This is a genomic window from Aedoeadaptatus urinae (assembly GCF_900155585.1).
Classification (GTDB): Bacteria; Bacillota; Clostridia; order Tissierellales; family Peptoniphilaceae; genus Aedoeadaptatus; species Aedoeadaptatus urinae.
This window is the reverse complement of the sequence record NZ_LT707416.1, coordinates 115,344-230,686: the sequence shown is the minus strand read 5'-3', so window position 1 is coordinate 230,686 and position 115,343 is coordinate 115,344. Positions and strand designations below refer to the sequence as shown.

Below are 115,343 nucleotides of genomic sequence, written 5' to 3'. Positions count from 1 at the left end.
TTTAATCTTTCGCCGAAGGGCGGACATGTGCACCCGCACGGCATTGGACACGTCGCTGACGTTCATGTCCCACACATGTTCCATGAGCTCCTCGGCGGAAACGTAGCGGCCCTGATTTAAGATCAGGTATTCGAAAATGCCCCGCTCCTTCGCCGTGAGCTTAATGACCTCGCCGCCGGCGGTGAGGCTCTTCGTTGCCGTGTCGAAGGACAGACTTTTGTAGTGAATGATCTTGTCTTCCACTACCTGCTTTCTGCGGAGCAGGGAGCGGATCCGCGCTTCCAGCTCGTCGAAGTGGAAGGGCTTGATTAAGTAGTCGTTGGCGCCGAGATCCAGCCCCTTGACCCGATCCGCCACTTGGGTGCGAGCGGTCAGCATAATGACATTGACCTGCTTGTCTTCCTCGCGAATTTCCTCCAGCAGGGTGAAGCCGTCGATTTTCGGAAGATTGATATCCAAAACGATGAGGTCGTAGGTTTCGCTCCAAAAGAGATCCTCCGCCTCCGCCCCGTCCGCTGCCGTATCCACGGCGTAGCCCGAGAGGCGCAGCCCTTCGGCGATGCTCTCCAACAAATCCTTTTCGTCTTCCACGATTAAAAGTCGCATACTTCCCTCCTTTTTTCTCATTATAGCAAAAACGCAAACAGGCCGGGCCTCCTTGCGTTTTCGAATCTTTTAGTTTTCAGGTAGTTCTTTCATATCTTTTTTTTCCATGGCACAGATGCCTTTCGAAATGGCGCCGGTGGGGCAGGCCTTTTCGCATTGACCGCAGCGAATGCACTCGGCGGCGTTTTCGTTTTCCACGGGATCCACATTCATCTTGCAGGCCCTCGCACAGGCGCCGCAGTGAACGCAGGCTTCTTTATCCAGTCGGTATTTAAAAACGGAAATGGGATTGAAGAGGGAGTACACCGCCCCCAGGGGACAAATGTATTTGCAGAAGGGGCGATAGATCATCAGGCTCAGGATAATCGTCACGGCGAGGATAGATCCTTTCCACGCGTACAAAAAGCCCACGGCGCCTCTCATGCTTTCGTTTTTCCAAACCAGGGGCAGGCCGCCTTCCAGCATGCCCACGGGACAGATGAGTTTGCAGAAATAGGGGGAGCCCTGACCTAAGACGTCCACGAGAAAAAGGGGAAGGATCAGGACGAAGATCAGCAGGATAGCGTATTTTGCTTTTCTCAAATACTTGTCGGCTTTAAAGGTTTTGATTTTTTTCGGAAAGGGGATTTTATGAAGAAGGTCCTGCACCAAACCGAAGGGGCAGAGCCATCCGCAGACGAAGCGGCCCATAAGGGCGCCGATGAAGAAGAGAAAACCCACCACGTAAAAGGCGAATTTGTAATTCATATTTCCCATAACGGCCTGCAAGGCCCCGATGGGGCAGGCCCCCTTGGCGCCGGGACAGGAGTAGCAATTCATTCCCGGCACGCAGAGGTTTTTCATCTTGCCTTCATAGATTTTTCCCGTTTTAAAGCCTTCAAAATAGGAATTGGTGGCGAGAAACCACAGGCTTTGAAACAGGTGGCGCTTCGTTTCTTTCATAGACTTCTTTTTACTAGCCAATGCCGATACACTCCATGCAAATTCTTACGGCCTTCTCAAGGACTACTTGCATCTCTCCCCGGTGAATGCCGAAGGCCATCATGGCCACGGAGGCGAGGAGGATGGCGGGACCTAAATAGGCGCGACATTTTTCTTTCGTCATCTTACTTCACGTTCTTCAGTTCTTTTTCCACCACGGCCTTCCATTCCTCCAGGCTCTTGGCGCCGGAGTAGGTTTCGCCGACGATATTGCCCTTGCTGTCGACGAAGAAGGTTTCCGGCAGGGCTTGAATGCCCCCAAGGCGGCCGTTCATTAATTTGTCGTCGGGTTTTAAGAAGGGGTAGGTGGTCTTTAACTTGCTTTGAATGGCCTTGGCCTTGTCCAGAGCATCGGGAATGTCTTTTCCGTCCTCGTGGGTGTCCATGACCACGCCGACGACGCCGACGCCTTTGTCTTTCATTTCTTTATTTAACTTTTCCAGATCGGGAATTTCCTGAATACAAGCCGTACACCAGGTGGCGAAGACATTGACCATGGTCAATTTGTTTTTCGCGAAATCCGCATCGGTAAAGGCCTTGCCGTCGATGTCTTGGGTCTTCAAGGGGGCGACGGTTTTTGCATCGGAGGTCTGCTCCATTTCCTTTTCTTGGAAGACGTAGCCGTTTTCAGCCATAGGCGCGCGTTCCATGGTTTCAAGCTTTACGCCCTTTAATGCTTCCAAAATAGACGCATCCACATCGCCAGCCGTAGACAGGTAGTAATTATACTTGCCGTCTTGGCTTTCGCCGAGCTTGGTGTGGGTGTCGCATTTCGTTACCTTGCTAATGGCGGCTTCGTCCATGGATTTTTCGTAGATACCCAGGGTGCCCGCCCGCTTAATGGCTTCCAGCCACTTCGGGTATTCGTCGCCCATTTTGGGAATTTCCTTGTTCTTATCCTCTTCCGTTAAGGCGGAGAAGGTGAGCATGGCGTACTTGATTTCGTTTTTGTCGCCTAAGGACTGATCGTCCAGCATGATCACGTCTTTTTTCGTCATCATGTCCTGCAGGGTTTTGGGCAAGGTGATTTTTGCACCCATGTAGGGGAATTCGTAAGTATCCTTTACCTGCCAGGCGTAGTCGGCGGGCTTGATCATTTCGTTGCTCATGCCGGCTTTGGAAGCTTCCACGCTTTCCACTTCCTCCGGATGGTCCTCCCGGCGGTTGTCTTTCTTCTCGCAGGCCATGAGTCCGATACTCAGACTTGCAATTAGACCGGCGGCTAATATCTTTTTCATCTTCTTGTTCATGTCAACACTCCTTTTTTTTATGTTAAGGCTATTGTAACGGAGAGACCGTTAAGACGGCGTTAAGACATTAAAAAAGCTCCGAGGGCTATCCCCCGGAGCCTTTCATCCCTTGTTTTCATCGCCGTACAGAGCGACTTTAAACTCTTTAATGGCATCTTCAAAGCCCTTTTGCTTTTCTTCCATGGCGGCCATATCGGCTTCACCTTTAAAATCCATAACCTCCATCAGATCGTGGACATAGGCCTTTTCGGTGCGGAGCATATCCTTTTCCAATCGCCGAAATCGGCGCAACGATTTTAAGTCCATGACTAAAGCTTGGTGTGGTCACTGCTGTAGGCTTCGTCTATTTCTTCCGTCACCGCTTCCACAATGCCGTCGTCCAATACCTCCAGCACTTCCTTAAAGACCTGCATTTTTTCTTCGGGCACCTTGTCTTCCAAGCATTTTTGAACGTCTTCGACGAAATCGTAATTGACTTGGTAGTATTTTTTAAATTTATCCGTAACAAACAGATGGACCTGGCGGCGGTCTTTTTGACTGCGGACTTTTTCCACGTGGCCCTTTTCCACCAGATTATTCACCTTGTAGGCGGCATTGGGTTGGCTTACGCGAATAAAATTGGCCAGCTCGTTAATGGTGGGACCTTGCAAGGCGTAAATGGCTTCGGCACAAAATTTTTCCATAACCGTTAAAGAATCGGGCTGACGATTGTTCCGATAAAGGTTCTTGTAGAAATTTAATTTGTATTTCAAATAAATCGAATTCATCACATCTTGCATTGAACGTTCCTTGTTGTCCATCTGGATACCTCACTTCTTTTATGATTCAAAAGGATTCGTACCGTCGAAATTTTTCACGATTCGTCGCATCCCGTCAAATCCCATTTAACTTAAATGAACAATGCCTCTTCGGTATTGTTCTCAACTGAAGACAAATTTGCCACATAAAATTATGGCGGAGCTGAGAGGAATCGAACCCCCGGCACGTGCCTTAGGAGGGCACTGCTCTATCCAACTGAGCTACAGCTCCATAAAAAATAGTATACTCATCTGAAAATTTAATTGCAATTCTTTATTGTTTTGAAGAGGAAAATTTTTTACATTCCTTTGAATTTATCTTCCAAGGCGATTAACGCGATTTCCTCGCCGTCCATTTCTTCCACCTGGTAAATGTAGCGTTCGTCCTCTACCACGGCGCCGGCTTCGATGATTTTATTCTGTTCGTCGAACATTTTTTGAACGTAGACGCCCAGAATATCCTCCCGACTTTCAATGTCCCGGACCAGGTGCTCGTTCACGCTTTCCATTCTCGTGTTCGCATCGAAAATGGCGACGCCGGCATTGGCGAGGATTTTATGAATGGTAAAGTATTTGCGCACGACAAATAATACGGCAATGGCCAGGACGCCGATAAATAAATCCCGGGTATTGTCGCCGTAAATCAGCATCTTTCTGGCCACCACCATGATCATAATGTAGATGACCTGATATTCTTCGTGATTGATTAGCATGGCAACAAACTCCAAGCCGATGACCATTAGGAGCACGTGAGCCAAAAAGGATTGGAAGAGTTTGTAGCTGTGAGCTTGGGCGCTGTTGACAATCTCAAACATGTACTTAAACAGATCGGGAAGGGAAACGATGATCCCGACAAAAATAATGACGGCCATGGCAAATTCGAAGGCATAAAGCAGCCGCTGAAGCATTTGAATGTTTCTTTTCCGGTTCATCCTAACTCGCCTGACCTTTCTATTTCCTTACGCATTTTTTCCAAGAGCTTTTTTTCGATTCGACTCACGGTCATTTGTGAAATGCCCAGCTTTTCGGCGATGGAAACCTGCGTTTTTCGATATTGGTACCGATCGATTAAAATGGTTTTTTCCACATCGTTAAACTTTTCCATGGCTCGCTGAATAAAATCGTTCATTTCGACCTTTTGGAAGTATTCCTCTTCCACGCCGATTTTATCGCCTCGGGACAGATCGCGATCCTCGCTGCCCGTGTCGAAGTTCATGTCCAAACTTTCCGGCGAATAGACCTTCGAGGCTTCCATCACTTCCAACACCTCCGCCGTGGTAATGTCCAGGTATTCGGCGATGTCGGTAATGGTGGGGGTCTTTTGATTTTTCTGCGCCAGGGTCAGCTTGGCATCGTTGATTTTTTTCGACAGCTCCTGCACCCTGCGGGGCACGCGAATGGTCCAGCCCTTGTCTCGGAAATACTTTTTTATTTCCCCGATAATGGTGGGCGTGGCAAAGGAAGAAAATTCAAAGCCCTTAGACGGATCGTAGCGCTCCACGGCAAAAATCAGGCCCATGGATGCGACCTGAAAAATATCGTCGTAGTCGATGCCCTTGCCCGTATATTTTTTCGCTAAAATCTCCGCGATGTAAAGATGCTCCTCGATTAAAATATCCCGAAGCATCTTGTCGCCGGTTTCCGCATATTTGGCAAATAATTCTTTGCGCTTTGCTTTCGATAGGGGCCGGTCCATGCTGTAATAGGCTTCTTTGTCCATACTATGCTCCGAAGGTTTTATAGACGACCAGTTGCCCGTCGTCATAGGAAAATTCATCGGCCAGGGATTCGATAATCATGGCGGTAATGGCCAGGTGCTCGTCGGCTGCGACCTTTTCCTCGGTAATGCCGGAAACCTTAAAGCGAATGGCCCCTTCCTCCGGCTCCATGACGATGTCGATAGTGTCACTCATGCCGATGGCAAAGGAAAGATTGCAGCTTTCCGTCAGAAGCAGGCGAAGATCGCCCAAGGTGTCCAGGTCCACGTCCTCTTCCATGCAAATGCCCGAAACATTTAAGCGGGCCAGGGAAAGGTAGCGGGGCTTGGCCGGTATGGTCAAATAAACTCTCTCACCCATTAGGCGTCTCCTTCAATTTGAAAAAGCTGGTCCAGCTTCGTAATGGTAAAGAGCTTTTTTACATTGGGATCCAAATGCTCCATGCGCACCTTATGTCCCTCTTCCTTCATGTGGTTGAGCAGGAAAATAAAGCCGCCGAGTCCCGTGGAATCCACGTAATTTAAATCCTTGCAGTCGATGAGTATATCTTTTTTATGGGCGTCGTAGGCGCTAATGGCTTCTTCTTTAAACTGCGCCGTATAGTACATGTCCATTTCGCCGCAGGGACTGAGACGCAGTTGATCGCCTTCATCTTTAATATTCAGTGTAAACATTCCGCCCTCCTTTGTCCTTTCAGTATATATGCTCCCCCGAGGGAGAGCAACCGATTATTCTTCTCCCACGTATTCGGCCACGGCGACGATGTGGCTGTCCTTAATATTCATCAGTTTCACGCCGGATGTAGCCCGTCCCAACAGGGAAATGGATTCCGCCTTCAGGCGGATGATGACGCCGTCCTCCGAGATCATCATGAGCTGATCCGAATCGTCCAATACCTTGGCGGAGACCAATTGACCGGTCTTTTCCTTGATTCGATAGGTGATCAGGCCCTTGCCGCCGCGGTTTTGCACGTTGTATTCGTCCAGTGCCGTGCGCTTGCCGTAGCCGTATTCACTGATGACGGCCAGGGTCTTGCCCTCTTCGGCCTTGACAAAGCTGACCACTTCGTCGTCTTCATCCAGACGAATGCCGATGACACCCATGGCGGTGCGGCCTTGTTCCCGCAAGTCCTTGCCTTTTAAGCGCAGGGACATGCCTTTTTTCGTGACGAAAATTAAATCTTCGTCGTCGCCGCATTGAATGCCGCCGATCACCGTGTCGCCGTCTCTCAAGCCCATGGCGATTAAGCCGTTTTTACGAATATTTTTGTATTCGCCCATTTTCGTCTTTTTAATATAGCCTCGACGGGTGACGAGGAATAAATTATCGTCGTCTGCCACATCGGCAATGGGAATAATGGTTTGAATCCGCTCCCCTTCTTCTAATTGAAGGAGATTCACGATGGCCGTGCCCTTGGCGTTTCTGCCGGCGGCGGGAATTTCGTAGGCCTGTTTCTTATAGACCTGGCCGCAATCGGTGAAAAATAAAATCGTGTCCAGGGTGGATGTAATAAATAAGCTGGTGACGAAGTCGTCGGCTTTTTTATTTAAGGCGCTGATGCCCTGGCCGCCGCGGTTTTGCGGCTTGTAGGTGCCTTCAGGCATGCGCTTAATGTAGCCGGAATTGGTCAGGGTCACGACCACTTCCTCCTCGTCGATTAAATCTTCGTCTTCCATATCGCCGTCGGATTTCGTAATCACCGTACGGCGCAGGTCGCCGTATTTTTCCTTGATTTCCAAAAGCTCGCCTTGAATGGTTTTATCTAAGACCTTGGGATCGGAAAGAATCAGCTCCAATTGCACGATCAATGCCAAAAGCTCACGATACTCTTCTTCCAGCTTTTCCACCTGCAGACCGCTTAAGCGCTTGATGCGCATATCTAAAATAGCCTGGCCCTGTACGTCGGTGAGACCGAAGCGCTCGGTAAATTTAGCCTTGATCTCTTCGTCGGTGCGGTAGCTTTTGACGATTTCAATGATTTCGTCGATATTGTCGATGGCAAGCCTCAGGCCTTCGATAATGTGAACCCGCGCCTTGGCTTTATTTAAGTCGAAGGTGGTGCGGCGGGTGACCACATCGCGCTGATGCTTGACGTAGTAGTGAATAAGCTCGAGAAGATTTAATTCTCTGGGCACGCCGTCCACCAGGGCGAGGTTGATGATGCCGAAGGTGATCTGCAGCTGCGTTTCCTTATACAGGCGGTTTAAAACCACGTTGGGATTGGCATCCCGCTTCAGCTCCACCACCATGCGCACGCCGCGGCGATTGGATTCGTCGCGAATGTCGGAAATGCCGTCGAGCTTTTTGTCCTTAACCAGCTCCGCGATTTTTTCGATGACTCTCGCCTTGTTGACCTGATAGGGAAATTCCGTGATCACGATTTGGTGCTTGCTCTTTAAGGGCTCGATTTCCGCCCGCGCCCGTACACGCACCTTGCCGCGGCCGGTTTTATAGGCTTCCTTGATGCCGTCTCTTCCCATAATAAAGGCGCCGGTGGGAAAATCCGGGCCTTTGATGTGGGTCATCATCTCTTCCAGTGAAATGCTTTCGTCGTCCATATAGGCGATGACCCCGTCGATGACCTCGTTCATATTGTGAGGGGCCATATTGGTGGCCATCCCGACGGCGATACCGGCGGAGCCGTTAACCAGGAGATTGGGGAAGCGAGAGGGAAGCACGGAAGGCTCAAGTAATTCCTCGTCGAAATTGGGAACGAAGTCCACGGTTTCCTTGTTAATGTCTCTCAGCATTTCCATGGCGAGCTTCGACATGCGCACTTCCGTATAACGCATGGCCGCCGGGCTGTCCCCGTCCATGGAACCGAAATTCCCCTGACCGTCGGCTAAGGGGTAGCGAATGTTAAAGTCCTGTGCCAGGCGCACCACGGCGTCGTAAATTGACGAGTCGCCGTGGGGGTGATACTTACCCATGACATCCCCGACGAGGCGGGCGCTTTTTCTGTGAGGCTTATCCGGCGTCAGACCCTGCTGTTGCATGCCGTAGAGAATACGGCGATGCACGGGTTTTAAGCCGTCGCGCACGTCGGGCAGGGCCCGGGCGACGATGACGCTCATGGAATATTCCAAATAAGCCTTTTTCATGGCTTTTTCTAAGACGACGTCTTGAATGCCGCTTTCGTTTGCAAATTTTGCCACTGTATCCTCCTAAGCGTCTATGTTTTCGACGTAAATTGCGTTTTCTTCGATAAATTCCCGTCTCGGTCCCACTTCCTGGCCCATGAGCATGGAAAAGACTTCATCGGCCATTTGCGCGTCGTCCACTTCCACGCGGAGAAGCACCCGGTGCTCGGGATTCATGGTGGTTTCCCACAATTCTTCGGCATTCATTTCACCGAGACCTTTGTAGCGGCTGACCTTTAAATTTTTGTCCCGACCCAGTCGGTTCAAGGAACCTTGAAGCTCCTCGTCGCTGTAGCAATATTCCAGCACCTTCGTGCCCCGCTTAATGCCGTAGAGGGGCGGTTTCGCCACAAAGACCCGCCCCGCTTCGATAAGCTCCGACAAATGACGGAAAAGGAAGGTTAAAAGCAGGGTTTGAATGTGGGCGCCGTCTACGTCCGCATCGGTCATGATAATAATTTTTCCGTAGCGCAGCTTTTCGATGTCGAATTCCTTGTCGATCCCCGTGCCGAAGGCGGTGATCATGGCGCGAATTTCGTTGGAATTTAAAATCTTGTCCATCCGCGCTTTTTCCACATTCATGATCTTGCCGCGAAGGGGCAAAATCGCTTGATAGCTGCTGTCCCGTCCGCCCTTGGCGCTGCCGCCGGCGGAGTCCCCTTCCACCAGGAAGATCTCGGTCTTTTCGTTGTCGTTTAACTGGCAGTCCACCAGCTTGCCGGGGAGGGGCGTATTATCTAAAATGGAGCGCTTCCGCGTTAAATCCCGCGCTTTTCTCGCCGCCTCTCTGGCGCGGCGGGCGGATAGGGCTTTGGTTAAAATGATCTTTCCGATCTTGGGATTCTCTTCCAAAAAGGCGGTTAAGTAGTTGTTCAACACCCTTTCCACAATGGTCTTCGTTTCGGAATTGCCCAGCTTGGCCTTGGTTTGGCCTTCGAACTGAGGATCGGGAATTTTGACGCTGATGACGGCGCTGATGCCTTCACGCACGTCGTCGCCGGAAAGATTTTCTTCCTTTTCCTTAATGTAATTGTACTTTCTGCCGTATTCGTTAATGCTTTTCGTCAGGGCGCTTCTGAAGCCGGAAAGGTGGCTGCCCCCTTCCTCCGTATTGATATTGTTGGCGAAGGACAAAACCGTCTCCCGATAGCTGTCCGTGTACTGAATCGAAATTTCCACATTGGTGTCTGAATCCGTTTCGTCCAAGTAGAGAATTTTATCGTGAATGGGTTTTTTGTTTCGGTTAATGTATTCCACATAGCTTTGAATGCCGCCGACGTAGTGGTAAATTTCCTTAAATTTGTCGCCGTCTCGATGGTCCACAAATTCGATATAGGCGCCCTTGTTTAAAAAGGCCATTTCACGGAAGCGACGGGCCAGAACCTCGCGGCTGAATTCCACGGTTTCCTTGAAAATTTCTTCGTCGGGCCAAAAAGTAATGGTGGTTCCCGTTTCCTTTATCCCTTCGCCGACGACGGTCAGCTCCGTTTGGGCTTTGCCTCTGGAAAAAATCTGTTCGTATTCTTTGCCCCCTCGGCGCACATTGGCGATGAGTTTTTTAGACAGGGCGTTGACCACGGATACGCCGACGCCGTGAAGGCCGCCGGAAACCTTGTAGGCGTTGCTGTCGAATTTACCTCCGGCGTGGAGAATGGTAAGGACGGTTTCCACCGTGGATTTTTTCGTTTGGGGATGAATGTCCACGGGAATGCCGCTGCCGTTGTCGCGCACGGAAACGGAGCCGTCTTCGTTCAACTCCACAAGGACCTGATCGCAACGGCCGGCTAAAATTTCGTCGATGGAATTGTCTACCACCTCGTATACCAAGTGGTGCAGGCCCTTGGGACCCGTAGAGCCGATATACATCCCCGGCCGTTTTCTTACCGGCTCAAGCCCCGTTAAGACCTGTATATTGCCGGCATTGTATTCATTTTCCTTTACCATAAATCCTCCTTGCGCAGGGCTTCTGCACTTCTTTTTATATCCATGAAATCAATGGCCTCCGAAACGCCTTCCAATGCGCCGATAGGCTCCGCCGCCGTAATAAAGCACTGGCCGTGAATTATATCCAGCAGCATGCGCCGCCGTTTATCGTCAAGCTCCGACAAGACATCGTCCAACAAAACCACGGGAGAGGAGCCGATATGCTCCGCCACCCGATCGATTTCCATACATTTCATGGCCAGGACGATGCTTCGTATTTGTCCGGTGGAGGCGAATTTTTTCGCTTCCTCACCATTTAGTAAAAAGGACAAATCGTCTAAATGAGGGCCGATGCCCGTGCGTCCCCGCTCTTTGTCTTCCCGCCTTCGGTGCCTTAAGCTTTCGTAAAAGGCCCGGTCCAAATTTTCGTCCAATGCCACGGGAAAAGAGGCCTTATAGCGAATTTCCAATCGCTCCTTTTCCCCGGCGATGGCTTCGTAATAGTCGGCGACGGAGGCGGTCATGCGCTTTAAAAATTTTAATCGCTCTTTTAACAGAACCGCCGCATAGGTGGCTAGGCTTCGGTCGTAAACATCCAATAAATTCGTGTCCCTGAATTTTCTCAGGGTCACATTCCGCTGATAGAGTATGTGGTAATAGCCGCTGTAGGCCTCCTCATAGAGAGGATTGATCATGCGGAGCATGTCGTCGATAAATCCGCGTCGCTGAGAAGGCGAGCCCTGAACCATTTGTAAATGCTTGGGCTCAAAAAGCACCACGCCCATGCCACGACCGTAGGCCGAGGTGTTTTTCACCGGATTGTGATCCCGCATAAAGCGCCGCTTGTCTTTTTTTACGGTGATTTCCATATCGTGGGAAAAATCATCCAACACGGCGGTGGCCGAAACAAAAGCGCTCTCTTCGCCGAAGGTGATCACTTCCTTTAAGGAAGCGGTCTTAAAGCTTCTTCCCGTCAAGGACAGGTAGATCGCCTCTAAAAAATTCGTCTTTCCCGTGCCGTTGGGACCGACGATATTGTACATTTTCGGCTCCAGATCCATAGACAGGCGCTCGTGATTGCGAAAAGAGACTATGTTCAATTGTTTGACAAACACGTCGCCCTCCCGCCATTTAACCACCTTTAGTATAGTACAAATGTTCTATTCATACAAAGGGTGAATTATTCCCTTTCGATACTGTCTTTTTCGCCCATAAATTCGACGACGTCGCCGGGGTAAAGCTTTCTTCCCCTTCGCAGCTCCATTTCGCCGTTAACATAGACCAAGCCGTCCGAAACCACGGCCTTGGCCATGCCGCCGGAATCCACCCACTGCACGTATTTTAAAAAGCTGTCCAGTTTAATAAAATCGGTACTTATTTTCATAGATTGGCCAACCGTACAGGTAATACTAAGTAGAGCATGTCGTTGCCGTTTAAAGGCGTAATAATGCAGGGGTTTACCGCGTCGGTAAAGCCCATGGAGATTTCTTCCGTATCCATGACCCGTATGCCTTCCAGCAAATAGCGGGCGTTAAAGGCGATGGTTAAATCGGCGCCCGTCTTTTGCGCCCGAATGGTTTCGTGAACCTTGCCCACTTCGGAATTGGAGAGGATTTCGATTTGATCGTCTTTAATTTCCAAGCGCACCAAGCCGTTGCGTTCCTTGCCTGTCATTAAGCTGGCACGCTCCAAGGAATCGATTAATTGCTTTCTGTCGGCCACCACCGTGACGTCGTGTTCCTTGCGAATCAAGCTGTTGTAGCGGAAAAATTCGCCGTTTAAAAGCTTCGTAAAGAATTTCGTTTCGTCGAATTGAATTAAAACGTGGTTATTTCCGATTTCCAAGGTCAAGGTCTTGGTCTCGTCGATTAATTTTGAAATCTCCGACACGCTTCTCGCCGGTAAGATTAAATCCCGTTCCAGGGCTTGTTCCCCTTCGATGCGGCTCAGTGCCATACGATAGCCGTCTAAGGCGACGAAGGTAATGTCTTCCTTTTTAACATCCAAGAGGACGCCGGTAAGGACCATGCGCATGTCGTCGTTGGACGTGGCGAACTGGGTTTCCTTAAATGCCTTTAAAAGAGATTCTCCGGTGACGACGATTTGTTCCGCGCCGCCCAGCTCAGGAAGCTGGGGATACTCCTCCGGGTTTTGTCCCATGATTTCAAATTCCGATTGCTCGCAAACTAAGGACAGCTTTTGTCCCTCGCTTTCCATATGGACCATGGCATTGGGCAATTTGCGCACGATGTCTCCGAATAAAGAGGCATTTAATACGATGCTTCCCGGTTCCTGAACAAAGCAGGTGTGACGGGATTCCATGGAAATTTCCGTGTCCGTAGCTCGAAGAATTAATTGGCCTTCCATCGCTTCCATGTAAATGCCTTCCAATATTTGCATATTCGTCTTTGACGAAATGGCACGGGAGACCGTAGATACTATGGTGGACAGGACGGATTTTTCGATTTGAAATTTCAACTTATCTCCTCCTCTATATAAGATTAGTACTTCGTATTCGTAGTAGGGCTTGTGAATATGTGGATAGCCCTCGTTTAACGGAGGGTCGTGGTAAGAAGCATGTGGATAGTCTATGGATATCTCCGTGGATGGTTCTCCTTTTGTCCACAATTTTCTAATTGCCTCTGATTTGTTCCTTTAAGGATTCGATGGTGACGAAGAGCTGGTTGTCATTTTCCATATCGCTTTTAATTTTATCGCAGGCGTGAATGACCGTGGAGTGATCGCGTCCGCCGAAATCCTGGCCGATTTTCGGCAGGGACATGTCGGTTAGCTCCCGGGTCAGATACATGGCGATCTGGCGGGGATAAGCCAAGGGTCTGGACCGCTTCTTGCTGTCCATTTCCTCCAGGGTAATGTGGTATTTATCACAGACCACGCTTTTAATATGGCCTACGGTAATTTGTGCGGGCTTGTTGTTTTCGTAAATATCCTTTAATACCGTTGCTGCCGTCTCTTCGGTAATAATGCCGGTGGTCAGCTTGGAATAAGCCGTCACCCGTGACAGGGCACCCTCCAATTCACGGATATTGCTTTTCACGTGGGTGGCGATGTAATTAATCACTTCGTCGGGCACGACGAAGCCGTCGCTTTTCGCCTTGTTTCTTAAAATAGCGATTCGGGTTTCCAAATCCGGCGCCTGAATATCTACGACTAATCCCCAGGCGAAGCGGGAGATTAATCGCTGTTCCAATTTTTTTATATCCTTCGGCGGCTTGTCGCTGGTCAAGACGATTTGCTTATCCTGGGCGTGAAGCTCGTTAAAGGTATGGAAAAATTCGTCCATGGTGGATTCCTTATCGGCGATAAATTGAATATCGTCGATAAGAAGCAGATCCTGAGATCGATACTTCCTACGAAATTCTTCATTTCGATTGGTTTGAATGGATGCGATAAATTCGTTGGTGAATTGTTCGCTGGTCACGTACAGGATTCGTTTATTGGGATCGCTCCGGTGCATAAAATGGCCTATGGCATGCATTAAGTGCGTCTTTCCCAAACCGACGCCGCCGTAAATAAACAGCGGATTGGCGTGGGCTTCCTTGGGATTTTCCGCCACGGCCAAGGACGCCGCGTGGGCAAATTGATTGGACTGGCCCACCACAAAGGAATCGAAGGTATATTTCGGATTCAGATGGTACAGGGCTTCGGCCGTATTTTCAGAGGCCTTATAGGAGGTCTCGCCGTCGGATGTGAGGACGAATTGAATATCCAAATCACGGCCACCGGCTTCTTTTACGACGCGACGAATCAGGCTTTTGTAATTGTTGTTGTTCCTTTTTAAGTGATTCAGGACGAATTCCCTTGAAACGCCTAAAATAAGGGCGTCGCCTTGGATGGCGAGGGGTTGAATCGGACGAAACCAGGTATTGATTTGCGACTCGTAGAGATTTTCTTCGAGAAGCAGCTGAAAGGCGTCGTCCCACAGCGTTTTAACATCGGTTGACATATTTGCTCCTTGATTTATGTATTAACATATACACATGTGGAAAGATTTCCTATGGATGAAAAAATCCACAGTGTTGTGGATGGTGGGGATAAACAATTTATAAACAATGATAATTTACTCATCTGTCTATAAACGGGTAGTGTTTTTTCGTATTTTATGAGAAGCTTTCCAAAAGCATAAAACTTATCAACAAGTTATACACAGACTGTGTATAACTACAGTCTGTTCACAGGCTTTATTTTTATTCACACACTTGCCACAATTATACACAAAGATAAAAAAGTTATCAACATATCCGGGAGGGGTTACAGGACCGTTTTCCGGAGGGTTTAACCGGCGGATTTCGTCTGTTTTATGGACTTTCTCACCAAAAGTAATTGACTTAAACCACGGCAGTCTCTATAATATATAGAGTGTATTTAAAGAATAGGTCCTTTGGGCATTTTTTTATCCCTATGGAGGAGGTGTAACGATGAAAAGAACGTACCAACCGAAACGCAAACAAAGAAAAAGAGAACACGGTTTTCGTGCACGCATGAGAACTCGCGGCGGTCGCAAGGTTTTACGCGCTCGCAGAGCCAAAGGTAGAAAAAGACTTTCCGCTTAATCCATGGAAAAAAAGTACTTTCTTACGAAAGACGGCGATTTTAAAAAAGTATATAGAAAGAGAAAAACGTTCGGGAACAGAAATTTTACTCTTTACGTTAAAAAAAACGGCCTGGCCCATTCCAGGATGGGTTTTTCCATCAATAAGAAGGTGGGAAAGGCCGTTATTCGTAATAAAATAAAAAGACGATTAAAGGCGCTTTATACGGAGGTCTTCCCCCGCTTGACGCCCGGATACGATTACGTCATCGTCGTTAAAAATAATGTGGCGGATTTAGATTTTAAAACGATGAAATCGGCCTTTCACCATCTGTTCCGCGTATCGAAGTTTTTAAAAGGAGAAAAAAAGTCATGAAGAGTTTCGCTTTGGGATTCATTCGATTTTACCAAAAAATCATTTCTCCTTATTTCTTACCCGGTGCCCACTGTCGGTTTACACCTACATGCAGTGAATACGGCTACCAGGCTTTTTCAAAATACCCTTTTTTCAAAGCGCTTTATTTAACGGTAAGGCGTATTTTACGCTGCCACCCCTTTCACAGGGGCGGCTATGATCCACTTCCATAGATTAGGAGGAAGTTCAGTTGATTAACGCATTAGCGAGTTTTTTCGGCACGATCCTGCACGCGATTTATAATTTCGTCGCAAGCATCGGTTCCGAGCCGAAGGTCATTTCCTATTATGCGATTGCCATTATAATTACCACTCTGCTTTTCCGTTTGGCGCTCTTGCCTTTGAATTTATTCCAAACGAAAAACCAGTTAAAGATGGCGAAATTGCAGCCGGAAATGAAAAAAATCCAAAAGAAATACGAAAAAGACCCGCAGCTCTTGGCGCAAAAGCAGTCTCAGCTCTATAAGGAAGCCAAATTTAATCCTTTAAGCGGCTGTCTGCCCATGCTCGTTCAATTTCCCGTTCTCTTGGCATTCTATCGGATCTTTATGTTCCCGACGAAATTTGCCTTTACAAATCCGGAATTTTACGCGTCCATACAAAAGAATTTCTTTTTTATCCAAAGTCTGGATCATCCCGATCCGACAAAAATAGCCTTGCCGGTGATCGCAGCATTTTTTACCTGGCTATCTACTTACATCGTGCAAAAGAGCAACAAGGCGCCGTCGACGGAGTCGTCTGAGCAAATGATGCGTACCATGTCGATGATGATGCCGGTTATGATTTTTATGTTTGCGAGACGAATGGCGGCGGGTTTGGTCCTGTATTGGATCGTCGGTAGTATTTACACGGTTTTCCAACAATTTGTGAGCAACAAAATCATCGAAAAAGAAAAAGAAGCGGAGGCTTAGCATGAATTTCTCCATCCAATCGGCAAAAACGGTTGACGAGGCCGTAGAAAAGGCCCTTCTCGAGTTAAAAGCGACCCGGGACGAGGTCGACATCGAAGTTATTGAAGAGCCCTCCGGCGGTTTTTTAGGGCTGATTGGAGGCAAGGATGCTATTGTCAAAGTGAGAAGAAAAATGGACCACAGGGACATTGTGGATTCCATTTTAAAGGATGAAGAAATCGAATCCGTGCGCACGGTCTTAGATGAAAAGGCGAAGGAAGAAGCTGTCTTCGAATCGAGTGCGGAGGCGGAGGTCCCGGATGCCGACGAAGCCGCGGAGGAAGGTAGCGAGTCTACAACGGATGAGGCGGAAGAGCCGGCCTTCGAGTATTTAAGCGACGAGGAGCTGGAGGATTTAATCCGCGACTACATCGACCGCATTATGAGTGCCATGGAGCTGGCCTATACCTTGTCCGTGGATTTCAATGAAAATGAAATCGACGTTTCCATCGACGGCAAGAGAGAGGAAACGGGCATTATTATCGGCAAGCACGGATCCACCTTAAACGGCATCCAAATCGTCTTATCCGCCATGGTCAATCAACGAAGCGACGATTTCCGCCGCGTGATCGTCGATTGCAGCGGCTACAGAAAGCGGCGCGAGCAGGTATTGAAGCGCATCGCCGGCAAGACGGCCAACAAGGTTTTAAAGACAAATAAATCCATTAAATTGGAGCCGATGAATGCACAGGAAAGGCGCATTATTCACGCCTGCCTGGCCAATGTCGACGGCATTCGAACGCGAAGCGAGGGCAAGGAGCCCCATAGGCGCGTCGTCATTCATAAGGATACATCCCAGCCTTCATAGTCTCTATGAAGGCTTTTTTATAGGAAAGGTGACACTATGACTATTGCGGCTATCTCTACGGCAAAGTCTCCCGCGGGCATCGGCATCGTGCGCTTAAGCGGCGACGACGCTATTTCTTTAGCCGACGGTTTTTTTAAGAGCAAACAGGCTTTGACGGATCCGGCCAATGACCGCAAGCTTCTTTACGGTCACATCATCTCCGAAGGGGAAGTGGTAGATGAGGTTCTTGCCGTGGCTTTTCGCGGCCCCTTCAGCTATACCGGCGAGGACATGGTGGAGATTCAGGCCCATGGCAGTCGCGTCGGCCTGGAGCGGATTTTAAACTGCTTTATTTCCGCCGGGGCGGAGCCGGCGAAGCGGGGAGAATTTACGAAAATCGCCTTTTTAAACGGCAAGCTGGATTTAACGGAGGCCGAGGCCATTATCGATATGATCGAGGCGGAAAGCGTGTCGGCCCAGAAGCAGAGTGCCCGCCAGCTTACCGGCCATTTGTACCGCAAAATCGAGGGCTTCCGCAGCCGAATCAAGGATACCCTGGCCCATTTAGTGGCGGATATCGACTTTTCCACGGAGGAAGTGGAGCCCGTGGATATCAGCGCTCTGATTACCACCTGTGACGGCATTTTAATGGAGATGAAGGAGCTTGAAGGGACTTTTTCCCGCGGGAAAATGGTCCAAGAAGGCATTGCCACGGCCATTGTGGGCAAGCCCAATGTGGGCAAGAGCTCCTTTTTAAATCAGATGCTCAGGGAAGACAAGGCCATCGTCACGGATATTCCCGGCACCACTCGGGACGTGCTGGAGGCGTCTTACTCCCTCGACGGCATTCACCTTAGAATTCAGGATACGGCGGGAATTCGAAAAACCGACGATACCATCGAGCAAATCGGCATCGAGCGCGCCATGGCAAGCATCCGGGAAGCGGATCTGGTCATCGCCCTCTTCGACGCTTCCCGCCCCTTGGAGGATATGGATTTTGAAATCATGGAGCGGATCAAGGACAAGCGGGTGATCTGCCTCTTAAACAAGCAGGATCTGGGCGCGGTGTTGGATAAAAAGACCATGGAAGCCCACTTCCCCGGCGCCGTCATCGAGACCAGCTTTATTAAAGGCGAGGGCCTCGCTGCCGTAGAGGACTTGATTCAGTCCTGGTTTTTGTCCGGCACCATCGAGGAAGACGAGATTCAAATTTATTCCCTGCGGCACAAGATTCTCCTTTCGGAGGCGGTGGAATCCCTGGCCAAGGCGGTGGACGATATTCGTGCCGGAATCGGCTTGGATCTCGCCGAGGTGTATATCGAAGATGCCTTTTTGAAATTAGGGGAGATTACCGGTCAAACCGCCGGCGAAGAGGTCTTGGACCACGTCTTTTCTAAATTCTGTATTGGAAAATAAGGAGCGAAGATGAATTTTTTAGCGAAAAGCGTCGACATCGTCGTCGTCGGTGCCGGTCATGCCGGATGTGAAGCGGCGCTTGCGGCGGCGCGCATGGGCCATTCCGTAGCGATTCTCACCATTAATTTAAATGCCGTGGCGGCTATGAACTGCAATCCCAATGTGGGCGGCACGGGCAAGGGCCACTTGGTGCGGGAAATCGACGCCTTGGGCGGCGAGATCGGCCGTAATATCGACAAGACCTTTATTCAGTGCCGCATGCTGAATCGCTCCAAGGGGCCGGCGGTCCATTCGCTGCGGGCTCAGGCGGATAAGTGGGACTACCACGCCGCCATGAAGGAGACTTTAGAAAACACAAAAAATCTTTATCTAATTCAAGAGGAAGCCGTGGCTTTCAATATGGAAGACGGGGACGTTTGCGGCGTCGTCGGAAAGAGCGGCGCCATTTACCGGGCGAAGAAGACCATTCTGGCTACGGGGACTTATTTACGAGGCCGTGTTTTCATGGGCGAGGTCAATTACGCCTCCGGTCCCGACGGCATGCAGCCCGCCAACAAGCTCACCTCCGCCATCGAAGGCCTGGGGCTTGAGACCATGCGCATGAAGACCGGAACGCCGGCCCGAGTGCACCGGGACTCCATCGATTTTACGGGCATGGACGTGCAAAAGGGCGATGATGTCATTGTGCCCTTCTCCTTCTCGAATTTCGACGTGGATTACTCTGACAAGGAGCAAATCGACTGCTACTTAACCTATACGACGCCGGAATGTCACGAGATTATTCGCGAAAACATTCATCGCTCCGCCATGGCCATGGGGGACATCGAGGGCGTCGGGCCCCGCTACTGCCCCTCCATCGAAGACAAGGTGACCCGCTTTGCCGATCGGGACAAGCACCAGGTCTTTCTCGAGCCGGAGGGACTGCACACCAAGGAAATCTATGTTCAGGGTGTGTCCTCCTCCCTGCCTGTGGAGGTGCAAATGGCCCTTTACAAAAAAATCGAAGGGCTGGAGGCCTGTGAATTCATGCGCCCCGCCTATGCCATCGAATACGACGCCATCGACGCAACGAAACTAAGGCTGAGTCTACAGGTCACGGAGACGCCGAATCTCTACATGGCCGGGCAAATCAACGGCTCCAGCGGCTACGAGGAGGCGGCGGCTCAGGGGCTTATGGCGGGAATCAATGCGGCCCTCGCCGTTGAAGGCAAGGAGCCCCTTATCTTGGGCAGAGATCAGGCCTATATCGGCGTCTTAATCGACGATTTAGTCACCAAGGGCACCAGGGAGCCCTACCGCATGATGACGGCGCGGGCCGAGTACCGACTCACCCTGCGTCAGGACAATGCGGATCTGCGGCTGACGGAAATCGGACGGGCTGTGGGCCTCGTGGGAGACGAGCAATACGGAAAATTCGTCGAGCGCAGGGACGCCATCGAAAGGGAAAGGGCGCGCCTGGCAGCCATTCAAATCAATCCGACGAAGGAAAATTCCGACATATTAAACGCCATGGGCTCGGCCGTGCTTAAAAACGCCACGTCCCTTTTAAATCTTATGCAGCGCCCGGAGCTCACCTACGAACGACTGGCCGTCTTTGATCCCGACAGGCCGTCCCTTCCCCGCCACGTCATCGACGAGGTGGAGACGGACATTCGCTACAAGGGCTATATCGAAAAGCAGGCGGCGCAAATTCAGAAATTCCGAAAGATGGAAAATAAGCTTCTCTCCAAAGAGCTGGATTACGAAGCAATCGGCGGCCTTAGAAACGAAGCCAAGGAGAAGCTGTCGAAAATTCAGCCGGAATCCGTGGGACAGGCGAGCCGCATCAGCGGCGTGAGTCCGGCGGACATTAATGTCCTGTTGATTTATTTAGAGCAAAAGCATAGGGAGGAATCAAATGAATTGGCAGACGCGTGAGGATTATTTAAAGCAATTCCCCGTGGAGATTCCCTATAAGGCATTCGACCGCTACGGGGACATTCTCCTGGATTGGAACGAGCGCATGAACCTGACCCGCATCACCGACGAAGACGATATGATGGACAAGCACTTTATCGACTCTCTGACGCCCACCCTTCTCGACGCCTACGAGGGCACGGGAAAGATTTTGGACCTGGGCACCGGAGCGGGCTTTCCCGGCATGGTCCTCGCCATGGTATCGCCTCAGCGGGAGGTTCACTTAATGGACAGTTTAAATAAGCGGATCACCTTTTTGGATCACGTGGTAGACGAGCTGGGGCTTACCAATGTAAAGACCTTCCACGGCCGTGCCGAAGAGGCGGGACGGAGCAATAGATTCCGCGAGCAATACGGGCTGGTCATCTCCCGCGCCGTGGCGCGCCTGCCTATTTTGGCGGAGTATTGCCTGCCCTTCGTCTACCTGGGCGGCCAATTTGTCGCCATGAAGGGCGCCGAGGGCGTCGATGAAGTAGAGGAAGCGAAGCACGCCATCGATATTTTGGGCGGCAAGCTGGAAGAGGTCGCGGACCTCAAGCTTCCCGGCGGCGACGAGCGTCATCTTGTGGTCGTAAAAAAAGTGAAAACTACGCCGGCAAAATACCCCCGCGGCGGCGGTAAGCCGAGAAAGGATCCCCTGTAATCATGATTTTCTACATCCCGGCATTTATTTTTCTTCTCTACAATCTGTATAAACGTCGGAGCAAAACGACCCTGCTGCTCATCGTCCTCTGTATACTGAGCGCTGTAGCCTACATGGACGTCCCGTCTCTGTTTATAGAACCGATCCCGGCCGTCTTTCCCACCGTCGCCTTGATCTGTGTGCTCTACCTCAGCTTTTTGTCTTGGCGGGAATACAAGGTGGCTAAGATCAATTACCTAAAAGAGCGCCGCATGCGCCGCGAAAATGCCGCGACCTTAATAAAAGCCGAAGACGAGCACGAGCGCATCGTGATTAAGGATCGAAAGACGTCGGAGGAAAAGATCATCTATCTGAAGCGAGACGAAAAAAATGTTCCACGTGGAACAAATGCAGAAAGCGAAACAGAAAATAAAAATTGAGCGGAAATGTTCCACATGGAACACTCCGCTCTTTTTATTTGCCTTCCGGTTTGATACTATAGTTATGAAGGGAGTGGCGCTATGACGAGAAAAATTGCCGTATTTAATCAAAAGGGCGGCGTCGGCAAGACGACGACAGTAATTAATTTAGCCGATGCCTTGGCAAACAAGGGCTATCGCGTTTTAATTTTAGATTTGGATCCGCAGGGGAATGCCACCAGTGGACTGAACATCGATAAAGACAGAGACGAAATGATCTACGATTTTTTGCTGGGTGATGAGGGTGATTTCATCGTCCAGGTCAAGGAAGGCCTGGACATCATTCCCTCAGCTGCCACGCTGGCGGGAATCGAAATCGAATTTGCCCGCCGAGACGGATGGCAGACGGTTTTGAAGGAGGACATGGCCCAATTGGAAGGCTATGACTATATTGTGATGGACTGCCCGCCCTCCTTGGGGATTCTATCCATCCTGGCTCTGACGGCGGCGGACGGCATTTTGATTCCCGTGCAGTGCGAATACTACGCATTGGAAGGTCTCTCTCAGCTTATGGAATCCATTCAGCTGGTGCGCGGAGGCTTTAATCCGGGTTTGGAAATCGAAGGTGTCCTTCTCACCATGTACGACGGCCGCACGAATTTAAGTATGCAGGTCGTGGAAGAGGTAAAAAATTATTTCAAGGACGCGGTGTTCTCTACGGTGATTCCGAGGAATGTACGATTGGCGGAAGCCCCGTCCTACGGCATGAGCATTATAGATTACGATAAAAACAGCCGTGGCGCCAAGGCCTATGCCGCCCTGGCGGACGAGGTTGAAAAGAGGAGGTCCTGATGGAAAAGAAACGCGGTTTAGGTCGCGGGCTGGATAATTTTTTCGGCGCGCAACAGGAAGAAAATAAAGAAGCCGAGACCCTGGCTGTGGATGCTATTGAAACCAATCCCCATCAGCCGCGGAAATATTTTTCCGAGGAGAGCATCGATGAGTTGGCGGAGAGCATTCGGGCCGTCGGCGTTTTGCAGCCCCTCTTAATAAAAAAAGACGGCGATACGAATCTCTTAATCGCCGGGGAACGGCGCCTGAGGGCGGCGAAAAGGGCGGGCCTGAAAGAGGTGCCCGTGCGATTTATCGACGTTGATGAGGAAAAGGGCGACAGGATCTCCCTTATCGAGAACGTTCAGCGGGAGGATTTAAATCCCATGGAAGAGGCCGAGGCCTACGAGACCTTAAGGAAGAAGTATAAGTACACTCAGGAGAAGATCGCCGGCCTTGTGGGGAAATCACGCCCCTATATCGCCAACAGCCTGCGCCTTTTAAAGCTGGAGCCCGTGGTTAAGGAAATGCTTCGCAGGGAAGAGCTGTCCATCAGTCAGGGCAAGCTCCTTCTTTCCGTTAAGGACGGCAACGCGCAGATTAAACAGGCGAAGCGCATGGTGGATGAAGGCCAAACCATTGCCGAAAGCACGCAAAACACGAAAAAGTCGACGAAAAAGCGTCGCGACCACCAGGGCTATTACTCCTATCTTGAAAATGCCCTAATGGACGTTTTGGGCACGAAGACGGAAATCGTCGGCAATCACGAAAAGGGAAAAATCGTCATCGACTATTATTCCGAAGACGATTTAATGCGCCTTTGCGATCAAATTTTGGAGGACGACATCGATGGTTAGAGAGTACAGATACTTTGTCACCGACGCCTACACCGATCTTTCCTTTGTGGGAAATCCTTCGGGCATCGTTTTGACCGAAGGGAAAATGACCGATGAGGAAATGCTTAAGGCGGCGCGGGAATTAAAACACTCCGAGACCACCTGTGTTCGCCGCCTGGACAAGGATATTTATCACGTGCGCTATTTTTCTCCCGTATGCGAGGTATCTCTTTCCGGACACGCTGCCCTTGCCACATTTTGGACCTTGGCAGAGCTCGGCTATATCGACGGCCGCGAGGATAATCTTCGAATTCGCCAATATACCAAGGCCGGCGCCCTCCATGTGGATTTTCATTTTAATAACGGAGAGATACGCTTCGTGGATATCGAGCTGCCCAAAATGAAAATCGCCACCGAAGTGGAAGACGTGACCTCCGTCGCCGAAGCCTTTAAGTTGACAGAGGCGAGTATCGGCTGTGAGAAAGGCCTGAAGCCTGCGGTGATCGACGCGGGTATTAAGACCATGATTATTCCTCTGAATAGCCGCGACCTCCTACACACCATGGTGCCCAAGCGCCGGCGCATGGAAGAGCTCACGGAGAAATACGGCGCCCAGAGCTTCCATCTCTTCTATTACGACGGGGCTTCCGCCGTGGTTCAGCGTAACTTTTCCCCGGCCGTAGGCATTTGGGAAGAATCGGGCACCGGCACGGGGAGCGGCGCCATGTACTTTTATTTAAGGGAGAAAGGTCTCCTTGACGGCGAAAAAATCACCTGCTATCAAGGTGATGAAGTGGGACGGCCCTCGGAGATCGTTCTTAAGGAGAAGAATGGATCGATTTACGCCGGCGGCAAGGCCTGCGTCGTTATGGAAGGGATTATGCGCCTATGAAACTCGTGGACATGAGTCTAAACGACTATATTATAAAAGCACAGGACAAGAGCTCCGTTCCCGGAGGCGGCTCCGTGGCAGCCCTTTGCGGCGCCCTCGCCGCCTCTCTCGCCGCCATGGTCTTGAACCTTTCCGGCGCCGAGGAACAGGCGAAGGAATACGACATTTTTTCCAAGCAGCTGAGGGGAAATATCGACGACGACAGTACCTCCTTCGACGGCGTGTTGAAGGCCTTTCGCATGCCGAAGACCACGGAAGAAGAGAAAAAAGCCCGCCGCCTCGCCATCGAAGAAGGCTATAAAGAGGCCATCGAGGTGCCCATACTCACCATGCAGTGCTCCTATTTAATTATCCACACGCTGATAAAGCACGAGGCCTACATCGGCGACGAGGCCCTGAGTGATCTGTATTTAGCGGCGGATTTGGCCCTCACGGCCTTTAACGGCGCCAAGGACACGGCCGTGCTCAATATTGAGGCCTTAAAAGACGACGCCACTCGCGCCGTTTACGAGGATAAAATTGAAGATATAATAGAAAGAATGGCGGATGAATACGACCGCCTGCAGGCAACCTATCGGGCATGAAGACGCTGTTTATCTTGAATCCCCGCCTGAAGGAGGCGAAAAAGCGGGAAGTCGCTGAGGCCGCCTCCCGTTACTGGAAGGGTGATTACGACTTTGCCCGCGGAAATATTTGGGACTACGATGCCGATGCCTTGGCCGACTACGATCACTTTGTCGCCGTCGGCGGTGACGGCACGATCTTTGCCGCAGTGAACACCATGATGAAGACATGGGCGCGAAAGCTCACCATCGTGCCTGCGGGAAGCGGCAACGACTTTGCACGAAGCCTGGGTCTGAAGGGCGATTCCATCAATATATTGAAAGAAGCTCAAGCTACCGAGCCTCGGCCCATGGACCTGGGCAAGTGGAACGAGCACTACTTTATAAACATCGCCTCCGTGGGCTTCGATGCCGATGTCAACGCCAATAATAACGAAGGGCTGAAGCGCTTCGGCCCCTTCAGCTACACCCTGAGCGTCATTAAAACCCTGTTTACCTATAAGCCCAGGATCATAAAAAAAGAAGGCCTCGCCCTTCGGGAATGGACCCTCTTTACCATCGGAAACGGCGGCTATTACGGCGGCGGCTTTCCTATTTTTCCCAATGCCAGCCCCTTTTCCGGGGAGTTGCTCTTTTTGGGGGCGGGAAAGAGCCGGCTGAAGCACATTTTACCCTTCTTGCTCTGCCTCTTTATGGGAAAAGACCAGCTTTGGAAGAAGGATATGGTGCGGGCGTCCCTTCGCTTTATGGATTTTAATTTAATCGACGAGGTCAATGTGAATCTGGACGGGGAAAATTTTCGGGAAAAAGGTCCCGTTCACGTACGGATCCTGCCGAGAGAGATCCTCTATTTAGGGCCGGTGAACAAGTAAGTTCGCGGGCTCCGTTGGATTTCATTTTAAGCCGCGGCCCGTGGAGCATTACAATAAAAAACATCCCTATTCAAGAGAACAGGGCTGTTGTCATTTAACGGTCGAAGGTGCGCCGATAGCCGGCGCGCTCCGCTTCCATGGCGTTTTCGAAATAGATCGTGTTTTTGGGCGACAGCTTATCGTAGGACTCGTCCGCAGGCAGGTGGTAGACCTTGCTTCTTTTGTTTCCCTTGGCCGGGCCTTCCCTTCCCTCCACGGCCCAAATGCCTCGCACGTGATCCATGGCGACGAGCTCCGCTTTATGGAGCAGGGATTGGTACCTGGTATTGGGCTCGATGGCCCGCTCCCGGGCATAGCCCGATGCCACCAATCGGTAGTTAAAGAGGATTTCCTCCTTGGGCTTGTCGCTGACCCGGGGATCCTCCGTCCAAATATAGGCTAGGGTGCGGCCGTAGCGGTCCTCCTTTTCCTCGTCGTATTCTAAAAAGACGGCCTTTCCCGTCAGGGCCTTTTTCGAAAAATCCGAGGCCTCCTTGCCCCAAGGCTCCACCCGGCCTCGGGGCTTCACGGTCTCCGGCGTGTCCACGCCGATCAGGCGCACTCGGGTGTCGGCGCCGTCGTCGATGATTAAGGTGTCGCCGTCCACCACCCGCTTCACTATGACGCCGGCGGTGTCTTTCGGCGAATCCAGGCCCTCTTTGGCGGTAAAGGTCGCCGCCAGGGCCAGCACAATCAGTATCAATGCTCGCAAATGTTTGTTTAAATGTTTCATATCCTCAGTATAACAGAAAGAAGGAGAGCCATGGCCATTCAAATTTTCGGCACGAAGAAATCCAATGACACAAAAAAAGCCCTGCGCTTTTTTAAAGAGCGGGGCATAAAATTTCAATTTATTGATTTAAATGAGGTGGAAATGTCGTGGGGCGAATTCGATTCCATTACCGCCTCCATCGGCGGATTGGACGCCTGGATCGACGAAAATTCCAAAGACGCCGACGGTCTGGCCTATGTGAAGTACGCCACGGAAGATAGCAAGGAGGCCTACATTATCGACCACCCCAGCGTGATGAAGCTCCCCATCGTCAGGAGCAAGAAGCGGGCGGTGCTGGGCCATGCACCGGAAGTATGGAAGAAATGGGCGGAGGAAGAAAAGTAATTGAGGTGCGCGAGGAGCGCATCTTTTTTGTTGCGGAAAAATGCATCAGGTGCGTATGGCGGGATCCATGTGAAGGATAAGAAAAGACACGACGAGAAAGGCTGCCGAAAGCCAAATGGTTCTCAGCTCTAAAATAGGGAAGAAGCTTCCGCCGATAAAGGCGCCGAGAAAAAAGACACACACGATAAATAAGACGGTGCGGCTCGCTTCCTTGTGGGCGGCGCCCTTCGTGTGGTGGTAGCCCGCCAGATTGTGCATAATGGTGCGCACATTGCCCACGCACATGGTGGTGGCGGCGTTAATGTCGGCGAATTTTCTGAAGGTGTTTACCTGCATGCCGCAGGAGAAGGCCATCATACTGTTGGCGATGCTGTCCAGCTCTTTCGAAAGAAAGCCCACGATGACGAGAATAATGATCTCCGCGGCCAGGATGCGCTGCTTAAAGTGCAGGCCTATGTGCCGTTTTTCGGCAAAGGCTATCCGGCCCGAGACATAGACCCCAAGCGCAAAGGATGCGATTTGAATAAAGTAGCGGAGCATGGCGGGGAAATTTCCCTCGGCCAAGTTAAAGGCCATGAGCACCACGTTCCCCGTCAGGGCGTTGACGAAGACCTTGCCCCTGAGGGCGTAGGAATAGCCGTCCTGCAGGCCCCCGGCCAAGGTGAGAAAGGTGGCGAAGAGCAGAGATTCGGACCAAGCTTTATTTTTCATAGAGCGCCCTCATTCGTTCGATCAAATTTTCGTAAATGGGCAGCATATGGGCCTCGGAGACGAAGGTGTCCAGCTCACTTATCGGCACCCATTTGCGATTTTCATTAGCTTCAAACAGCGTGTCGTCCTCGTGGCCCAAAAAGCCGTAGCAGAAATTAATGTGGAAGTGGCTGTCCACGGCCTCTCCCTTGCGCTCGTGGGCCGCAACGGGCATAAGCTCCATGGCCAGGGGCTTCTCACTTAAAGGCTTGACATAGCGTATGCTCGTCTCCTCGTAAAGCTCCCGCAGGGCGGAGTAAAAGAGCGCCTCCCCGTCCTCCACGTGGCCCCCGGGCCAGGAGAAGGATTTGTAAATCGGATGGTAGATCATTAAAAGCTTGTCGGCGTCGAAATCCATGACCATGGACGAGGTGGTGTAGTGGTAGGGCGCGCCTCGGTCCGCGGCGATAAGGGCGGGGTTCAGCTGCAGCAAATGCTCCCTGTCCTCGGCCTCCTCTTTATTTTTCGGTTCGTAGGCTTCAATCCATTCCATAAATTACCTCCAGTGCCGGCGAAAAAGCCGACGGTACGGCATAAAGGCCTTTCAGCTCCTCTGCCGTAGCCCAAATGCGTTCGTCCTCCGCGGCAAACAGGGCGTCGACCCTTGCGTAATAAACCCACACATTCCAAATTCTGTGGCTGAAGACGTGGCGATAGGCGGCCACCCTCTCGGCGGAGGGGGCGGCGAAATTTTCCTCCGCCAGCACCTTCAGCACATCCTCCTCTTTTATATGGCCCTTCACCATGGGAAAGCCCCACATGGATGCCAAAAGTCCCCTCGGCCGCTTCTCGATTAAATAGCGACCGCCGAGATCCACCAGAAGCAGAGTCAGATCCTCTTCCCTCTGTTTTTTCTTCGGCGTGCGCTTCGGGTAGTCCTCGGCGCAATTTGCCTCATAGGCCGCGCAATCACCCCGAAGCGGACAGCGGTCACAGGCGGGGGATGTGGGGGTGCAGATTTTGTTGCCCAGATCCATCATGGCCTGATTAAAATCTCCGGGCCGCTCCGCGGAAATATCCTTATTGGCCAGCTCGAAAATCCGCCGCTTCCCCGCCGCCTTGTCGATGCTCTCGTCGATCCTATAGAGGCGGCTGTAAATGCGCAGCAGGTTTCCGTCCACCGCCGCCACCGGCTCCTTATAGGCGATGGATGCAATGGCCGCCGCCGTGTAATCGCCGATGCCCGGAAGGGCCTTTAAGCCCTCGAAGTCCCCGGGCATGCCTTCCCGGGCCACGATTTCCGCCGCCTGCTTTAAATGCTTCGCCCGGCGATAATAGTCCAGGCCTTGCCAATGCTTTAAAAGGGCCTCCTCCGATGCCTGCGCCAGGGCCTCCGCCGTGGGAAAGCTCGCCATAAAGCGCTCGTAATATGGAATCACCGTCGCCGCCTGAGTTTGCTGAAGCATCATTTCAGACACCCAAATGGCGTAAGGGTCCGCAGTTTTTCGCCAAGGCAGTCCCCGATCCTCGGGGGCGTACCAATTTAAAATTTTCTTCGAAATACACATGAACCTATTATAACAAAAAGGCTGAAAAGGTCTATATTGACGGGATTTCTTAACCGTGTTATAGTTAGGAAGGATATCATACAGAATCAATAGGATATAGGAGGATGTTGTAATAGATGAATGCATTATTGAAAGTGGAAGGCGTCCGCGCCTCCGCAGGTGAAAAAGAAATTTTAAAGGGCATGAACCTCGAGGTCAACAAGGGCGAAGTCCACGTTATCATGGGCCCCAACGGCAGCGGGAAGTCCACCTTGGCCAATGTGATTATGGCGAATCCCGCCTACACCATGACCGAGGGCAAGATTTTCTTTGAAGGGGAAGACGTCACCGACGAATCCACGGACAAGCGCGCCCGTCGCGGTCTGTATTTAAGCTTCCAAACCCCCTACGAAATTCCGGGGATCAGCGTGGAAAACTTTATTCGCCAATCCCTTTTGGCTCGCGGCGAAAAGACTTCCATTATGAAATTTAAAAAGGCCCTGGCAAAGGAAATGGATCTTCTGGACATGAAACAGGAATACGCCGGCCGCTATTTAAACGTGGGCTTTTCCGGCGGGGAACGTAAAAAGACGGAAATCCTGCAGCTCTTAATGCTGAATCCCAAGCTCGCCATTTTAGACGAAACGGACTCCGGTCTCGACGTGGATGCCGTCGCCACCGTGAGCCGCGGCTTGAAGGAATATTTGGACGGCGAAAAATCCGCCATTATTATTACGCACCACCGGGAAATTTTAAAGGAAATCCACCCGGATTTCGTTCACGTCATTCACGACGGCAAGATCGTCACCGAAGGCGGCGACGAGCTGATCGACCGCATCGAAGGCGAAGGCTTCGGCTGGATAAAGGATGAGCAAGATGCGTAAGAAGACAGAAATTCAAGACATGGACCGGGGGATTTACGACGAAAAAAATCCCTTCACCTATCGAAGAAAGACGGAACAAGGCTTAAACGAATCCATCGTACGTCAAATTTCCGCCGAAAAGAACGAACCGGAATGGATGCTTGAAAAGCGTCTGGAAGCCTTAAAGATTTTTAACGAAAAAGAAAACCCCTCTTGGGGACCGGATCTGTCGGAAGTGGATATGGACAAGGTCATAACCTATATTCGCCCCGACGCGGATTTGGCCGCCGACTGGGACGACGTCCCCGAAGAGATCCGCAGCACCTTCGACAAGCTGGGTATTCCCGAGGCGGAAAAAGAAGCCATGCTCTCAGGCGTCGGCGCGCAATACGACTCGGAAGTGGTCTACCACAGCATTCAACAACACCTCTTGGATCAAGGGGTTATCTATACCGACTTTGAAACGGGCCTTCACGAATACGAAGACATCGTGAAGGAATACTTCGGCAAGTGCATCAATCCCAATTTGCACAAATACGCCGCCCTGCACTACGCCGTATGGAGCGGCGGCAGCTTCGTCTACGTGCCCGAAGGCGTGGACGTGGACGTGCCCCTGCAGTCCTACTTCCGCCTAAATGCGCCGGGAGCCGGACAATTCGAGCACACCTTGATCATTATCGAAAAAGGCGCCAAGTGCCACTTTATCGAAGGCTGCTCCGCGCCGAAATACAACGCCCTCAACCTGCACGCCGGGGCGGTGGAGCTTTTCATTAAAGACGACGCCACCCTGCGCTACTCCACCATCGAAAACTGGTCGAGAAATATGTACAATCTAAACACCAAGCGGGCCATCGTGGGCAAAAACGGCAAGATCCAATGGGTCTCCGGCTCCTTTGGCTCCAAGGTGAGCATGCTCTATCCCATGAGCGTCTTAGCAGGCGACGGCGCCCAAAACGAATACACCGGCATCAGCTTTGCCGGGGCCGGTCAAAACATCGACACCGGCGCCCAGGTCATTCACGCCGCTAACGACACCAAAAGCTCCATTCAATCGAAATCCATTTCAAAAGGCGGCGGCATCGGCGTCTATCGCGGACTGGTGAAAGTCACGGACGATGCCAAGCACACGAAATCCACCGTCTCCTGCGAATCCCTTATGCTCGATGATTTGAGTCGTCAAGACACGATTCCCGCCATCGACATTCACAACCGGGACGTGGACTTCGGACACGAGGCAAAAATCGGCCGCATTTCCGACGAGGTCATCTTCTATCTCATGACCCGAGGCATTCCCGAGGAAGAGGCGCGGGCCACGGTGGTCCGGGGCTTTGCCGATCCCATTGCCAAGGAACTGCCCCTGGAATACGCCGTCGAGATGAACAATCTCATCTCCTTGGAATTAGAAGGGAGCATTGGCTAATGAAGGCACACAAGGGAAACACCTTAGAATATAAAACTTACGGCTATTTAAAAGTCAACGAAACCGACGTGGCGGCGAGAGAATCCGCCGGGAAAGAAAAGGCCGAAGGCCATCCCGTATTCGACAGCTACATTTACGGCATCAGCCCGGAAATGATTCAGCTCCACGACAACCACGCCACCCTTTACCGCAACCTTACCGCCGAAGGCAAGGTAGATTTGGGCATCGAAAGCGTGGTCGGCGACGAGGATGAGGTCATTACCATAGACCTTACCGTGGAAGAAGGGGGCCACATGACCGGCTGCTTCAGAAGCAAGAAGACCGGCGGCTATCGCTCCTTTATGAGCCGCATCCACGTGAAGAAAAACGGCGTCGCCCGCCTCTACTTCGTCAATGTGGATCAGGCGGAAGTGGACAACTACCTGTCCGTGGCCGCCATTTTGGAAGAAGGCGCCAAGCTCGACGCCTATATCTTCCACTTAGGCGACGGCAACGAAACCAGCAATGTAAAATGCTTCCTCAAGGGCGAAAGCGCTCTGGGAAACATTCAGTCTATTTACCTCGGCAAAAAGGGTCAGGCCTACGACTTCATCTACGACATGATCCACGAAGGCAAAGACACCACCAGTAATTTAATCGTCGACGGCGCCTTAATGGAAGACAGCTACAAGGTCTTTAAGAGCCGCATCGACTTTTTGGAAGGCTCCAAGCACAGCCGGGGCAACGAAGAGGAATTTGCCATTCTACTGGACTCCACGGCACGGAGCATTTCCGTACCCGCTCTCTTGAGCCACGAAGACGACGTGGAAGGCAATCACGCCGCCAGTGCCGGCAGGTTGGATCAGGACATGCTCTACTACTTCCTCACCCGGGGTTTCGACGCCCAAACGGCGGAACGCATGATTATCGATGCGAAATTTGCGCCGGTCATCGACGGGGTCGTTTACGAAGAGGAACGCAAGGCTATTTACGAGGAACTGGAACGGATTATGGGGAGGCGAGATCATGTTACAAGGTAGCGAAATAAAAGAAATACGAAAAGACTTTCCCTATTTGGAACTGTCCACCGAGGACAAGCCCCTGGTTTATTTGGACTCGGCGGCCACGACGCAAAAGCCGAGACAAGTGATCGAGGCCATGAACCGCTACTACAGCTATGAAAACGGCGGGCCCCACCGTGGCGCCCACCGCCTGTCCATGGCGGCCACGGAGGTCTACGAAGGGGCCCGTGCGGCGTTGAAGGATTTTATCGGCGCAAGCAGCGTGAACGAAATCATCTTTACGCGAAACGCCACGGAAGGCCTAAACCTTCTCGCCTACTGTTGGGGTCTTGAAAACCTAAAGGCCGGGGACGAAATCGTCCTGTCCATAATGGAGCACCACGCCAATTTAGTGACCTGGCAGTACGTGGCGGAAAAAACCGGCGCGAAGCTGGTCTATCTCTACATCGACGAAAACAAAGAGATTCCGAAAAAAGAAATCGAAGAAAAGATTACGGCAAAGACCAAGCTCTTGGCCATTACCCAATCCTCCAATGTTTTGGGAACCATGCCCGATGTGAAGAGCATGATCGCCTATTTGAGAAAGGTCAGTCCCGAGGCCAAGGCCGTGGTGGACGGCGCCCAAGCCGCACCCCACATGCCCGTGGATGTAAAGGATCTGGACTGTGACTTCTACGTCTTCAGCGGCCACAAAATGTTTGCCGCCATGGGGGCCGGCGTCCTCTACGGCAAGCTCGACAATTTAAACGCCATGAAGCCCTATATGTACGGCGGCGACATGATCGAGTACGTCTACGAAGACCGCTCCACCTTCCTCGACGCCCCCGGGCGCTTCGAAGCGGGCACCCAAGACGTGGGCGCCGCATCCAGTTTGCCCGTGGCCATCGACTATTTAAACGCCATCGGCCTGGACAAGATCCACGAATACGAAAGCTACCTCGTGGACTACGCCTACGACGCCATGAGCCAAATGGACGACATTACCATTCTCTCCCGCCCCACCAATCCCAGAGGCGGACTCATTACCTTTAATTTCAACGACGTCCACCCCCACGACGTGGCATCCATACTGGATTCCAAGGGCATCGCCATTCGCAGCGGTCACCACTGCGCCCAACCCCTGCACAGAAGCTTCGGCATCCACTTCTCCTGCCGGGCAAGCTTTGCCGTCTACAACACCATTGAAGAGGTGGACTACTTTATAAAGAACCTGAACGAAGTAAGGAGGTTGATGGGCCTTGGCACTCGATGATATTTACACCACGCTGATTATGGAAGAATCCCGCTCGGAACACAACAAAGGGGATTTGGATAATCCGGACTATAAAGAGCTGGGCCACAATCCGAGCTGCGGCGACGAAATCACCCTGCAGATTAAAATGGACGGCGACACGCTGAAGGACCTGTCCTACACCGGCGAAGGCTGCGCCATTTCACAGGCCTCCACCTCTATCATGATCGACACGGTACGGGGCAAGAGCCGGGAAGAAGCTGTGCATCTGGCCGACACCTTTATCGGCATGATCAAAGGCGTCTCCCTCACCGAGGAGGAAGAAGACGCACTGGAAGATGCCATGGCATTCGAAGGCGTTTCCAAACTCCCCGCCCGGGTGAAATGCGCCGTGCTTCCCTGGTACACCTTGAAAAATATTTTGGAAAAGTAAGAGCTTAATCGAGCCGCACCTCGCGGCTCTTTTTTTGTTTAAAAGGTGTGAAAAGGGGAAAAATATAAGTAAAATAAAAAATAAAATATGCAATAAGCGAGGCTTCTCTGTGATATAATTTCAATAATATTTTTTATCACGGTGAATCCCGTAAATTTACATATTCGATGCAAGGGGGGAAGTTATGGAATCCAGAGAATTTATGTGGGCCTACTGGCGTTTAGTGAAAGAAGCCAATGAGACGAAAAATGCCTTAATGGAATATTTTTCAAAGACCTACAAGCTGACCCAATTACAGGTCCTCGTCATGGGACAGGTGGATTCTCTGGAAGACACGTCCATCCGCTCCATCGCCGGATCCCTTCATCGGGATCACGGAAATATATCGAAGATCTGCACCTTGCTGGAAGAAAAGGGCTTCGTCTATCGACAGCGCTCGGAAACGGACAGCCGCATCGTGAATATTTACCTGACGGAAATGGGCAAGGAGTATGTGGAAGAATTTCGCGTCGTCGTCGCGCCCTATTTTGAAAAAGTGGGCGAGTACTTAAGCGACGGCGACCTGCGCTTTATCCTAAAGGCCATGGCCAATGTGGAAAAACTGCTCAACGAATCCGACGATGTGAAAGAAATTCGCGGCAAGAAAAAGCTCGAAACTGCGCCGAAGGAATAATCGAATCAAAGCCTCCGCATCTGTCCCCAAAGGCGGAGGCTTTTTTGCGCCTGAATATGTCAAATCCGAGTCATTCCGAAGGGACTTGGGAAAATTTTCGCCTATGAATTATAATAGAGGGAGAAAGGAGAGGACATGAAGAAATTTTTTAAACTCAGCGTTTTTATACTTATCCTGTGTGGCCTTCTTGCGCCGGTCCCTGCTCATGCTCAAAGGGTCCGCGCCGTAAGGAGTCCCCAGGCCCTCGTCGTCGACGGCCAAATGACGGATCTGCGCGGCTACAATATCGGCGGGTACAATTATTACCGGCTCAGAGATCTGGCACAGATTTTAAAAGGCAAGGTGGACTTCGATCTCAAGGGCGACAACAAAGAGATCGTCGTCGACCGCACCAAGACCTATAAAAGCTTCCCCGGCGATCAATCGGGGGCCGCCAAGGAGCGCGCCGTCCTTCAGCCCATGCGACTGAAGGTCCTGGGAGAAAACCCGGCGGACGTCGTGGAAAATGCCTACAACATTCGGGGCTTCAACTACTTCCGTCTCAGAAGCGTCGGCGCCGTTTTAGGCTTCGACGTGAGCTACGACGAGGGAAAAAACCTGGCGGTGATCACCACAAGCGCCGACAGAAAACACGCACCGGCGCCCGCTCCCCAAGCGCCCACGGGTCGCGTGATTTTAGGAAACGAGCGGCTCCTCACGGAATACAAGGGCCTAATCGACAACAAGCGGGTGGGCCTCATTACCAATCAAACGGGAGTAGACGCCAATGGCGTGCCCGTGGCGGAAAAAATCAAGGCCTATTCCAATGCAAAGCTGGTGGCCCTCTACAGCCCGGAACACGGCCTCGACGGCAAGCAAACCGCCGGCGCCTATGTGGCCAGCTACTTCGATAAGAAGATGAACCTGCCCGTCTACAGCCTCTACGGCCCGACCAGAAAGCCCTCTCGCGATATGCTCAAGGGCGTGGACGTCTTGGTCTACGACATGCAGGACATCGGCTCGAGAACCTACACCTACATCTCCACCCTGCAAAACGCCATGCTGGCGGCGAAGGAAAACAATATTCCCATCGTCGTCCTGGACCGGCCCAATCCCCTGGGCGGAGAAATCGTGGAAGGCTTCTTGCGTGAAACCCGCTTTAAATCCTTTGTGGGCATCGACAAAATTCCCATGGCCCACGGCATGACCGCCGGGGAGCTGGGGCAATTCTTCAATCGAGAAATCGGCGCCGATCTCACCGTGGTTCCCATGAAAAATTGGACCCGGAGCATGGTCTGGCAAGACACGGGCCTGCCCTTCGCTCAAACAAGCCCCAATATTCCCAATCTGGAAAGCGCCTTTTTATACATGGCCACGGGAAGCGGCGAAGGAACCGGCATCGGCCAAAGCGAATACTTCCGCTGGGTCGGCGGCAAAAATTTAGATTCCGCCGAATACGCCCGCCGGCTCAACGCAGCGAACCTCCCCGGCGTCACCTTCATCCCCGCGCCGAAGGGCTCCCGCGGCGGCGTGCGCCTGAAGGTCACGGACTGGCACCGCTTTAATCCGGCACGCACCGGGGTCTACACCCTGGCCGTAGCCAATCAAATGCGGCCCATTACCGTTCCCGCCTGCAAACGGCCCTACCACATGTTCTATCTGGTTCAGGGCTCGGAGCAAATGGCGAACCTCTTCCGCGCAGGGGCATCCCCTGAAAGAATCGTGAAGGCCTATGAAAATGATGTGAACGCCTTTAAGGCCCAGCGCACGCAGTATCTGATTTACAAATAAAAAGAAGCCTCCGATCTGCTTCGGAGGCTTTTTAAATGGCGAGCACGCTCGTCTACTTAATCATTCTTCACGGCGTTTTGCAGCTGCCGATGCACATCGATGACCGGAGTCATAATCACCCGGCCCGTGCCGCGGTAGGCGTTGACCAGGCCTTCGCCGCTGGCGGCGGAGCCGATTAAGCTTTTGCCGCTTCGCTCCACGGTAAATTCCAGGCTGTTGGACCAGGCCAGGGCCAGGTTGCCGTCGATTTTCAGCACGTCGTCGACGAGGTCCACGACGATGAGCTCTTCCCGGGGCACAGGAGATTCGAGGCAGACGACGCCGTCGCCTTTTAAGCTTAGGTTAAAGAGGCCCATGCCCCCGAAGGCGGAGGAGACATTGGTGCGGGCGACGATTTTTTGCTCGAGCCTTCCGTCGCAGGCCATAAAGAGGCCGTCCTTTAAAATAATGGCGCCCTTCCAATCGGCCAGGTCTTCCAAAAGGATGTAGACGTCCGTGGGCTCGAGGCACAGTCTGCCCGTGCCGGTGTATTCGGGCTTAATGGTGCTTTCGCCGGAGAGGCTGCCCTTGACGGCTTTTCCGAAAAAGTCCTTGGCTCCCTTAATGCCCGTGGTGGCGCGAACGTCGCCTGCCGTCCATTGCATGGCGCCGGGCTGAACGGTGACATCGCCCTTGGAAAGGTCGCAGTACACCTGGCGCTTTCTTACGTTCATTTGAGAGGCGAAGTAGGCCGCCATGGCCTCTTCCCTGCGTACGGAAAGGTCCCGCTTGTATTCCAATACCTGGAAGGGTCCCTTTTCTTCTACGATGCGAATGTCGTCGTTGTCGGTAAAATTGTGAATGGTAAACATAGCTGCTCCTTATCGTTGGAAATAGCGATCCAAGGCGCGGAGGATGCCCAGGGCCATGGCGTCTTGGTAGCTCGGGTCGTTCAGATTTTTGTCCTCTTCCGTGTTGGACATGTAGCCGCACTCGATGAGGCTCGTGGGTATTTGGGCGAAGTTGGTACCGGTCAGGTCGTCGCGGGCCATGGCGCCTCGGCCCTTGGCACCCGTGGAGGCGCACATTTCACTTAAAATGAGCTCAGACAATTGACGGGAGGGATCGGACAGATGACCCACGTCGGGATTATTTTTCGACGGGTAGTAGGTCTCGATGCCCTTTGCCGAGGCTGGGCCGCCGTTGGCGTGAATCCTCAAATACACTCGGGCGCCGGAGGCGTTGGCCATGGCCGCCCGCTGTTGGTTGGAAATATTCACGTCGTTGCTCTCCCTGATCATAAATACCCGGTAGCCCGCCGATTCAAATTTTTTCTTTAAGCATTGGCTGAAATTCAGAGTAAATTCGTATTCGGGGATGCCCGTGGCCACGCCGCAGGTGCCGTCCGCCACCTTCGCCTTGGTTTTTCCGGAGGAGGGGGCGATGGTTTCCTGCTCCGAATTGCCCTGTGCCTGGTGGCCGGCGTCGATGGCGATAAGGGGCCCGTCGCCGGGGGGAACATTGGCCTTTGGCGTTTCCTCGGCGGGTGCTTTTGCCGGGGCAGGGGCCTCTTTTTTTATTTCCGAGCGCGCTTTTTTCTTCGCCGCTTCTTTTTTGCGTCGTTCCTCCCGCTTTTTATCGCGCAGAGCTTCCTCCTGCTTGACCTGGCGGGTCAGCTCCGCCTCGGTTTTCGCGGCGTAAATTTTCAGTCCCGCTGCCGTGACAATCAAGAGAAGAAAGGCGCATAGGATCCATTTTTTCATTTTTTCGCTCCTTTTGTCCCATTTTACCACAGATCTTTGGCAAAATTTTGAGTTCCTCGCCCGTTCATTTGGTATAATGTAGCTTTAGTAAGGAGGCAGTATGAAGAAGACATCCATCGCCAAGTCCACGGTGCTCATTATTTTATTTTCCCTTATCGGAAAAATGATGGGCTTCGTCCGTGAGTCCATGGTGGCCGCCATATTCGGGGCGGGTTTTGAAAAAGACGCATTCGTCGCCGCCCAATCGGCTACATCGACGGTGAGTATGTACATCGTCATGGGGATCAGTACCGTATTTATCCCAAGCTTGCAGTCGGTCTATTCCAGATACGGGGAAAAGGGCAAGCATAAATTTACCAACAATATATTTATCATCGTAAGCCTGCTCACTCTGTTAATCATGGTCTTGGGCATCGTCGGAGCGCCATTGTTGACCATGCTCGTGGGCCCGCGTTTCGATCCGCGGACGAAAGCCCTGACGGTTCAGCTCATTCAATTGGGCATGCCCGTCATCGTCTTTTCCGCCTACGAGGGGATTTTCACCGGCTATTTGCATTTTCACAACCGCTTCGGCATAGCGGCGTCGGTGCCTATTTGGTTGAATCTGGTTTACTTAGCTTACCTCATGATTTTCTCCACGAAATTCGGCATCTACGGCCTCACCATCGTCTCCGTGCTCGCCGTGGTAGCGGAATACCTCTGCGTGTGGTACGGCTCCCATCGGGTGGGCTACCGCTTCCAGCCCGTGCTGGATTTAAAGGACGAGCACACGAGGCAGACCCTGCTCTTGGCCATTCCCGCCATTATTACGGTCAGCGTCAACAATATTAACACCTTGGTCAACCGGGCATTGGCATCGGGTCTGGTCTCCGGCTCCATGAGCCGTTTGGACTATGCCAACAAGCTCAATGTCCTGGTCATCGGAATCTTTATTACCGCCATTACATCGGTTATCTATCCCGCCATGAGCAAGGCCTTCGACGAGGGCGAAATGGAAAAGGGCAAGCGGATCATGAACGGCTCCGTGCGATCGGTCCTTCTCATCACCATTCCCGCCATGGCCGGGCTCATCGTTTTGGCTCAGCCCATTGTGGAGCTCGCCTTTATGCGTGGCGTCTTTACCCAAGCCGACGCCGACGCCACGGCCATATGCCTCCGCTTCTATACCCTGGCCCTCGTGTCCATTTCCGTGAACAATGTGCAGAACCGGGTCTTCTATAGTTTGGAAGACACGAAGACGCCCTTCTATCTCGGCGTGGTGAACGTGCTCTTTAACGTGGGCTGCAACTTGGTTTTGGTACGGACCATGGGCATCAACGGCCTCGCCCTTTCCGTGTCCATCGCCCAAACCGTGGTGACCTGGTTCTCCTTCACCATGCTCAGAAAGAAAATCGGCCACATCGGCATGAAGAGCTATGTGAAGATCACCGTAAAAACCGTCATCGCCTCCCTGATCATGGGGGCCTTTGCCTACTACTTCTATTTCGGCGGCATCGGCCTTATGGGCAATGTAGGCAACGCCGTGAAGCTGATCCACTTTACGATTACCGTCGCCCTTTCTTCCGTCCTGTACTTCTTCATCTTGGACCTCTTGGGCCTTAAGGAAGTAAAGGACATTAAAAAGATCGTGGCCATTAAATTTTTCAAGAAAAAAATTGCGTAAAAAGAAAGGAACGGAATGAAAGCAACCAGTGCTCGCTTAACCGACGCCGCCATGGCGTATGTCAAAAAGAAAAATCTCACGACCCTCTCCGTAGATCCGCCGACCATGGCCTGTTGCGGTGTCGCCGATGTGATGAGCGCCACCGTGTCAAAGGGCCTGCCGAAGAAGGATGCCATCGTCTACAAAAAATGCGAGGATCGGGGCGTCGCCATCTACTATCCCTACTACACCGAGGTGGATGGGGGGTGCATCGTCATCGATGCGGAAAAAGTTCTCGGCATTACCCGGCTCTTCGTGGCCAACGGCTTAATGGAAATATAAATTGCGGCACCTGCGGGTGCCCTTTTTTGTACCGCCGGGGAGGAAAAAAGAACCGCTTGTCGAAAAACAGCGGAAAAAATCCGCCCCATCCATTACTATAAACTCAGGAGGTGCGATATGAAGGTCGAAATCATTTTGGACGACGCCTACGAGCAGCCGTCGGTGAAAATTTACACCCGTACCATGACGGAAGAAGTGGAAAAAATACGAGAAGCATTAAATACGGCGGCCATCGAAAAGCTGGTGGGGCTGAAGGACGATGAGGTCTTTCTCCTGGACTACGACGCCATCGTCAGAATCTATGCCCAAGACAAATCGGTTTACGCCGTGGCGGGGAGCGAAAATTATCGCCTGAGGTTGAGCCTTGCCTCTTGCGAAGAGCGCCTCAGGGCCCATCGCTTTTTGCGCATATCCCGCTTCGACATCATTAATTTAGATTACGTGAAGAAACTGGATTTAAGCTTTACGGGAACCATTGCCGTGGAAATGAAAAACGGCGACGTGGTCTACGTATCTCGGCGAAACCTGCGGGCCTTTAAAGAAGCCCTGGGACTTTAGGAGGTGTCTTATGAAAACCTTAAGAAATGCAATCGTCTCTTTTCTGTTCGGCGTGGGCATCGGCGTCCTTATCGAAGCCTTTATCTCCATCAGACTGGGCATGAACATCGTCGGCGTGTCGGAATTTGTCGATTCCGTGGCTCCCGGTTATGCGAAAATTATTCAGTGCCTCTGCTACGGCGGCTTCGGCCTCGTCTCTTATCTGTGCGGCGAATTTTGTAAAAGCAAGAAAGGCGCATTCTACCTCATGCACGGCCTGCACTTTTTCATCCTTCTCGTCTACTTTGTCTTCGTGGGATTTTACCTAAAGTGGTTCACAGACCCGACCTCGGTCCTTTATTCCGTCCTTTCCTTTGCCGCAATCTACTTCATCATTTGGATCGCTATCTACTTTAAGGAAAAGCGTATGGTTGAAAAAATGAATCGACAACTGAAATAAAGCCGCCGCCATGACGGCGGTCAGACTGCAGACAAACCTCGATAAAAACTCGAGGTTTGTCTCTTTTTTATGGCTTGAATTGTCAAGCCAAGTCAAGTGCAAATCTAGCATGAGGCAATCTTCGGGAAAAAGTTTACATAGAATACCGTTTATGATAATATCTATCAAGAAGCTAATCGTAGCAAAAGGGTCTGATTTAAGGCCACTACTATTGGCGTCACTTACCAGGTATTAGATCGGAGGAAATGACATGAAAGGCACTTAGAAATTTAGCTTATATTTTGCTAGTTTCATGGGCAGCAATTCGCATAAGCGCCAAGGCTGATTATTCATAAAAAGGAGGACAGACATGAGAGGCAGACTATTTCAACGCATAGCGTCATTTATAATATCCTTGTTACTTATATTTACATCTATGGGATCCGCAACTTTTGCAGTTGGGGAGAAAGACACATTTGAAAAAGATGGAATAACATACAAAGTCATAAAAGATAAAACAGAGGACACTCCTGGGGCCGTCCAAGTTGGTAATGGAAAATTTTCTATGACTATTAATAAAAAGAGTCTTGAAATACCAGAAACTGTTACCAATGATAAAAACGAAACTTTTAAAGTAGTAGCTATTGGAGACAAAGCCTTTGATAATAGTACAGAGGAAAATAGCTTAGGTAGCGTGACAATTCCTGCTTCAGTGACTTCCATCGGCAAATCTGCTTTTTCAGATTTAACATCACTAAGCGAAGTCAAATTTGCAGAAAATAGTCAGTTACAAACTATTGGAGACAAGGCATTTGACACTACATCTATTAAATCTATCATTATACCTGCTTCAGTAAAGACGATTGGTACGTCAGCTTTTACGAAGTGTAGTCAATTAACTTCTGTAGTCATACCTGAAGGGGTCACTTCCCTCGGAGACGAAGTTTTCTCATATAATAAGCAGTTGCCATCTATAACTCTACCGGCCAGTTTAACTGCAATGGGAAAGAATGTATTCAACAATTGTCCTAGCTTAAAGAATATATCTGTTACTCAAGGGAATACACTCTATGCCAGTGAAAATGGAGTGGTGTACTCAGCGGATAAAACGACAGTTGTAAAGTATCCTGAAGGGAAAAAAGACACAGACTTTACTGTCCCGGCTTCAGTAAAAAACATAGGGGATTATGCATTCGCGAACAATAGCAGTATTCAAAGTGTGAAATTACCGGAAGGAGTTAAAGTCCTTGGAAACTATGCCTTTTCCAAATCTACGGGCTTGACGTCACTGGACCTGGGTAATAGCTTGGAATCAATAGGAGACTTGGCTTTTTGGAATTGTTCTAGGCTTGAAACATTGACCATCCCAACCTCGTTGCATTCCATTGGAAGGAATGCCTTTTATGGGTGTAGTGATCTTAAGTTTGTGGTTGCTTCTGAAAAAACTAGAACGCTGTTGAAATCTTCTGGCATTGCTGACGATAACATTACGCTATCAGCACCAACTACCGAGCCAACATTTATAGTAAATGGTGTGATGTACAAGGTGTTATCTGAGCCGAATAACGATCAAAAAGGAACAGTCCAAATTGGGAATGGAGAAACATTAGCAACCGATGCTAATGGAAGCCTTTCAATTCCGGCTAATGTCGACAGAGATGGAAAGAATTATACTGTCGTATCCGTTGCTCCCAATGCATTTAGAAATTCCAAACTTACTTCGGTGACTTTACCGGAAGGAATTAAAACCATAGGGGAAAATGCATTCCGCGGAGCGCAATTAACATCTTTTGCCATGCCTTCTACCGTAGAACAAATAGGTGAAGCCTCATTTTGCATGGCCGACAAATTGATGGGCTTAACCCTGTCTCCTAAGTTAAAGGTCATTCCAAAAGATGCTTTTTCCAATAGCGGTCTAAGAACGATTGATCTTCCGGATGGCATAACAGAAATTGGCGTAATGGCTTTTAACAGTTGCAGCGATTTACAAAAGGCGAGTTTGCCTGCAAGCCTTACAACGATAAAAGAACAGGCTTTTTGGTGTGATGAGGCACTTCGAGAAGTCGTGATCCCCGTGGGGAGTAGGCTAAAAACAGTTGGTAGAATCGCATTTCAATGGTGCAATAGTTTAAAGAGCATTCAACTGCCTGACACCTTGGAGATTATTGAAGACAAAGCATTCGATAGTTGCACGGCACTAAAAAGCATTGGCTTGACAAAAAACAATCAATTAAATAGTTTGGGAGAGAATGCCTTCCACTCTACTGCGATCACTAGTTTTCATTATCCTGCTTCTCTAAATAAAGTTGGCCGGTGCCCTTTAGAAGGTTGTAATGGTTTAACAGAAATTACTGTTGCGAACAATAACCCCATGTTTAAGTCTGTGGATGGGGTCTTATTTAATAAAGATGGGACATCATTATTGCAATATCCGGCCAATAAAAAAGGCTCTAGTTACACAACACCGGCGGGCGTGAAAAAAATTTCGGTTTATGCGTTTCTAGGGACATCGTCTAAATTGAAAGAAATTGTTATTGGAAAAGGCGTAGAAAACATTGAATCTTTTGCATTCAAGCAATCGAAAGTGGAAAGCATTACAATTGCCGATTCTGTAACATCAATTGAACGATTCAGTTTTTACAAATGCCCTTATCTGGAAACATTGAAACTTCCTTCCGGCTTAAAAACAATGGTCACATATTTAATATGGGATTGTGAAAGCTTAAGCACTTTACAAATCCCTGCATCTGTACAAAATATTGAAAACTCCGCCGTTGGTAAATGCCCCGGCCTTTCTTCCATTGAGATTTTGGCAACACAAATGAATTCTATGGCAAAAGGTGCAATCTCTGTAACATCACCCGATTTGGTTGTGACTGTTACTAACGATGCTATAAAAAATATGGTTGTGGCTAGTGGCATTAATGAAGCGCAAGTTAAGGTAAAGGAACCGGCCCCACCTGTACCAGGCGGCTCTTTCACCGTGAATGGTGTCTTTTATAAAGTTCTTACAGAACCGGCTTCCGGAGAGAATGGCACTGTTCAAATCGGTGATGGGTCCAATGAAATTAAAGCGAAAGGTATTGTTACGATTCCTGCGACTATAAAAAATGAAGACAAATCCTATAATGTTATCTCTGTGGCATCAAATGCTTTGAAAAATAGCCTTGTTACGGAATTTCATTTACCAGATACGGTAAAAACCATATCAGATTATGCACTCTACAATGCTTCGGAGTTGACAATGTTTGAAATTCCTGCAGGCGTGGAGACTATAGGGGTTAATGCGATTACCGGTTGCCATAAGCTAAAAGCGATCACTTATAAACCTGGCAGCCATTTGAAAAAACTAGGAAATGGTGCCTTAAGTGATAATTTCGCGCTTGAAACAATTGCTTTACCAAAGACAGTGAATGATATCGGGGAATGCACGATGTTCTTTAACTATAGCCTGCGTGAAGTAAATTTTGAAGAAGGTTCTTCATGGACGAAATTACCTGAAGGAACCTTTGCTCGCGACTCCAAACTGGAAAGAGTTAATTTACCGGCCACCGTAACATCAATCGGCGGTAATGCATTTTGGAATTGCAGTGCCCTGAAAGACATTGATTTGACGAAAATCAGCAACATAGGCGAGAAAGCGTTCTTTCATTGTACTGGTCTCACCTCGATTGAGCTTAGTAACGATATTGAAGAATTAAAGGGCGGAACTTTTGAGGGATGCACAGGGCTGAAAAGTGTTAAATTAGGAAGTGGCTTGAAGGCACTAGGCGATCTGGTTCAAAAAGGTGAAGATGAATTAACCGGCGTCTTTGAGGGCTGTACTTCTTTGGAAGAAATTCACATTCCAGAAAAAACGGATGTTATTGGTAAAAACACATTTAAAGATTGTAATAAGCTAAGAAGTATTGTTATCGAATCACCAGTATTATCAAAGGTTGGAGCAAATGCATTCTATCGAATGGCGGGCGACTATGTCATTACAGTCCAAAACGAAGCGGTCAAAAATAAATTAGTCTCCGAAGCATTGGTTGACGGCTCTCATATACGAGTAAAAAATGGCGAGTCATTAGAAACACCCACCGTTAAGCTTGTCGCTCAAGGAAATGGAGGATTAGGTAAGGTGGCCCAGGTTAAGGTTTCAAACATGCAAAATGGTAATTATCTGTTGGTTCAAATTACGAATCCCTCTGGTGTAAATTCCATTTACGCAGTGCCCGTACCCCAAAACGGCTTAATGAACCTTTCTTATGCCAAAGATAATCGTGTGACTGTATGGCTAACAGAACGTCAACCAAAAATGACCGCCGAAACACCGAATGCAGGTGGTAGAATCTTTGGATCGGCCTCTCTGTAGTCAATGGGGGATATCTATGAATAAAAAACGTAAAAGAATATCATCTATATTGGCAGGGATTTTATTATCATTTACTTTAGTAGTTCCGGCACATGCAGCACAGCCTGAAATAAATGCATCTTATGATGCAGCAAGCGGAACAGTTTCAGTATCCTCGACAGGCCTTGATCCGAACAAGATCTATCATCTGATTTCTATTCAGAAAGAAGATTCGGTTATTGCGTTAAAAAGCGGTGACTCTAATGCCGAGGGAAAAATAAAAGAAAAAATCCCGACGGGAAAACTGGAAAAAGGTTCTTACCATATTTACATTTATAGCAACGAAAACGGATCTGTGGTTGTAAGTAATACGTTCAAGGTAGGTGGCGGGTCGGACAATCCCGGAGGCATCGTCGAGCCAAAGGATCCAGATAATCCAAGCGGACCGGTTAAACCTGGTGGGCATAATAATCCTGTTGGTCCAGGAAACCCCATCAACCCGGGAAATGGAACAAATGGAGGGTCTGGTTCTTCACCATGGAGCACCACGAACGAATTTAGTGGAATGGTTAATCATTTCACAGATGTTCCGTCTGGATCCTACTATGAGAATGCGGTCATTTGGGCAGTCAATAAAGGCGTTACCAAGGGCACGTCCTCCAATACCTTTTCACCTAACAAAGTATGTACACGTGCTGAGGCTATAACACTCCTATGGAGAGCTTCAGGTAGTCCAGCTTCAAATACGTCTATTAAGAAGTTTAAGGACGTTACGAAAGATAGTTATTACTACGACGCAGTTGCATGGGCAGTAGAAAAAGGTATCTGCTTTGGTACAAGCAAAGATACATTTAGTCCGAATAAAAATTGCAATCGCGCCGAAATAGTGACATTCATTTGGCGAGTTCAAAAGTCACCGGAGGTCAATGGAAGCAATCCGTTTAATGATGTGACGACAAACGCTTATTACTCTAAAGCTGTAATGTGGGCAGTTAGGGAAAATGTGACGAAAGGGATAACAGAATCCTTATTTGGCCCAAGAAACGTTTGTACTAGAGCACAGATCGTTACGTTTGTCTGGAGGACAATGGGGCAAAGATAAGGAATGCAACCAGCAGAAGTGGTGCAAGATCATTAGAATTATCCTTATCCTCCAGTTTGTAGGTTTATAATGAAAATCAAATGATCAAAAGGAGCTATTTCAGGATTTATTTAAATCTGTAGTAGCTCCTTTTGATATACTCTAAATAGCATATAAATTATTTTGACAACTCTAAAATATCTACTGAGAATTACTTCCCAGAAGATATTTTAGAGTCAATATATATTGCGGCACCTGCGGGTGCCCTTTTTGGTCGGCGAATTTTGTAAAAGCAAGAAAGGCGCATTTTACCTCATGCATGGCCTGCACTTTTTCATCCTCCTCGTCTACTTTGTATTCGTGGGATTTTACCTAAAGTGGTTCACAGACCCGACCTCGGTCCTTTATTCCGTCCTTTCCTTTGCCGCGATCTACTTCATCATTTGGATCGCCATCTACTTTAAGGAAAAGCGTATGGTTGAAAAAATGAACGAACAACTGAAATAAAAGCCGCCGCCATCACGGCGGTTTTTTTACGGAGAGGGGTATGAATCACACAAGAGGTGAAGAAAATGAACAGTCACGACGCATACATCACGGCACGGGATTTTTACCGCTCGGGAAAGACCCGGCCCCTTTTATACAGAAAGAAACAACTTTTCGCCCTCCTCAAGGGCATCGACGCCTTTCGCGGAGCCATCGACGCCGCCTTAAAGGCGGATTTAAATAAATCCTCCCGAGAAGCCTTTCTCACGGAAATCTATCTGACGAAAGAAGAGATCCGCCACATGATTCGCCACATGGGAAGCTACGGCCGCACCGCGCGGCCCCTTCCCGGAGTGGCCCAACTGCCGGGAACCCTCGCCGTCCGAAGGGAGCCCTACGGCACGGTGCTCGTCATCAGCCCGTGGAACTATCCCTTCCAGCTGAGCCTGCTCCCCGTGGTGGGGGCCGTCGCCGCGGGCAATGCCGTGGTGGTGAAGCCCTCGGAATACGCCCCGGAAACGGGGAAGGTGCTCAAGGCCCTCTGCGACAGCGTGCTGGAGGACGGCCTGGTGTCCTTCATTTTCGGCGAGGAAGAGGCGGCAAAAGCCCTCTTGGCCGAGCCCTTCGATAAAATATTTTTTACGGGAAACGGCGACGTGGGCCGCTCGGTCATGAAACAGGCGGCGGCGCATCCCGCTCCGGTCACCCTGGAGCTCGGAGGCAAGAGCCCGGTCATCGTCGACGAGACCGCCGACATCCCCATGGCGGCGAAGCGCATCGCCTTCGGAAAGACCATGAATGCCGGGCAGACCTGCGTGGCGCCGGACACGGTCTACGTCCACGCGTCGCAAAAAGAAGCCCTGATCGACGGGCTGCTGGATGCCTTCGAGGAAGCCTTTCCCACGAAAGATTACTTCATCGGCGAAACCGTGCGCATGAACCATCGGGGACGCTACGAGCGCATGAAGGCTTTGGCACAAGAAGGGGATATTCGCACGAAGCATCCCCGGATTTTTTACGACCATAGCCTCCACGTCTTTCCCTGCGTCGTGGAAAATCCCCGGGGACGCTTGCTCGATGAGGAAATCTTCGGGCCCCTGTTGCCGGTGATGGCCTACGAGTCGGAAGAAGAACTTTTTTCCGAATTAAGGGAAAAAGACAAGCCCCTGGCCCTCTATCTCTTTTCCGAAGACGAGGCCTTTATTCGCCGCGCCATTCATTCCATCGACAGCGGCGGCGTCTGTGTCAACGACACCCTTCTGCATCTGGCGTCGAACAAGGCGCCCTTCGGCGGCGTCGGGCCTTCGGGCATGGGCGCATACCACGGCAAATGGAGCTACGACACCTTCTCCCGGCCCCGCACCGTGCTGAAAAAGTCGCGCCGCTTTGACATTTCCCTGCGCTACCATCCCTTTTAAATTTGAGCATAGAAAAAGCCCTGAAGACGAGCTGCCTTCAGGGCTTAAATTATAGACGATTAGTCATTTGCGTAGTTGTCGAAGTAGCCTTGAATCATAACTACCGGCGTTCCCTTGTCGCCGCTGCCGCTGGTTAAGTCGGCGAGGGAGCCTAAAAGGTCGGTGAGACGACGGGGCGTGGTGCCTAAGGTTTCGTCCTTACCTACCAGGTTAGCATCCTTTTCGTGAATGCGATCCACGATGGCCGCTTCCATTTCTTCCGTGCTCAAGTCCTTTAATTCCGTATCGGCCAGATACTTCATCTTCAGCTCGCTGGGCGTGCCTTCCAGGCCGTCGGTGTAGGCGGGGGAGACAACAGGGTCTGCCAATTCCCAAATCTTTCCTACGGGATCCTTAAAGGCGCCGTCGCCGTAGATCATCACTTCGAAGTGATTGTCGAAGTAGTCGTTTAAACGCTTTTGCAGCGTATCGACGAACACTTGGCCGTCTCTCGGGAAGAGCTTAATGGTTTCCGGGCCGGCCATGTTGCTGCCCAGGACGCCGTAGTCGGCGTTGTAACCGTGTTCGGTGCTTTCCTTGGCCAGAACATCGTCCAAGCCTAAGACCTTGTTTGCGCCGGAATCCTTTAATTCCCGCTTAATGAGCTCGCGGGTGTGAATGCTTGCCACCAGCACGTCCTTGGTGTAGGAGAGAATGGTGCGGGGGTCGTTGGAGAAATAGATTTCGCTGTTCGGAGCGATTTCTTTATAAAGCTTCACATAGTCGATGCCGGTGAATTCGTGCTTGACCTCTTCCCCGAAGTGTTCCCGGTATTCCGCTTCCGTGATGACGTCGCGGTAGGGATTGATTCCCGTGCCGTAGAGCTTGTTTTCATCCATTAAGTGGTTGCCCACCTCGTCGGAAGGAAAGCTCAACAAAATATGGAGCTTGCGGCCGCTTTTTGCCAAACCCTTTAAAATGGTGGAAAAGCGGTTCCGAGATAAGATCGGAAAAACGACGCCGAAAGGACCGTCGAAGGATTCGGCCACGTCCTTGGCAATGTCGTCAACCGTGGCGTAGTTGCCTTGGCTTCTGGCCACTAAGGATTCCGTGACGCAGATAATATCCTTGTCTCTCGTCTTGATGCCTTCCGATTCAATGGCATTTTTCACCGAATCAAAAACTATGTCGACTAAGTTGTCGCCCTTCTTTACGATAGGGAGTCGAATGCCTCGGGTTGTCGTTCCAATATAACGCTTCATGTACGTATCGCCTCTTTCATATTCAAAAGTAAAAATGACTATCCTATTCTACCATACTTCACCAAAAGGTGGTATGATGAACATCTAAGAGATGGTAAAAAAAAGGAGGGCGGCCTGTGCAAGGTGCATTTCAACGACGAAATGATTTTTTCCGCAACTATTGGGTGATGCTCATCATTTTATGGTTGCTTTTTTTTGAGCGCCTGTGGATGCTTTCCCACTTGGGATCGTCCTACAGTCTCAAAAGCGACGACTTAAGCTACTTCAAGGCGGGGATCACCCTTTTTCGCACCGGCACCTTGATCATGCACGGCGTGATCAGTGCTCAAATCATGCCGGGGCTTCCCGCTTTCATCGCCCTATTCTGCGGCGTCTTCGGCACGGGCAGCGGCCTGTGGCTCCCCTTAAAGCTCGCCTGGTGCATCATGGGGACCATGGCCGCCTGGTTTACCTATCTCGCCATCAGGGAAAAGGCACCGGCCTATGCCGCCATCATCGTCGCCTGTTTCTATTTTGTGCCGGACTTCGCCTGGCAGGACAATTTAATTTTAACGGAGACCCCCTACTTATTCCTCGTGAGCCTCTACCTTTACGGCGTCATGCGCATGGGAAATCGAAAGGATTGGACGGGCTTTGCGATTATGGCAATAAGCACTTATCTGGCCTTTATGTTAAAGGCCCAGGCCATCTGCCTGTTCCTTCTGCCACTGCCCTACCTTTGGATTAAAAAATATCCCTCCACTCGTCTCTACCTGCAGGCCTTTATGGTCTTTATCGCCCTTTTGGCCTTTATGCTTCCCTGGAGCGTGAGAAATTACAAGCAGTTCCGCGCCTACATTCCCACCACCTACGGCATCGGCAACCCTCTGCTTTTAGGCACCTATCAGGGGGTGGGCTATCCTTCCGACGACGAGGTGAGCCGTCAGCCCTTTATCGACGAAACCTACGAGGAACACGCCTTCTTGAAAGACAAGGACGGCAAGTTTGCGCCGAAATATAAGCGCTACTTTGAATTGTTGACCGACGAAAAGCTGGCGCGGGCCCGCATGGTCTATTGGTGGAAGCACGACCGGGATTCCATGCTGAAAAGCTACCTGTGGCTCAAGCCCAAATCCATGATCGGCGCCAGCTTTTACTGGGACGAAGTCATTCCCCACACCAAGTACGCCATCATTCAGCTGAGAACCCTGGGCTTTTACCTGGCCATGGCGGCGGCACCGGTCGTGCTTTTGGCGCGAAAATACAGGGCGGAGGTTTTCTTCGTCCTCTTCGCCTACCTGGTACAGGTCTACATGTACGCCTACGCCTTCGTCTTCGACCGCTACGCCCAAACCCTGTTGCCCTTCCGCTTTATGGCCATCGGCTTTTTAATATCCGCGGCGGCAGTCATCGCAGAGCGTCTGATGCGCTACATTCGCGGCAAAAGGGCCTACAGAGAAGGTCTGAATAAGCAGAGATGGGAATAATTTTTCTGACACAATAAAAGCACCCGGAAATTTTCCGAGTGCTTTTTCGCGCCCATTAATAAGCCTTGGCGTAGTAAACCATATGCTTGGCGGGCTTGCCGCAGTGGACACAGGTATCCGACAGATGCTCTTCCTCGAAGGGGATGCAGCGAATGGTAGCGGCGGTTTCATCTTTAATTTCCGCTTCACATTCCTCATCGCCGCACCACATGCCCTTAATAAAGACATTGCCGGCGGCCATTTTTTCTTTAAATTCGTCGAAGTCCGTAACCACGAAGGTGTTTTCTTCCATGCGCTTTTTCGCCGCGTCGAACATGTCTTTTTGAATGGTTTCCAGTATGTCGTCCACCTTGTCGGCCAGGTTGTCCATGGGGACGAAGGTCTTTTCGTTGGTGTCGCGGCGAACGAAGACCACTTGGTTCTTTTCAATGTCCTTGGGACCGATTTCGATGCGCAGGGGCACGCCCTTCAGTTCCCATTGGTTGAACTTCCAGCCCGGGCTGTATTGTTCCCGGTCGTCCAATTCCACGGTGAAGCGGTCCTTTAAGCCTTCGTAAAGCTCTTGGGCTTTTTCCTTCACGCCTTCCTTGTGCAAGGCGATGGGCACGATGACCACTTGGGTCGGTGCCACGTGGGGCGGCATAACCATGCCCCGGTCGTCGCCGTGAACCATAATGAGGCCCCCGATCAGGCGGGTCGAAATGCCCCAGCTCGTGGTCCATGCCGTGGCGAGCTTGCCCTCTCTGTCTTGGAATTGAATGTCGAACATTTTCGCGAAGTTTTGGCCCAGGTTGTGGCTCGTACCCGATTGCAGGGCCTTGCCGTCGTGCATCATGGCTTCCAAGGTGTAGGTGGCGTCGGCGCCGGCGAAGCGTTCCGAATCGCTCTTCTTTCCTAAGATAACGGGAATGGCCATTTCGTCTTCGATGACTTGGCGATAAATTTCGTGAATGCGCAAGGTTTCTTCTTGGGCATCTTCATAGGTTTCGTGAACCGTGTGGCCTTCTTGCCACAAAAATTCCACGGTGCGCAGGAAGGGGCGGGTCGTCTTTTCCCAGCGGAAGACGGAGCACCATTGGTTAATTAAAACCGGCAGGTCGCGGTAGGTTTGCACCCATTTGGAATACATGGAGTTAATAATGGTTTCCGAGGTGGGGCGCACGATTAAGCGTTCCGCCAGCTCTTCGTCGCCGCCGTGGGTCACCCACAGGACTTCCGGGGCGAAGCCGTCGAAGTGTTCCACTTCCTTTTGAAGCAAATGCTCCGGAATCAGCATGGGGAAATAGGCGTTCTTGTGGCCCGTGGCCTTAAAGCGACGGTCTGCCTCTTCCTTAATGCGTTCCCACACGGCGAAGCCGTAGGGGCGCACGATCATGCAGCCTCTCACCGGGGCGTAGTCGGCCATTTCAGCCTTTAAGACGACGTCGGTGTACCATTGGGCGAAATCCTCGTCCCGGGAAGTAATCTCTCTTACAAATTTTTCTTCAGCCACGTTTTGCCTCCTAAATTCAATAAAAAAACCACGGTTTCTCAGGGACGAAAAACCGTGGTACCACCCAAATTCAATACCCTTAACAGGTATCCTTAATGTCTTAACGGGACAAGCGGTCCGTTTTACGGACAACTCCGGAGCGGGATTCCGCAAGCAGCCATCGTCGAATCTTTCAGTCGGTGGATTCAACTCCCTGAGATTTTTATCTCGCGTACTTTTCTCCATCAAAGTCTTTTGAATACATCCATTATACAGGGATAAGCACGCTTGTCAAGTGAAGGAGAGGTAAAATTTATTTTTTTGCCGGCCGAGGGCCTCCGGTTCTTGACATTGAAAATTCCATTGACTATTATAAAAGAAAACACCCCTTGCGCCGCGAGGGTTCTATAGGTTTTTTTATATTGGTTATCTTTCGGGAGAACCAATTTTTTCTATTTTAGGAGGAAATATGGATCTAGACAAAAAGTTCGGGGAGATGGCGTTTAACAAGCGCATGATGCGTGAAAGGCTGCCCCACGCCATTTACTATCGGTGGAAAAACGCCATTAGGAATGAGGCGCCCTTGGATCGGGAGACCGCCGATGCCATTGCCCACGCCATGAAGGAATGGGCTCTGGAAAAAGGCGCCACCCACTATTGCCACTGGTTTCAACCCCTTAACGGCCTCACGGCGAAAAAACACGACGCCTTTTTGGACCGCACGGACACCTATGAGGTGATTCAACGCTTCTCCGGCAAGGAATTGATTCGCGGCGAAAGCGACGGCTCCTCGTTTCCCACCGGCGGCATGCGCAGCACCTTCGAAGCCCGGGGCTACACCTATTGGGACGCCACGGCCAATTCCTTTATTATCGACCGGATTTTATACATCCCCACGATCTTCGTCTCCTTTAACGGAGACAAGCTGGATAAGAAGGGCCCCCTGCTCGCATCCATGGGCCTTATCAGCGAACACGGCTCCCGGGTGGTGAATCTCTTTGAAAAAGAGGAATACACCTACCGCATGAAGCCGAAGGTGGGCTTGGAACAGGAATTTTTCCTTATCGACAAGCACCACTACGACAAAAGGAGCGATTTAAAGAGCGTGGGCCGCACCTTAATCGGCGCCGGCGCCCCCAAGGGCCAAGAGATGGGCGACCACTACCTGGGCGGCATTCCCAAGCGTGTCATGGCTTTTTACGAGGAGGTCAACGAAAAGCTGTGGGAGCTGGGGATCTTCGCCAAGACCGAGCACAACGAGGTGGCGCCCTGCCAGTTCGAAATCGTGGCCCTCTTTGAAAACGCCAATATCGCCGTGGACTACAATCAGCTCATTATGAGCATACTAAAGGAAACGGCGACGGCCTACGATTTGGTCTGTCTGCTTCACGAAAAGCCCTTCGCCGGCGTCAACGGCAGCGGCAAGCACAACAACTACTCCCTCACCACCAATTACGGTAAAAACGTCTTTGATCCCGGAGACAATCCCAAAGAAAACCTCACCTTCCTCTTATTCCTCTCGGCCATGATCGAAGCCGCCGACGACTACGCGCCACTGTTTCGCATCGCATCGGGTGGCCCGTCCAACGACCGTCGCTTAGGCGGCTTGGAAGCGCCGCCGTCGATTATTTCCATCTTCCTCGGAAACGACCTAGAGGAAATTTTAAAAGACATCGCCCACGAGGAGTACCACGCTAAAATCGAAGCGCCGCCTGCGATCAAGATCAATTCCCTGGGCTACACGCCCCGGGATTCCAGCGACCGCAACCGCACCAGCCCCTTGGCCTTTACGGGAAACAAATTCGAATTTCGCATGGTGGGCTCCTCCATGACCGGGGCCGATGCCAACATCGTCATTAACACCACCTTGGGCCACAGCCTGAAGAAAATGGCCGATCGCCTGGAGCCCTTCGCAAACGACGAAGAGGCTCTGAGAAATGAAGCCTATACCATCGTCGCCGAAATCGTGAGCGCCCACGAGCGCATTCTCTACAACAAAGACAATTACGCCCAAGCCTGGGTGGAAGAAGCCGAGCGCCGGGGCCTGCCCAACTACCGCAGCTTCTTCGAAGCCATTCAGGCATTAAAGGACAAGGATCTGATCAAAATTTTCGGCGATTACGACGTCCTCAGCGAAAGCGAAGTGGAAGCCATTTACGAGGTGGGCCTGGAATCCGTCTCCGTCCACGGCTTCCTGGAAGCGAGGACGCTGATGACCATGCTTTCCAAGGACGTGGAGCCGGCGGTGGTGGAAGAGCTGAACGACATTTTAAACGTCACCCAGCGGCTGAAAAACCCGGCACTGGAAGAGCGCCTTCAAACCTTAAACGTGCTCTTTGAAGAGCTTCTCTTGCGGCACAAAAAATTAAAGGCATCCTACGCCAAGGCCAAGACCTTGGAAGGCTACGAACGGGCGGAATTTTTTGAAAAAGAAATCATCACCCAATTCCCCCACATTCGAAAGATCTGCGACGAATTGGAAAATCGCATTTCAAGAAAGCATTGGATGATTCCCACCTACGAAGATATTTTCACAGGACTCAATTAGGAGGCATTATGACAAAGTATATATTTGTAACCGGCGGCGTCGTTTCCGGCATCGGCAAAGGCATTAGTGCGGCGAGCATCGGCCGCCTGTTAAAAAACCGCGGCTTCAGCGTGTTTATGCAAAAATTCGATCCCTATCTCAACGTGGATCCCGGCACCATGAGCCCCTACCAACACGGGGAGGTCTTCGTCACCGCCGACGGGGCGGAAACGGACCTGGACCTGGGTCACTACGAACGCTTTATCGACGAGGAGCTGACGAAATCTGCCTCCATTACCACGGGAAAAATCTATTCCCGCGTCATTAAAAAGGAACGCCGCGGCGACTACGACGGTGCCACGGTGCAAGTCATCCCCCACGTCACCGACGAAATCAAACACGCCATCTACCGCGCCGGCAAGGAATCCGGGGCCGACGTGGTCATCACCGAAATCGGCGGCACCGTCGGCGACATCGAAGGGCTCCCCTTTATCGAAGCCATTCGCCAAATTCACTCGGAATGTCCCGTAGAAGACGTGCTCTTCGTGCACACGGTGTTGATTCCCGTGATCCCGGGAAGCGACGAGCTGAAGACCAAGCCCACCCAACACAGCTTTAAACAGCTCATGAGCCAGGGCATCAAGGCGGACATCATCATTACCAGAAGCGACGGCGCCATCGACGCCTCCATTCGCAACAAAATTTCCCTTTTCTGCGACGTGCCCAAGGAAAATGTCATCGAATCCCGCCACGTGGGCCTGATCTACGAGCTGCCCAATGTGTTCAAAGAACAAAATCTCGACGAAATCATTATGAACCACTTAAAGCTCGAGCCTAAAAACCTCATGACCGACGACTGGCGCCACATGGTGGAAGCCTTTAAACAGGCGGAAGGCGACATCCGCATCGCCCTCGTAGGCAAATACGTGCAGCTTCACGACGCCTATCTCTCCGTCTCCCAAGCCCTTTTAGATGCGGGCTACGACATGGGTCGTTTGGTCACCATCGACTACGTGGACGCGGAGGATTTAGTGGACGATGCGGCGCTGGATAAGGCACTGAAGGACGCCGACGGCATTTTGGTCCCCGGCGGCTTTGGCGAGCGAGGTATCGAAGGCATGATCCGCGCATCGAAATACGCCCGGGAGCATAAAATTCCCTACTTCGGCATCTGCTTAGGCATGCAAATCGCCGTCATCGACATCGCGAGAAACATCGCCGGCTTAAAAGACGCAAACTCCACGGAATTTGACGTGAACGCCACCTATCCCGTCATCGACCTCATGGAATCTCAAGTGGGCGTGGAAAACATGGGCGGCACCCAGCGGCTGGGCAACTATCCCTGCCACATTTTGGACGACACCCGCGCCAAAAAGCTTTACAACGAATCGGATATTTTAGAGCGTCACCGCCACCGCTACGAATTCAACAACGAATTCAGAGGCGTGCTCAGACAAGCGGGCCTGATCATCGCCGGCATCAACGAAGATTTGGACCTGGTGGAAATCATCGAGCTGAATCAAGACAGCTACTTCGTCGCCTGCCAATTCCATCCGGAATTTAAATCCAGACCCAATCACATTCATCCCCTGTTCCACGGATTCGTCGAAGCGGCCGGGAAGCGGGCCTTGCGGTGAGAGAATACTGGGATCTGTACGACGAGGACAATCGCCCCTCAGGTGAAACCCTGATCCGGGGCGAGCGCATGCCCAAGGGCCGCTTTCACCGCGTGGTGGAAGCATGGATCCGCACCCACGACGGGCGCTACATCCTTCAAAAGCGCTCCATGAAAAAGAAAAACTATCCGGGCTACTGGTCCTGCACCGCCTGCGGCAGCGTCGTCAAGGGCGAAGAGCCGATTGATGCCATGATTCGGGAAATGAAAGAAGAAATGGGCGTGAACCTGACAAAGGAAGAGCTGGTCCTGGACCGGATCATTACGGAATTTCCCGCCCACTACTATATTTATCGCATCGAAAAAGAGCTGACGGAGGAAGACATCACCTTGGATCCGGAGGAAGTGGACGACTTTGTCTTTTTAGACAGAGACGAGGTCATGGACTGGGTGGAAACCAAGAACATGACCAAGCTTTCCTACTACAAAGACTTTTTCTTGGGATGGAAATAAAAAAACAGGGATCGAAAGACCCCTGTTTTTTCAAATACTAAATTACGGAATAAAGACCCAAATAGACAGACAAGGCTCGCGGCCCTCGTTAAGCAACGCATACTTCGCCGAGCGGTCGAAGACAATGCTGTCGCCGGATTCCACGGAATAGGCCACATCGTCCAGCATCACCGTGAGACGCCCGGCCAAAATAAAGCCGAAGGCCTCTCCGCTTTCGTCGGTAGTGGGCACCACGTCCTTCCTTTCCGTCGTTTCAAAGCGAATCTCCACCACCTCGTAGTGGCGGCGATTTTCGGGCGACAAGAGACGCATCCTGCGGTCGACGGCGTCGCTGTCGATCATAAAATGCTCGCCGCAGCGCAGAATCGTGGGCTTCTTCTTCGAAGGTACGTCCTCGAAAAATTCACCCATGGTCGTATGTAAGGCATCGACAATGCGCAGCATGGCGTTTACCGACGGCGAAACCAAATCCCTCTCGATTTGACTGATCAGCCCCGTGGACAGATTGGCGGCCTCGGCCAGATCCTTAATACTCATGCCCAACGCCTTGCGCATGGTACGAATTTTTTGTCCCGAAAACTTTCCGGACATAAAACACCCCCTCATCCAATTACGATTATATACTAAACATAGTATATCACAAAAATTTCGAAAAATTGAAAAAAGCAGGCAGAAAAAGGCCGACGCCGAATATGCTATAATATAAGCCGAATAGGAGGTTTTCCATGGAAAGAGAAAAAATACTGGTCATCGACTTCGGTGGTCAATACAACCAACTGATCACACGGCGCGTCCGCGAAAAAAACGTCTACGCGGAAGTGGTCCCCTACAAAAAAGCCACGGAGGCCATTAAAAAAGAAAAGCCCATCGGTCTCATCTTTACCGGCGGTCCCAACAGCGTCTACGACGCCAAGAGCCCGGACATCGATCCGGAAATTTTAGACATGGGCCTGCCCATTTTAGGCATTTGCTACGGCATGCAGCTCATCGCCAAAAACCTGGGCGGCACCGTCACCAAATCCGACCACAGAGAATTCGGCAAGACCAAAACCATGGTCGACCCGGCATCCAAGCTCTTCGACGGCTTGGACGTGGAACAAACCACCTGGATGAGCCACGTGGACTACGTCAAAGAACTGCCCCAAGGCTTCCGCACCGTGGCTTCCACCGACAGCTGCCCCGTGGCCGCCATGGAAAACAAAGAAAAAAACATCTACGCCATTCAATTCCACGGCGAGGTGAACCACACCGAACACGGACACGAAATCATCGACAACTTCCTGAAAAAAGTATGTCACGCCAAGGGCGACTGGAACATGGACGACTTCGCTATCGAAGCCAAGCGCACCATACAGGAAAAAGTCGGCGACAAAAAAGTGCTTCTCGCCCTCTCAGGCGGCGTGGACTCCTCCGTCTGTGCGAAGCTCCTCGTCGATGCCATCGGCGAAAACCTGAGCTGCATCTTCGTCGATCACGGCCTTATGCGCAAGGACGAAGGCGACGAAGTGGAAGCCGCCTTTAAAGACACCGGCATGCACTTTATCCGCGTTGACGCCAAGGACCGCTTCCTGAAACGCCTGGAAGGCGTCACCGAGCCCGAGCAAAAACGAAAAATCATCGGCGAAGAATTCATCCGCGTCTTCGAAGACGAAGGCAGAAAAATCGGCTCTGTCGACTTTTTGGCCCAAGGCACCATCTACCCCGACGTCATCGAAAGCGGCGCGGGCGATGCCGCCGTCATTAAAAGCCACCACAACGTCGGCGGCCTTCCCTCCGTCGTGGACTTTAAAGACCTCATCGAGCCCTTGAGAGACCTGTTTAAAGACGAAGTCAGAAAGCTGGGCGAAGCCATCGGCCTCGATCCCAAACTCGTCTGGCGCCAACCCTTCCCGGGACCCGGCCTCGCCATCCGCGTCATGGGCGAAATCACCGAAGAAAAACTCGACATCTTAAGAGAAGCCGACTACATCTTCCGCGACGAAATCGCCAAAGCCGGCATGAACCGAGATATCAACCAATACTTCGCCGTCCTTACCAACAACAGGAGCGTCGGCGTCATGGGCGACTTCAGAACCTATGACTACACCCTGGCCCTGAGAGCCGTCACCACCTCCGACTTCATGACCGCCGACTGGGCCCGCATCCCTTATGAAGTGCTGGACAAAGTCAGCGTGCGCGTCGTCAACGAAGTGGAACACATCAACCGCATAGTGTATGATATTACATCGAAACCCCCGGCAACGATTGAATGGGAATAGTAGCAAAATTTTCTAAAATGGCTTAATTACAAGCTATAAAGAGAATGAACAATGGCTACTGGTACTCAAATGGTACTGGAAGTAAAAAAGAATAAATTGAATAATAGTTCCAAGTGGTTTACATTTGGACAAAAAATTAGATCATAGCTTAAGTGTTATGGTCTTTTTTATTTGATAGGTTATACACTTAAAAGCGACAATAAATTGTCGGTTTGCATAGGGTTGAAACAAAGGTGATAGAACTTTTGATAGAAAATTCAATTGTATAGCAAAATAAAGGAAAAATAGGGATAATAAAAATAGAGAAATTATATATAGATGGGTAATAGTGGCTTATAGCATTTGAAAATTAGTGATTTGAGATATACAATTTAACCTAAGATTAGGTCAGGGAGCATACGGTGCTCTGACCATTTTTTTGTTATGATATAAGTAATAAAGATTAGGCTGGAATAAGGAGGGAGTAAATTGTCAAAAATAAATAAAGAGCAAATTTCTGCTAAGGGATTTTCAATTCAAGTTTATACTGAAGATTTTAAAAATGACTATATAAGCCTTACTGATATAGCAAAATATAAAAACACAGATGATCCAAGATTTGTAATCCAAAACTGGATGAGAAATAGGAACACTCTTGAATTTATAGGATTATGGGAAGCACTTAATAATCCAAATTTTAACCGTGTGCAATTCGACACGTTTAGAAATGAAGCTGGTTTAAATAGATTTACGATGACACCGAGTAAATGGATAGAATCTACAGATGCTATAGGTATAGTTTCAAAAGCAGGCAGGTATGGAGGAACGTATGCTCATTATGATATAGCTATGGAATTTGCATCTTGGCTTTCTCCAGAATTTAAGCTATATATTATTCAAGATTATAAAAGACTAAAAGAAGATGAAAACTCAAAATTATCATTAACTTGGAATCTGCACAGAGAAATATCAAAGATTAACTATAAAATCCATACAGATGCAATTAAAGAATACTTGCTTAAAGATTTGACAAGTGAACAATTATCATTCAAGTATGCTAGTGAAGCGGATATGTTAAATGTAGCATTATTTAATAAAACTGCTAAAGAGTGGCGTGAAGAAAATCAGAATTTAAAAGGTAATATGAGAGACTATGCAAGCTTAAATGAGTTATTGGTGCTTGCAAATATGGAATCCTACAATGCCGTTCTTATTAGCAAAGGAATGGAACAAAAAGAAAGAATGATAGAACTTAGAAAACTTGCTAGAACACAATTGATGTCACTTAAAAAGCTTGGTGATAGTAGTATTAAAAAATTAGAAGGGAAAAAATAATAATTTTAAGTAACAAATAGATGAATTTTATTTGTCGATGAGGAATATAGATTTTAATAGAATGATTCCTGAATTATCAGTTTTGATATTTATGGACTAAAAAATTTTATAGTGAATTAGGATTTAAAAGAATGACAGTAGTTGGGTGTTATAGAGGAGGTTTTTTAGAAGTATATGTTAAAGAAAGCGATATTACGAAAATCCTGTTTTAGAGCTATAGACAACATTTTGTATGAAGGACCGACAGATGTAGAATTGTTTAATCGAGCTTTTGAAATTGATTATCTAAAAGATGAGGAAGTAAGAGAAGAATTATGCAGTATGGTTTGCTCTTATATTCAAAAAAATAAATTTTCAGAACTAAAAGTTCATAAATTAGGGCATGTATTGGTGCCAAAGAAGAGTTTGTCAGATTATAGGAAATGTGCTTTAATTGACATTTATGATGAAATTGTATATTTGACATTGGTAATTAGTATTGCTGATGAGATAGAAAAAATGAGAATAAACAAGAGTAAAAATAGAGTCTTTTCTTATAGATTTGGAAGTTTTAAAGGTAAACTTTTTGATGGCAAATTTCATTACACTGCCTTTAGACAAAGAACCTTGGAAAAAAGCAAATATACTAAGAATAAAGTTGTAGTGGAGTGTGACATATCAAATTTTTATGATAGATTAAATATTCATAGAATTGAATCTATTCTAAGATCTAATCCAAAGATTGATGTGGATATAATATCTTTAATTAATGAATTACTATTGTACTGGGCAAATAGAGATTCTTATGGGTTACCTGTTGGTTCTAATGCTTCAAGGATACTTGCAGAGGTTGCTTTAATCGAAGTAGATAACTATCTTTTTTCAAAAGGAATTGACTTCTGCCGATTTGTGGATGATTATAGGATTTTTGCTAAAAACGCATTTGAAGCTCACAGTAATCTTGCTTTATTAACTTTAAAATTAAGCAAAGAAGGTATGTTTTTAAACACTCAAAAAACTAAAGTTAAAGATATTTCAAACTATAACAAACAAAATCTTAGTAGTGATGTTAATAATGCTCAAAATGATGTTACTTTTGACGAAGTTGATGATAAGCAGCCAAATCTTCCTAAAATAATAAGAGGTTATTCAGGTCTGATTCCTAGCAAATTTAGAAAATTATCTAACGCAGAAATTGAAAAATTAAAAGAGAATGACTTGGATGAGCTTATTAATGATGCTAATAATAGCATGCTTATTGAAGAAAAAGCGATTACAACAATTATGCGTACTATAATTGCAAAAGAAGAATACAGAAGATTGACGGAACTTCCTAATATAATAAAAAAGTTTCCTCAATTTATACCTTATTTTATTGATGCTGTAATAAAATGCGAAGGTATTAGTAAGGAAGATTTAGTTAAAATTCAAAATGATTTTGAAGAATGGATGACAGATGTGGACGTACCAGAATATATTCAAGTGTATTTAGTGCGAATATATTCTACTAATTTACTTGAAAATAAAGAAATTTTGTTAAATTCGTTTAGAAATTTGAAGAGAAATTCAGGAGATTATATTGGAAGAGCATTATTGGAGTCTTTAGATGGAAAGCTATCGAGAGGAGAATTGCTTGAAATTAGAGATTACTATTATCGCGCAGATAAATGGGAAGAAAGGCAAATTTTAAAGATGATTAGTAGTGGCCTTTCAAAAGGTGAAAAAAGAGCATTTTTCAAAGATATTAAAATTCATGAAGATGATTATTTCATTAATAAAATAGTAAAAGATAACGGTAATAGATAGATGTTTTAGAAGGGATATTTTTACTAATATTAAAAAAAGTAAAGTGGGAGTAGGACTCTTAAATAGAAGAAAGTTAGTAAAAAATTATCATTATTATTTTTATAAAATTGATGGAAATGAAGAGAATAGGAGGAAAAAGTTTGAATGTGTATGAACCTTGTGAATGTATGATTTGTAAAAATAATAAAAATTTTGATATGCCTGAAGAGATTATTGAGTCCGTTTTGAAAAACAATTTAGTTCTTTTTTGTGGTGCAGGTATAAGCACAGAGTCAAAATCTGTTTTTGCTGAATCATTTTACACAAGTATTTTATGTGAGATAGAAGATAAGACAAATAAGAAAGTTGATTTAGACACCAGTTTTTCTAGGATAATGAGTTTATATATTAATACATTTCCCAATGGTCGCAGGAAATTGCTAAATAAAATTAAAGTTGCAAGATGGGATATTACAAAAAATGGTATAGATAATAATTCGGTAGTTCCTAAACTATAGTTTATCTTTATTGATGAATAGATTTAATTATGAGTAAAAAATGATGATAATTTAAAAAATATAAAATGTTGATGATAGAAAGGAAAGGTCAATGAATCTTAATAGTGTAAAAATTAGAAACTTTAGAGGATATAAAGATGAGGTATCGATAAAAATAGATGACCTTACAACTATAGTTGGTAAAAATGATTCTGGTAAATCTACTATATTAGAAGCTTTGGAGATATTTTTTAATAATAAGATCGTTGTATGTGAAAAAGAAGACTTATCTATAAACCATAGTCAAGGCGATGATTTAATAGAGATAACTTGTGTTTTTTCTCCAATTTTAGAGTCGATTTCTATAGATGCTTCTTCTGAAACAACATTAAAAAAAGAATTTTTACTAAACACTGATGGTTTGTTGGAAATAAAAAAAGTATTTAAAGCTAGTACTGCAAAACCAAAACCTTCTACATTTATAGTTTGTAATCATCCTTCCGATGAAAACTTTAATGATTTATTAACATTAAAGATTAAAGATTTAAAACAGCGAGCAAAAGATCTCAATATTGATGAATCAAAATATGATGCAAGAAGTGGTGTTAGTTTGAGGCAAGCTATCTGGAAGGAAAATGAGAAATTAAATTTAGTTACTACAGATGTTCCTGTTGATAAAGAAGATTCAAAAAAAATATATAGTAAATTAGAAACGTATTTACCCTATTATGCTCTTTTCCAATCAGATCGTTCTAGCTCTGACACAGATAAAGAAATAACAGATCCGATGAAAGTTGCTGTACAAAAGGCTTTGCAAGAAGTAGAAAAAGAACTTAATGTAATCAAAGAAGAAGTTAGAAAAAAAGCATTAGATACTGCAAATAGAACTTTAAATAAACTTAAAGATATGAACAGTGAATTAGCTACATCTCTTACACCTGAATTTAAAACTGAACCTAATTTTGATTCTTTATTTAAACTCACAATAAATTCAGACGATAATATACCTATGAATAAAAGAGGGAGTGGAGTCAGAAGATTAGTTTTATTAAATTTTTTTAGAGCGGAAGCAGAACGACAATTATCTGAAGATGATCAAAACAGTTCAATAATTTATGCTTTCGAAGAACCAGAAACATCCCAACATCCATTACATCAAAAATTACTGGTAGAGGCTTTTTTGGAAATATCAAAAAAAGATAATGCTCAAGTGATAGTTACAACACATACACCTGCAATTTGTGGTCTATTACCGTTAAATAGTTTAAGATTAGTAGATAAAACTAATAAGGTTACACTAGTAAGGGACGGTTCGGATGACGTATATAAGCAAATAGCAGAAATGCTAGGAGTTTTACCAGAACCTTTTAGTAGCAATGCTAAAGCAATTATTCTAGTTGAAGGAAAATCTGATGTTATTTTTCTCAAACATACAGCACATAAATTAAAAGAAGGTACTTATATAAGTAATACATTTGATGAAAAAAATATAGCAATCGTACCAATAGGTGGTTGTGGGAATCTTAAACATTGGATAACGCAAAAAATAGCAGAACAATTTTCAATACCTTGGGGAATTTTGTTGGATTCTGATAAAGGAACTGCTGATGAGGAAAGAAATCTTAAACAGGTAAAAATTTTATTAGATAAAGGAATAAAAGCATATGTTACTAGAAAAAGAGAACCAGAAAATTATATTAGTATTGATTGTATAGACGAAAAAGTATTTGACTCACAATTCTCAGAAACAGAAGACGCTAAAAAGAAAATTGGTTCTGCCATAAGAATGTCTCCTAATGATGTTTTAGAAAAATTATGGCCTAAAATGACTGCAGTGCAAATTAGAGATGCAGAGAAGTACATTGATGCTGATGGAACTGAAAGATATGAATTAACAGAAATGATACAAGATTTTTTAAGCATGGTAGATTAACGTATTATACTTTATTTAAAATATATGAATATAATTTCTCCAGTACTGGGACTGGGACGGGAATAAAAATTTGAAAATGTCCTATAATTAGGTGGATTTAGTGATACTCTAAAAAATAGGACCTAGTATTTTGAATGGTTTGGGATATATTGTACGTTTGGAAAAGAAGAATGGGAGTAAATTTTTGGTGAAAATGGCGAACTAGACTCGTTTCAAAAAGCCCGCGCTGCGGCGTACCTGTGTACGCCTCGCTGTGGGCTTTTTTGCACTTCGTCTATTTCATCCATTTTTCCTCAAAAATTAACTTTTTATTCGTGATGTACATATAAAATTAAAAACACAATTCTTAAAACTCCGTTTCTATAAACTAAGATAGAGTGAGGTTTATATATTGTTACGAACAAGGCGATTTCTGATATACATAGATAATGAATTTTTGAGAACATGCTATAATAAATATGTACATAGTGAACTCTTCATCAACGTCACCGTTATTTAAATATAACGCCTAAAATTTAATTTAAACACTACATAAAGCGATATAAGCGAGGTTTAAAATGTTAACACAAAGAGAACAAAGACAGGCCGCAAAAGAATTTGCCATTAGATGGGAAGGGATCGGATACGAGAAAGGCGATTCTGCCAGGTTCTGGTTGTCACTTTTAAATGAAGTATATGGTGTAGAGCGTCCGGCTGAATATATTCGTTTTGAAGACAAGGTTGTGTTAGATCATACAAGTTTTATAGATGGACATATTCCGTCAACACATGTATTAATTGAGCAAAAATCAATAAACAAAGACCTAAGAAAAGGTATAAGGCAATCAGATGGTTCGCTTTTATCGCCATTTCAACAAGCGAAGAGATATTCTATTGAGATGCCATATGATGATAGACCAAGGTGGATAGTATTATCTAATTTTCAGGAATTTCATATTTATGACATGAATAAACCTCAATCGGAACCGGAGATAGTTTATCTTAAGGACCTAGAAGAAGATTACTATAGGTTAAATTTTCTGGTTGATGTGGAAGATGATTACATAAAGAAAGCAACTGAAGTCTCTATTAAAGCCGGGGATTTAGTTGGTGTCCTCTATGATGCCTTATTAGAACAATATCAAAATCCACAAGATGAAGATACCCTAAAAGATCTAAATATTTTATGCGTAAGATTGGTATTCTGTTTTTATGCCGAGGATGCCGGATTATTTGGTCGTCTTAATATGTTTCATGATTATTTGAAATCATTTAAGGATAATCCTTCTAGTTTTAGAGATGCGCTTATTAAATTATTTAGAGTTTTAGACCAAAAGGAGAACGAGCGTGATCCTTATCAGTCCGATGAACTTTCAGAATTTCCATACGTTAATGGAGGATTATTTGAAAAAGAAGATATAGTTATTCCAAGAATAAATGAAGAAATAATAGATATAATTCTTAATAAGGCATCTGCTGATTTTGATTGGTCAAAAATAAGCCCAACGATTTTTGGCGGAGTTTTTGAATCAACATTAAACCCGGAAACGAGACGATCCGGAGGTATGCACTATACATCTATTGAGAATATTCACAAACTTATAGATCCGCTATTCATGGATAAATTTAGAGAAGAATTCAATGAGGCTATTTCCTATAAGGCAATTAGTACGAAAAAGAAAAAACTGGAAGATCTACAAAATAAAATAGCATCCCTTAAATTTTTAGATCCGGCAGCAGGAAGCGGAAATTTTTTAACAGAGACATATATTTCACTTCGTAGACTCGAAAATGAAATTCTTAATGAATTTTTTAAAGGTCAGATTGTGATGGGACAAGATTATACTCCAATAAAGATTTCTATTAGTCAATTCCATGGGATAGAAATTAATGACTTCGCTGTATCAGTAGCCAGGACTGCACTTTGGATAGCAGAGTCGCAAATGATGAAGGAAACAGAAGATATAGTTAATATGAATCTTAGCTTCCTACCACTTAAGAGCTATCCAAACATAGCTGAAGGAAATGCCTTGACTATGGACTGGGAAGAGTTAGTTTCCAAAGACGAATTAAACTACATCATGGGAAATCCTCCTTTTGTAGGAGCAAGATATATGAATAAATCTCAGTCTGAGGATTTAAAAAACGTTTTTGGAAAAGCAAAAGCAATTGGAAAACTGGATTACGTTACGGGATGGTATAAAAAATCAGCTGAATTTATAGAAAATAATAAAATAGAATGTGCATTTGTCTCAACAAATAGTATTAGCCAAGGCGAGCAAGTTTCACCATTTTGGAACAATATTTTTGTAAAGCATAACTTGGTAATAAATTTTGCTTATCAAACATTTGTATGGGCTAACGAAGCGAAGAATAAAGCGGCAGTGCATTGTGTAATTGTAGGTTTTAGTAAAAAAAACAACAAAAAGAAGAAGTTATTTTTATCTGACACACAAGTGAAAATGGTGAATAATATTAGTCCTTATTTGTTAGAGGCACCAAGCGTAGTCATAGAGGGAAGAGCTAAGCCAATATGCGATGTAGTTGAAGCACAAACAGGCACACGAGTAGGTGCAAAACAATATGTCTTTACGGAAAAAGAAAAATTAGATTTAGTAATCAAGGAACCCACGGCAGAAAAGTACTTTCATGAGTATCTAGGTGCTGAGGAGTATTTGAATGATAAGAAAAGATTTTGCCTTTATCTAGAAGAGTGTCCTCCAGACGAATTGAATAAAATGCCCATGGCTAAGTCGATAATTAGGGAAGTTAAAGAAGAGCGATATGAAAAAAATCATAAATTAAAAGATTTTCCGAGACAATTTGTAAAACTCAGCACACCTAAAAATGATTATATTTTTATACCTCAAATGTCATCAGGAAAAAGAAAATACATTCCAATTGGATTTATACCTAAGAAAGTTTGGACAGCTGATCCACACTTTATGATAGAAATAACTGATTTATATTATTTTGGAATTCTATCATCAAATGTTCATAACGCCTGGATGCGTACTATAGCGGGGAGATTAAAGAGTGATTATAGATATTCAAATCGCGTAGTATACAATACCTTTGTTTGGCCTAATGCTAGTAAAGAACAAAAACAAAAAATAAGAGAAACGGCAAAACTTATATTAGATGCTAGAAGTTTAAATCCCGGCGCGAGTCTTTCAGAACTTTATGATGAATCATTAATGCCATCAAATTTAAGAACAGCTCATCAAGAAAATGATAAAGCTGTCATGGAGGCTTATGGTTTTGACTGGAAAAACATGTCAGAATCAGAATGTGTTGGGGAATTGATGAAGTTATATCAGGAACTAACTCATCAAATGCAGAAGTAAGCCCCATATTTATTAAGCGATAAACCAAAGGATAGGCCCGTGCCTATCCTTTTATAATGCGTATTTGTAGTAAATCTCCCTATTTTAAACTGCGTATTTGCATTTTCAGTCCGCCGGCTTCCAAAATGGCGACGGCGGGCCATGTAGGACAGCCCTTTCGACGGGATGACAACGGAGATTCGATTAAAATAGGGGAAAAAGCTGATAAGAGAACACAAAAAATCGAGCAAGCGAAATGCTTACTCGATTAAGTCAAACTTTATGGGGTCACTCTAAGCGTCCCTTGCTCGATTTTATTTTTATGCATCTTTCTTTTTTTGCAATCATCCTAAAAATTTATAATTCCCGTAAAACATGACGAAGGCTGCCACGAGGATAAAAATATGCCAGAGCGCATGGTTGTAGGGAATCTTTTTTATTGAATAAAAAACGGCGCCCAGCGTATAAAAAAGGCCGCCGAGGACCAAAAATAAAATATAGCTCAGGCCGATTGACTTATAAATCTGATAGATAAGGAGAACGGAGATCCATCCCATGGCCATGTAGATCGCCATGGAAGCCTTGCCTATCTTGTCTTCTTTACTTGTGGTAAAGGCGATGATGTTCATTGTGATGCCGATAATTGCCAAAATCCAGATGAGTACGAATATAACCATGGCAAAAGTGGATCTTAGACCGATTAGGATAATCGGAGTATAGGAGCCTGCGATGGTCAGATAGATGACTCCGTGATCGATGGCCCGAAAGATTGTCCTTGCCATGGGCCGGGTCATGGCGTGATAGAGGCTTGAGGATAAAAACATGACGGCGATGGCGATAAAATAAACGAGCCACGCCAAAAATCCAACGACATCCTTGCCCCTGTACGCTTCGACGACGACCGGTATAAAAAAAATCAGGCTTAGGATAAATCCTAAAATGTGGGTGGCAATATTTAAAGCCTCTTCAGACTTGCTGTATTTTATGATTCTCATTTTTCGTCTCCCCCGAAATTTTCACACGCTTTGCTGAATAGGTGGAAGGTGTGCCATCTAATCGAATGCAGGGAATTTGTTAATTGTAAACGATGATGCCTTCATTATATCCTTCATGGCGCCGTGCATACAATACATTGGTAAAAAAACAAGCCAGAAGCTAAAGTGACCCACGAAGGTCGGAGAAAAAATCCAACCTTCGGAGGTCACTTTACGTGCTTACCGGATTCATGATGTATGCGCCGCTCCTTTGAGAGATTTTTTTATATTACAAGCCAAGCAAATTAATCAACAGGGGCATCACCACGGAAGCGATAATGGCGTGCAGCCCGATGGTTAAGCCGCTCATGGCGCCTTCCACTTCGCCCAGGGTGATGGCGTAGCTGGTGCCCACGGCGTGGGCGGCGGTCCCAATCCCCAAGCCCTTGGAGACGGGGCTTTTAATTTTCGCCAGCTTGATGCAGTAGGGGGCGATGACGGCGCCGACGATGCCGGTTAAGATGACGAACATGACGGTAATGGAGACGATCCAGCCCATTTTGCCGGAAATTTCCATGGCAATGGCGGTGGTGACGGATTTCGGAATCGAGGCCATAAGCACCTCTTGCGGCACGGCCAGCGCGTTTCCTAAGAACACCACAAAGAGCACGACAAAGACGCAGCCAACGGTCACCGACAGGAGGACGGGCACCAGGTATTTGATGAGCGTGTCCTTTTGCTTGTAAAGGCTCACGCCGATGACGATGGTTTCCACCGGTGAAATCACCATTTGAATCATGGAGCCGCCGGCCCGGTAATTTTCCAGGGGAATGTCGAAGACGGTGAGGACCAGAATGATGGCGATAATGGAAAACAACAGGGGATTTAATATGGGCGCGTTTAAGCGGGTGCTGAGCTTCGAAAATAAAATAAAGAAGAGAATCGAAAGAGCCAGCCCGAAATAAGGGGTTTGCGTGATGAGATCAAGCATCTTTTTTACCTCCTGTCACTTTTTCCTGCAGGGCGATAATTATATCGCTCACTTTACCGGTGACGATCAGGGTGGCGCCGGTGGAGATCACGATGATCACCACGATCTTGAGCCACACGTCCATGGAAAATTCCGAAAAATACTCCATGACGGCCACGCCCACGGGGATAAAGACGATGGCTAAATACTTGTTGGACAACCGGATGACGTCTTTTAATTCATCCAATTTAACGATTTTGAATTCCAGCAAGAGAAATAAAATCAAGGCGGCGATAATGGTACTGGGGAAGGGGAAGGGCAACAAACCGGAAATGACTTGGCCCAGCAGTGCCGTCCCAAACATGACGAATAATTGGAATAACACGTATTCGCTCCTTTCTTAGTTTATTAAATAACATAGCCCCTCTAATATATAAAACAGAGGGCTTGATTACAAGGCATAATTCGAAAATTGTGTAAATATAAGGTATTTACCCTACAATCATACAAAGCACTGAATTTATAATGATGCGGCAAGGAGTCACGGAAACGAAGGGAAGAGAACAGGAAGAAAAAATAAAAGGTTTTTTTTAAATAGGCGGGGTATACATGAGAACAAGTTAAGAACATGTAAAATGAGGGGGTAATGATGAAACGTGAATTGAATCAAAAAGGCGGCTTCCACTACGCCTGGGTGATTTTAATCGTGGCTATGTTGGTCCTCGGGGTCTATGTGCCGGTGGTGAATTCCCTGTCCAACACCTGGCAGATCGCCGTGACCGAGGACCTGGGCTTTTCCCGAACGGCCTTTTCCTTTACGGGCACCATTACTCAAGCCGTGGGAATTTTTCTCGGCCCCGTGATTTCGGTGGTCCTGACGAAATATAATTTCAAGCGCATTTGGACGGCGGCGGCCATCGCCTTTGCCGCGGCGGTCTACGGTTACTCCCTGGCGCAAAATCAGTACCAGTTTTACGCCCTGGGCCTGGTGGTCGGTGCCGCCTACATTACCACGGCGCAAATTCCCATGATGATGCTCATTAACAACTGGTTTACGGAAAAAAAGGGCCTGGCCACATCCATCGCCGTCTCCGGCATCTCCGCCGGCGGCGCGCTGTTGAGCCCTGTGGTCAACGGCCTCATCGACCACGTGGGCTGGCGCATGTCTTACCGGGTCTACGCCCTGATCATTTTGGCACTGGCCGTCGTCTTCGGTTTCTTTTTGATCTATCTCAGACCGGAAGACAAGGGCATGAAGCCCTACGGCTATAAGGAATCCGACGACGGACCGGCGGACCACCACAAGGACACCAACAAATCCTTGAACGTGGGCCTGTCCATCGCCGCCTCCATGTCTTGCAGTTTCTTTATCTTCCTGCTTCTCGGCACGGTGATGAACGGCTTGGCCAACGGCGCCTCCTTGCAATTTCCGCCGGCGCTTCAGGAAGCGGCGGGCTTTCAAACGGCGGGGACCGTGGTCTCTATCTATCTCCTCCTCGGCGTCTTCGGCAAGCTGCTTTTGGGCCGCATCGCCGACAAGTACGGCATCTACCACGCCATTATTTTCGGCGCAACCACCTTGGCCTTAAGCTTTGTGGCCATGCTCTTTGTGCCTTTTGCCTGGGGTCCCTGGCTCGTGGCCGTGGTCTTCGGCTTCGGCCTGGCCCTTGGCTCGGTCCTGCCGCCCTTGGTCACCGCATCGATCTATGGGCGCGCCATGTACGGCGAGGCCTACGGCTTCGTGCAATCCGCCACCCAAGTGGGGGCGGCCTTCGGTCCCTTGCTCGTGTCCTATATCTTCGATGCCTCCGGCAGCTACTACATGGCCTGGATCATTAACATCGGATTCGCCCTGCTCACGGGCTTCTTGTGGTTCCTCGCCCACAAAAACGCCGAGGCCTTTGAAGGAAAAACGGAAAAATAAAGGAGGTACAGATGAACAGACATCTTTCCATATTAAAACAACTCATTCAAATCGAATCGGTCAACGACGGCGAAGGGGCGGTGGCCAAAACCATCGCCGAGCTGTTTAAGGATTACGAAAACATCGAAACACAAATCGTGCCCTCCTATCCGGGGCGGGACAATATTCTCGTGAAGCTAAAAGGCAATCGGCCCGGGAAAATTTTCGCCGTCTCCGGCCACCTGGACGTGGTGGAGCCCGGCGAAGGCTGGACCCATGCGCCCTTTGAAGGCGCCATCGAAGGCAACAAAATGTACGGCCGCGGCACCTGCGACATGAAAGCCGGTGTGGCGGCGGCCCTCGTCATGCTTTTGGATCTCGCCGATGAAGGCGCGGATTTCGCCGGGGAAGTTTGGTTTATCGGCACCGTCGGCGAAGAAGTGGGCATGCAGGGCGCCCTGGATTTGGTGGAAGGCGGCTATCTGGATGCGGTCGACGGCATCGTCATTCCCGAGCCCACGAAGCGCGACGGCGAAAACCAAGCCATCTTCGCCTCCAAAGGCTCCATTATGTACACCATTCACGGCGAAGGCAAAGCCGCCCACTCCTCCATGCCGGAGCTGGGCATCAACGCCATTATGACGGCGGCGGAATTTATTCAAAAGACGCAAAAAGACTTCGACGCCGTGACAAACAACCCCGATTACCGGAACGAAGATTTAGGCGCCACCCTCAATGTCTTTTCCATTATCGAAGGGGGACGGCAGTTTAACTCCGTGCCCGATCACGTCATCATCAAAGGCAACGCCCGCACCGTGCCGGAATACGACTCCGCCCGCGCCGTGGAGCTTTTGCAAAAAAATGTGGACGCAAACAACGAAAATTCCGAGAATGCCACCCTCACCCTGGAGCTGAACCAGGTACTGGATGCCGCCGAGGCGAAAAAAGACACGGCCCTGATCCGTGCATTAAAAGAAGCGGGGAAAGATAAAAACGTGCAGGTCCGTCCCCTTATCGGCACCTGCGAGCTCTCCCGCTACATCCACCTGCCGGGGGATGTGGATCTCGTGGTCTACGGCCCGGGGCTCACGAAAATGGCCCACAAAATCGACGAATACATCGAGCTCGACGAATACGAAGACACCATCCGCATCTTTAAAGACATGGCGGTGGCTTTTACGGAAAGCAAATAAAACGAGAGGCACAGACCCGGCGGTCCGTGCCTTTTTTGCGCCCTGACAAAAATTTCCCCTAAAGGGAAAAAAGAATCTGGTCTTTTTTTCAACTAGCAGGTACCATAAAAGAAGAATCGTAAAAGAGGAAAGGATGATTTAATGGAAAATGCAGCGCAGCTGTTATGGCTATTCTTCATCTACTCCTTGATGGGGTGGGTGACGGAAGTGGTACTAAAATACTTCCAGTACAAGCGCTTTATTAACCGGGGCTTTCTCATCGGCCCCTACTGCCCCATTTACGGCACCGGCGCCGTCATCGTCACCTTGGGCGGAAACCTCCTCGCCTCCGTGGACCGAAGCTGGGCCATGAGCTTTCTCATCGCCTTCGTCCTTTGCGGCCTGCTGGAATACATGACGAGCTACATTTTGGAAAAGCACTTCCACGCCCGCTGGTGGGACTACAGTCAAAAGCCCATGAACCTTCACGGCCGGGTGTGGATCGGAAACCTCATCCTCTTCGGCCTCGGCGGCATGGCCATTATAAAAATACTGAACCCCCGCCTCCTGGCCTTGCCATCTCTAATGGATCCCTTGTTTTTTACAAGCCTGCTCACGGCCGTAAGCATCCTCTTTGTCGCCGACGGCATCATGAGCTCCTTCATCATGAGCCTCTTAAAGCGTGGCGTGGAAGAAAGTCGTTCCGACAAGAGCGAAGAAATCGCCGCCGAAGTCCGCTACCTGCTGGAAAACCGCTCCGTCTTCCACAAGCGGATCCTGGACGCCTACCCCGAGCTCACCTTCCGCACGGAAAGAGTCAAAGCCCGCTTAGAGCGCATCCGTAACGAAGGCGAAGCCATGCGCCACCTCGCCGAAGAAAAAGTCGAAGCCCTGGAAGAGCGGGCGCGAGAAGCCGCATCGAAAAACCTCACCACCACCTGGAGCCTGCAGCGGGAAATCATCGAGAAGCAGGACGCCCTCATCGACTCCTTAAAAAGCGGCGCCGATCAAGACGCCCTAAAAGAACTGGAGGCGGCCATTCAAGAGGACAAGGATATATTGGAAAACAGAGAGCGAAGGCTGCACCTCTTGCGCGCCGACTAACACAAAAAAGGCTATGCCCACAGGGATAGGGAGATTCAAGCAAGCCTCTAATATCTATTTGCAGATTTAAAAGTACAATAGAGTCATTGAATAAATTATGTCATTAGACCGGAAGAACCCACGAAGAGTCGTGGGTTCTTTAAATATTAAGCTAAATTGAATTAGCATTATGCTTACTGACCTTTAGTGGTTTTGGATTTGGTTCGTATGTACTTTTTACTACATCAATTTAAAATAAAAGTTTCGACAGAAAATTTCTTACCACACACTTACAATGAGATTTAATAGACACAAGTAGTGTATCAATACTTAATTAACGACAGAAAAGTAACCGAATCGTCAGACATGTTTTCATAGGAGTGATCTTCATCGCCTTCAAAATTAAGAGTATCAAATTTACTCATGGAAAAAGACTCTGTGCCAACATGCATTGTTAATTCACCGTCAATTACAAAAATATATTCTTGTAATGCATTGTTGTGTCCGGTGGATTGGTACTTGGCGTGGGGGCGCAGTGTGATGAACAATCCGTCTAAAGGAGATAAAGGATCGAATAAAAAAATATTTTGAATTAAAACATTGTCATCTTCAGCGATGGGCATGACTTCGTCCAATTTTATCACCTTATAGTCGGACTTATTGCTATGGGAAAGGAGAGTGGCCAAAGATACTCGAAGACCTGCGGAAATCTTCCAAATGGTCGAAACAGTGGGGGAAGACTCCCCCCGCTCGATTTGGCTAAGCATCGTCTTTGAAACACCTGTCTTATTGGATGCTTCATCTAAGGTATATCCCAATCTATTTCTTTCTTGACGCAAGGCTTGGCCCAATCTGATGGCGTCAAAATTCATTTCCATGTCGCTATTCAAACTAATCTAACCTCCTAATAACTGAAGGGAATTTACCGGTTGTCTTTAAGTATATGCTTAGTAACCACCAAAAATCAATAAAATTAAAAAGTTCCAGAAAACGGTTGCATTCCGTTATAACGTATGTTACTATGCGATTAATACGAGATAACGGATTTATTACCATATATCGTATTATTTCGCAGCGAAATTTCGTCTATAGTTTTCAGAACGCAGTTTCTGCATCTGTTATAAGGGGGCTTATATGGAATCAAAGAAAAAGCTTGAATTCTACGGAGGTGAATGGTTTTCATTCATCCCATTTGTTGTATTTATTGCTTTGATCATCCTTACAACATTTGTCTGGAGATCCATTTCTAACGGCGCTTTATGGTTGCCTGCTTTTATGGCAATTATCGTGGCATTCTTTTTTGCAAAAGATAAAACGATGTATTCTTCCGTGTTGGTGGATGGGATGTCCAGTCGCGAGGCGATCACACCGATTCTCTGTTGGTTTTTTGCAGGCGTATTTTCAAAGGTGCTTAGCTCGTCTGGGCTCGCGTTAGCGATCGCCGGTTTCTCTGCTAATCTTGGCGTAGGTCCAGTAGTATTTGTCGAAATAACATTTATTGCCTCTGCCCTCTTTGCAACTGCAACCGGAACAGGTTTCGGCACCATCGCAACGGCCATGGGTGTGTTATATCCGGCAGGAATATCGATCGGATGCAATCCCGAATTATTAGCGGGGGCGGTTATATCCGGAGCAGTTTTTGGCGATAACTTAGCACCTGTTTCTGATACGACAATTTGTTCAGCCACGACCCAAGGTGTCGATGTTCCCGGTGTTGTACGTTCCAGATTGAAGTATGCCGGCGTTGCAGGAACCATTACAATTATTGTTTTTGCCATCCTCGGTTCCGTAATTCAACACGAAGCGGCAAGTGCCGCTGCGACGGACCTTGCCAATTACGATCCAAAGGCTTTTCTCATGTTGCTCGGCGTTGCGGCCACACTGTATGTAGCCTTTAAAACCGGTGACATTGTCATTGCAACTACTATTGGGATTGTTGTTTCGGCAGCCATCGGCCTGGTGACAGGGCAATTCGATCTTCTCGTGATTGATTCCCCTGCAGAAAACGTCAATGCGTTGGTCAACGTTAGTGGGAGCGGCTTGGATCGTGAAGTCGGCGGTATCATTTTTGAAGGTCTATCGGGTATGTTACAAGTCAGTGTATTGGCTTTGTTATTATTCGGTTCGATCTCTATTATGCGAGCAGGTGGCGGCGACATTCGTTTGCTGAACGCCTTGGGAGGCGCAGCGAACACTGCGACGGGCTCGGAACTCGTTATTACGGTCATGGTTATTTTACTCTCGGGAATTATGGGCTTGAATGCACCGGCGATTCTGGCTGTCGGCTCGTCATTTGCAAAACCGCTTGGAGATCGACACAACATTTCCCCTTATCGGATTGCAAATGTCCTTGATGCGCAATCAAACACTTTAGCCTATTTATTGCCCTGGACTCCGGCAATGGTATTTACCATGGGCTTTGCATCTGAAACATCCGCACCGCTTATTGGCGTAGAAGTATCGCCACTCGTTGTTTATCCTATAGCTCTGTTGATTGTAATGACGGCTTCCATTTTCATTGGAGTCGGTCGCAACGACGGAATGAAAGAAAAACAAGTCGCAAAATAAAATAGGAGGAAGAGAATATGAATAAAGTTTGTAAAGGCGAATGGGTTCAAATCACTCGCATTGTATTGCCGGCAGGAAAACGGGCTCCGCAAGTACCTGAAGATACACAAAAACATGACTTACAAATGTGGGTCAAAGGCTTTTTATGTGAAGAGGCCAACATCGGTGATGATGTAGAAGTAATTACTGTTACGGGCAGACGAGTGGCAGGTAAATTATTTGCGGTGAAGCCAAAATACACGCACACCTATGGCGACTTCGTCCCAGAACTCTTGAAAGTTCAATGCCAATTACGTGAAATTTTGTTTGGAGGAAAGATCAATGACTAAAGACAACTCCTATGAAGCGATTTTAAGCCGTAAAAATGAAATCATGCTGGCATCCACCGGGATAGATTATACTAAGTATGAATTTGAAGGCATCGGTTTCAATTATGAAAAAATGATGAGCGAGTCGGCTGATTTCACAATTGATGAAATTAGTAAAATTCAACTAGACTGCGCCGTCGGCAACACGCCTCTGTTAGAAATGAAAAACCTGACGGCTCTGGCAAGAAAGTATGCGGAAAAAGGAAAGGGTGCCCGGATTTTTGTAAAAGATGAAGCTTGCAACGCATCGGGCAGCTTTAAAGCACGTCGGGCATCCATGGCAGTTTACTTGGCAAAGAAGCTGGGATATAAAGGTGTATGCTGTGCCACGTCCGGAAATTATGGCGCTGCCGTAGCAGCACAAGCTGCGATGGCGGGCTTGCACTGCATTGTCGTGCAAGAATGTTACGACAGTAGAATGGTAGGTCAACCTGAGATTTTAGAAAAACAAAGAATTTGCGAAGCTTACGGTGCAGAAGTCATCCAATTAACCGTCGGTCCCGAACTTTTTTCCACCTTCCTGCAAGTATTAGAAGATACAGGCTACTTTAACGCATCCCTTTACGTACCCTTTGCCATTGCAGGCATAGAAACGCTGGGATACGAGCTGGTACACCAATGTAGAGAAAAGACCGGAAAGGATCCCGATGTCGTTGTTTGCACAAATGCCGGAGGCGGAAACTTAACCGGAACTGCACGCGGTGTGCAAAAAGCAGGCTCTAATGCACAAATAGTCGGAGCATCGGTTGACTTGAGCGGATTGCACATGGCATCGGATCACGACTTCAACAAAAAATCATTCACGACCGGACACACAGGATTCAGCATCCCGTTTATTACATGGCCGGATCGTTCAGACGTTCCGAGAAATGCAGCCAGATTCCTGCGATATGCCGATCGTTACGTTACGGTAAAACAGGGCGAAACCTTCTATATCACAGAAGCATTGGCAAGCCTAGAAGGCTATGAAAGAGGGCCCGCGGGCAATACTTCTCTGACAGCTGCATTTGCCATGGCACAAGAAATGGACGAAGATCAAATTATTGTTGTACAAGAGACAGAATATACCGGAGCCGGCAAACATCCCACGGCGCAACTCACATTTGCTAAGGAAAACGGCGTTGAGATCTTGTTTGGCAATCCTGACGATGATAAACCGGGCGAAAACATTATTTTACCCAGCGACCCTTCACTGATTCGTGCTCGTGAATATGATATGCATACACTGAGAAAGTCCTATATCAAAAATGCTGTAAAAAATAACAAATTGGAAAAAGCTACGGATGAAGATGTCCGTTATTTAGCCGACGAAACCAAGCTTTCTGAAAGTGAAGTAAGAGAACATTTAAAAGAATTTCAAGTAGAGTGCTAGTTAGACACCTATAGCACGAAAGTCTCCGAGATAAGAAAAAGCGAGTAAGATATTTTCTTGCTCGCTTTTTCCATTGAGATTACTTTGAAAGATCAAGAGATCAAGCAAAAGCTATGTTGGTTCCTAAATCTGCGACTAACACAAAAAAGGCTATGCCCACAGGGAGCATAGCCTCTTTTATTTCCGATAGTCGGTTTAATTATCTGGCTTTGTAAGCCTTCAGACCTTCGTCTAAAATGTGCATTGCTTTTCTCAAAGCTTCCACATTCAATACGTAAGCCAAACGAACTTGGCTCATGTAATCTTCGCTGTGTTCGTAGAAACCGGCGGCGGGAGCCATCATTAAGGTTTCGCCGTCAACGTCGAATTCTTCAAGCAACCAACGGCAGAAGTCTTCGGCATTTTCTACGGGCAGGTCGGCTACGGTATAGAAAGCGCCGCCGGCCATGTTGCATTTAACGCCGTCAATTTTGTTTAATTCTTCGACGATGACGTCGCGGCGTTCTTGGTAAATTTCGGCGATTTTGTCCAGGTAAGAATCGTCGATTTGATAGAGAGCTGCAGCACCGATCATGTCCACGGTGGGGCAAGCCAAACGGCCGGTAGCCAGCTTGTTGGCAGCGGCGATGAAGTCTTTGTTCATGCAGGCCAGGTTACCGATACGAGCGCCGCAACCGCTAAAGCGTTTGGAGATGGAGTCTTGAAGGATCAAGCGGTCTTGGATGCGTTCGATGGTACCGAAGCTGTGGAATTTTCTGCCGTCGAAGATGAATTCGCGGTAGAGTTCTTCAGCGATGATCCAAAGGTCGTTGTCGATAGCGATGTCAGCGATCAATTCGATTTCTTCTTGGGTGTAAACGGCACCGGTGGGGTTGCCGGGGTTGGCAAGAAGGATCGCCTTGGTCTTATCGGTGATCTTGGATTCGATGACTTCTCTGGAAGGCAGGTGGAAGTCGTTTTCGACGACGGTGGGGAAGGTGGTTACCGTGGTCGAGGTTTCGATAAAGTAAGAATAATAGTTGGTGTAATAGGGTTCGCAGGTCAAAATTTCATCACCCACGTCGGTAATGGCCAGCAGGGTGAAGAGCAGAGCTTCGGAGCCGCCTGCGGTAACGACGATGTCGTCAGCGGTCATGGGGATGTCTCTGCGTTGATAGTATTTAGCCATACCTTCGCGAAGCTCGGGAAGACCCGGGGAGGGAGCATAGCTCAATACCTTCATGTCGATGTTCTTAATGGCATCGAAGAATTCTTGGGGGGTTTCGACGTCCGGTGCACCAATGTTTAAGTGGTAAACTTTTTTGCCGGCTTCTTTTGCCTTGTTGGCATAGGGGGTCAGCTTGCGGATCGCACTATAGGGCATGGATTCGATACGGTTGGATAGTTTCATAAAAAAATCTCCTCTCTTTCTTTACACTGCATTCCATTATAGTTGAAATAAAACGATTTCTCAAGGTCTTCGTGAGCTTCCGTTATTTTTTGCGGGAAAAGAATCGAAGTTAAAATTCATACGGAAAAAAGATTCGCAGCTTTTTCCCATTCTCGCCGCCGTGGCGATAAATCTTTCGACGTCCGCCCTTCTTTCGACGGACGAAATTTTTGTCCCGTACGGCTCGAGCCGGCTCATAAAATCATTTCATCGTTTTCATTTCGCCGCCGCTAATGCCGCATCGTAAATGGCCTTCGTCTTTTCGTCGAAAAGCACCCACATCACCGTCATATCGTGGTCTTCTACAAAGGCCAAGCCACGCGCCACGGCGATTTTTGCCGCCGGCTCCGTGGGGTAGCCGAAGATTCCCGTGGAGATCGAGGGAAAGGCGACGGATTTCAGCCCGTTAATCTCGGCGAGGGCCAGGGATTTGTCGTAGCAGGAGGCGAGGAGGGCGGGCTCGTTTTCGCCGCCGCCTCGCCACACGGGGCCCACGGTGTGAATGATATAATCGGCCGGCAGATCGAAGCCCGGCGTCATCACCGCATCCCCGGTGTCGCAGTGGCCGATCATGCGGCAGGCATCGTCCAGCGCACGCCCCGCGCCGCGGAAGATGGCGCCACAGACGCCGCCGCCCCGCACCAATCCTTCGTTGGCCGCATTCACAATGGCATCGGCCTTTACCGTGGTAATGTCCCCTAAAATCATTTCGACGGATCCTTTCATAGCCCGCTCCTTTCTTTCTGCGCAATGTCTTAAATCCAGCCTATCGAAGGGCCATGAAAAAAGCAATGAATCCGATAAAAAAAGGCCGCCGAAGCGACCTTATTTCTTCACCTTTTCATTGGCGCGGTAGTATTCCATCGAGCGGTATTGGCGCACCATTTCCAAGAGGGACTTGTTGCCGTCCAGCAACCGGTACTCACCGTCCTTGCGAATATAGGGCGCATGAAGCACCGTGGTGTCGGGCAGGTACTCGTCCTGCACCGCCATCATACCGTCGTGGGGCCAGCCCATGGTGTCAAAGAGATAGCGCATCAACAGGAAGGGGCTCAGATCCGGGCCTTCGCCTGTAAAATCTTTGCCCAGCTTCTTCTTGGCGGCGTCGTTGGCCCAAATCACATAGGGCGTGGTGTAGTAATTCAGCTGACCTTCCAAAGTGGACTGATCGATGTCGATTCCCATGCTCTTGTAGCCGCTGTCCCCTTGGCCGAGCCAGGGCTTGTGGTCGCCGAAGAAAATCAGCACCACCGGCTCCGGATGGTTCCTGAGGTCTTCCACCAATTGGCCCAAGGCGTCGTCGGTGGCGGCCACATTGGACAGGTAATTGTTAAAGATGGCCCAGTCCTTCGGGTCCTGGCCCTCCATCATATCCACGTAATGCCTGTCCGCCATGTTGTAGTCGGCATAGGGACCGTGGCCCTGATAGGTCAGGGCGTAGGAAAAATAATATTTCCCCTTGTCAACCGCCGTATTCATGCGCTTTTCCACCTCCGGGAAAAAGTGGTTGTCCCGGGTGTAGCCCCAATCCGTATCGCCCACCGCTTCCTCCACCGATTGAAAGTAATTGTCGAAAGACAAATACTCGTCGAAGCCCAGGCGGGGATTCACATTCTTTCGATTGTAGAACCAACCGTAAATCGGGTGCAGCGCCTCGGCGGTGTAGCCGTTTTCCTTAAAATAACGCACGTGAGAATAGGTGTCCGTCATCATGGCGACGGATTCCGCATAGCCCGTGCCGGAAAAGCCCGTCAAAAAGCCCCGCTCCGTGTTCACCGTGCCGCCGCCGAAAATATCGGCGATCAAATGACCGTGCACGCCCTCACTTTGAATGGCGTGGAAGGAATTATACACGTCTCTGTGAATGGGAATGTCGGGGTATACCGTAAAGTCGGCGAAAGATTCCAACATCACCGAGATCACGTGCACCTTCTTCTCCTCGGGCACCTTCGGCTCCTTCACCTTCTCCCACAACATGGCGGCGAGCTTTTTGTCGTAGTTCTCGGGCTTGTTGCCGCTGAACATGCGACCGCTCATGACAAAGGGATACACCAACCCCCGGGCCATGTAATTTTCCGTGGCGTTTAAGGTATTGATCGGCGCCTTTTCGCCTACCCGGGCATAGACCTTCGGCGAAAAATAAGGGCCGCTGAAGCCTTGAAAAACAAAAACAATGGCCGCCGTCGACAGAAACAACAGACGCCGCCGCCCCTTGCCCGCCAAAGGCTTCCGGTCCCATAAAAATAAAAACACGGCGACGAAAACCATGGCGATGAGGCCGATTAAAGTCACGGGATTGGATGCAAAGACGGACAGGTGATAATGTCCCTTCATCATCATGGATTCGCGAAAGAGCAAAATCTCCGGCAAGACGAAGGGCTCGTCCCGATACATAAGCTTAAACTGCTGCACCACGGACAGGGCAAAAAACAAAAGCCCCGTCACGGAAAAGCCCAGCCACAGCCGGCCGCTCAAGGCATAGAGAAAGACAAAGAGCAGGAAGACCGGGAGAAAATTCATAAACAAAAGCAGGGGGCTTTTCAGATAAGAAGCGAAGAGCGCCTCCCGCTCGGGGCCGCCTCCGCAGGCGTAGTACAAAGTAAACAGCGTGATCAGGACGCTTGAAACCGCCATAAAAAGATAGGGCCACCAACGAAAAGTTTGACGCTTCATGCCTATCTCCTTTCAATAAATAGTACAAACAGTTTACCACAAAATAATCCTCCCATTACAATCTCCGAAAAAATAGCCTTACCGAAAAAAGAGCGGGGAAAAATTTCCGGAGCTCTAAATAAGAAGGGAAAAAGCGCGCGATCCGCCGATATATTTTTTCCCATAGAAAAATACAGGCTAAAAACGTTTGAATGCAGTGAAAAGGCTTGCTAAGTGAACAAAACAAGGATAATATAATAGTGAGTCACTATATGCAAATATTCTTTCATACTCGGCACAAGCAATGGCTTGCCGAAGGACGAATGATATAGATGGAAACAATAAATAGGAGGGGCATATGAAAAACATTTTGAAACAACTCTGTCTCTGGACATTGATCCTGACCATGGTACTGTCCGGACCCATGAGCGCCTTTGCGCAGGTGAACCACGAAGACCTCACCAAGGACAAGGCGACGATCATTAACCAGAAGGAGCCTAAGGTGCAGCCGGCCAAGTTGGGGCCGAATGAAACGGCTGCGGATTTAATTAAAAATCCCGACCAGCCGGCTATCTATACCTTGCGCACCGACTACAAGGTGCAAAGAGGCGAAAAGTATTATGTTGACTACCAACCCTATATCGCCAGTGTAGGGGAAAATGCAACAGATGCTGAAAAAGCAAAGGTCAATAAGACCATAAAATTACCTGCTCTCGCCGGTTATGACGAACCGCAAGATGATTTTACAATCGACTACAAAACTGTTAAAGAAGCTGCAGATGGAAAAAACGCAACAGGAAATGATGCTAACGGATTAAGATATTCCGACAAGCAAGATTTTAAATACACGGCTAAAAGTAACAGAATTACAATCAAACACGTCTTCCAAGACTTGGAAGACTTTACTAAATACACAAATCCTGACGGAAGTGTGGGAGAAGAAGGGGAGCTTATTACCACTCAACAAGGTAATACCGGATCCACCATGGAAGTCAGCCCCTTGAATGAAAATGATCTTCGAAGAAAAGGCTTTGTTCCGGAAGCTGAATCTATCAACATGCAAGTTCCGGAAAATGCCGAGAACTTTATCTTAGAATACCGCTACAACCGTGCCCACTACGATGTCGTTTATGACACTGCAGGCGGAACAGAACTTCCGGCTCGCACCCTTTACTACGGCCAAGTGATTCCTAAAATTGCCGATGAATCTATTCCTACAAAAGTCGGCGGTACATTCCAAGGCTGGAAACCGTCTGTTGATTTAGAAACTATAGATGGAAGCAAATATAGGGCAAATGAAATCATCAAAGATACGAATGGCAAGGCTATTTTGAACCTAGCTGCAGATATAAAAATGCCGCCAAGCAAGGTTACCTTCACCGCCGTGTGGAAGGACAAGGAAAAGGCAGGCTACGCCGTCCAATTCTGGGCAGAAAAGGCAGACCATGCCGATGATGCCTCTCTTTTAGATAAGTACGACTATATCGGCACGCGTGTCTATAAAGACCAAGCCACAGGCTCGAGACCGGACCTGGATAATGAACCTGTCAAAGACATCGTCTTTCCGGACCTGGACCAAACTCGTCTAAATAAGATATGGGCCGGCGCAAGATTTAATTCTGGCCGAAATCCTTATCTAAACAAGTTCTATGTCTACAACCAAGATTTAACTCATGACCAAAACAAGGACCCTGCAAATGTAAACTTAGTTAAGTCTGTCGATCCAACAGGTAAGACTGTCTACAATATCTACTACGACAGACAAGTCTATGACCTCTACTTTACTGAGTCCAATTATCAAAAAAAATATTTTCCGGAAAACACCTTTTACCCTGAAATTTGGGGACTTGACAAAGATAATAATCAAGTAAAATTAGGAGGCCCAGGCGATCCCTACCACTACCAGGCAAGGTTTAACCAGCTCATGCTAGGCTGGCCAAACGACGCCATGCAAACCAAGGGCTTTAGTCCTAAGATGCAATCCTTCGGCTGGGGACCAAACTATACTAGCCCAAATTGGCCCCTTCACTTGGACACACCTCCTTATCGATTAAATGCCGATGAATTCCTGGACATGCCAAACTACATTAACTGGGGCGGCTATAAGAAACCGATAGATAAGGGTGATGGAACAACCATACCCGTAGATACATGGGATTTTACAACTCTATCCTTCGGTATAAAACAGAATGTAGGCTCTATGCCACACCACATGGACTTTTGGATGGATGGCTTTAAGCCGGGCGAAAAAATTGTCCGCTACGACCTATACAGGTCTAAGGCAGATACTAAATCCCCAACTTATCAACACAGGTACTCCACGGTCCAAGGCTTTACTCCAAAAAGAGATTACGAAATAATGGATCCTTTTACTGAAGATGACGTAGATGGTATAAACGCAAAGCGTGCAAAAGTAACACCATTTCCTACTAAGACATACACAGATATGTATGGAAATGTACGCCCTCTAGGTAAGATGCCATATATTTACGCCTTCTTTAACAATGCCGATGACTGGGGCGATTCTTTAGATGGTAATGCCTTCAAAACAAACGGCTACATTAAATTCGAATACTCTCGTAACAAGTACCCACTAAGATTTAACTATGACCCATCAAAGATTAAGGGCGACAATGAATTTAACTCAACCAACCAACTACAAACCTTCTACGAATTTCCTCTAAAGGCTTTAAGCCCTGATTTAAAAGGAAACGAAGAATATAAAAAAGATAATCCTGCCAACTTATTGGATAATCCGGATAATTTAAAAACATTAGGCCTTAAAGACTTAGTATTTACAGATACTGATGGAAAGTTAAAAGTTAAAAGACCGGATAATCTTTCAGACCAAATGGTCTTTAAGGGCTGGGCATTAGACCCTGCCGGCACGAAGCTTATTTGGGAAAACGCGGGCGAAAAAATGCCTAACCACCCGGTCAATCTCTATGCCAAGTGGGGCGAGCCTGACTACAAATGGAAGGTCACCTTCGACCCGAACGGCGGAGCTTTAAGAAATATTAAAGAAGATAATTTAACTACAAGTCGCAAGAAAATCCAAGAAGGCGACATAGGTCAAGAAGAAATAAATACCTATGCGAAAAAAGAAGCTAATGATGGCGACAAGCAAGTCTTTACAGTTATTCAAAGACAAAAGCTTGTAGAGCCGAAATATAAACCTACAAGAAAAGGCTACGACTTTATGGGTTGGGAAGTCATTCGTTATAAGAAGAATCAAAAAGGCGACTATACAGACGAAATTGACAACTCTTATAGAGAAACTTATAAGGTTCCGGAACTTTATTCCTTTGGCAATGATGTGGTAGCTCCCATCTATCTAAAGGCCATTTGGGTTCCTAACGACAGAGTCGATGTAAAGGTAGTACACCACTTCTTAAGCTTGGATTTGAGCAAAGAAACAAAAGAGCCACTTGTACAAACTTTAGCTAATAAGCGTGCAAACTATCTTGTTGCCACAACCGGAGACCAACAAAATGACGAATTGACGCTTGCTTCTCATGAGGAGCTTGAAGAAAAATTAACCGGTGACTTAAAGACGCTATATGAAGAATATAATAAAAGGGTGAAGGCCAATAACACCTTCTTCCAACAATTCCGTGTGGAACCGGCAAAGAAATTAAATCCGGCAACCAATCAAGTAGAAGACAATCCCGATGTAAAAAACAATGTCTTCCACTTCTTCTACAGACCATTTAGGACCCGCGACTACAAGGTCAACTATATCGACGAACGGTTTAAAGACGATCCGGAAAAAGGGAAGATCATTGACCAAGAAAAAGTTTCCAATGGGAACCGTCACTTCGATGCCAGAAACTACCGGCCCATCCCGGGTTGGGTTTTAGCTGAAAATGAAAAGCCCCAACAACAACTCTTCTTCGATGTTGATGAAGAAACAAATGCATTCAAAGGCATCAACGGCACAGGCAAAGATGAAATTACCTTCTATTATAAGGACGTCAGAATCATCGAAGTGCCAGATAAAAATGATCCTGTACCGGATGGTTATGTAAGAGTGACCTTTAAGGCGGACAAAGGCGGATCCTTTGGTAAGGATGCCCAAGGCAAAGACATCACAGAAATTAACTACGACGTCATCAAGGGACTGAAGTCCGACCTCCTTCCCGTTCCGAAAGAATTGGCAGAAGGCGAAACTGCAGATAAAGACAAATACTATATCACCCCGGAAACCGGCAAGAAATTTACTAAGTGGGATAACAAACCGCTGCTAAACAACAACACGATCATCAACGAGCCCCACGAGTTTACCGCCTACTTCGAATGGTCGGGCCTCACGGCATCCGGCTTGGTACGCACCGAAGCCTTTAAAGATCCGAAGGGTACGTGGACCAACGACTTTGCTCCGAAGATTGAAGACTTAAAGAAACAACTCGTCTGGAAAGAAAAAGATGTCGAAAAGCCACTTCCGGAAGGAGCTGTAATAAAGTTCTTCGATGAAGCCGGCAATGAATTAACAACAGACGATCAAGTTTATGAGTTAGTCAATGAAAAGAAAGCCGCCGACAAGGATCAATTGGTCCGCACCGTAAACGTCAAGGCCAAAGTTACCTTCAAAGACGGAAAAGAACCCCAAGAGCTTGATATTCCGATTACGGTTTACAAAAACGTCTACGAGGCATTGAACAAGGCCGGCGACAAGCCCCTCTTCTTAACGGAAGCCGAAGGTAAAGAAGCTAAAGACGGCGGACTGAAAGACGTCACCGGCGACTATGTCATGGTTACAATCAAACCCACCCGAGACATGGACTCCAAGGACGACAAAATTTACTGGGTAAATAAAAATGCTTGGGTAGAAATCCCCGAAGTTAAACCGGATGGCTCGTCGACCTTTGTCAATTGGACAGCAGATCAAGCTGGTCAAAATGATGACGGCAAAGAAAATGGAAAATTCGACTTTGCGAAACGTCATAAATTTACGACAGCTACGATCATTCAACCGGTAGGCGCTGCCGATGTCGTAGAACAAACCGATCCGAATAAGAAACCGCCTGTACCGAGCAGCTACGTTAAAGTCATCGTTGACAAGACGGCAAATGCTGAACTTGGAACTGACGAAAAACAAACGCAAACCTTCTGGGTCAACCCGACGAAGGAAGTTTCTATTCCGGCTACAGATCCTGTTGGTAAAAAAAATCAAAAGTTTACTTTCGTCGGCCTTGGAGAAAAAGATGTCAACTATATCTTCAAAGAATGGCAAAAGGTAAAAACCGGCGAAGCTGATGACAGCTTAACGGATGTTACGCCTGCGGCGAAAATCGACTTGGCGAAAAACAAATACACCGACAAGGTCACCGTCATCGAAGCGGCTTATAAAAAATCAATTCAAGCAGAACCTATAGTTGAGCCATTAAAGACTAAAAAGCTTGACACACCACAAGGCAAAGAAATAACAAACGACGATTTAATCAAACAAATTACACCTCAAGAAGGCAAAGAGATTAAGTCAATTCAAGTGATTAACAAACCCGATCCGTCGAAACCGGGCGAACAAAAAGCCACAGTAATTGTCACTTATACAGACGGAACCACCCAAGGCACCAACGAAAACCCCGTCGTCATTCCCGTGGAAGTTCACAAAAACATCATTCCCGAAGCACCGGGCGGACAACGGCCGAAAGATGCCCTGGCCAACTACGTCAAAGTCATCTTCAAGGCAGGCGAAGGCGGCACCGTATCCGGCGACTTAGTTTACTATGTATCCCCGGAAGTTGAAGTCGACATGACCGATTCGGCAAAAGCTGTGACCAAGACCCCGAACATCGGCTACACGGCAAACGGCGGAACCTGGTCACCTGAAATCAAAGCCGAAAAGATCACTGCGGAAAAGACCTACGAATTTAACTTCGTTAAGACCGACGACATCGTCGAAAAAACTGACGACAGCGTGAAAAAACCCGAAGGTTACGTCACCGTCAAATTTATCGCCGGAGAAAACGGCAAAATTACAGGCGGCAACAAAACCTATTTCGTCAATCCCGAAGCGAATATCAAATTAGTCGACACAGCGACGGCAGGCGTCAAAAACGAATTGGTTATTCCCGCAACGGAAGCTAATGCGAATTACGCCTTTGACAAATGGGTAGAAACCATCGACTACACCAATCCCATCAAGGGCAATCGTGAATACGTGGCGAAGTTCACCAAGAACGACATCACCTTAACTTACGATGCTGGCGGAGGAACGGGCACCGTACCCGCGCAGCAGTCCGCACCGTATGGCGGAACGGTCATCCTTGCAAAAGCCGACAGTTTGAAGAAAGACCATTCACTCTTTGTTGGCTGGAAGCTCGACGGCGACGACACCATCTATCAACCCGGCGATTCCGTAACACTTGAAAAAGCAAGAACCGCTACCGCCCAATGGGAACTCGTAAAACACAAAGTTGACTTCGATACCCAAGGCGGAAGCACCGTGCCCTTCCAAGAAGTGCAACACGGCGGCAAGCTGGTTAAGGATCAGGTAAACAATCCGACGAAAGACGGCTTCGTCTTTATGGGCTGGAAAGAAAAAGGCAAAGAAGACGAAGATGCCTTCTTTAACCTCGACAGTGAAATCACGGAAAAGAAAACCCTCGTGGCTCAATGGGAAGAAGCTGTAAAGAAGATCGGTGAAAACGACACCGTCGATAAAGAACACTTCATCAAGGTCACTTTCCTCAAAGGCGACCACGGTAAATTAAAGCTTGCCGATGTTGAGCAAGAAAAACCGGTCATCTACAAAGTGGCGAAAGACTACAGCCTTGAGCAAGCCAAAGCAAATGGCCTCGTCGTTCCCGGAATCCTTCCGAACAAATACTACAGGGCAAAAGATGCGAATAGCGGCTGGGATAATGAGTTGAAGCTTGAAGGAAAAGACGCAACCTTCACCGCCCAATACGAACCCATGGCCGACGTCATCCCCATCGACCCGAAAGTCACACCGGACGACAAACTTCAAGACGATAAGCCGGAAGGTATGGTCCTCGTAGAATTTGTTGTCGATGATACAAAAGCCTTTATGAGGACCGCCAGCAAGTTCTATGTAGCAGCAAATAAAGATGTCACCATTACGCCGCCGACGGTTTACAACCGACCGGGTGCAAATAAATTTGAAGGCTGGGAAAATGTCACGCTGGTAGAAGGATTGCTCAAAGGCAATTACAGCGTAGATACGAAGATATACGCAATGGGAATGGCGATTCCTGATATGGATATCCAACTTCCCAACTCGGGTGATAAAACGATCTATGTATTAAAACTCTTAGATGGAGCGACAGGTAAACTGGAGATGACCATCGGCGGACAATCGAAAATCATAGATTCGGAAACGAAAACAACGCGAATCCGAAAGGGAAGACGAATCGTGGAAGAAACAACTGTATTTTTCACCTTGCCTCAAGCTGTTAAGTCCGGCGATGTTATTCACTACTGGGCTGAAAAAGACGGCTTGTGTTCTAAGGTGAAAGATTACACGGTTAAGTAAGGAGAAGGTATCTTGAAAAACAAGCTAACAGCATTTTTGCTGGCTGTGCTGATGGTGGTGCAAGTAATTGCGCCACAAGCGGCATGGGCTTCCGGGAATAATTTCAACTCGGAAAAGAAACAAGATCTCGTGAAAGTTGGAGAGCTGGATACCAAGTCATATCCGAAACTGGACAACAAGACCATTCTGGCCATCCAAAAACAAGCGAGAGAAAAGCAAAAAACACAAAAGAGGAAACCCGGCGCAGGATTCTTTTCTGCGGATAACCCATATTTGCCCGGACAAAATCCCACAGATGAAGAAAAGGCAGCAGCCTATGGTAGGATTCGCGTTATATTTGAAACAGAAGGGCTAAATGACAATGGCACTTTGAAAGATTTTCAATGGAAGGAAATCTTCGGCGAAGACTCAAATGGAAATCTAACAAATGCTAAGATTCACTTTATACAAAGAGATGCAAAGACGAACAAAGAGCTCGGCCGTTATACTCTTAATGTAAATCAAGCGGGAGAATATAAGTGGACAGATGCGCTTGGCAAAGAAGCGCTTCTCCCACTATACTCCAACACGCTTAAGCCTTATAAATATGACGCATTTTTAGAGTATCAGATTTCGGATAAAGTAAAGTTGCTTGCTATGGAAATTGGTACAACAGATGAGAAAACAACATTTACTAAAGAAGGCGATAAGAATGTTGCCGATATTCCACTTAAATTGAAACTTGGGCAGGTTGCATCGACGAAGTTTGAATCCGAGTGGAAGACAAGCCTGCCAGAAAATGAGAGACTCCAAGTTGAAGGCTTATTCGATACCAAGAACAAAGATATTCATGGAGTTGAAATCGAAAACCTGATTACTTTTCCTAAGAATGACACAGATTCTATACAACTTAGGAATGACGAAATAGATCCCACTAATCCACCGGACCTTCCCTATGATCAATCGCCTGGCCTTTCATTTAGGAACGTTCCTGAAGTCAAAGTCGTTGAAGGTCTTGAATTTGCAGATGAAAATGATTTAGTGGGAACTCCCACCTACCATTTGGATGAAGCTAATCAAACTATCACGACCTTAGATGGAGCGCACAAGTATAAATACGACTTCACCTACGACGTCATTAACGGCGGGAAGCTGACCATGACGGAAATCTTGCCCGTGACTTTCGACGCCAATGGCGGGAAGTTTGCCACCATTACTGAACCTGCTGCAGAGCAAAAGATCGTCAAGGAAGTGGAATACGACGGCACGTTGACGGACAAGGCGGAAAATCCCACGAAGGATCGTGAAACCTTTAAGGGCTGGGGCATTAAAGACGAAGCAAGTGGTACGTTGACGCCTGTAAAGGATGCAGACTATCAATCCATTAAAGCCGCCAAAACCTTCTACGCCATTTGGGACAACAACGACATTGAGGCGAAGGAGATTGAGGTAAAAGAATCCTTTAAAGATGGCACGGGCTACGTCAACGACTTTATTCCGACACTTGAAACTTTAAAAGGTCAAGTCAAGATTAAAGACGCTAATGGCGACCCGCAACCGTTGACGAATGATGACAAGCTTCAAATTTTAGACGACGAAGGCAATCCCATTGCCGATGCCGATTTAAAAGACAAGCTATATGAAAAGCTGAAAGAAGACGACGCGACAGAAGATTCTCGCAATGTCACTTTGAAGGCAAAAGTAACTCGTGCCGATGGCATAATTCAAACAGTTGATATTCCCATTAAGGTCGTCAAAAACATTTACGAAGCCAAGACCAATGGGGAAAAACCGAGCTACGTTCCCGATGGCTATGTAAAAGTTACCGTCGATCCGACGACAAAGGCAGAGAAACCGCAAAAATACTTTTACTATGTGAACCCGGCTGCGAAAGTGGTTATTCCCGGTGAAGACCCCACGGGTACCGGCGACAACCAATTTGCTAAATGGTTAATCAAGGGAACGGAAACGGAATACAAGCTTGCCGACAAACCGAGACATCAATTCGACGAGGAAACCACTATCGAAGCTCAATATGTTTCCAATGTTATTCCCGGAAATCCGGATGGAAGCAAACCGGACACGGTGCCGAATAACTATGTAAAAGTTAGTTTTGTCTTGTCCCCGGAAAAGGGCGGGAAGATTGCGGACGATGCAATTACGGTCTACTACGTCAATCCGAAAAAAGAAGTGACTATCCCTCAACCGAAGACGATCGCCGACATCGGCTATGAGTTCGAAAAGTGGGATCCAGACACGACGACGGCCAAGAAGTATGACACAGAGACGACGATTAAAGGTAGTTTCAAAGGGCTGAAAAACATTATTCCTGCCACCAATGATGACGGCACAAGCAATAACAAACCCGACGGCTATGTTACTGTAACATTTACCGATGGTATGCAAGGGAAGGTACACGGGAAGATAACCTCGGGAAAAACAGTCTATTATGTCAATCCGAACGCCAATAAACAACTGAAGCATCTGGTTAACGAGTCATACAACTTAGCCAATCGGCCAATAGTTACACCTGATGTAGGCTATAAGTTTACCGGTTGGTTACAAGGGAAGGAATATCGCATTGTCAAGGATGTTACTGTTCCGGCAGAATATGAAGCTATCGCTGACGTCATCCCCAAGACCAAAGACGACGGATCGGAAAATGAAAAACCCGACGGTTACGTCACCGTGAAGTTGATTCCCACGGACAAAGCCACGGATGAAACAAAGGCCGACACGATCTACTACGTCAATCCGACAAAAGAAGTAACCATCCCGAGTAAGGACCCCGTAGGTAGAGAAATTACCGACAAAAACGGAAACACCTACACCTACATGTTCAAAAACTGGACAGTAAGCAAAGGAACCATCCATCTTTCTTGGGATAAACCTGAAACGGGTGACACAGAGATAAAAGGCACCTTCGCCGAAGAGACAGAAATCACAGCGAAGTACAATATAAAAGCTGAAAAACTGGTCAACGGACCGAAGGCAAAAGAAAATCCCATCACGGAAATAGACAAATTGCCCGATCCTAAAGACCTGATCAAGAATCCTTACGATCCGACCAATCCCGATAACAAAGACAACTTACCGAAGGGAACGACCTTCACCTACACCCCTGACGGTACGCCGAACGTATCGAAATCGGGCAAACCGACCGCCAAAGTCGAAGTGAAATATCCCAACGGCAAAACCGTTGTCGTTGAAGTTCCCATTACCGTTGTAGACAATGTGGTTCCGCAAAAGGGCGACGATAAGCCCAATGTACCTGCCGACTACGTCAAGGTCACCTTTGAAATCGAAGGCGAAGGCGGAAAGATTGCAGATAAGGAAATCACGGTCTACTACGTCAATCCTGCGAAGGCAGTAACCATTCCCCAACCGAAGACGGTGGCCGACACCGGTTATACGTTTAAGGAATGGGATAAAGATACGACAAAGGATGCGACGTACACCGTCGATACAATCGTAAAGGGAAGTTTTGAAAATCTGAAGGACGTCATCCCCAAGACCAATGACGACGGATCAGAAAATGAAAAGCCCGACGGTTACGTCACCGTGAAGCTGATTCCCACGGACAAAGCCACGGATGAAACAAAGGCCGACACGATCTACTACGTCAATCCGACAAAAGAAGTAACCATCCCGAGTAAGGACCCCGTAGGTAGAGAAATTACCGACAAAAACGGAAACACCTACACCTACATGTTCAAAAACTGGACAGTAAGCAAAGGAACCATCCATCTTTCTTGGGATAAACCTGAAACGGGTGACACAGAGATAAAAGGCACCTTCGCCGAAGAGACAGAAATCACAGCGAAGTACAATATAAAAGCTGAAAAACTGGTCAACGGACCGAAGGCAAAAGAAAATCCCATCACGGAAATAGACAAATTGCCCGATCCTAAAGACCTGATCAAGAATCCTTACGATCCGACCAATCCCGATAACAAAGACAACTTACCGAAGGGAACGACCTTCACCTACACCCCTGACGGTACGCCGGACGTATCGAAATCGGGCAAACCGACCGCCAAGGTCGAAGTGAAATATCCCAACGGCAAAACCGTTGTCGTTGAAGTTCCCATTACCGTTGTAGACAATGTGGTTCCGCAAAAGGGCGACGATAAGCCCAATGTACCTGCCGACTACGTCAAGGTCACCTTTGAAATCGAAGGCGAAGGCGGAAAGATTGCAGATAAGGAAATCACGGTCTACTACGTCAATCCTGCGAAGGAAGTAACCATTCCCCAACCGAAGACGGTGGCCGACACCGGCTATACGTTTAAGGAATGGGATAAAGACACAAAGACACCGGCAAAATATTCCGGCGAAACGACGATAAAGGGTAATTTCACAAAAGGGAAAGATATTATTCCTTCGACCGACGATCAAGGTAAACCCAACGACAAGCCTGAAGGCTATGTCACCCTTACCTTCGTCAAGGGCGAACATGGAAAAGAAATCATTGGCCAAGCGGTCTACTACGTGAATCCGAAGGCCGATCCTGCGAAGACATTAGGTGACGAATCAATCGTAAAACCGGAAGTTAAAGCAGAGACCGGATATAAATTTACCGGATGGGATACAAAAGATGATTTCGAATTAAAAGCCGACAAAACAGTTAAGGCACAATATGAACCGATCGCCGATGTCGTTCCGAAGGATAATCCTCAAGGCGGGGAAAATGAAAAACCCGACGGCTATATTACCGTCACCTTTAAAACGACAGAAAAGGGCGGAAATGTAGAAAAAGTCGTCTACATCAATCCCAACAAGGCTGTCAAGTTAAAAGGTTATGCTCCCGAAGTAAAACCGATCACCGGCTATGACTTTGTCGGATGGGATCGTGCCGTTAATGAAAAAGTTCAATACACTGAGGAAACTGTAATTACGGCGAAATTTAATGAAAAGGGCGATGTGATTCCTCAAGAAAAAACCGACGGCAGCGACAGGCCGGCAGGCTATCTCACCGTCACATTTGCCAAGGGCGAGCATGGTGAATTAAGCGGCAAGACCGTTTACTATGTGAACCCCAATAAAGAAGTGACCGTACCGGCTCCCACCGTAATACCGGCAACGGGTTATGAGCATAAAGGTTGGGACAAAGCCCTAACGCAAACTTTTGCTGAAGACACCACCATTACGGCCGAGTACAGTAAACGTCCATTCGAGCCGACGATCATTACCGACACTGTCATAACGAAGATCGGCAAGCTGCCGACAGAGGAAGACTACAAGAATAAGATCCATGTGCCCGGCGAAGATTTTAAGGTCACTAAAATCCTAAAAGAGCCCGATGTATCTAAATCAGGCACGAGCGAGGCAGAAGTTGAGATCGAATTTGCTAACGGGGTAAGGAAGACTGTGCGCGTAAGTGTCTACGTGGAATCGGGCACGAAGATCATCGAAAAGCCCGTTCCGGGAGATTGCAACAACAGTTGCGATCAACCGAACAAACCGAATCAACCGAATATCGGTATGGACGCGTTGAACACCAGGGATCACTACCAATACCTCATCGGTTATCCCGACGGCAATTTCGCCCCCAACAAGGGCATGACCCGTGCGGAAGTGGCCACGATGTTTACCCGCCTCTTGAGAGAGCGCCCGGTGAAAGGGCAACGCTACTACACGGGCTTCAGCGACATTCAAGCCGGCGACTGGTATGCGAACACCGTGGGCTATGCGGTGCAAGTTGGCATTGTCAGCGGCTACCCCGACGGCAGCTTTAAGCCCAACAAGCCCATTACCCGCGCGGAATTCGCCGCCATCGCTTCGCGATTTGACGCATTGGCTCAAGGAAATAACATTGCGTTCAGCGACTTGGCACCGAGCCACTGGGGATATGCCGCCATTCGCTCTGCGGCAAGCAAGGGATGGATTTCGGGTTATCCGGACAACACCTTCCGCCCCGAAAAGGCCATTTCCCGCGCAGAAGTTACTTCAATTACCAACCGTATGCTGAATCGCTACGCCGATCTCTATTGGATCGACGCGCACCGCGCCGAAGTGATTCGCTTTGGCGATGTGAAGCGCAGCGATTGGTACTTTGAACCGATTATGGAAGCCACCATGGGTCACGATTTCATTCGCGACCGCGACATGAAGACAGAACATTGGACGGGCCTTAACGGTAAGAGCTTTATCTAAAGCCCGATGAAATGAGAAAAGACAGGGTCGCCTGTCTTTTTTCTTTTGCCCGACAAAAAAAGCCTCCCTTGCGGGAGGCCTTTTTTTTGTGCTTATTTTCTGTTTTTCACGGCGTTTACGATCCAGAGGAGGATCACGGAGCCGATGACGGCGATGAACAGGCTGTAAAGGTTAAAGCCCGATACCTTGCCCATGTGAAAGACATTGCTGGCGATAAAGCCGCCGATAAAGGATCCGACGATACCGGTGGCGATGTTTGCCACGGCACCCATGGATTCGTTTTTGCCCATAATTTTACTTGCGATCCATCCGGCCAATGCGCCGAAGATTAACCAAAATAACATGAAAGCACTCCTTTCGAATAATTGCTATATTATGTTGCTAATTAATACGTACCCGAGACTGCAAAAATTATTCAATAATAGGGAATGTTTTCGAAAGAATCATCTGCATCGGCTAAATTTCTTTTCCTTCGAATTGGCTGTGGTAGAGCGCGTAGTACTCGCCCTTTTGCGCCATGAGGCTGTCGTGGCTGCCCTGTTCCACAATGTTTCCGTCCTTTAAGACCAGGATCACGTCGGCGCCGACGATGGTGGAGAGGCGGTGAGCGATGACGAAATTGGTGCGGCCGTGCATAAGCCGGTCCATGGCTTTTTGGATGAGCTTTTCCGTCCGCGTGTCCACGGAGCTGGTGGCTTCGTCCAAGATTAAAATGTCGGGGTCGGAGATCAGTGCCCGGGCGATGGTTAAAAGTTGCCGCTGGCCTTGGGAGATTTCCGAACCGGATTCGGTAATAATTTCATCGTAGCCCTTGGGCAGGGTGCGAATGAAGTTGTCGGCATAGGTGGCCTTGGCGGCGGCGCGGATCTCATCCTCCGTGGCATCTTCTTTGCCGTAGGCGATATTATCTTTAATGGAGCCTGAGAAGAGCCAGGTGTCTTGGAGTACCATGCCGAAATGGCGGCGCAGCTCGTCGCGACTGAGGCGGCGAATGTCCACGCCGTCCACGGAGATGCTGCCTCCGTCGGGCTCATAAAAGCGCATCAGGAGATTGATGAGGGTGGTCTTGCCCGCGCCGGTGGGGCCCACGATGGCCACGGTCTCCCCGGGGCGCACGTGGAGGGAGAAGTCGTCGATGACTACTTGGTTTTTCTCGTAGCCGAAGCGCACGTTTTCGAAGGTGACCTCGCTCTTTAATCCATTCAGGGCGACGGGATCGGCGGCTTCCTCTTCTTCCTCGGCGTCCAGCACGTGGAAGATGCGGTCGGCGGCGGAGATGGCCGATTGCAATGCGCCCACCACTTCCGCCATGCCGCTGATGGGCTGATTGAGCTTGCGCGAGTATTGGAAGAAGGCCTGAATGGCACCCAAAGTGATGGCGCCGTTTAAGACTAGAAAGCCGCCGTAGACGGCGATGGCCACGTAGCCCAGATTGGAGATAAAGCCCATAAGGGGCATGATTTCGCCGCTCACGAACTGCGCCATGTAGGCGTTGCCGTAAAGGGCGTCGTTAATTTCGTTAAATTCCGAGATGGCCCGCTCTTCGAAGGTAAAGCTCTTGACCACTTCCTGTGCCGAAATAATTTCTTCCATGTAGCCGTCCACCCGGCCCATGTCGTGGCTCTTGGCGCGGAAGTAGCGCTGGCTGATGCCGGCGATTTTCGCCGTAACCAGGGCGCTCACCGGCAGCACCACCAGGGAGATCACCGTGAGCCGCGGCTCGATGTAGAGCATCATGGCCAAGGTGCCGATAATGGTGACCACGGCACTGATGATTTGAGCGATGTTTTGCCGCATATTGTTGACCACGGACTCCATGTCGTTGGTCATGCGGGAGAGGAGATCCCCCACGGTAAAGCGGTCCAAATAGGCCACGGGGAGGCGCTGAATTTTTTCGGAAAATTCTTTGCGCAGGGTAAAGACGGTTTTCTGTGTGATCTTCACGAGGATGCGCCCCCGGAAGAAGTAGAAAATCGACGAGGTCATATACATGGCGAGGAGAATGAGGGCGATGCGATTTAAATAGCCGTAGTCGATCCCCGCCCCGGATTTTATGGAATCGTAGATATTCGTAATGCCCAGGCCCAGTATCCAGGGCGTGAAAATGTCGATAATCGTCGCCGTGGCCGTAAAGAGTATGGCCAGGGCCATGTATAGCTTGTCTTGATTTAAATAGCCGATGAGCCGCTTCATAATGCGGCGGCTGTCGGCGCTTCGGAGGCTGCGGCGGTCCCGCTCCGTGACGCCTTTTAATCTAGGCATAGAGCACCTCCTCTCCCAATTGAGAGGCGGCGATTTCCCGATACACCGTGGAAGACTTCATGAGCTCCTCGTGGGTGCCGCGGGAAATGATCTTGCCGTCGTCGAGGACGAGGATTTCGTCGCAGTCCAACACCGTCATGACCCGCTGGGCCACGATGAGGGTGGCGGCTTTTTCCGTCATGGGCGCCAAGGCGCGGCGCAGGGCCTTGTCCGTTTGAAAGTCCAAAGCGGAAAAGGCGTCATCGAAGAGAAGCACCTCGGGCTCTTTCGCCAGGGCCCGTGCGATGGACAGGCGCTGTTTCTGCCCGCCGCTCAGGTTTTTCCCCACCTGAGCCACGGTGGCGTCCACGCCTTCATGGTTGGCGTAGACGAAATCCTTCGCCTGGGCGATGGAAAGGTAGCGGTCCGCCTCATCATCGGTCAAAGGCATATCGTGAGACAGGCCGATGTTATCCCGCACGCTTCTAAGGAGTAGCATGGCCTTTTGCGGCGCGTAGCCCAGCCGGCTGCGGAGCTCCTTGGCGGAAAGGTCTTCGATATTCACGCCGTTGAGGCGGATTTCGCCGCCGCTGACGTGGTAGAAGCGGTGGATCAGCTTTAAGAGGGTGCTCTTGCCGCTGCCCGTGCCGCCGATAATGGCGACTTTCTCCCCGGCCTTCACTTCAAAGGAAATGTCCGACAAGACGGGCCGCTCCGCCCCGGGATAGGCAAAGCTTACGTGATCGAAGACGAGAGAGGTTTCCCCGCCCTCGGGGAGCGTCGCCTTCACATTTTCCTTGGCCGGCGGTGTGTTCAAGACCTCCACGATGCGGTCGTAGGCGGCCTTGGCATTGGGGTACATGGCAAAGAGCATGGCGAACATGCTCAGGCCGAATAAAATCTGCATCACGTATTGGATAAAGGCCATGAGATCCCCCACCTCCATGGTGCCGGCGTGGATGCGACCGGCGCCGAAGTAGAGGACGGCCACCATGGTCAGATTAAAAATTAAATTAAAGGCCGGGAGCATGGTGATCAGGTAATTGTTTACCTGCTCCGAGGTGCGGCGCATGGACCGGTTCACCTCGTCGAAGCGGCGGTCTTCGTAGTCCTCCTTGCGAAAGGCGCGGATGACGCGAATCCCCGTGAGCCGTTCCCGAAAGTGCAGATTGATCTCGTCCATCAGCTTTCGAATTTGGCGAAAGGCGGGAATGGATGCGCGGGCGATGGCAATGACCACGGCGAGAAGCATGGGCGCTGAGACCAAAATTACGGCGGAAAGCTTCACGTCTGTGGTGAGACACATATAGGCGGCGCCGATAAACATGAGGGGCGCGCGTACCAAGGGCCTGAGCGCCACCACGGCCATGCGCTCCAACTGGCTGATGTCGTCGGTGGCCCGAGTTAAAATGGAAGGGGCGCCGAAGGTTTCAAACGACGGAAAATCCAGAGAGAGCACGTGGGAAAAGAGCCCGGCGCGCACATCCCGGGCAAAGCCCATGGAAATTTTCGCCGCCATAAGCCCCGCCACGGTCATGAGAATGACTGAGAGGGCGGCGAGGCCGATCATGGCCACGCCCTTATTTAAAATTAAAGGCACGTCGCCCTTCAAGACCCCGGCGTCCACAATGTGGCTCATGAGCCGGGGCAGGTACAGGTCCGCTAAAATACTCAGGGCGATAAGTAAAACTTCGCCGATGATTAAGGGTATATAAGGCTTAATGTATTGTTTCATTTCACCATCCTTTTCAGAAAAAAACTTGTTCTTATAATACCTACCCGAATAGAAAGGTCGTACACATGAAGACCCTGGCCGCTTTAAAAAACAAAAACTTCATCGACGTGGACGGAGGCTACGGCTTCGACCAAAACGCCCTTCGCGGCAAATGGAGTGCCTATCGCGTGGACCGGGCCTGCGGCATCGCCGCCCTGGCCAATCTCATCGCCTATACCGAAGGGAAGCGGCGAATAGACAGAGGCGAGGCACTGAAGCTCATGGGCGAGATCCTCCTCGCCGCCCCGCCGCGGCCCTGGGGCATCGCCGCCGGACGCATCCTCGTGCGAGCCATGGGGATCATGGGCATGGGCTATAAGGTGGAATTTCTGAAGCCCCGGGCGACGGATGAAGAAATCAAAGCCTTCCTCCTCCGCGCCCTCGCCGCCGATCGCCCCGTGGCACTACTCAACACCAATCATCCCCATAAAGCCTTCCGCTACCACTGGGTGACCATTACGGAGCTGGTGGAGGAAGAGGGAGAGCTGTATGTACGGTTTTCTTCCTGGGGAAGGAGATATAAGATGCGGTTTGAGGAACTGTTCGTCAAGGGGATGGTGTATAGGAGTATGTTTTTTATAAAATAAGTTTTTCTTTCCTATTATATTCTTTATATTCTGCTCAAAACTTGTTTTTGCTTTCCGAGTTCCCGGGGGCGGGAAAAAGAGCGTTAATTGCGTGGAGGTCGATTTTTTTAGCGTAGCTGACCCAATATATTCAGGTTACTTTTCTCATCTAAATTTCCATTCTTACATGGCTCCTAAACCCGGGGAAGGGGCTAGGGCGTTGCGATTCGCCCTCTGCCCCTTCCCCGGGGCCCCATCCCCCTCCACCCACAAAACGCTTTTTAGCAGTGCAAATGCCTGACGGCATTTGATTTGTATTGGGATGTGTCGCGGATAGATAGATTTTGAATTGGGCAATTTCTCTGTTGAGTGTTTAAAGTGAGTCGCTTATGAGTGAGCGGTCGTAAAATGGAATACGCTCGCTCGAAGAAGCAGGGGTAGCGGGTTGTCAGTGAGGCCAGTCACCTGCACAGTGCCGGTCAGCTTTTATGTCATAGGTTTGCTATCGCGACGACGAAAAAGGTAATTGGTAGAAAATGCCGCAGGCATTTTCTTACAACTTAAACGTGGCCAGAAAGGGGGTAGGGGTCCCGGGGACGGGGGAAATGCGGCCTTCCGCTCTGAGCCCTTTCCCCCGTCCCCGGGTCTCAAAGCCATGAAAGAATAAAATTTAAGCGAAATAGAAAACCGGATTTTAATCAGTCAGCTATGCAATCAAATCATCCCTTCGGCGAAAAGAAAAGACAACGAAAAACCAAAAAAGAAAAAATAATCCCCTCCTCCTCCATATGGTACAATCATAGCTAAGAAAGGAGAGGGTGTTATGGACAGCCCCCACGGCATTCAGGTGGTGCCTTTAGAGGAAAAGCACGTTCGGGATTTTTTGTCCTGGACGGATTACGAAGACCCTCTCTTTTTCATGTATAATTTTCTAGAAGACGAGGACACGGTGGGGGATTGGTTCCGCTGGAAGACGAAGAGCCGCCGGGACAGGTATTTCGCCATTCTCATGGAGGGCCGTGCGGCGGGCTACATGGGCCTGAAAAATATTTCCCGCATCAGTCGCACCGCCGAGGTGGGCATTATTTTAGACCGGGCGGTCATCGACGGCGGCGTGGGTCGTGAGGCCGTCACCTGGCTGTTGAATCACGGCTTTTTTAATCTGAATCTGGAGCGGATTTTGTTGGAGGTGCTGCCCTGGAACGGGCGGGCCATTCATCTCTACCGGTCCCTGGGCTTTGAGGAGACGGGCCTCACCTATCGGTGGGTGGAGCTGAGCCGGCAGGATCTTATGGACGCCGCCTTCGACCCCTACCGAAAATACATACGGGGCATGCGGCAGCTTACGGCGGTGTTGGTACATCAAATGGAAATGACGAAAGGCAGGTGGCGACGTGGAATTTAAATTGGACACACTTCAATTTGACTTGGGGGACACCCCCGTTGAAAATATATTTTTAAACGACTACATGCCCCAGGCCGACGGGGATTTCGTCAAGGTCTATTTGGCGGGCCTGCAGCTGGCGTTAAACGGCGGCGAAGGGGATCATCGTTCCCTGGCCGACCGGCTGAATCTTTTGGAAACCGACGTGAAGCGGGCCTGGGACTATTGGGAATCGGAAGGCATCGTGGAGAAGATTTACGAAGGGGAAAGCTACGGCATTCGCTTTTTGCGCCTGAAGGAACTTTACACAAAGGAGGTCTACAGTCCGCAGCAGACCAAGAGCGATTTCGTGCGCCGCTTGGAGGACACGGAAATGGCCAATCTCTTTTCCCGAGTGGAATACTACATGCGCAAGCAGGTGCCCTACCAACAAAAGCTGGACATCGCCGCCTGGCGCGAGGTGTACAACATGACGCCGGAAATGATTTTGGAGGCCTTCCGCTACGGCACCGAGGAAAAAAACAAGCGCTCCGTTCCCTATATCGAAGGGATCGTGCGGAACTGGGCCGATGCCAATGTGCGCACGCCGGAGGCCTTGGCGGAAAATTTCCGTACCCACGACGAGGCCTACTACCGCTACCGCCACCTGCTACAGCTTATGGGCCTTTCCAACAAGCCCTACATCGCCGAGGAATCCGCCGCCGTCACATCCTACGTGTCGGAAATGGATTTCGAGCTTCTGGAAGAGGCGGCGAAGCGCACCGGCGGCATTGCCAAGCCCAACTGGCGCTACTTCGAAAGCATACTGGCCGCGTGGAAGGCGAAGGACATTAAAAAGATCGACGATCTTTCCAAGGATCAAAAGCCCAAGGCACCGCGGGTGAGCCACGCCCGGCCCATGACCGGCTCCGCCACGGCGAAGTACAGCGCCGAGGCCTTGGAAAAAATGGCGCAACGAAAGCGCCGCCAATTTATAGAGGGGAAAGGACAGAAATAGATGGCATCCATCTTCGATAAAATACGCGCCGATTACGACGCCCTGCGGCGAGAAAACGAACGGATACTCTACGAGCGCCGGCAGGAAGCCTACGCCATGGCCCCTGGTCTGGAAGAGGTGGAGGACAATATCCGCAACCTGGGCTTTGAGGCGGCGAAGGCCACCCTGCTTTCCGGCGACGATACCGTAAAGAACGCCGCCGTGGAAGAACTTAAAACCTACGAGGCCATGGCGCGGGCCATGCTGGCGGAAGCGGGCCTGCCAGTCGACTACCTCAATCCCATCTACACCTGCGAGAAATGCAAGGACAAGGGCTATTTGGAAGACGGCAACCGCTGCAGTTGCATGAAGCAGCGGATCACCGCCTATCTCCACCGGTCCAGCCACATCGAGCGGCAGATCGAGAAAAACAATTTCGGCAATTTTCGCCTGGACATCTATTCCGACATGCCCTTTGCCGACGAAGGCATCTCCCCGCGGCAAAACATGGAAGAGATTTTGACCGTGGCGGAAAATTTCGTCGCCACCTTCGACGAGGCCAACGACATGAACCTGCTCCTCTACGGCCCCACGGGGCTGGGGAAGACCTTCCTTTCCCACGCCGTGGCCGCCGAGCTCATGGCGGCGGGAAAATCCGTAGTCTACGAAACCGCCTTCGGCATGGTGCGCATCTTTGAAGAAAAAACCTTTAATCGCAACGCCGGTGACGAAATAAAAATGGCCTACGACAGCCTGTTTACGGCGGATCTCTTGATCATCGACGACTTGGGCGCCGAGCTCAACAACAGCTTCACCAACTCCCAGCTCTTTAACATCGTCAACAGCCGCATGATCGACGGCAAGAAGATGATCATCAACACCAATCTGACGCCAAACGAGCTTTCCGCCGTCTACGGCGACAGAATCTTCAGCCGCATCTTCCACAAATTCATCCCCATGGCATTCTTCGGAAAAGACCTGAGGTGGGAGAACGAATAAAGCCGCGGACAAGCGGCTTTGTTCGCCAGACCCACCGCGGGTCTTTTTTATTTGCTTTTCTTTTACTTCGCACACTTTTTATCTTTGGCGAAATTTTCATTCTTACTTGATTTTGAATTCCGGGAAGGTTCCTGCGGGGCCTCGTTTTATTGCGTAGCTCTCTTTTTGAAATCAAGCTACTTTCTTCGTATAAATATTCATTCTTACATGGTTTTGAGATCCGGGGGCGGGAAAAAGGGCGTTGCGATTCGCCCTTATCCCGCCCCCGGACCCCCACCCTTTAACCCTAACGCTTTTCTAATGTGCGAAACCCTGACGGGTTTCGATTCCTATTGGGCTTCTTCGCTCAAGATTAATGATGTATCGGACAGGTTATTGTCGTTTATTAAAAAAGTAAGTTTGCCCAACTCAAAATATTTTTTCTGCGACGCAGCCCAATACAAATCAAATGCCGATAGGCATTACAACTATACATCCGTTTCAAAAAGGCTTCGCCTCCTCGAAATGGTGTAAGACTGCATCTGACCTTCCAACGACTCGCGACCCTCGTAGGGATAGGTCATGATACAACTATACATCCATTTCGATTCGGCTTCGCCTTCTCGAAACGGTGTAAGACTGCATCTGACCTTCCGACGACTCGCTTTGCTCGTCGGGATAGGTCATGAGGGTCCGGGGGAGGGGAGATGCGGGCGTAGTGATTGTAGATAAAGTGTGCGAAGAAAAAACAAAACAAAACGATCTTTCCTCTGCGTAAAAAAAGAATGGGCCGACTTCCCATCGACCCGTTTTTCTATTTCCTACCTATATTAAGTTATATTCCTTCAGCATATTTTCTACCTCTGTCCCGCCGATTTTTTTCGCGAGCTTCACCATGATCTCCATGGGGAGATTGAGATCGGGCTTTTCCCCGTCGTTTAAAGCACTGATGCCGGCGAGGAGATAGCGCATGTCGTAGCGGGAAGCGAAGACTTCCGGCACGCTCTTTTCTACGCCCGTAAGCACATACACGGCCTCCATGGCGCAGCGTGCGGAGTATTCCGTGGTAAACACCGTGTCGCGGCCTGGATCGTCCAAGGTTTCCACAAATTGCCCCAAGAAGGCGAAGTTCACGGCATGCTTCGGCACCACATAAGGCCGGTCGCCGAAACTTCTCGGCATAAACTGCGCCGTGATATAGGGCATAAACACGGGAATGGTGGAGGTGTCCTTCGCCAGCGCGTCGATTTCATCTTCCGGCACGCCGATGTGGTAGAGCCATTCCTTGGCGATCTCTTCGCCGGTGCAGGCCTTCATAGGTTTCTTCACATAGTCGCCCTCCTTGTCCGTAAACAGACCGTAGACCCACACGGCGATTTCATCCTCCGGTTGGTCGATGTATTGGCCTTGGCGGTTAATGGTCCAGCTCATGAGCCAGGAAGAATCCAGCGCCGTCACGATTCCCCCGGTCACCACCTTGCCCGTGTAGGGGCTGCGCTTGGTGATGGCTTCGATGTACTTGGCGATGGCCTTGCTCTTCACCGTCACCGTCGCCGATTCCCAGTTGGACTTGGCGATGTCCGATGCAAATACCTCGGGACGTCCGAATTCAGGCGACTTCTTGGCGATGGTCTTCCACAGGCGGAAGCTGTTTTCTTCGTCGATAGCAAGATCCGGCGCCGAGTCGTTGGATCCGTAGGAGGAAGATTCCACCAAAGACCCGGTGGTAATAAAGAGCAGATCATTTTCCGTCAAAGCCATGGATTTGTCTGCGCCGGTTTCGGCATCGACTGCCACGATCTTCGTCGCCACCTTCTTGTCATCGGCCAGATCAAATTCCACATCCAGTACCTCGCAATTATATTCCGTGCGCACGCCCTTGTCCTTGAGCCAACGCATCATAGGTACCACGATGGATTCATATTGATCGTAGCGGGTAAATTGCAGGGCCGACAGATCCGGCAGACCGGCCACGTGGTGGATAAAGCGGTTAATGTAAAGCTTTAATTCCAAAACCGAATGCCAATTTTCAAAGGCAAACATGGTGCGGTAGTAGGTCCAGAAATCACTTTCCAAAAATTCGTCGCTGAATACCTCTTCCACGGACACACCTTCCAGCTTTTCATCCGGCGTCATGACCAGGCGCAGAATCTCCTTCACCACGTCACGGGACAAATTAAACTTCCCGTTGTCGTAGCGTTCCCCGCGATTTTTCGTCACGCGGCAGTTGCTGAAATTGGGATCGTCCAGATTCGTGTAATACAAATCGTCGAGAATGGACATGTCCGGATCCTCACGAGAAGGAATCACACTCAACAAATCCCAAAGCACCTCGAAGTGATGCCCCGTTTCCCGGCCGCCACGAGCCACATAGCCCAAGTCCGAAAGGAGCTTGCCGTCCAGGGCGCCGCCGGCGATGGAATCTTTTTCCAAAAACACGATCTTCGAGGGATCCATCTTCGCGTCCTTAATCAAAAAGCCCGCCGTCGACAGACCCGCGATCCCCGTGCCCACAATGTAAGCCTTCTTATCGTCGATCCCCTTGGGTTTTCTCGAATGAACCAAGCGATCGTAGTCGCCGTTATCCAGTTTTAATCGTTCGTCAAAAGTTTTAATCTTCATAATAAACCCTCCCTTGGTTTCGTTAATCTCATCATACGAGCCGAAGAGAGAGGCGACAACGGTTAAAGAGCGGCTTTTGTCACAACATAGGTCGCGAAAAGAACATTGCACGGAAATTTGGCAAAACAAAAAAAGTGTACAAAACCTTCCCGAAGAAAGCCCTGTACACCACACTATTCACTTAACGATTCACTGATCCTTAAAGACCGCTCGATATTGCCGTCGAACAAGCGGCCGATGCGATCGATCACCGCCTTGGGCGAGGTCTGCATCCCCTCCTGCACCCACTTGTCCAAGAGACCCACCAGTGCCGCCCGGTAAAAATCCGTCACCAGCCGCTTATCCTCGGCCTTGGCGCGAATGCCCTTTGCCTCACAGACCGATTCCACATAGCGACTCATCACCGAATCGCACAGCTCATAAAGATAGGCGTCCCTGTCCGTCTTGTCGATGGACTGAAACAAATTTTGCGCCGCCTTCTTGTTTTCCAAAAGAAAAGACACCGCGTGCATGAGCCCCTCTTCCCAAGAGAGCGTGGCATTAAACTCCGCATCCACCTTCACCAACTCGTCGGCCAAAATCTCCTTGACCAGGGTGTAAATGTCCTCGTAATGGTAGTAAAAAGTGTTGCGACTGATCTCACATCGCTCCGCCAACATGGCAATGGTAATGGAATGAAAACTTTTTTCCTCGAGCAGTTGGAGAAACTCTCGCTTGATCAATTCCTTCGTGTATTGCCTCGCCATTTGATCGCCTCCTTTTCTTCTATTATATAGAAAGGCAACGCCGAGCCGTCGTCCCTTCCCTTTTAAATCCATTGTACCACAGGCGAAAAAACCTGGAAAAGACGCAAAATAATCTACCTTTTTGTCGATTTGAAAAAAATTCAAAAAAAATTTACAAAGACTATGTGATTGGTCAAATATTACCTTGTTTAATCGAAACAAATGATTTATGATAGAAATAATAAAAAAGATAAGAAAATGATTTCATATCATACACGGATAAACGAAGATTGGATACAGGGGAGGAGTCAGTATGAAATCTGCATTGAAACGCGTCGCCAGCCTATTAATGGCATTAATTATGATTCTGGAGGTCGTCACACCGGGCGTGGTACAAGCGCGCTCAAACAACGACAACAGGGCCACGGTCAGCGAAGAGGAATTCGTCCCGGGAGATGCGTACGTCCCCTCTGCCCAAAATCAGCCGCAGCGCCAAGCGCCAAGCAGCTACCGCCCGCAGCGGCAAGCACCTAATACCTACCAACCCACGCGCCCCGCGCAAAGCGCCCCCGCACAGGCGGAGACCGGCGAGGCCTTCGACCCCGCTGCGAATAAAGTCGAGGTGTCGGGAGAAAAGGCGCCGAAGCCTTTAATCGAAGACGAAGCCAAGAGCAAGGAAATGGCTCTGGAATTTTCGGAAGAAAAAGAAAGAGTCCGCGTGGCATCGCCCATGAATCCCGGAGGATTGGAAGACAAGAAATTCACCATCCTCACCCGCTTCGACGCCTCCGTCGCCAACGGCCCGGTGAAAAAGGGCCAAACATTCACCCTGCACTTAGACGACAAGCTCATGGTAAAAGACCCTTCCACCTTAAAGCGACTCAGCCACAACGGCAAGGTCATTACGGATCCCCCGGTCTACAACAAAACCGCCAACACCATTACTTACACCGTAAAAGACGATATTACCGAAAACATCCAAGTGCCCATGGCCGTGGATGTGGACTACAATACGGCAAACATCGACCCCAACGCCAAGAAATTTACCATTATAAATAAAGTGACGGGCATCGGCGTCACCGATCCCAAAGACCTGCTTCCCGTGGTCGTGGATTCCAACGGCAATATGCTCTCCAGCATTATCGAGCCGGGCCGTGACGATGTGGTCGAAGTCATTCAAGAAGGCGACAATTACAAAGTCAATGTGGACGCCTATGGCGAACCCGTCGTCAACGACCGGGAAATGGCCGGCATCCGCTGGACCGTAAGAATTACTTCTGATACGTACTTAGACGACCTGGGCCTTAAAACCAACTTCACTACGGTAAAAGGCTCCGGCCTCGGCGAGATCCAAAATATTTCCGTCACCAACACCTCTGTGCCCGATACGGAATTTTCCAACAACCCCGCTCAAGCTCAAGGCAACTTGGGCATTGTGAGCTCCAAGCACCATAATCTAAACACAAAAACCAAAGAACTTTACTACACCTTCTACACCCCGAGGACCACGAAACAAGGGTCCTATATGTTGGATCTTTCCACCGTATTACTGAATAAAAAAGTAAACGGCACGACAAAGCCGGTAGCCGGCGCCGTGCGCCTCATCCTTCCCGAAGGCTATAGCCGCGATCAAATTCGCGAAGCTACCCCCACCCGCGTGGGCATGAACAATCGCTCCACGGTCATGGGCGAATTCACATCAGACAGAACCACCACCTGGACCGTCACCGATGCCGTGTCCTCGAAAGACCCGGGCACATTGCCTCTTGAAGACCGAAGCTTGGAAGGCAAGCAAACCTTGCAAGCAGGCGGCGGGAACATGGCCGTCTACGGCATCGATGCCACGACCGGCAAAATGGTTCAAATAGGCACCACGACGTCCATCGGTGATTTCCCCGCAAAAGGAACAAATCCCGGGACCCAAGATGTGGGCACCATCGCCGTCTACGAATTAAAAACCGATTTGACCAACCCGGATAAAGCGGAAGACTACGCCGTCTCCGGCGTGGCCATTTCCAAATACCAAGACCTCTACGTGAAACAAGTGTGGGGTGACATGCCCAAGAGGGACGATGGCACCCCCATCCCCATGCCTGCTCAAAACTTTATCGCCAAAGGCACGAATGGCGAGGAACTCGGCAAATGATCGGTTGGAGATGACACGACGAGCAAGACTAGTCGAAACATAACCCTGCCGGGAGCCAAGTATTGGGCCATTGCAAACGACGGCACCGGCACCGCGACGCGCATCGAACACAAAATCGAGCAAGATTTCAGCCCCGCCGCCAAAAGAATTGACGGAAAGAACTACACCTACTACGAAAACCTGAACTACTACACCAGCGACGAGAAGACGGACCAAAAATACCACTACATGCAAAACAGGGCCATGGAAACCACCACGGACGAACCCGGCACCTTTGACCTTGTGAAAGTGGACGGCAAGGTTCCGACGAAAAAATTGGAAGGCGCCCGCTTCAAACTCAACGGCGCCAATGTGGAAGCCACCACCGGGCCCGACGGGAAGGCCACCTTCTCCAACATCGCCCCGGGCAGCTACACCTTAATCGAAACCAAAGCCCCGGACGGCTACAAACTGGATCAAAAGGCGAAGAACGTAACCATTACCACCAATGGCGAAGTCAGCATTACCGGGCCCAACGCCTCCTTCTCCGGCGGCGACAACAAAACGGAAATGGTCGACCACGACCGCTACCCCGCTTGGCCCGACTACATGAACGCCATGCGCTACGGCAAGCTCAAAAACGGACAGCTGAACTTCTATCTCTACTTGAAGGCGAGGGCAGCGACAGAAAATGGTTCGACGGATAGAGACACCCGCCTGGCCATCTCCATCCCCGGCGTGAACGTCACCGGCGTCACCGCCTACGACGTGTCCTCCGACAACAGAGCGGACATTCGCACTGCCATGGAAAATCAAACCGTGGAAGGCGAAATTGCAAGCCTCGGCGGCAATGTCATCGGTGCCCCAAATAATAAAAATAAGATTATCACGGGCACTGCGAACGTCACGGATCCCTACACCGGGCGCGAAGGTTACCAAATCTTCTTCCCGAAAGAACGCTTCGCAAATGACTGGGGCTTCCTGGTCAAAGTTACCGCCACTGTCGACGCGAACAAAACGTCCGTGCCCCTGTACTACGACTGGCTTACCAACGAAGACACGGACAATCAAACTAAATTGCAACAACTCGTCACCGTCAACAGTGAAAACAATGGCGACAACACCCCTACCGTCACCATTACCAACGAGGAATTCAAAAAGCAATCCGTCTCCGTCACCAAGGTGGATAAAGATAAAAACACCCTCACCGGCGCCACCTTTGTCCTCAAGGACAAAAACAACCGGCCCATCAACGATGTGGACACCGACGCGAACGGCGTGGCCGACTTCGGCAAACTCCCAGCGGGCAAGTACATTATCGAAGAAATCAAGGCACCGAATGAATACCTTGCCTCCTCCGTCGTCTTTGACGTTACCGTCGCCGACGACGGTCAGGTCACCTACACCCCCCGCTATAAAAACAGCGCCGGGGATCCCGTTCAGGGGACGGACTATTATATTGACAGCGAAGAAAGCACCCAAGAACCCGGCCAAGTCACCTACAAGGTGAAAAAGAACGAGATGGCAATTCAAGAAAACGAACCCGGGGACATCGGTCAGCGAACCGGCGTATGGGAAGCCTATCGCTACGAATCCTTAAAGTACTCGGCGACCATCGACTTAACGAGTTCCGCACCGGGATCGCGGTTTTCCATTCAATTCGACCCGAACTTGGACTTTAAACAATATGTCAGCGACTTGCCGAAAATCATGGTCAATCGTGTCGCCGTCGCCGATCCCTACTTCGACTACACGACCAACCGCCTCACCTACGTCTTTAATGAGAATTCAAAAGGTGGATTCACCACGGCGAATATTAACATTCGCGGGATCACCCCGAGTAAGTTCTATGCACAAAACAGCGGGGGATACAATTTCAAGACCACGGTCCTTCCGGACGTGGCTCCCGGCGACATCACCACCGAAAACGGAGCAACGCAGACCATCGACTTCCACGTGACAGCGGACTACGAACGCTACGACACCAGCCGTTCGTCGCCGGCTCAATCCTATTACCACAGGGATATCTACACCGGCGCCGACGGAAATGAATACTTCACCGTCTTGGCCTACTACAATCCCTTGGCCGACAATAATCGTTCGCCCCGCACCCTGAGCTTCAACTGGTTGTCCACCGGCTTCGGGGGAAACAACACGCAAATCGTGCGCTGGCCCGCCAACGGCAACAAACCCGCCTTCGATTTGCAAAACGTGAAGATCTACCGTACGTCGCCGGACATCGCCAAAGACATGAACGGCGTGCGCTATAACAAGAACATGCCCCTGTCCTTCGGTGTGCGACCGGAACAAGACCCGAACACCTACACCAAGGTCTACGAAAAGACCATCACTGACCAGGTGAATCACACAGGCGACTCGGCAAACGGCTTTACGCTGAACTACGATCCGGATAAAATCCAATCCTGGGGGACCTTGGATCAAAACAAACCCTTGAGAATCAGCATGCCGGGTATTACCCGCAGCAACGAAGGCTATATTATCGAACAAACCTTTAAGGTCAACGACAAAGACAAGTGGTACAACCTCTTTAGAGCCTTCTATATGTACAACGGAGTCATGGAATCCGCCTTTGCCAGTAAGGTCAACAGAAATACGGGCACAGCCGATCAAACGGCCCAAGAAATTCCGAAATTCTATAAGCAAACGATCAAACTGGTCAACCGGAAGTACACCCCGGGCAAGTTCTCCATCGAAAAATTCAGCAGCACAGACGAAAATCAAAAGCTGCGAGATGCCACCTTTGCCTTGACCAACGATAAAGGCCAAACCATTTATCGTACCACCGACAAAGACGGGAAACTGAACTTCACCGATCTCGAGCCCGGCAACTACGCCCTCGTGGAAACCAAGGCGCCGAAAAACTTCGTCAAATCTGATCAAAACTGGCAAGTCGCCGTAAGCAACACCGGCAAGGTAACCATTACGGAAATGAGCATGAGCGGCGATATTGTCGTCGGAGACAACATCATCTTAAAGGTACCCAACAAGCCCATCGGGCAGAAATTCAGGGTCTACAAAAAAGATGCAAGCGGCATCCCCCTTCCGGGTGCGGAATTTAAAATCACGAAAAAAGGCGAGATCACGGCCCATGAGACCGCAACGTCCAATCAAAACGGTTACGTGGAATTTAATAACCTGACCCGGGGCAACACCTATATATTGGAAGAAACCAAGGCTCCGGCAGGCTACAACAAGCTGAATAAAAAATGGGTCGTCGTCGTAGATCAGGACAACAAAGCCAAAGTCTACAACTACGTGGAAAACACCACCACAAGACCCGGCATTGTAAAGGATTCCCTTTTCGGAGGCACGAACACCCATTGGGTCGACGTGGCCCACCGCCCCCTGACCGGCTGGGATCTCTACGATAACCGGTGGGGCAGTTACGTAGATAACCACCACAACCCGTACATCATGGGGACGCGGATACTCGGCATCAACAAAACCGAGAAATACGTCATTCAGCGCTACGTCCTGAATCCCGAGGGAAACACCATTGCCGATGCCAAGGTGGAAATCCACAGAGAAAAGCCCAATGACCAGAACATGGATTGGCACGACAACAGCCTCACGAGCAAAGAAGACTTCAGGGTTTACAAATTAGATAAGCGCGTCACCGGTCCTGTGGAAGACGTTCGTTTGGCTGAATACAAAGCGACACCGATGACGCAAACGACGGACTTTACTACCGGCGCAACCAAAAAGACCGGCGAACCGTTGCGGAAGAAATTTGAATTTAAAAACATCAACACCCCCATCATCATCGACGTGAAGGTACCTTATAAGGAAGAAAGCGGCGGCGTCGGTACCGGGATGGACCTTTGGATCGACAATAAAGTCTATTGGAAGAGCGACTTTTACGAACGCGTATCCGACATCGTGGTGGGAGACAGCGTCACCACAGACGACGATTCCGCCATTATCGGCTCCTATATCTCCGAAGGCTCCCTGGACGTCACCAACGAACAGAAAAAATACAGCTTTAAGCTGAAAAAAGTGAAAGATACCGACGATACCGCCACCATTCAAGGCGCCACCTTTAGCCTGAAAGGACCGGGCGAAAACGGCGAAGAGCGAAGCCTCGTTACAGACGAGAACGGCATCATTCAGTTTAACGATTTGGTGGAAGGCACCTACACACTGAAAGAAACCTCCCCGGCCTCCGGCTACGACAAGGTGAACACCACCTGGACCGTGACCATTACCAAAGATGGTAAAGTCTTTATGAAAGACGACGGCTCCGCAGGCGCATCGGCCATTTGGGGCGTGGCGACCGACACCGGCACCCCTGCCCATCAAATGAGCCGAAGCATGATGCTGAACAACTTCCTCGCTCCATTCGGCGAAGAAGCTGCCCCCGTAAGCGCTGAAGCACCGGTAGCGGAAGAAGCCGCCGAAGCGAAACAAAGCGCCGAGAAAGCACCGAGTGCCACCGCTGAAAAGAAAGATGCAGCGTATGGTGCGGCACCGATGGCCGATGAGATCAGCGCCACCAAGCAGCTGAACAACTTCCTCACCACCTTCGGCGCAAACGACGGGCTGGAACTGGGCGAAGAAAACGTCCCGACGCCTGTAGGCGCCGGTGCATGGGAAGCAGTGGATCCGGATAAATCCGATCCGGCGACGACGAAAAACGGCCAAGCAACCGAAATCGAAACAAAGATCACGCAGATTAACAAAGCGGAAGGGAAATATCGTCAAATCTTCTTGGTCAACAAGAATCGTGGCGACATGAACAGCCCGACCTTCGACTTCCACGCAGAACCGTTAAGCACAAACTTAATCGGAGAAGGACCGGGGAAACCCTTTAATTCGACAGTGAATTTCAACATCCTTAGTATTCGCCCGGTCAGCACCGCCTCCACCTTGACGAATCTCCAATACACCGGAAGAGACATTGGCTACACCGGTCAGACGAATTTTAAAGACGGACAATGGACCCGGTTTAGAGTAACGTTAAATAAAAGCTTTTCTAACGATATGCTCGCCATTGAAGTGGAATACACCTATCCTTCAAGCGGGGAAATCGGGATGGGCATGAACTTTAGACGATCCTATCGAGTGAGCAACGACGCACGCCCATGGGCATCGGAAAAATACAGCAGCGTGAACGCAATTAACTACCTCCACAAGGTAAACGTTCAGCCTGCGACCAATGGATCTTTCACCGCAAATCCCAATGTGCGCGTTCAAAAAGGCACTACCGTCACCTTAACCCCCTCCCCGGATACAGGCTATGAACTGGATCACTACACCGTCACTAATACTAAGACGCAAGAGACAACAACCTTTACCGACAACACCTTCATCATGCCCGATGCCGACGTCAACGTTACGGCCACCTTTAGAAAGAAGGCGCCGCCGAAATACAAAGTAACTGTCAACGGCATGCAAAACGGCACGGTAACGGCATCTCCCACTGAAACGGAAGCGGGAAAGACGGTGCAATTACAAGTTACGCCGGCCGGGAATTATCAACTTCAAAGCATTACCGTCACGGATGGACAGGGAAATACTATTCCCGTCGACATGGCGAATTACACCTTCACCATGCCCCCGTCCAATGTCTCC

91 protein-coding genes and 1 tRNA gene (2 of these 92 cut by a window edge) are annotated in these 115,343 nt (G+C 48.9%); 54 read left to right on the top strand and 38 right to left on the bottom strand.

The features are described from left to right. The 17 genes from BQ7397_RS01950 to dnaA all read right to left on the bottom strand — a co-directional run. A protein-coding gene (locus BQ7397_RS01950; protein WP_077074508.1) for a response regulator transcription factor crosses the window boundary here: on the bottom strand, positions 1–606 show its 5' portion. It extends 66 nt beyond the left edge of the window; only the first 606 of its 672 coding nucleotides appear in the window; its start codon is at positions 604–606; its stop codon lies off the left edge, out of view. A 69-nt stretch (positions 607–675) separates the two neighbouring features. After that, positions 676–1,548, bottom strand: a complete 873-nt coding sequence (locus BQ7397_RS01945) for a 4Fe-4S binding protein (RefSeq protein WP_077074507.1) — start codon at positions 1,546–1,548, stop codon at positions 676–678. Between the two features lie 13 nt (positions 1,549–1,561). After that, positions 1,562–1,711, bottom strand: coding sequence for a CD1871A family CXXC motif-containing protein (locus tag BQ7397_RS09230; RefSeq protein WP_200801190.1), 150 nt, complete (start codon positions 1,709–1,711; stop codon positions 1,562–1,564). Position 1,712: 1 nt separating this feature from the next. Beyond that, positions 1,713–2,837: a TlpA family protein disulfide reductase gene (locus BQ7397_RS01940; RefSeq protein WP_234970554.1), complete on the bottom strand. Its 1,125-nt coding sequence runs from the start codon at positions 2,835–2,837 to the stop codon at positions 1,713–1,715. A 102-nt stretch (positions 2,838–2,939) separates the two neighbouring features. Continuing rightward, the gene (locus tag BQ7397_RS01935) at positions 2,940–3,098 is read right to left on the bottom strand and encodes a hypothetical protein (RefSeq protein WP_159435151.1); all 159 of its coding nucleotides are present in this window, start codon (positions 3,096–3,098) and stop codon (positions 2,940–2,942) included. Positions 3,099–3,145: 47 nt separating this feature from the next. Beyond that, entirely contained in the window at positions 3,146–3,616 is a 471-nt protein-coding gene (locus BQ7397_RS01930) for a MarR family winged helix-turn-helix transcriptional regulator (protein WP_077074505.1), read from the bottom strand. A gap of 173 nt (positions 3,617–3,789) precedes the next feature. Continuing rightward, a tRNA-Arg gene (locus BQ7397_RS01925) sits at positions 3,790–3,866 on the bottom strand. A 67-nt stretch (positions 3,867–3,933) separates the two neighbouring features. After that, positions 3,934–4,566 carry a phosphate-starvation-inducible PsiE family protein gene (locus tag BQ7397_RS01920; protein WP_077074504.1) on the bottom strand — a complete coding sequence of 211 codons (633 nt, stop codon included), beginning with the start codon at positions 4,564–4,566 and terminating at the stop codon, positions 3,934–3,936. Further along, entirely contained in the window at positions 4,563–5,354 is a 792-nt protein-coding gene (locus BQ7397_RS01915; RefSeq protein WP_077074503.1) for a SigB/SigF/SigG family RNA polymerase sigma factor, read from the bottom strand. Before BQ7397_RS01915 ends, BQ7397_RS01920 begins: the two co-directional genes overlap by 4 nt. A 1-nt stretch (position 5,355) precedes the next feature. Then, positions 5,356–5,712 (bottom strand): ATP-binding protein, encoded by a 357-nt coding sequence (locus tag BQ7397_RS01910; RefSeq protein WP_077074502.1) that lies wholly within the window; start codon positions 5,710–5,712, stop codon positions 5,356–5,358. Beyond that, a complete protein-coding gene (locus BQ7397_RS01905) occupies positions 5,712–6,026 on the bottom strand; it encodes an STAS domain-containing protein (protein WP_077074501.1) in 315 nt (104 codons plus the stop codon). The genes BQ7397_RS01910 and BQ7397_RS01905 overlap by 1 nt, the downstream gene beginning before the upstream one ends. A gap of 54 nt (positions 6,027–6,080) precedes the next feature. Beyond that, positions 6,081–8,507, bottom strand: coding sequence for a DNA gyrase subunit A (gyrA, locus tag BQ7397_RS01900; RefSeq protein WP_077074500.1), 2,427 nt, complete (start codon positions 8,505–8,507; stop codon positions 6,081–6,083). Positions 8,508–8,516: 9 nt separating this feature from the next. Then, on the bottom strand, positions 8,517–10,436 hold the full coding sequence (gene gyrB, locus BQ7397_RS01895) for a DNA topoisomerase (ATP-hydrolyzing) subunit B (RefSeq protein ID WP_077074499.1): 1,920 nt from the start codon (positions 10,434–10,436) through the stop codon (positions 8,517–8,519). After that, a complete protein-coding gene (gene recF, locus BQ7397_RS01890; protein WP_077074498.1) occupies positions 10,430–11,530 on the bottom strand; it encodes a DNA replication/repair protein RecF in 1,101 nt (366 codons plus the stop codon). The genes gyrB and recF overlap by 7 nt, the downstream gene beginning before the upstream one ends. Positions 11,531–11,595: 65 nt before the next feature. Continuing rightward, entirely contained in the window at positions 11,596–11,799 is a 204-nt protein-coding gene (locus tag BQ7397_RS01885) for an RNA-binding S4 domain-containing protein (RefSeq protein ID WP_068456076.1), read from the bottom strand. After that, the gene (gene dnaN / locus BQ7397_RS01880) at positions 11,796–12,893 is read right to left on the bottom strand and encodes a DNA polymerase III subunit beta (protein WP_077074497.1); all 1,098 of its coding nucleotides are present in this window, start codon (positions 12,891–12,893) and stop codon (positions 11,796–11,798) included. The genes BQ7397_RS01885 and dnaN overlap by 4 nt, the downstream gene beginning before the upstream one ends. Positions 12,894–13,047: 154 nt before the next feature. After that, the gene (dnaA, locus tag BQ7397_RS01875; RefSeq protein WP_077074496.1) at positions 13,048–14,382 is read right to left on the bottom strand and encodes a chromosomal replication initiator protein DnaA; all 1,335 of its coding nucleotides are present in this window, start codon (positions 14,380–14,382) and stop codon (positions 13,048–13,050) included. A 472-nt stretch (positions 14,383–14,854) separates the two neighbouring features. Here dnaA and rpmH point away from each other — a divergent pair, with 472 nt between their 5' ends. The 14 genes from rpmH (at position 14,855) to BQ7397_RS01805 (ending at position 25,525) form a co-directional block, all read left to right on the top strand. Then, positions 14,855–14,989 carry a 50S ribosomal protein L34 gene (gene rpmH, locus BQ7397_RS01870; RefSeq protein ID WP_077074495.1) on the top strand — a complete coding sequence of 45 codons (135 nt, stop codon included), beginning with the start codon at positions 14,855–14,857 and terminating at the stop codon, positions 14,987–14,989. 3 nt (positions 14,990–14,992) lie between these two features. Then, a complete protein-coding gene (gene rnpA, locus BQ7397_RS01865) occupies positions 14,993–15,343 on the top strand; it encodes a ribonuclease P protein component (protein WP_077074494.1) in 351 nt (116 codons plus the stop codon). Beyond that, positions 15,340–15,555, top strand: a complete 216-nt coding sequence (gene yidD, locus BQ7397_RS01860; RefSeq protein ID WP_077074493.1) for a membrane protein insertion efficiency factor YidD — start codon at positions 15,340–15,342, stop codon at positions 15,553–15,555. The genes rnpA and yidD overlap by 4 nt, the downstream gene beginning before the upstream one ends. Before the next feature lie 17 nt (positions 15,556–15,572). Then, a complete protein-coding gene (locus BQ7397_RS01855; RefSeq protein WP_077074492.1) occupies positions 15,573–16,292 on the top strand; it encodes a YidC/Oxa1 family membrane protein insertase in 720 nt (239 codons plus the stop codon). A gap of 1 nt (position 16,293) precedes the next feature. Further along, positions 16,294–17,139, top strand: coding sequence for an RNA-binding cell elongation regulator Jag/EloR (gene jag, locus BQ7397_RS01850; RefSeq protein ID WP_077074491.1), 846 nt, complete (start codon positions 16,294–16,296; stop codon positions 17,137–17,139). 36 nt (positions 17,140–17,175) lie between these two features. Then, positions 17,176–18,534 carry a tRNA uridine-5-carboxymethylaminomethyl(34) synthesis GTPase MnmE gene (mnmE, locus tag BQ7397_RS01845; RefSeq protein WP_077074490.1) on the top strand — a complete coding sequence of 453 codons (1,359 nt, stop codon included), beginning with the start codon at positions 17,176–17,178 and terminating at the stop codon, positions 18,532–18,534. A 9-nt stretch (positions 18,535–18,543) separates the two neighbouring features. After that, positions 18,544–20,451 carry a tRNA uridine-5-carboxymethylaminomethyl(34) synthesis enzyme MnmG gene (mnmG, locus tag BQ7397_RS01840; protein WP_077074489.1) on the top strand — a complete coding sequence of 636 codons (1,908 nt, stop codon included), beginning with the start codon at positions 18,544–18,546 and terminating at the stop codon, positions 20,449–20,451. Beyond that, a complete protein-coding gene (gene rsmG, locus BQ7397_RS01835; RefSeq protein ID WP_077074488.1) occupies positions 20,432–21,133 on the top strand; it encodes a 16S rRNA (guanine(527)-N(7))-methyltransferase RsmG in 702 nt (233 codons plus the stop codon). The genes mnmG and rsmG overlap by 20 nt, the downstream gene beginning before the upstream one ends. Positions 21,134–21,135: 2 nt before the next feature. Then, complete coding sequence (locus BQ7397_RS01830; RefSeq protein ID WP_077074487.1) at positions 21,136–21,552, top strand: hypothetical protein; 417 nt, start codon at positions 21,136–21,138, stop codon at positions 21,550–21,552. Between the two features lie 81 nt (positions 21,553–21,633). Continuing rightward, a complete protein-coding gene (locus tag BQ7397_RS01825) occupies positions 21,634–22,383 on the top strand; it encodes a ParA family protein (protein ID WP_077074486.1) in 750 nt (249 codons plus the stop codon). After that, a complete protein-coding gene (locus tag BQ7397_RS01820) occupies positions 22,383–23,219 on the top strand; it encodes a ParB/RepB/Spo0J family partition protein (protein WP_077074485.1) in 837 nt (278 codons plus the stop codon). The genes BQ7397_RS01825 and BQ7397_RS01820 overlap by 1 nt, the downstream gene beginning before the upstream one ends. Further along, positions 23,212–24,090 (top strand): PhzF family phenazine biosynthesis protein, encoded by an 879-nt coding sequence (locus BQ7397_RS01815; protein ID WP_077074484.1) that lies wholly within the window; start codon positions 23,212–23,214, stop codon positions 24,088–24,090. Before BQ7397_RS01820 ends, BQ7397_RS01815 begins: the two co-directional genes overlap by 8 nt. Continuing rightward, on the top strand, positions 24,087–24,674 hold the full coding sequence (locus BQ7397_RS01810) for a cyclodeaminase/cyclohydrolase family protein (RefSeq protein ID WP_077074483.1): 588 nt from the start codon (positions 24,087–24,089) through the stop codon (positions 24,672–24,674). Before BQ7397_RS01815 ends, BQ7397_RS01810 begins: the two co-directional genes overlap by 4 nt. Next, positions 24,671–25,525, top strand: coding sequence for a diacylglycerol/lipid kinase family protein (locus BQ7397_RS01805; RefSeq protein ID WP_077074482.1), 855 nt, complete (start codon positions 24,671–24,673; stop codon positions 25,523–25,525). Before BQ7397_RS01810 ends, BQ7397_RS01805 begins: the two co-directional genes overlap by 4 nt. 94 nt (positions 25,526–25,619) lie before the next feature. Here BQ7397_RS01805 and BQ7397_RS01800 read toward each other — a convergent pair whose 3' ends face one another. After that, positions 25,620–26,297, bottom strand: coding sequence for a thermonuclease family protein (locus tag BQ7397_RS01800; protein ID WP_083703363.1), 678 nt, complete (start codon positions 26,295–26,297; stop codon positions 25,620–25,622). Between the two features lie 30 nt (positions 26,298–26,327). Between BQ7397_RS01800 and BQ7397_RS01795 the strand changes: the two genes are divergently transcribed. After that, positions 26,328–26,681 carry an arsenate reductase family protein gene (locus BQ7397_RS01795; RefSeq protein ID WP_077074480.1) on the top strand — a complete coding sequence of 118 codons (354 nt, stop codon included), beginning with the start codon at positions 26,328–26,330 and terminating at the stop codon, positions 26,679–26,681. A 45-nt stretch (positions 26,682–26,726) separates the two neighbouring features. On the opposite strand, the gene BQ7397_RS01790 is transcribed toward BQ7397_RS01795, so the two are convergent. The 3 genes from BQ7397_RS01790 to mutY are packed head-to-tail and all read right to left on the bottom strand — an operon-like array spanning position 26,727 to position 28,939. Continuing rightward, positions 26,727–27,392 (bottom strand): YoaK family protein, encoded by a 666-nt coding sequence (locus BQ7397_RS01790; RefSeq protein WP_077074479.1) that lies wholly within the window; start codon positions 27,390–27,392, stop codon positions 26,727–26,729. After that, entirely contained in the window at positions 27,382–27,924 is a 543-nt protein-coding gene (locus BQ7397_RS01785; RefSeq protein WP_077074478.1) for an NUDIX hydrolase, read from the bottom strand. The genes BQ7397_RS01790 and BQ7397_RS01785 overlap by 11 nt, the downstream gene beginning before the upstream one ends. Then, positions 27,911–28,939, bottom strand: coding sequence for an A/G-specific adenine glycosylase (gene mutY, locus BQ7397_RS01780; protein WP_077074477.1), 1,029 nt, complete (start codon positions 28,937–28,939; stop codon positions 27,911–27,913). The genes BQ7397_RS01785 and mutY overlap by 14 nt, the downstream gene beginning before the upstream one ends. Positions 28,940–29,055: 116 nt before the next feature. Here mutY and sufC point away from each other — a divergent pair, with 116 nt between their 5' ends. The 7 genes from sufC to BQ7397_RS01745 all read left to right on the top strand — a co-directional run bounded on the left by sufC (position 29,056) and on the right by BQ7397_RS01745 (position 36,309). Continuing rightward, entirely contained in the window at positions 29,056–29,802 is a 747-nt protein-coding gene (gene sufC / locus BQ7397_RS01775) for a Fe-S cluster assembly ATPase SufC (RefSeq protein WP_077074476.1), read from the top strand. Next, positions 29,786–31,201, top strand: coding sequence for a Fe-S cluster assembly protein SufB (sufB, locus tag BQ7397_RS01770; protein WP_077074475.1), 1,416 nt, complete (start codon positions 29,786–29,788; stop codon positions 31,199–31,201). Before sufC ends, sufB begins: the two co-directional genes overlap by 17 nt. Continuing rightward, entirely contained in the window at positions 31,201–32,220 is a 1,020-nt protein-coding gene (locus BQ7397_RS01765) for a SufB/SufD family protein (protein ID WP_077074474.1), read from the top strand. Before sufB ends, BQ7397_RS01765 begins: the two co-directional genes overlap by 1 nt. After that, positions 32,207–33,454 (top strand): aminotransferase class V-fold PLP-dependent enzyme, encoded by a 1,248-nt coding sequence (locus tag BQ7397_RS01760; RefSeq protein WP_077074473.1) that lies wholly within the window; start codon positions 32,207–32,209, stop codon positions 33,452–33,454. Before BQ7397_RS01765 ends, BQ7397_RS01760 begins: the two co-directional genes overlap by 14 nt. Further along, complete coding sequence (sufU, locus tag BQ7397_RS01755; RefSeq protein WP_077074472.1) at positions 33,441–33,866, top strand: Fe-S cluster assembly sulfur transfer protein SufU; 426 nt, start codon at positions 33,441–33,443, stop codon at positions 33,864–33,866. The genes BQ7397_RS01760 and sufU overlap by 14 nt, the downstream gene beginning before the upstream one ends. 184 nt (positions 33,867–34,050) lie before the next feature. Then, positions 34,051–34,539, top strand: a complete 489-nt coding sequence (locus tag BQ7397_RS01750; protein ID WP_077074471.1) for a MarR family winged helix-turn-helix transcriptional regulator — start codon at positions 34,051–34,053, stop codon at positions 34,537–34,539. Positions 34,540–34,674: 135 nt separating this feature from the next. Beyond that, on the top strand, positions 34,675–36,309 hold the full coding sequence (locus BQ7397_RS01745; RefSeq protein ID WP_200801189.1) for a DUF1343 domain-containing protein: 1,635 nt from the start codon (positions 34,675–34,677) through the stop codon (positions 36,307–36,309). Positions 36,310–36,365: 56 nt separating this feature from the next. Here the strand turns inward: BQ7397_RS01745 and BQ7397_RS01740 are convergent, their stop codons facing one another. Both BQ7397_RS01740 and BQ7397_RS01735 read right to left on the bottom strand, forming a co-directional pair. Next, entirely contained in the window at positions 36,366–37,160 is a 795-nt protein-coding gene (locus tag BQ7397_RS01740) for an AIM24 family protein (RefSeq protein ID WP_077074470.1), read from the bottom strand. 9 nt (positions 37,161–37,169) lie between these two features. Continuing rightward, entirely contained in the window at positions 37,170–38,051 is an 882-nt protein-coding gene (locus BQ7397_RS01735) for an N-acetylmuramoyl-L-alanine amidase family protein (protein ID WP_077074469.1), read from the bottom strand. 100 nt (positions 38,052–38,151) lie between these two features. On the opposite strand from BQ7397_RS01735, the gene murJ reads away from it, so the two are divergent. The 8 genes from murJ to BQ7397_RS01695 all read left to right on the top strand — a co-directional run bounded on the left by murJ (position 38,152) and on the right by BQ7397_RS01695 (position 48,332). Then, positions 38,152–39,714, top strand: a complete 1,563-nt coding sequence (gene murJ, locus BQ7397_RS01730; RefSeq protein WP_077074468.1) for a murein biosynthesis integral membrane protein MurJ — start codon at positions 38,152–38,154, stop codon at positions 39,712–39,714. A 15-nt stretch (positions 39,715–39,729) separates the two neighbouring features. Beyond that, the gene (locus BQ7397_RS01725; RefSeq protein WP_077074467.1) at positions 39,730–40,035 is read left to right on the top strand and encodes a hypothetical protein; all 306 of its coding nucleotides are present in this window, start codon (positions 39,730–39,732) and stop codon (positions 40,033–40,035) included. 117 nt (positions 40,036–40,152) lie between these two features. Further along, positions 40,153–40,593: a LytTR family DNA-binding domain-containing protein gene (locus tag BQ7397_RS01720; protein ID WP_077074466.1), complete on the top strand. Its 441-nt coding sequence runs from the start codon at positions 40,153–40,155 to the stop codon at positions 40,591–40,593. 10 nt (positions 40,594–40,603) lie between these two features. Beyond that, the gene (locus tag BQ7397_RS01715; RefSeq protein ID WP_077074465.1) at positions 40,604–41,032 is read left to right on the top strand and encodes a DUF3021 domain-containing protein; all 429 of its coding nucleotides are present in this window, start codon (positions 40,604–40,606) and stop codon (positions 41,030–41,032) included. 349 nt (positions 41,033–41,381) lie between these two features. Continuing rightward, positions 41,382–45,368, top strand: coding sequence for a leucine-rich repeat domain-containing protein (locus tag BQ7397_RS01710; protein WP_077074464.1), 3,987 nt, complete (start codon positions 41,382–41,384; stop codon positions 45,366–45,368). Between the two features lie 16 nt (positions 45,369–45,384). Next, positions 45,385–46,449 (top strand): S-layer homology domain-containing protein, encoded by a 1,065-nt coding sequence (locus BQ7397_RS01705; protein ID WP_077074463.1) that lies wholly within the window; start codon positions 45,385–45,387, stop codon positions 46,447–46,449. A gap of 294 nt (positions 46,450–46,743) precedes the next feature. Beyond that, positions 46,744–46,935, top strand: coding sequence for a DUF3021 family protein (locus tag BQ7397_RS01700; RefSeq protein WP_144019951.1), 192 nt, complete (start codon positions 46,744–46,746; stop codon positions 46,933–46,935). Between the two features lie 65 nt (positions 46,936–47,000). Next, entirely contained in the window at positions 47,001–48,332 is a 1,332-nt protein-coding gene (locus BQ7397_RS01695) for an aldehyde dehydrogenase family protein (protein ID WP_077074461.1), read from the top strand. Positions 48,333–48,391: 59 nt separating this feature from the next. Here the strand turns inward: BQ7397_RS01695 and BQ7397_RS01690 are convergent, their stop codons facing one another. After that, positions 48,392–49,573 (bottom strand): coenzyme F420-0:L-glutamate ligase, encoded by a 1,182-nt coding sequence (locus tag BQ7397_RS01690; RefSeq protein WP_077074460.1) that lies wholly within the window; start codon positions 49,571–49,573, stop codon positions 48,392–48,394. A 116-nt stretch (positions 49,574–49,689) separates the two neighbouring features. Between BQ7397_RS01690 and BQ7397_RS01685 the strand changes: the two genes are divergently transcribed. Further along, positions 49,690–51,039, top strand: a complete 1,350-nt coding sequence (locus BQ7397_RS01685) for an ArnT family glycosyltransferase (protein WP_077074459.1) — start codon at positions 49,690–49,692, stop codon at positions 51,037–51,039. Between the two features lie 55 nt (positions 51,040–51,094). Here BQ7397_RS01685 and proS read toward each other — a convergent pair whose 3' ends face one another. Beyond that, a complete protein-coding gene (proS, locus tag BQ7397_RS01680; RefSeq protein ID WP_077074458.1) occupies positions 51,095–52,531 on the bottom strand; it encodes a proline--tRNA ligase in 1,437 nt (478 codons plus the stop codon). A gap of 448 nt (positions 52,532–52,979) precedes the next feature. Between proS and BQ7397_RS01675 the strand changes: the two genes are divergently transcribed. The 3 genes from BQ7397_RS01675 to BQ7397_RS01665 are packed head-to-tail and all read left to right on the top strand — an operon-like array spanning position 52,980 to position 57,165. Continuing rightward, on the top strand, positions 52,980–55,058 hold the full coding sequence (locus BQ7397_RS01675) for a glutamine synthetase III domain-containing protein (RefSeq protein WP_077074457.1): 2,079 nt from the start codon (positions 52,980–52,982) through the stop codon (positions 55,056–55,058). An 8-nt stretch (positions 55,059–55,066) separates the two neighbouring features. Next, positions 55,067–56,674, top strand: coding sequence for a CTP synthase (locus BQ7397_RS01670; protein ID WP_077074456.1), 1,608 nt, complete (start codon positions 55,067–55,069; stop codon positions 56,672–56,674). Next, entirely contained in the window at positions 56,671–57,165 is a 495-nt protein-coding gene (locus BQ7397_RS01665) for an NUDIX hydrolase (RefSeq protein ID WP_077074455.1), read from the top strand. Before BQ7397_RS01670 ends, BQ7397_RS01665 begins: the two co-directional genes overlap by 4 nt. 42 nt (positions 57,166–57,207) lie before the next feature. Here the strand turns inward: BQ7397_RS01665 and BQ7397_RS01660 are convergent, their stop codons facing one another. Continuing rightward, entirely contained in the window at positions 57,208–57,756 is a 549-nt protein-coding gene (locus BQ7397_RS01660) for a helix-turn-helix domain-containing protein (RefSeq protein ID WP_077074454.1), read from the bottom strand. 134 nt (positions 57,757–57,890) lie between these two features. Here BQ7397_RS01660 and guaA point away from each other — a divergent pair, with 134 nt between their 5' ends. The 6 genes from guaA (at position 57,891) to BQ7397_RS01630 (ending at position 68,257) form a co-directional block, all read left to right on the top strand. Then, entirely contained in the window at positions 57,891–59,423 is a 1,533-nt protein-coding gene (gene guaA, locus BQ7397_RS01655) for a glutamine-hydrolyzing GMP synthase (RefSeq protein WP_077074453.1), read from the top strand. Between the two features lie 468 nt (positions 59,424–59,891). Next, on the top strand, positions 59,892–60,737 hold the full coding sequence (locus BQ7397_RS01650; protein ID WP_077074452.1) for a KilA-N domain-containing protein: 846 nt from the start codon (positions 59,892–59,894) through the stop codon (positions 60,735–60,737). Between the two features lie 174 nt (positions 60,738–60,911). Further along, complete coding sequence (locus tag BQ7397_RS01645; protein WP_083703358.1) at positions 60,912–62,522, top strand: RNA-directed DNA polymerase; 1,611 nt, start codon at positions 60,912–60,914, stop codon at positions 62,520–62,522. Between the two features lie 140 nt (positions 62,523–62,662). After that, positions 62,663–63,019 (top strand): SIR2 family protein, encoded by a 357-nt coding sequence (locus tag BQ7397_RS01640; RefSeq protein ID WP_200801188.1) that lies wholly within the window; start codon positions 62,663–62,665, stop codon positions 63,017–63,019. A 91-nt stretch (positions 63,020–63,110) separates the two neighbouring features. Beyond that, on the top strand, positions 63,111–64,931 hold the full coding sequence (locus BQ7397_RS01635) for an ATP-dependent endonuclease (protein ID WP_077074451.1): 1,821 nt from the start codon (positions 63,111–63,113) through the stop codon (positions 64,929–64,931). A gap of 557 nt (positions 64,932–65,488) precedes the next feature. Next, positions 65,489–68,257, top strand: coding sequence for a DNA methyltransferase (locus BQ7397_RS01630; RefSeq protein ID WP_077074450.1), 2,769 nt, complete (start codon positions 65,489–65,491; stop codon positions 68,255–68,257). Between the two features lie 323 nt (positions 68,258–68,580). Here BQ7397_RS01630 and trhA read toward each other — a convergent pair whose 3' ends face one another. The 3 genes from trhA to BQ7397_RS01615 form a co-directional block, all read right to left on the bottom strand. Further along, entirely contained in the window at positions 68,581–69,231 is a 651-nt protein-coding gene (gene trhA / locus BQ7397_RS01625; RefSeq protein ID WP_077074449.1) for a PAQR family membrane homeostasis protein TrhA, read from the bottom strand. A gap of 268 nt (positions 69,232–69,499) precedes the next feature. Next, the gene (locus tag BQ7397_RS01620; RefSeq protein ID WP_077074448.1) at positions 69,500–70,201 is read right to left on the bottom strand and encodes an LrgB family protein; all 702 of its coding nucleotides are present in this window, start codon (positions 70,199–70,201) and stop codon (positions 69,500–69,502) included. After that, positions 70,194–70,565: a CidA/LrgA family protein gene (locus BQ7397_RS01615; protein ID WP_083703357.1), complete on the bottom strand. Its 372-nt coding sequence runs from the start codon at positions 70,563–70,565 to the stop codon at positions 70,194–70,196. Before BQ7397_RS01615 ends, BQ7397_RS01620 begins: the two co-directional genes overlap by 8 nt. 264 nt (positions 70,566–70,829) lie before the next feature. Between BQ7397_RS01615 and BQ7397_RS01610 the strand changes: the two genes are divergently transcribed. From BQ7397_RS01610 to BQ7397_RS01600, 3 genes are all read left to right on the top strand, one after another. Beyond that, entirely contained in the window at positions 70,830–72,104 is a 1,275-nt protein-coding gene (locus BQ7397_RS01610; protein WP_077074447.1) for an MFS transporter, read from the top strand. A gap of 11 nt (positions 72,105–72,115) precedes the next feature. Beyond that, positions 72,116–73,276 carry an ArgE/DapE family deacylase gene (locus tag BQ7397_RS01605; protein ID WP_077074446.1) on the top strand — a complete coding sequence of 387 codons (1,161 nt, stop codon included), beginning with the start codon at positions 72,116–72,118 and terminating at the stop codon, positions 73,274–73,276. A 141-nt stretch (positions 73,277–73,417) separates the two neighbouring features. After that, on the top strand, positions 73,418–74,359 hold the full coding sequence (locus tag BQ7397_RS01600) for a putative ABC transporter permease (protein WP_077074445.1): 942 nt from the start codon (positions 73,418–73,420) through the stop codon (positions 74,357–74,359). A 302-nt stretch (positions 74,360–74,661) separates the two neighbouring features. On the opposite strand, the gene BQ7397_RS01595 is transcribed toward BQ7397_RS01600, so the two are convergent. After that, positions 74,662–75,228, bottom strand: a complete 567-nt coding sequence (locus BQ7397_RS01595) for a helix-turn-helix domain-containing protein (RefSeq protein WP_144019950.1) — start codon at positions 75,226–75,228, stop codon at positions 74,662–74,664. A 244-nt stretch (positions 75,229–75,472) separates the two neighbouring features. Between BQ7397_RS01595 and BQ7397_RS01590 the strand changes: the two genes are divergently transcribed. The 3 genes from BQ7397_RS01590 to ortB are packed head-to-tail and all read left to right on the top strand — an operon-like array spanning position 75,473 to position 78,646. After that, on the top strand, positions 75,473–76,906 hold the full coding sequence (locus BQ7397_RS01590; RefSeq protein ID WP_077074444.1) for a Na+/H+ antiporter NhaC family protein: 1,434 nt from the start codon (positions 75,473–75,475) through the stop codon (positions 76,904–76,906). A 17-nt stretch (positions 76,907–76,923) separates the two neighbouring features. Then, positions 76,924–77,235 (top strand): 2-amino-4-oxopentanoate thiolase subunit OrtA, encoded by a 312-nt coding sequence (gene ortA / locus BQ7397_RS01585; protein WP_077074443.1) that lies wholly within the window; start codon positions 76,924–76,926, stop codon positions 77,233–77,235. Then, the gene (gene ortB / locus BQ7397_RS01580) at positions 77,228–78,646 is read left to right on the top strand and encodes a 2-amino-4-oxopentanoate thiolase subunit OrtB (RefSeq protein ID WP_077074442.1); all 1,419 of its coding nucleotides are present in this window, start codon (positions 77,228–77,230) and stop codon (positions 78,644–78,646) included. The genes ortA and ortB overlap by 8 nt, the downstream gene beginning before the upstream one ends. A 199-nt stretch (positions 78,647–78,845) precedes the next feature. Here ortB and BQ7397_RS01575 read toward each other — a convergent pair whose 3' ends face one another. From BQ7397_RS01575 to BQ7397_RS01565, 3 genes are all read right to left on the bottom strand, one after another. Then, positions 78,846–80,036, bottom strand: coding sequence for a pyridoxal phosphate-dependent aminotransferase (locus BQ7397_RS01575; RefSeq protein ID WP_077074441.1), 1,191 nt, complete (start codon positions 80,034–80,036; stop codon positions 78,846–78,848). 255 nt (positions 80,037–80,291) lie between these two features. Continuing rightward, entirely contained in the window at positions 80,292–80,801 is a 510-nt protein-coding gene (locus BQ7397_RS01570; RefSeq protein ID WP_077074440.1) for a macro domain-containing protein, read from the bottom strand. Between the two features lie 99 nt (positions 80,802–80,900). Beyond that, entirely contained in the window at positions 80,901–82,748 is a 1,848-nt protein-coding gene (locus tag BQ7397_RS01565) for an LTA synthase family protein (RefSeq protein ID WP_077074439.1), read from the bottom strand. A 337-nt stretch (positions 82,749–83,085) separates the two neighbouring features. On the opposite strand from BQ7397_RS01565, the gene BQ7397_RS01560 reads away from it, so the two are divergent. Further along, complete coding sequence (locus BQ7397_RS01560) at positions 83,086–90,225, top strand: InlB B-repeat-containing protein (protein ID WP_077074438.1); 7,140 nt, start codon at positions 83,086–83,088, stop codon at positions 90,223–90,225. A 1,020-nt stretch (positions 90,226–91,245) separates the two neighbouring features. Further along, positions 91,246–96,360, top strand: a complete 5,115-nt coding sequence (locus tag BQ7397_RS01555) for an S-layer homology domain-containing protein (protein ID WP_077074437.1) — start codon at positions 91,246–91,248, stop codon at positions 96,358–96,360. A gap of 92 nt (positions 96,361–96,452) precedes the next feature. Here BQ7397_RS01555 and BQ7397_RS01550 read toward each other — a convergent pair whose 3' ends face one another. The 3 genes from BQ7397_RS01550 to BQ7397_RS01540 form a co-directional block, all read right to left on the bottom strand. Further along, entirely contained in the window at positions 96,453–96,704 is a 252-nt protein-coding gene (locus tag BQ7397_RS01550) for a GlsB/YeaQ/YmgE family stress response membrane protein (protein WP_077074436.1), read from the bottom strand. A 112-nt stretch (positions 96,705–96,816) separates the two neighbouring features. Then, a complete protein-coding gene (locus BQ7397_RS01545; protein ID WP_077074435.1) occupies positions 96,817–98,622 on the bottom strand; it encodes an ABC transporter ATP-binding protein in 1,806 nt (601 codons plus the stop codon). Further along, positions 98,615–100,336, bottom strand: a complete 1,722-nt coding sequence (locus BQ7397_RS01540; protein WP_077074434.1) for an ABC transporter ATP-binding protein — start codon at positions 100,334–100,336, stop codon at positions 98,615–98,617. The genes BQ7397_RS01545 and BQ7397_RS01540 overlap by 8 nt, the downstream gene beginning before the upstream one ends. A 65-nt stretch (positions 100,337–100,401) precedes the next feature. On the opposite strand from BQ7397_RS01540, the gene BQ7397_RS01535 reads away from it, so the two are divergent. From BQ7397_RS01535 to BQ7397_RS01520, 4 genes are all read left to right on the top strand, one after another. Beyond that, positions 100,402–100,962 carry a cysteine peptidase family C39 domain-containing protein gene (locus tag BQ7397_RS01535; protein WP_077074433.1) on the top strand — a complete coding sequence of 187 codons (561 nt, stop codon included), beginning with the start codon at positions 100,402–100,404 and terminating at the stop codon, positions 100,960–100,962. Between the two features lie 802 nt (positions 100,963–101,764). Further along, complete coding sequence (locus BQ7397_RS01530) at positions 101,765–102,346, top strand: GNAT family N-acetyltransferase (protein ID WP_077074432.1); 582 nt, start codon at positions 101,765–101,767, stop codon at positions 102,344–102,346. Further along, positions 102,336–103,322, top strand: coding sequence for a DnaD domain-containing protein (locus BQ7397_RS01525; protein ID WP_077074431.1), 987 nt, complete (start codon positions 102,336–102,338; stop codon positions 103,320–103,322). The genes BQ7397_RS01530 and BQ7397_RS01525 overlap by 11 nt, the downstream gene beginning before the upstream one ends. Continuing rightward, positions 103,323–104,300 (top strand): ATP-binding protein, encoded by a 978-nt coding sequence (locus BQ7397_RS01520; protein ID WP_077074430.1) that lies wholly within the window; start codon positions 103,323–103,325, stop codon positions 104,298–104,300. Between the two features lie 804 nt (positions 104,301–105,104). On the opposite strand, the gene BQ7397_RS01515 is transcribed toward BQ7397_RS01520, so the two are convergent. Together BQ7397_RS01515 and BQ7397_RS01510 are read right to left on the bottom strand one after the other, a co-directional pair. Further along, on the bottom strand, positions 105,105–106,901 hold the full coding sequence (locus tag BQ7397_RS01515; protein ID WP_077074429.1) for an oleate hydratase: 1,797 nt from the start codon (positions 106,899–106,901) through the stop codon (positions 105,105–105,107). Positions 106,902–107,074: 173 nt separating this feature from the next. Continuing rightward, entirely contained in the window at positions 107,075–107,647 is a 573-nt protein-coding gene (locus tag BQ7397_RS01510; RefSeq protein WP_077074428.1) for a TetR/AcrR family transcriptional regulator, read from the bottom strand. A 292-nt stretch (positions 107,648–107,939) separates the two neighbouring features. Between BQ7397_RS01510 and BQ7397_RS01505 the strand changes: the two genes are divergently transcribed. Continuing rightward, positions 107,940–109,772, top strand: a complete 1,833-nt coding sequence (locus BQ7397_RS01505; RefSeq protein ID WP_077074427.1) for an Ig-like domain-containing protein — start codon at positions 107,940–107,942, stop codon at positions 109,770–109,772. A gap of 243 nt (positions 109,773–110,015) precedes the next feature. Continuing rightward, positions 110,016–115,343, top strand: the 5' portion of a protein-coding gene (locus BQ7397_RS01500; RefSeq protein WP_144019949.1) for a SpaA isopeptide-forming pilin-related protein. Its footprint extends 4,851 nt past the window's final position; the window shows 5,328 of its 10,179 coding nt (coding positions 1–5,328); the start codon lies at positions 110,016–110,018; its stop codon lies beyond the right edge, outside the window.

Bases quoted from the DNA above. Each gene is read 5' to 3' on its own strand.
- BQ7397_RS01945 (WP_077074507.1), bottom strand. From the start codon at position 1,548: ATGAAAGAAACGAAGCGCCACCTGTTTCAAAGCCTGTGGTTTCTCGCC.
- BQ7397_RS09230 (WP_200801190.1), bottom strand. From the start codon at position 1,711: ATGACGAAAGAAAAATGTCGCGCCTATTTAGGTCCCGCCATCCTCCTC.
- BQ7397_RS01940 (WP_234970554.1), bottom strand. From the start codon at position 2,837: ATGAACAAGAAGATGAAAAAGATATTAGCCGCCGGTCTAATTGCAAGT.
- BQ7397_RS01935 (WP_159435151.1), bottom strand. From the start codon at position 3,098: ATGCTCCGCACCGAAAAGGCCTATGTCCACGATCTGATGGAGGTTATG.
- BQ7397_RS01930 (WP_077074505.1), bottom strand. From the start codon at position 3,616: ATGCAAGATGTGATGAATTCGATTTATTTGAAATACAAATTAAATTTC.
- BQ7397_RS01920 (WP_077074504.1), bottom strand. From the start codon at position 4,566: ATGAACCGGAAAAGAAACATTCAAATGCTTCAGCGGCTGCTTTATGCC.
- BQ7397_RS01915 (WP_077074503.1), bottom strand. From the start codon at position 5,354: ATGGACAAAGAAGCCTATTACAGCATGGACCGGCCCCTATCGAAAGCA.
- BQ7397_RS01910 (WP_077074502.1), bottom strand. From the start codon at position 5,712: ATGGGTGAGAGAGTTTATTTGACCATACCGGCCAAGCCCCGCTACCTT.
- BQ7397_RS01905 (WP_077074501.1), bottom strand. From the start codon at position 6,026: ATGTTTACACTGAATATTAAAGATGAAGGCGATCAACTGCGTCTCAGT.
- gyrB (WP_077074499.1), bottom strand. From the start codon at position 10,436: ATGGTAAAGGAAAATGAATACAATGCCGGCAATATACAGGTCTTAACG.
- BQ7397_RS01885 (WP_068456076.1), bottom strand. From the start codon at position 11,799: ATGAAAATAAGTACCGATTTTATTAAACTGGACAGCTTTTTAAAATAC.
- dnaA (WP_077074496.1), bottom strand. From the start codon at position 14,382: ATGTCAACCGATGTTAAAACGCTGTGGGACGACGCCTTTCAGCTGCTT.
- rpmH (WP_077074495.1), top strand. From the start codon at position 14,855: ATGAAAAGAACGTACCAACCGAAACGCAAACAAAGAAAAAGAGAACAC.
- rnpA (WP_077074494.1), top strand. From the start codon at position 14,993: ATGGAAAAAAAGTACTTTCTTACGAAAGACGGCGATTTTAAAAAAGTA.
- yidD (WP_077074493.1), top strand. From the start codon at position 15,340: ATGAAGAGTTTCGCTTTGGGATTCATTCGATTTTACCAAAAAATCATT.
- jag (WP_077074491.1), top strand. From the start codon at position 16,294: ATGAATTTCTCCATCCAATCGGCAAAAACGGTTGACGAGGCCGTAGAA.
- mnmE (WP_077074490.1), top strand. From the start codon at position 17,176: ATGACTATTGCGGCTATCTCTACGGCAAAGTCTCCCGCGGGCATCGGC.
- mnmG (WP_077074489.1), top strand. From the start codon at position 18,544: ATGAATTTTTTAGCGAAAAGCGTCGACATCGTCGTCGTCGGTGCCGGT.
- rsmG (WP_077074488.1), top strand. From the start codon at position 20,432: ATGAATTGGCAGACGCGTGAGGATTATTTAAAGCAATTCCCCGTGGAG.
- BQ7397_RS01830 (WP_077074487.1), top strand. From the start codon at position 21,136: ATGATTTTCTACATCCCGGCATTTATTTTTCTTCTCTACAATCTGTAT.
- BQ7397_RS01825 (WP_077074486.1), top strand. From the start codon at position 21,634: ATGACGAGAAAAATTGCCGTATTTAATCAAAAGGGCGGCGTCGGCAAG.
- BQ7397_RS01820 (WP_077074485.1), top strand. From the start codon at position 22,383: ATGGAAAAGAAACGCGGTTTAGGTCGCGGGCTGGATAATTTTTTCGGC.
- BQ7397_RS01815 (WP_077074484.1), top strand. From the start codon at position 23,212: ATGGTTAGAGAGTACAGATACTTTGTCACCGACGCCTACACCGATCTT.
- BQ7397_RS01810 (WP_077074483.1), top strand. From the start codon at position 24,087: ATGAAACTCGTGGACATGAGTCTAAACGACTATATTATAAAAGCACAG.
- BQ7397_RS01805 (WP_077074482.1), top strand. From the start codon at position 24,671: ATGAAGACGCTGTTTATCTTGAATCCCCGCCTGAAGGAGGCGAAAAAG.
- BQ7397_RS01800 (WP_083703363.1), bottom strand. From the start codon at position 26,297: ATGAAACATTTAAACAAACATTTGCGAGCATTGATACTGATTGTGCTG.
- BQ7397_RS01795 (WP_077074480.1), top strand. From the start codon at position 26,328: ATGGCCATTCAAATTTTCGGCACGAAGAAATCCAATGACACAAAAAAA.
- BQ7397_RS01790 (WP_077074479.1), bottom strand. From the start codon at position 27,392: ATGAAAAATAAAGCTTGGTCCGAATCTCTGCTCTTCGCCACCTTTCTC.
- BQ7397_RS01785 (WP_077074478.1), bottom strand. From the start codon at position 27,924: ATGGAATGGATTGAAGCCTACGAACCGAAAAATAAAGAGGAGGCCGAG.
- mutY (WP_077074477.1), bottom strand. From the start codon at position 28,939: ATGTGTATTTCGAAGAAAATTTTAAATTGGTACGCCCCCGAGGATCGG.
- sufC (WP_077074476.1), top strand. From the start codon at position 29,056: ATGAATGCATTATTGAAAGTGGAAGGCGTCCGCGCCTCCGCAGGTGAA.
- sufB (WP_077074475.1), top strand. From the start codon at position 29,786: ATGAGCAAGATGCGTAAGAAGACAGAAATTCAAGACATGGACCGGGGG.
- BQ7397_RS01765 (WP_077074474.1), top strand. From the start codon at position 31,201: ATGAAGGCACACAAGGGAAACACCTTAGAATATAAAACTTACGGCTAT.
- BQ7397_RS01760 (WP_077074473.1), top strand. From the start codon at position 32,207: ATGTTACAAGGTAGCGAAATAAAAGAAATACGAAAAGACTTTCCCTAT.
- BQ7397_RS01750 (WP_077074471.1), top strand. From the start codon at position 34,051: ATGGAATCCAGAGAATTTATGTGGGCCTACTGGCGTTTAGTGAAAGAA.
- BQ7397_RS01745 (WP_200801189.1), top strand. From the start codon at position 34,675: ATGAAGAAATTTTTTAAACTCAGCGTTTTTATACTTATCCTGTGTGGC.
- BQ7397_RS01740 (WP_077074470.1), bottom strand. From the start codon at position 37,160: ATGTTTACCATTCACAATTTTACCGACAACGACGACATTCGCATCGTA.
- BQ7397_RS01735 (WP_077074469.1), bottom strand. From the start codon at position 38,051: ATGAAAAAATGGATCCTATGCGCCTTTCTTCTCTTGATTGTCACGGCA.
- murJ (WP_077074468.1), top strand. From the start codon at position 38,152: ATGAAGAAGACATCCATCGCCAAGTCCACGGTGCTCATTATTTTATTT.
- BQ7397_RS01725 (WP_077074467.1), top strand. From the start codon at position 39,730: ATGAAAGCAACCAGTGCTCGCTTAACCGACGCCGCCATGGCGTATGTC.
- BQ7397_RS01720 (WP_077074466.1), top strand. From the start codon at position 40,153: ATGAAGGTCGAAATCATTTTGGACGACGCCTACGAGCAGCCGTCGGTG.
- BQ7397_RS01715 (WP_077074465.1), top strand. From the start codon at position 40,604: ATGAAAACCTTAAGAAATGCAATCGTCTCTTTTCTGTTCGGCGTGGGC.
- BQ7397_RS01710 (WP_077074464.1), top strand. From the start codon at position 41,382: ATGAGAGGCAGACTATTTCAACGCATAGCGTCATTTATAATATCCTTG.
- BQ7397_RS01705 (WP_077074463.1), top strand. From the start codon at position 45,385: ATGAATAAAAAACGTAAAAGAATATCATCTATATTGGCAGGGATTTTA.
- BQ7397_RS01700 (WP_144019951.1), top strand. From the start codon at position 46,744: ATGCATGGCCTGCACTTTTTCATCCTCCTCGTCTACTTTGTATTCGTG.
- BQ7397_RS01695 (WP_077074461.1), top strand. From the start codon at position 47,001: ATGAACAGTCACGACGCATACATCACGGCACGGGATTTTTACCGCTCG.
- BQ7397_RS01690 (WP_077074460.1), bottom strand. From the start codon at position 49,573: ATGAAGCGTTATATTGGAACGACAACCCGAGGCATTCGACTCCCTATC.
- BQ7397_RS01675 (WP_077074457.1), top strand. From the start codon at position 52,980: ATGGATCTAGACAAAAAGTTCGGGGAGATGGCGTTTAACAAGCGCATG.
- BQ7397_RS01670 (WP_077074456.1), top strand. From the start codon at position 55,067: ATGACAAAGTATATATTTGTAACCGGCGGCGTCGTTTCCGGCATCGGC.
- BQ7397_RS01660 (WP_077074454.1), bottom strand. From the start codon at position 57,756: ATGTCCGGAAAGTTTTCGGGACAAAAAATTCGTACCATGCGCAAGGCG.
- guaA (WP_077074453.1), top strand. From the start codon at position 57,891: ATGGAAAGAGAAAAAATACTGGTCATCGACTTCGGTGGTCAATACAAC.
- BQ7397_RS01645 (WP_083703358.1), top strand. From the start codon at position 60,912: ATGTTAAAGAAAGCGATATTACGAAAATCCTGTTTTAGAGCTATAGAC.
- BQ7397_RS01635 (WP_077074451.1), top strand. From the start codon at position 63,111: ATGAATCTTAATAGTGTAAAAATTAGAAACTTTAGAGGATATAAAGAT.
- BQ7397_RS01630 (WP_077074450.1), top strand. From the start codon at position 65,489: ATGTTAACACAAAGAGAACAAAGACAGGCCGCAAAAGAATTTGCCATT.
- trhA (WP_077074449.1), bottom strand. From the start codon at position 69,231: ATGAGAATCATAAAATACAGCAAGTCTGAAGAGGCTTTAAATATTGCC.
- BQ7397_RS01620 (WP_077074448.1), bottom strand. From the start codon at position 70,201: ATGCTTGATCTCATCACGCAAACCCCTTATTTCGGGCTGGCTCTTTCG.
- BQ7397_RS01610 (WP_077074447.1), top strand. From the start codon at position 70,830: ATGAAACGTGAATTGAATCAAAAAGGCGGCTTCCACTACGCCTGGGTG.
- BQ7397_RS01605 (WP_077074446.1), top strand. From the start codon at position 72,116: ATGAACAGACATCTTTCCATATTAAAACAACTCATTCAAATCGAATCG.
- BQ7397_RS01600 (WP_077074445.1), top strand. From the start codon at position 73,418: ATGGAAAATGCAGCGCAGCTGTTATGGCTATTCTTCATCTACTCCTTG.
- BQ7397_RS01590 (WP_077074444.1), top strand. From the start codon at position 75,473: ATGGAATCAAAGAAAAAGCTTGAATTCTACGGAGGTGAATGGTTTTCA.
- ortA (WP_077074443.1), top strand. From the start codon at position 76,924: ATGAATAAAGTTTGTAAAGGCGAATGGGTTCAAATCACTCGCATTGTA.
- ortB (WP_077074442.1), top strand. From the start codon at position 77,228: ATGACTAAAGACAACTCCTATGAAGCGATTTTAAGCCGTAAAAATGAA.
- BQ7397_RS01575 (WP_077074441.1), bottom strand. From the start codon at position 80,036: ATGAAACTATCCAACCGTATCGAATCCATGCCCTATAGTGCGATCCGC.
- BQ7397_RS01570 (WP_077074440.1), bottom strand. From the start codon at position 80,801: ATGAAAGGATCCGTCGAAATGATTTTAGGGGACATTACCACGGTAAAG.
- BQ7397_RS01565 (WP_077074439.1), bottom strand. From the start codon at position 82,748: ATGAAGCGTCAAACTTTTCGTTGGTGGCCCTATCTTTTTATGGCGGTT.
- BQ7397_RS01560 (WP_077074438.1), top strand. From the start codon at position 83,086: ATGAAAAACATTTTGAAACAACTCTGTCTCTGGACATTGATCCTGACC.
- BQ7397_RS01550 (WP_077074436.1), bottom strand. From the start codon at position 96,704: ATGTTATTTTGGTTAATCTTCGGCGCATTGGCCGGATGGATCGCAAGT.
- BQ7397_RS01545 (WP_077074435.1), bottom strand. From the start codon at position 98,622: ATGCCTAGATTAAAAGGCGTCACGGAGCGGGACCGCCGCAGCCTCCGA.
- BQ7397_RS01540 (WP_077074434.1), bottom strand. From the start codon at position 100,336: ATGAAACAATACATTAAGCCTTATATACCCTTAATCATCGGCGAAGTT.
- BQ7397_RS01535 (WP_077074433.1), top strand. From the start codon at position 100,402: ATGAAGACCCTGGCCGCTTTAAAAAACAAAAACTTCATCGACGTGGAC.
- BQ7397_RS01530 (WP_077074432.1), top strand. From the start codon at position 101,765: ATGGACAGCCCCCACGGCATTCAGGTGGTGCCTTTAGAGGAAAAGCAC.
- BQ7397_RS01520 (WP_077074430.1), top strand. From the start codon at position 103,323: ATGGCATCCATCTTCGATAAAATACGCGCCGATTACGACGCCCTGCGG.
- BQ7397_RS01515 (WP_077074429.1), bottom strand. From the start codon at position 106,901: ATGAAGATTAAAACTTTTGACGAACGATTAAAACTGGATAACGGCGAC.
- BQ7397_RS01510 (WP_077074428.1), bottom strand. From the start codon at position 107,647: ATGGCGAGGCAATACACGAAGGAATTGATCAAGCGAGAGTTTCTCCAA.
- BQ7397_RS01505 (WP_077074427.1), top strand. From the start codon at position 107,940: ATGAAATCTGCATTGAAACGCGTCGCCAGCCTATTAATGGCATTAATT.